Annotated in this window: 87 protein-coding genes, 1 tRNA gene and 6 pseudogenes (1 of these 94 running past the window's edge); 36 read left to right on the forward strand and 58 right to left on the reverse strand. The window is 71.6% G+C overall.

All coding sequences use genetic code 11. From position 1 onward, the window contains the following. The 10 genes and pseudogenes from IPJ59_RS36355 to IPJ59_RS36395 all read right to left on the reverse strand — a co-directional run. Window positions 1–222, reverse strand: a 222-nt coding sequence (locus IPJ59_RS36355; protein ID WP_293275774.1) for an FAD:protein FMN transferase, incomplete at its 3' end; no start/stop codon positions are given. An 809-nt stretch (window positions 223–1,031) separates the two neighbouring features. After that, window positions 1,032–2,039 (reverse strand): FAD-binding oxidoreductase, encoded by a 1,008-nt coding sequence (locus IPJ59_RS36360; RefSeq protein WP_293275775.1) that lies wholly within the window; start codon window positions 2,037–2,039, stop codon window positions 1,032–1,034. 26 nt (window positions 2,040–2,065) lie between these two features. Next, complete coding sequence (gene nqrE / locus IPJ59_RS38605) at window positions 2,066–2,683, reverse strand: NADH:ubiquinone reductase (Na(+)-transporting) subunit E (RefSeq protein WP_366524772.1); 618 nt, start codon at window positions 2,681–2,683, stop codon at window positions 2,066–2,068. Between the two features lie 135 nt (window positions 2,684–2,818). Beyond that, window positions 2,819–3,481 (reverse strand): annotated as a pseudogene (locus IPJ59_RS38610) (Rnf-Nqr domain containing protein); the annotation flags it as partial. Further along, the gene (nqrC, locus tag IPJ59_RS38615; protein ID WP_366524767.1) at window positions 3,388–4,098 is read right to left on the reverse strand and encodes an NADH:ubiquinone reductase (Na(+)-transporting) subunit C; all 711 of its coding nucleotides are present in this window, start codon (window positions 4,096–4,098) and stop codon (window positions 3,388–3,390) included. The pseudogene IPJ59_RS38610 and the gene nqrC, both read right to left, overlap by 94 nt. After that, window positions 4,085–5,317, reverse strand: a pseudogene (locus tag IPJ59_RS38620) (NADH:ubiquinone reductase (Na(+)-transporting) subunit B). Before IPJ59_RS38620 ends, nqrC begins: the two are co-directional and overlap by 14 nt. Before the next feature lie 5 nt (window positions 5,318–5,322). Beyond that, window positions 5,323–6,685: pseudogene (locus IPJ59_RS36380) on the reverse strand (Na(+)-translocating NADH-quinone reductase subunit A). 267 nt (window positions 6,686–6,952) lie between these two features. Next, a complete protein-coding gene (mqnC, locus tag IPJ59_RS36385; protein WP_293275778.1) occupies window positions 6,953–8,044 on the reverse strand; it encodes a cyclic dehypoxanthinyl futalosine synthase in 1,092 nt (363 codons plus the stop codon). A 266-nt stretch (window positions 8,045–8,310) separates the two neighbouring features. Further along, window positions 8,311–8,961, reverse strand: a pseudogene (locus tag IPJ59_RS36390) (menaquinone biosynthetic enzyme MqnA/MqnD family protein); the annotation flags it as partial. Between the two features lie 208 nt (window positions 8,962–9,169). Continuing rightward, window positions 9,170–9,682 carry a Kazal-type serine protease inhibitor domain-containing protein gene (locus tag IPJ59_RS36395; protein WP_293275779.1) on the reverse strand — a complete coding sequence of 171 codons (513 nt, stop codon included), beginning with the start codon at window positions 9,680–9,682 and terminating at the stop codon, window positions 9,170–9,172. Between the two features lie 413 nt (window positions 9,683–10,095). On the opposite strand from IPJ59_RS36395, the gene IPJ59_RS36400 reads away from it, so the two are divergent. Continuing rightward, a complete protein-coding gene (locus tag IPJ59_RS36400; protein ID WP_293275780.1) occupies window positions 10,096–10,884 on the forward strand; it encodes a hypothetical protein in 789 nt (262 codons plus the stop codon). Here IPJ59_RS36400 and IPJ59_RS36405 read toward each other — a convergent pair. Beyond that, window positions 10,871–12,091, reverse strand: a complete 1,221-nt coding sequence (locus IPJ59_RS36405; protein WP_293251471.1) for an aminotransferase class V-fold PLP-dependent enzyme — start codon at window positions 12,089–12,091, stop codon at window positions 10,871–10,873. The two genes, IPJ59_RS36400 and IPJ59_RS36405, sit on opposite strands and share 14 nt — an antisense overlap. 22 nt (window positions 12,092–12,113) lie before the next feature. Here IPJ59_RS36405 and IPJ59_RS36410 point away from each other — a divergent pair, with 22 nt between their 5' ends. After that, window positions 12,114–13,430: a lysophospholipid acyltransferase family protein gene (locus IPJ59_RS36410; protein ID WP_293275781.1), complete on the forward strand. Its 1,317-nt coding sequence runs from the start codon at window positions 12,114–12,116 to the stop codon at window positions 13,428–13,430. 99 nt (window positions 13,431–13,529) lie between these two features. Here IPJ59_RS36410 and IPJ59_RS36415 read toward each other — a convergent pair whose 3' ends face one another. Beyond that, window positions 13,530–14,912, reverse strand: a complete 1,383-nt coding sequence (locus IPJ59_RS36415) for a hypothetical protein (protein WP_293275782.1) — start codon at window positions 14,910–14,912, stop codon at window positions 13,530–13,532. A 1,060-nt stretch (window positions 14,913–15,972) separates the two neighbouring features. On the opposite strand from IPJ59_RS36415, the gene IPJ59_RS36420 reads away from it, so the two are divergent. Next, window positions 15,973–18,420: an amidohydrolase family protein gene (locus tag IPJ59_RS36420; protein ID WP_293275783.1), complete on the forward strand. Its 2,448-nt coding sequence runs from the start codon at window positions 15,973–15,975 to the stop codon at window positions 18,418–18,420. Window positions 18,421–18,597: 177 nt separating this feature from the next. On the opposite strand, the gene murJ is transcribed toward IPJ59_RS36420, so the two are convergent. Beyond that, entirely contained in the window at window positions 18,598–20,208 is a 1,611-nt protein-coding gene (murJ, locus tag IPJ59_RS36425; protein ID WP_293275784.1) for a murein biosynthesis integral membrane protein MurJ, read from the reverse strand. 264 nt (window positions 20,209–20,472) lie between these two features. Here murJ and IPJ59_RS36430 point away from each other — a divergent pair, with 264 nt between their 5' ends. Together IPJ59_RS36430 and dtd are read left to right on the forward strand one after the other, a co-directional pair. Next, on the forward strand, window positions 20,473–21,306 hold the full coding sequence (locus tag IPJ59_RS36430) for a UbiA prenyltransferase family protein (RefSeq protein ID WP_293275785.1): 834 nt from the start codon (window positions 20,473–20,475) through the stop codon (window positions 21,304–21,306). A 42-nt stretch (window positions 21,307–21,348) separates the two neighbouring features. Further along, the gene (gene dtd / locus IPJ59_RS36435; RefSeq protein ID WP_293275786.1) at window positions 21,349–21,804 is read left to right on the forward strand and encodes a D-aminoacyl-tRNA deacylase; all 456 of its coding nucleotides are present in this window, start codon (window positions 21,349–21,351) and stop codon (window positions 21,802–21,804) included. 891 nt (window positions 21,805–22,695) lie between these two features. Here the strand turns inward: dtd and IPJ59_RS36440 are convergent. Both IPJ59_RS36440 and IPJ59_RS36445 read right to left on the reverse strand, forming a co-directional pair. After that, window positions 22,696–22,767: transfer RNA gene (locus IPJ59_RS36440), tRNA-Val, on the reverse strand. Between the two features lie 66 nt (window positions 22,768–22,833). Continuing rightward, window positions 22,834–23,442: a hypothetical protein gene (locus tag IPJ59_RS36445; protein ID WP_293275787.1), complete on the reverse strand. Its 609-nt coding sequence runs from the start codon at window positions 23,440–23,442 to the stop codon at window positions 22,834–22,836. 64 nt (window positions 23,443–23,506) lie between these two features. On the opposite strand from IPJ59_RS36445, the gene IPJ59_RS36450 reads away from it, so the two are divergent. Beyond that, on the forward strand, window positions 23,507–24,139 hold the full coding sequence (locus tag IPJ59_RS36450; RefSeq protein ID WP_293275788.1) for an ATP-binding cassette domain-containing protein: 633 nt from the start codon (window positions 23,507–23,509) through the stop codon (window positions 24,137–24,139). Window positions 24,140–24,166: 27 nt separating this feature from the next. On the opposite strand, the gene cutA is transcribed toward IPJ59_RS36450, so the two are convergent. Both cutA and IPJ59_RS36460 read right to left on the reverse strand, forming a co-directional pair. Then, the gene (gene cutA / locus IPJ59_RS36455; protein WP_293275789.1) at window positions 24,167–24,490 is read right to left on the reverse strand and encodes a divalent-cation tolerance protein CutA; all 324 of its coding nucleotides are present in this window, start codon (window positions 24,488–24,490) and stop codon (window positions 24,167–24,169) included. Between the two features lie 3 nt (window positions 24,491–24,493). After that, on the reverse strand, window positions 24,494–25,105 hold the full coding sequence (locus IPJ59_RS36460) for an NADPH-dependent FMN reductase (protein WP_293275790.1): 612 nt from the start codon (window positions 25,103–25,105) through the stop codon (window positions 24,494–24,496). A gap of 48 nt (window positions 25,106–25,153) precedes the next feature. Here IPJ59_RS36460 and IPJ59_RS36465 point away from each other — a divergent pair, with 48 nt between their 5' ends. Together IPJ59_RS36465 and IPJ59_RS36470 are read left to right on the forward strand one after the other, a co-directional pair. After that, window positions 25,154–26,482, forward strand: coding sequence for an FAD-binding oxidoreductase (locus IPJ59_RS36465; RefSeq protein WP_293275791.1), 1,329 nt, complete (start codon window positions 25,154–25,156; stop codon window positions 26,480–26,482). 93 nt (window positions 26,483–26,575) lie between these two features. After that, the gene (locus tag IPJ59_RS36470; RefSeq protein ID WP_293275792.1) at window positions 26,576–27,313 is read left to right on the forward strand and encodes an SDR family NAD(P)-dependent oxidoreductase; all 738 of its coding nucleotides are present in this window, start codon (window positions 26,576–26,578) and stop codon (window positions 27,311–27,313) included. Window positions 27,314–27,328: 15 nt separating this feature from the next. Here IPJ59_RS36470 and IPJ59_RS36475 read toward each other — a convergent pair whose 3' ends face one another. Beyond that, window positions 27,329–28,948, reverse strand: a complete 1,620-nt coding sequence (locus IPJ59_RS36475) for a serine/threonine-protein kinase (protein ID WP_293275793.1) — start codon at window positions 28,946–28,948, stop codon at window positions 27,329–27,331. Window positions 28,949–29,154: 206 nt separating this feature from the next. Between IPJ59_RS36475 and IPJ59_RS36480 the strand changes: the two genes are divergently transcribed. The 3 genes from IPJ59_RS36480 to IPJ59_RS36490 all read left to right on the forward strand — a co-directional run bounded on the left by IPJ59_RS36480 (window position 29,155) and on the right by IPJ59_RS36490 (window position 32,101). After that, window positions 29,155–29,949: a hypothetical protein gene (locus tag IPJ59_RS36480; protein WP_293275794.1), complete on the forward strand. Its 795-nt coding sequence runs from the start codon at window positions 29,155–29,157 to the stop codon at window positions 29,947–29,949. Between the two features lie 32 nt (window positions 29,950–29,981). Further along, window positions 29,982–31,277, forward strand: a complete 1,296-nt coding sequence (locus tag IPJ59_RS36485) for a DUF4215 domain-containing protein (RefSeq protein WP_293275795.1) — start codon at window positions 29,982–29,984, stop codon at window positions 31,275–31,277. A 185-nt stretch (window positions 31,278–31,462) separates the two neighbouring features. Further along, window positions 31,463–32,101, forward strand: coding sequence for a hypothetical protein (locus IPJ59_RS36490; RefSeq protein WP_293275796.1), 639 nt, complete (start codon window positions 31,463–31,465; stop codon window positions 32,099–32,101). Window positions 32,102–32,280: 179 nt separating this feature from the next. Here IPJ59_RS36490 and trxA read toward each other — a convergent pair whose 3' ends face one another. Then, complete coding sequence (gene trxA, locus IPJ59_RS36495; RefSeq protein ID WP_293257529.1) at window positions 32,281–32,613, reverse strand: thioredoxin; 333 nt, start codon at window positions 32,611–32,613, stop codon at window positions 32,281–32,283. Between the two features lie 143 nt (window positions 32,614–32,756). Between trxA and IPJ59_RS36500 the strand changes: the two genes are divergently transcribed. From IPJ59_RS36500 to hemC, 4 genes are all read left to right on the forward strand, one after another. Beyond that, a complete protein-coding gene (locus tag IPJ59_RS36500; protein ID WP_293257532.1) occupies window positions 32,757–33,137 on the forward strand; it encodes a hypothetical protein in 381 nt (126 codons plus the stop codon). Between the two features lies 1 nt (window position 33,138). Next, a complete protein-coding gene (gene ccsA, locus IPJ59_RS36505; RefSeq protein ID WP_293275797.1) occupies window positions 33,139–33,966 on the forward strand; it encodes a cytochrome c biogenesis protein CcsA in 828 nt (275 codons plus the stop codon). After that, window positions 33,963–35,309 carry a glutamyl-tRNA reductase gene (hemA, locus tag IPJ59_RS36510; protein WP_293275798.1) on the forward strand — a complete coding sequence of 449 codons (1,347 nt, stop codon included), beginning with the start codon at window positions 33,963–33,965 and terminating at the stop codon, window positions 35,307–35,309. Before ccsA ends, hemA begins: the two co-directional genes overlap by 4 nt. A gap of 123 nt (window positions 35,310–35,432) precedes the next feature. Continuing rightward, entirely contained in the window at window positions 35,433–36,392 is a 960-nt protein-coding gene (hemC, locus tag IPJ59_RS36515) for a hydroxymethylbilane synthase (RefSeq protein WP_366524773.1), read from the forward strand. Window positions 36,393–36,465: 73 nt separating this feature from the next. Here the strand turns inward: hemC and IPJ59_RS36520 are convergent, their stop codons facing one another. Both IPJ59_RS36520 and IPJ59_RS36525 read right to left on the reverse strand, forming a co-directional pair. Next, window positions 36,466–38,376 (reverse strand): hypothetical protein, encoded by a 1,911-nt coding sequence (locus tag IPJ59_RS36520; RefSeq protein WP_293275800.1) that lies wholly within the window; start codon window positions 38,374–38,376, stop codon window positions 36,466–36,468. After that, entirely contained in the window at window positions 38,373–39,653 is a 1,281-nt protein-coding gene (locus IPJ59_RS36525) for a carboxypeptidase-like regulatory domain-containing protein (protein WP_293275801.1), read from the reverse strand. Before IPJ59_RS36525 ends, IPJ59_RS36520 begins: the two co-directional genes overlap by 4 nt. Window positions 39,654–39,772: 119 nt before the next feature. On the opposite strand from IPJ59_RS36525, the gene IPJ59_RS36530 reads away from it, so the two are divergent. The 3 genes from IPJ59_RS36530 to IPJ59_RS36540 are packed head-to-tail and all read left to right on the forward strand — an operon-like array spanning window position 39,773 to window position 42,737. Next, a complete protein-coding gene (locus IPJ59_RS36530) occupies window positions 39,773–40,927 on the forward strand; it encodes an FHA domain-containing protein (RefSeq protein WP_293275802.1) in 1,155 nt (384 codons plus the stop codon). 2 nt (window positions 40,928–40,929) lie between these two features. Further along, window positions 40,930–41,784 carry a PP2C family protein-serine/threonine phosphatase gene (locus tag IPJ59_RS36535; protein ID WP_293275803.1) on the forward strand — a complete coding sequence of 285 codons (855 nt, stop codon included), beginning with the start codon at window positions 40,930–40,932 and terminating at the stop codon, window positions 41,782–41,784. A gap of 5 nt (window positions 41,785–41,789) precedes the next feature. Further along, on the forward strand, window positions 41,790–42,737 hold the full coding sequence (locus IPJ59_RS36540; RefSeq protein ID WP_293275804.1) for an NAD-dependent epimerase/dehydratase family protein: 948 nt from the start codon (window positions 41,790–41,792) through the stop codon (window positions 42,735–42,737). A 59-nt stretch (window positions 42,738–42,796) separates the two neighbouring features. On the opposite strand, the gene IPJ59_RS36545 is transcribed toward IPJ59_RS36540, so the two are convergent. The 4 genes from IPJ59_RS36545 to IPJ59_RS36560 all read right to left on the reverse strand — a co-directional run bounded on the left by IPJ59_RS36545 (window position 42,797) and on the right by IPJ59_RS36560 (window position 46,917). Next, entirely contained in the window at window positions 42,797–43,720 is a 924-nt protein-coding gene (locus IPJ59_RS36545) for a hydroxymethylglutaryl-CoA lyase (RefSeq protein WP_463673396.1), read from the reverse strand. Window positions 43,721–43,805: 85 nt separating this feature from the next. After that, the gene (locus IPJ59_RS36550) at window positions 43,806–44,420 is read right to left on the reverse strand and encodes a flavin reductase family protein (RefSeq protein ID WP_293275806.1); all 615 of its coding nucleotides are present in this window, start codon (window positions 44,418–44,420) and stop codon (window positions 43,806–43,808) included. A 107-nt stretch (window positions 44,421–44,527) separates the two neighbouring features. After that, window positions 44,528–46,117: an N-acetylmuramoyl-L-alanine amidase gene (locus IPJ59_RS36555; RefSeq protein WP_293275807.1), complete on the reverse strand. Its 1,590-nt coding sequence runs from the start codon at window positions 46,115–46,117 to the stop codon at window positions 44,528–44,530. 74 nt (window positions 46,118–46,191) lie between these two features. Beyond that, window positions 46,192–46,917, reverse strand: coding sequence for a glutaredoxin family protein (locus IPJ59_RS36560; protein ID WP_293257565.1), 726 nt, complete (start codon window positions 46,915–46,917; stop codon window positions 46,192–46,194). A gap of 32 nt (window positions 46,918–46,949) precedes the next feature. Between IPJ59_RS36560 and IPJ59_RS36565 the strand changes: the two genes are divergently transcribed. Then, window positions 46,950–48,680, forward strand: coding sequence for a C45 family autoproteolytic acyltransferase/hydolase (locus IPJ59_RS36565; RefSeq protein ID WP_293257567.1), 1,731 nt, complete (start codon window positions 46,950–46,952; stop codon window positions 48,678–48,680). 12 nt (window positions 48,681–48,692) lie between these two features. Here the strand turns inward: IPJ59_RS36565 and IPJ59_RS36570 are convergent, their stop codons facing one another. Together IPJ59_RS36570 and IPJ59_RS36575 are read right to left on the reverse strand one after the other, a co-directional pair. Further along, window positions 48,693–49,325, reverse strand: a complete 633-nt coding sequence (locus IPJ59_RS36570; protein ID WP_293257569.1) for a hypothetical protein — start codon at window positions 49,323–49,325, stop codon at window positions 48,693–48,695. A 54-nt stretch (window positions 49,326–49,379) separates the two neighbouring features. Beyond that, a complete protein-coding gene (locus IPJ59_RS36575; protein ID WP_293257571.1) occupies window positions 49,380–50,420 on the reverse strand; it encodes a GNAT family N-acetyltransferase in 1,041 nt (346 codons plus the stop codon). 142 nt (window positions 50,421–50,562) lie between these two features. Here IPJ59_RS36575 and pdxR point away from each other — a divergent pair, with 142 nt between their 5' ends. Continuing rightward, entirely contained in the window at window positions 50,563–52,047 is a 1,485-nt protein-coding gene (gene pdxR / locus IPJ59_RS36580) for a MocR-like pyridoxine biosynthesis transcription factor PdxR (protein WP_293275808.1), read from the forward strand. A 77-nt stretch (window positions 52,048–52,124) separates the two neighbouring features. Here the strand turns inward: pdxR and IPJ59_RS36585 are convergent, their stop codons facing one another. After that, window positions 52,125–52,919: a hypothetical protein gene (locus tag IPJ59_RS36585; protein ID WP_293275809.1), complete on the reverse strand. Its 795-nt coding sequence runs from the start codon at window positions 52,917–52,919 to the stop codon at window positions 52,125–52,127. Then, window positions 52,916–53,860: a multinuclear nonheme iron-dependent oxidase gene (locus tag IPJ59_RS36590; protein WP_293275810.1), complete on the reverse strand. Its 945-nt coding sequence runs from the start codon at window positions 53,858–53,860 to the stop codon at window positions 52,916–52,918. Before IPJ59_RS36590 ends, IPJ59_RS36585 begins: the two co-directional genes overlap by 4 nt. A 187-nt stretch (window positions 53,861–54,047) precedes the next feature. Between IPJ59_RS36590 and IPJ59_RS36595 the strand changes: the two genes are divergently transcribed. Then, on the forward strand, window positions 54,048–54,782 hold the full coding sequence (locus IPJ59_RS36595) for a pyridoxine 5'-phosphate synthase (RefSeq protein ID WP_293275811.1): 735 nt from the start codon (window positions 54,048–54,050) through the stop codon (window positions 54,780–54,782). Window positions 54,783–54,903: 121 nt separating this feature from the next. Here IPJ59_RS36595 and IPJ59_RS36600 read toward each other — a convergent pair whose 3' ends face one another. Both IPJ59_RS36600 and IPJ59_RS36605 read right to left on the reverse strand, forming a co-directional pair. Next, window positions 54,904–55,956 (reverse strand): coiled-coil domain-containing protein, encoded by a 1,053-nt coding sequence (locus IPJ59_RS36600; RefSeq protein WP_293275812.1) that lies wholly within the window; start codon window positions 55,954–55,956, stop codon window positions 54,904–54,906. Next, window positions 55,957–56,925, reverse strand: a complete 969-nt coding sequence (locus tag IPJ59_RS36605; RefSeq protein WP_293257583.1) for a hypothetical protein — start codon at window positions 56,923–56,925, stop codon at window positions 55,957–55,959. Window positions 56,926–57,241: 316 nt separating this feature from the next. Here IPJ59_RS36605 and IPJ59_RS36610 point away from each other — a divergent pair, with 316 nt between their 5' ends. The 5 genes from IPJ59_RS36610 (at window position 57,242) to IPJ59_RS36635 (ending at window position 69,298) form a co-directional block, all read left to right on the forward strand. After that, complete coding sequence (locus IPJ59_RS36610) at window positions 57,242–63,535, forward strand: Ig-like domain-containing alpha-2-macroglobulin family protein (RefSeq protein ID WP_293275813.1); 6,294 nt, start codon at window positions 57,242–57,244, stop codon at window positions 63,533–63,535. A gap of 1,214 nt (window positions 63,536–64,749) precedes the next feature. Then, window positions 64,750–65,817 (forward strand): N-acetyl-gamma-glutamyl-phosphate reductase, encoded by a 1,068-nt coding sequence (gene argC, locus IPJ59_RS36615; RefSeq protein WP_293275814.1) that lies wholly within the window; start codon window positions 64,750–64,752, stop codon window positions 65,815–65,817. Further along, a complete protein-coding gene (argB, locus tag IPJ59_RS36620; RefSeq protein ID WP_293257593.1) occupies window positions 65,814–66,653 on the forward strand; it encodes an acetylglutamate kinase in 840 nt (279 codons plus the stop codon). Before argC ends, argB begins: the two co-directional genes overlap by 4 nt. Window positions 66,654–66,818: 165 nt before the next feature. Continuing rightward, window positions 66,819–68,042 (forward strand): M20/M25/M40 family metallo-hydrolase, encoded by a 1,224-nt coding sequence (locus IPJ59_RS36625; RefSeq protein ID WP_293275815.1) that lies wholly within the window; start codon window positions 66,819–66,821, stop codon window positions 68,040–68,042. A 356-nt stretch (window positions 68,043–68,398) separates the two neighbouring features. Further along, a complete protein-coding gene (locus IPJ59_RS36635; RefSeq protein ID WP_293275817.1) occupies window positions 68,399–69,298 on the forward strand; it encodes a hypothetical protein in 900 nt (299 codons plus the stop codon). A gap of 127 nt (window positions 69,299–69,425) precedes the next feature. On the opposite strand, the gene IPJ59_RS36640 is transcribed toward IPJ59_RS36635, so the two are convergent. Next, a complete protein-coding gene (locus tag IPJ59_RS36640; RefSeq protein WP_293275818.1) occupies window positions 69,426–71,420 on the reverse strand; it encodes a prenyltransferase/squalene oxidase repeat-containing protein in 1,995 nt (664 codons plus the stop codon). Window positions 71,421–71,535: 115 nt separating this feature from the next. Next, window positions 71,536–72,237 (reverse strand): class I SAM-dependent methyltransferase, encoded by a 702-nt coding sequence (locus IPJ59_RS36645; RefSeq protein WP_293275819.1) that lies wholly within the window; start codon window positions 72,235–72,237, stop codon window positions 71,536–71,538. 161 nt (window positions 72,238–72,398) lie between these two features. On the opposite strand from IPJ59_RS36645, the gene IPJ59_RS36650 reads away from it, so the two are divergent. Next, window positions 72,399–73,262: a hypothetical protein gene (locus IPJ59_RS36650; protein WP_293257610.1), complete on the forward strand. Its 864-nt coding sequence runs from the start codon at window positions 72,399–72,401 to the stop codon at window positions 73,260–73,262. 14 nt (window positions 73,263–73,276) lie between these two features. Here IPJ59_RS36650 and IPJ59_RS36655 read toward each other — a convergent pair whose 3' ends face one another. Continuing rightward, a complete protein-coding gene (locus IPJ59_RS36655) occupies window positions 73,277–73,999 on the reverse strand; it encodes a hypothetical protein (RefSeq protein ID WP_293257613.1) in 723 nt (240 codons plus the stop codon). An 86-nt stretch (window positions 74,000–74,085) separates the two neighbouring features. Here IPJ59_RS36655 and IPJ59_RS36660 point away from each other — a divergent pair, with 86 nt between their 5' ends. Beyond that, complete coding sequence (locus tag IPJ59_RS36660; protein ID WP_293257616.1) at window positions 74,086–75,729, forward strand: TldD/PmbA family protein; 1,644 nt, start codon at window positions 74,086–74,088, stop codon at window positions 75,727–75,729. Beyond that, entirely contained in the window at window positions 75,726–77,051 is a 1,326-nt protein-coding gene (locus tag IPJ59_RS36665) for a metallopeptidase TldD-related protein (RefSeq protein ID WP_293275820.1), read from the forward strand. The genes IPJ59_RS36660 and IPJ59_RS36665 overlap by 4 nt, the downstream gene beginning before the upstream one ends. 70 nt (window positions 77,052–77,121) lie before the next feature. Here IPJ59_RS36665 and IPJ59_RS36670 read toward each other — a convergent pair whose 3' ends face one another. Together IPJ59_RS36670 and IPJ59_RS36675 are read right to left on the reverse strand one after the other, a co-directional pair. Then, complete coding sequence (locus IPJ59_RS36670) at window positions 77,122–78,192, reverse strand: phosphatase PAP2 family protein (protein ID WP_293275821.1); 1,071 nt, start codon at window positions 78,190–78,192, stop codon at window positions 77,122–77,124. Window positions 78,193–78,243: 51 nt separating this feature from the next. Further along, a complete protein-coding gene (locus tag IPJ59_RS36675; RefSeq protein ID WP_293275822.1) occupies window positions 78,244–79,428 on the reverse strand; it encodes an App1 family protein in 1,185 nt (394 codons plus the stop codon). Between the two features lie 22 nt (window positions 79,429–79,450). Between IPJ59_RS36675 and IPJ59_RS36680 the strand changes: the two genes are divergently transcribed. Continuing rightward, window positions 79,451–80,224: a tRNA(His) guanylyltransferase Thg1 family protein gene (locus IPJ59_RS36680; protein WP_293257628.1), complete on the forward strand. Its 774-nt coding sequence runs from the start codon at window positions 79,451–79,453 to the stop codon at window positions 80,222–80,224. Here IPJ59_RS36680 and IPJ59_RS36685 read toward each other — a convergent pair. From IPJ59_RS36685 to IPJ59_RS38790, 10 genes and pseudogenes are all read right to left on the reverse strand, one after another. Beyond that, window positions 80,211–82,127, reverse strand: coding sequence for an IgGFc-binding protein (locus IPJ59_RS36685; protein WP_293275823.1), 1,917 nt, complete (start codon window positions 82,125–82,127; stop codon window positions 80,211–80,213). The genes IPJ59_RS36680 and IPJ59_RS36685 overlap by 14 nt on opposite strands. Window positions 82,128–82,196: 69 nt before the next feature. Beyond that, the gene (locus IPJ59_RS36690; RefSeq protein WP_293275824.1) at window positions 82,197–82,760 is read right to left on the reverse strand and encodes a hypothetical protein; all 564 of its coding nucleotides are present in this window, start codon (window positions 82,758–82,760) and stop codon (window positions 82,197–82,199) included. 279 nt (window positions 82,761–83,039) lie between these two features. Continuing rightward, a complete protein-coding gene (locus IPJ59_RS36695) occupies window positions 83,040–83,849 on the reverse strand; it encodes a hypothetical protein (RefSeq protein WP_293275825.1) in 810 nt (269 codons plus the stop codon). A gap of 23 nt (window positions 83,850–83,872) precedes the next feature. Beyond that, entirely contained in the window at window positions 83,873–87,067 is a 3,195-nt protein-coding gene (locus IPJ59_RS36700) for a TonB-dependent receptor domain-containing protein (protein WP_293275826.1), read from the reverse strand. A 629-nt stretch (window positions 87,068–87,696) separates the two neighbouring features. Further along, complete coding sequence (locus IPJ59_RS36705) at window positions 87,697–88,164, reverse strand: DUF2383 domain-containing protein (protein ID WP_293257642.1); 468 nt, start codon at window positions 88,162–88,164, stop codon at window positions 87,697–87,699. Between the two features lie 74 nt (window positions 88,165–88,238). After that, a complete protein-coding gene (locus tag IPJ59_RS36710) occupies window positions 88,239–89,285 on the reverse strand; it encodes a hypothetical protein (RefSeq protein ID WP_293275827.1) in 1,047 nt (348 codons plus the stop codon). 51 nt (window positions 89,286–89,336) lie between these two features. Further along, window positions 89,337–90,194, reverse strand: a complete 858-nt coding sequence (locus IPJ59_RS36715; RefSeq protein WP_293275828.1) for an ATP-grasp domain-containing protein — start codon at window positions 90,192–90,194, stop codon at window positions 89,337–89,339. A 4-nt stretch (window positions 90,195–90,198) separates the two neighbouring features. Next, a complete protein-coding gene (locus IPJ59_RS36720) occupies window positions 90,199–90,843 on the reverse strand; it encodes an Hcp family type VI secretion system effector (RefSeq protein ID WP_293275829.1) in 645 nt (214 codons plus the stop codon). A 108-nt stretch (window positions 90,844–90,951) separates the two neighbouring features. Continuing rightward, on the reverse strand, window positions 90,952–92,415 hold the full coding sequence (locus IPJ59_RS36725; protein ID WP_293275830.1) for a hypothetical protein: 1,464 nt from the start codon (window positions 92,413–92,415) through the stop codon (window positions 90,952–90,954). A gap of 136 nt (window positions 92,416–92,551) precedes the next feature. Further along, a pseudogene (locus tag IPJ59_RS38790) lies at window positions 92,552–94,372 on the reverse strand (N-acetylmuramoyl-L-alanine amidase); the annotation flags it as partial. Between the two features lie 276 nt (window positions 94,373–94,648). On the opposite strand from IPJ59_RS38790, the gene IPJ59_RS38630 reads away from it, so the two are divergent. After that, the gene (locus IPJ59_RS38630; protein WP_366524775.1) at window positions 94,649–94,948 is read left to right on the forward strand and encodes a YchJ family protein; all 300 of its coding nucleotides are present in this window, start codon (window positions 94,649–94,651) and stop codon (window positions 94,946–94,948) included. Here IPJ59_RS38630 and IPJ59_RS36735 read toward each other — a convergent pair. From IPJ59_RS36735 to IPJ59_RS36770, 8 genes are all read right to left on the reverse strand, one after another. Then, on the reverse strand, window positions 94,921–95,499 hold the full coding sequence (locus IPJ59_RS36735) for a GNAT family N-acetyltransferase (protein ID WP_293275832.1): 579 nt from the start codon (window positions 95,497–95,499) through the stop codon (window positions 94,921–94,923). The genes IPJ59_RS38630 and IPJ59_RS36735 overlap by 28 nt on opposite strands. Before the next feature lie 43 nt (window positions 95,500–95,542). After that, complete coding sequence (yedA, locus tag IPJ59_RS36740) at window positions 95,543–96,463, reverse strand: drug/metabolite exporter YedA (RefSeq protein ID WP_293275833.1); 921 nt, start codon at window positions 96,461–96,463, stop codon at window positions 95,543–95,545. A 102-nt stretch (window positions 96,464–96,565) separates the two neighbouring features. Then, on the reverse strand, window positions 96,566–97,555 hold the full coding sequence (locus tag IPJ59_RS36745; protein WP_293257668.1) for a serine/threonine-protein kinase: 990 nt from the start codon (window positions 97,553–97,555) through the stop codon (window positions 96,566–96,568). Between the two features lie 114 nt (window positions 97,556–97,669). Then, complete coding sequence (locus tag IPJ59_RS36750) at window positions 97,670–99,112, reverse strand: serine/threonine-protein kinase (RefSeq protein WP_293275834.1); 1,443 nt, start codon at window positions 99,110–99,112, stop codon at window positions 97,670–97,672. Next, window positions 99,109–99,942 carry a hypothetical protein gene (locus IPJ59_RS36755; RefSeq protein ID WP_293257674.1) on the reverse strand — a complete coding sequence of 278 codons (834 nt, stop codon included), beginning with the start codon at window positions 99,940–99,942 and terminating at the stop codon, window positions 99,109–99,111. The genes IPJ59_RS36750 and IPJ59_RS36755 overlap by 4 nt, the downstream gene beginning before the upstream one ends. Window positions 99,943–100,077: 135 nt before the next feature. Next, the gene (locus IPJ59_RS36760) at window positions 100,078–100,977 is read right to left on the reverse strand and encodes a haloalkane dehalogenase (RefSeq protein ID WP_293275835.1); all 900 of its coding nucleotides are present in this window, start codon (window positions 100,975–100,977) and stop codon (window positions 100,078–100,080) included. A gap of 103 nt (window positions 100,978–101,080) precedes the next feature. Beyond that, window positions 101,081–102,076, reverse strand: coding sequence for a hypothetical protein (locus IPJ59_RS36765; protein WP_293275836.1), 996 nt, complete (start codon window positions 102,074–102,076; stop codon window positions 101,081–101,083). A gap of 226 nt (window positions 102,077–102,302) precedes the next feature. After that, a complete protein-coding gene (locus IPJ59_RS36770) occupies window positions 102,303–103,535 on the reverse strand; it encodes an L-lactate MFS transporter (protein ID WP_293275837.1) in 1,233 nt (410 codons plus the stop codon). 100 nt (window positions 103,536–103,635) lie between these two features. Here IPJ59_RS36770 and IPJ59_RS36775 point away from each other — a divergent pair, with 100 nt between their 5' ends. After that, window positions 103,636–104,421 (forward strand): hypothetical protein, encoded by a 786-nt coding sequence (locus IPJ59_RS36775; RefSeq protein ID WP_293275838.1) that lies wholly within the window; start codon window positions 103,636–103,638, stop codon window positions 104,419–104,421. 594 nt (window positions 104,422–105,015) lie between these two features. Beyond that, window positions 105,016–106,482 (forward strand): IgGFc-binding protein, encoded by a 1,467-nt coding sequence (locus IPJ59_RS36780; protein ID WP_293275918.1) that lies wholly within the window; start codon window positions 105,016–105,018, stop codon window positions 106,480–106,482. A 115-nt stretch (window positions 106,483–106,597) separates the two neighbouring features. Here the strand turns inward: IPJ59_RS36780 and IPJ59_RS36785 are convergent, their stop codons facing one another. Next, window positions 106,598–108,298, reverse strand: coding sequence for an IgGFc-binding protein (locus IPJ59_RS36785; protein WP_293275839.1), 1,701 nt, complete (start codon window positions 108,296–108,298; stop codon window positions 106,598–106,600). A 364-nt stretch (window positions 108,299–108,662) separates the two neighbouring features. After that, complete coding sequence (locus IPJ59_RS36790; RefSeq protein WP_293275840.1) at window positions 108,663–109,571, reverse strand: hypothetical protein; 909 nt, start codon at window positions 109,569–109,571, stop codon at window positions 108,663–108,665. A 92-nt stretch (window positions 109,572–109,663) separates the two neighbouring features. On the opposite strand from IPJ59_RS36790, the gene IPJ59_RS36795 reads away from it, so the two are divergent. From IPJ59_RS36795 to IPJ59_RS36805, 3 genes are all read left to right on the forward strand, one after another. Further along, window positions 109,664–110,965, forward strand: a complete 1,302-nt coding sequence (locus IPJ59_RS36795; RefSeq protein ID WP_293275841.1) for an AAA family ATPase — start codon at window positions 109,664–109,666, stop codon at window positions 110,963–110,965. Further along, window positions 110,962–111,801: a DUF4435 domain-containing protein gene (locus IPJ59_RS36800; protein WP_293257725.1), complete on the forward strand. Its 840-nt coding sequence runs from the start codon at window positions 110,962–110,964 to the stop codon at window positions 111,799–111,801. Before IPJ59_RS36795 ends, IPJ59_RS36800 begins: the two co-directional genes overlap by 4 nt. Window positions 111,802–112,015: 214 nt before the next feature. Beyond that, the gene (locus IPJ59_RS36805; RefSeq protein WP_293275842.1) at window positions 112,016–113,368 is read left to right on the forward strand and encodes a sensor histidine kinase; all 1,353 of its coding nucleotides are present in this window, start codon (window positions 112,016–112,018) and stop codon (window positions 113,366–113,368) included. Between the two features lie 144 nt (window positions 113,369–113,512). Here IPJ59_RS36805 and IPJ59_RS36810 read toward each other — a convergent pair whose 3' ends face one another. Further along, a complete protein-coding gene (locus tag IPJ59_RS36810) occupies window positions 113,513–113,992 on the reverse strand; it encodes a hypothetical protein (protein WP_293275843.1) in 480 nt (159 codons plus the stop codon). A gap of 178 nt (window positions 113,993–114,170) precedes the next feature. Next, window positions 114,171–115,343, reverse strand: a pseudogene (locus IPJ59_RS38795) (GH36-type glycosyl hydrolase domain-containing protein); it runs 7,494 nt beyond the window's last position.

Here is a 115,343-nt window from a genome sequence, read left to right on the forward strand (position 1 = left end):
CGTGGCGAGCTCGAGGCCGGCGTCGGGGCCGAGGACGTTGAGGGCGGTGGCCCAGCCGTCCGCGAGCATGGCTCGGCTGGAGGACGCTGACCGAGGCGAGGTGGTGGGCGACGGGCGCCCGGTTCGCGGGTCGATGGTGGGTGAGCGGTGGACGCCGTCGACCCCGTAGAAGTTGTGGTAGTCGCCCGAGGTGGCGAGGGCCTGGTCCTCGACGGCGAGCATGCGCTGGACGAGCCGCCGCCGCTGCTGTCGGGCGCTCGACGCCGAGGCGCCAGGAGCCGCCGTGGCCGGCGCGACCGCTGGCCATGGCGATCCGCCGCCGACGTCGACCAGGGTGCGGTGAAGCCAGAGCTCCGGAGGCGGGCGGTGATGCGGTCGGCGGCGTGTCCGGGGGCGACCGCGGAGAGCTCGAGGTGGAGGGTGGCGGGGTCCTTGCGGAGCGTGCCGGTGGCGAGGTCGACGGTGAGGTGTTGCCAGCGACGCGGGCTTGAGGGCGTCGAGCTGGGCCTGCGGGCTCGGGCGTTGGTTTGAGGCCCCAGGCCGAAGCCCTCCCCAGGCGGCGATCAGGGGGGCGACGGTGACGTCGAGGGCGCCGTGCTGGCGGCGCTGATCTGGTTGGCGGCCTGACGACGGCGAGAAGCCGGGCGCGAGGCGGGGAAGGGGGGGTCGGCGGGCGTTGAAGCGCGAAATCTCGAGTCCGCGCCAGGTCGACATCTGGCGGTCGACCCGGCGAGCTCCTCGGCGATCGTGGCCTCGATCTGGCGCTGCTCGGACGCTTGAGCGGGGCGACCACGGTGACCTTGTAGGTCGTGCCCATGGTCGGGCCGGAGAAGGTGATGACGGGTGGTTGGTGGTCGGCAGTGGTCGAGGCCGGGTGGGCGCGGCCACATGCGACAGGCGCTGAGGGCGACGAAGCCGACGAGGCAAGAGCGGAGCAGGACCTGCCCTGCTCCCGTACTTGTCCCGCAATGGGTCAGACATCGATCACGCCAGGACGACGACCAACCGCGATCAGCCACCGAAGTCGTCCATCATGATGTTCTCGGGCTCGACGCCGAGGTCGATGGAGCATCTTGGTGACGGCGACGTTCATCATTCGCGGGCCGCAGATGTAGAACTCGCAGTCTTCGGGGGCGGGTGGTTCTTGAGGTAGCTCGAATCAGGACCTGGTGGATGAAGCCCTTGTAGCCGGTCCAGTTGTCCTCGGGCTTAGCGGCTCGAGAGGGCGAGGTGCCAGCGGAAGTTGGGAACTCCTGCGCTGATGGCGTCGAAGTCCTCGACGAAGGCCCGCGGATGGAGCGGGCGCCGTACCAGAAGCTGACCTTGCGCGGCGTCTTCAGCGTCTCAAACAGGTGCGAGAGGTGTGCGCGCATCGGGGCCATGCCGGCGCCGCCGCCGATGTACACCATCTCGCTCTTGGTGTCGCGGGCGAAGAAATCGCCGAAGGGGCCGGAGATGGTGACCTCATCGCCGGGCTTGCGGCCGAAGATGAACGAGGACATGATGCCGGGGGGAACGGGGACCTGTCGGGGCGGCGTGGCGATGCGGACGTTCAGCATGATGATGCCGTACTCCTCCGGGTAGTTCGCCATCGAGTAGGCGCGGGTGACGGTCTCGGTGACCGTGGAGACGTAGCGCCAGAGGTTGTACTTGTCCCACTCGTCGCGGTACTGGTCCTCGATGATCGCGTCTCGAGTACTTGGCCACGTGCGGCGGGCACTCGATCTGGATGTAGCCGCCGGCGCGGAAGGGGACGACCCTCGCCCTCGGGGAGGGCCAGACGAACCCTTGATGAAGGTGGCGACGCCGTCGTTGGACCTGACGTGGCACTTCCACTTGCGCACGCCGAAGATCTCCGCGTGACCTCGATCCGCGCGTCCCGCTTGACCTGACCCGGCAGGACAGGCGGCAGCCCTCGCGGGGCCTCGCGCTCGGAGAGCAGCCGAGCCTTCGGTGGGGTTGATGGTGCCGCCGCCGCTCTTGACGACGACCTTGCAGACGCTGAACATGGCCACGCCGAGGATGATGATGGTGGACATCGCGGTGGTCCTCCTAGATCTGGGAGCTAGAGCTGGATGCCGGAGAAGGCGAGGAAGCCGATGGCCATCAGGCCAGCGAGGATGAAGGCGATGCCGAGGCCACGCAGGGCGTGGGGGACGTTGCTGTAGCGCATCTTCTCGCGGATGGCGGCCAGGGCGATGATGGCCATGGCCCAGCCGATGCCGGAGCCGACGCCGTAGACGGCGGCCTCGCCGAAGTTGTACTCGCGCTGCTCCATGAACAGCGAGGCGCCCAGGATGGCGCAGTTGACCGCGATGAGCGGGAGGAACACGCCGAGGGCGGCGTAGAGCTTGGGGGCGAAGCGGTCGACGGCCATCTCGACGACCTGGACCACGGCGGCGATGGTGCCGATCTGGACCAGGAAGGAGAGGAAGCTGAGGTCGACGCTGGCGAGATCGGGCGAGATCCAGGCCAGGGCGCCCTCGCGGAGCAGCGAGGCGAGGATCGCCTGGTTGAGCGGGACGCAGACGGCGAGCACGAAGATGACGGCGGCGCCGAGGCCGATGGCGGTCTCGACCTTCTTCGACACGGCGAGGAAGGAGCACATGCCCAGGAAGAAGGCCAGGGCCATGTTCTCGACGAAGATCGACTTGACCGCGATGTTGAGGAGATGCTCGAACATATGGTTACTCCTTCTCCATCTGGGCCGGCTTGGCGGTGCGCAGGATCCAGATCTGCGATGCCGATCAGAAGAAGAGGCCGAGGGCGGCATGAGCATCATGCCGTTGGTGTAGTACCAGCCGCCGTCGTTGACGGTGCTGAAGATCTCGATGCCGAACAGCTTGCCGGAGCCGAACAGCTCGCGGATAAAGCCGATGCCCATCAGCACCATGCTGTAGCCGAGGCCGTTGCCGATGCCGTCGAGGAAGGAGATGCCGGGCTTGTTGGCCATGGCGTAGGCCTCGGCGCGGCCCATGACGATGCAGTTGGTGATGATGAGGCCGACGAAGACCGACAGCTGCTTGCTGATCTCGAAGACGAAGGCCTTGAGGATCTGGTCGGTGACGATCAGCGAGGCGATCACCGCCAGCTGGACGATGATGCGGATGCTGCTGGGGATGTAGTTGCGGATCAGGCTGATCGCCAGGTTGGAGAAGGCGGTCACGACCGTGAGGCCGATCGACATGACCAGCGCCGTCCGAGCTTGGTGGTCACGGCCAGGGCGGAGCAGATGCCGAGCACCCTGCAGGGCGATGGGGTTGTTGTTGAAGAGGGGGTCGAAGAGGACGCCCTTGGTCTGCTTGTCCATGGGTCTAGCTCCTCCCTGGGACGCCTTGAACTTGGCCATGAAGGGGCCGAAGCCGTCCTTGCCGAACCAGAACTTCATCAGGTTGCTGACGCCGTTGCTGGTGATGGTGGCGCCGGACAGGCCGTCGACGTGGTGGGGGTCGGTCTTGGGGTCGCCGGCGCGGCCCTTGATGACGCTGAGGGCGGGCTGGCCCTTGTCGTCATAGATCTTGCGCCGGGCCATGGGGCCTTCCACTTGGGGTTGTCGACCTCGCCGCCGAGGCCGGGGGTCTCCGCGTGGGCGTAGAAGGTGATGCCCTTGATCGTGTTGGCGTCCTTGTCGACGGCGAGGTAGCCGTAGAGGACGGACCACAGGCCGTAGCCCTCGATCGGGAGGATCAGGGTGTCGGTCTTGCCGTCCTTGAGGACGTGGTAGACGAGCGCGTTGTTGGGCAGGCGGAACACCTTGGCGGCGTTCTCGGGGGCGGTGGTGCTGGTGGCCGGGTCTTTTTGGGCGCGGCGCTGGTCGAAGGTCTCGGCCTTGATGGCCTTGTCCTCGGCGCCGGTCTTGAGGGTGATGACCTCGCGGCGGATGTTCTTGGTGAACAGGGCCGTGACCTCCTCGGGGGTGGCCTGTTGACCGGGCTTCATCAGGCCGGCGACCAGGAGGACCTGCTTCTGCTGGTCGAGGACCTTGTTCTCGGCCTGGCGCGGCCCGAGGGCGACGGCGGCCCCGGCGACGCCGATGCCGCAGATGACGCAGACGGCGACGGCGAAGCCGATCGTGTAGCCAGTACTATCGCGTGCCATAGAGAGCCATCCTCCGCTTGATGTTGGCCTGACGATGAAGTAGTCGATGAGCGGGGCGAACATGTTCATGAACAGGATCGCCAGCATCATGCCCTCGGGGTAGGCCGGGTTGATGACCCGGACCAGGACCACCATGAAGCCGATGCCGAAGCCGTAGAGGACCTTGCCCCACGCGGTGAAGGCCGAGGACACGGGGTCGGTGGCCATGAACACGGCGCCGAAGGCCCAGCCGCCGAGCACGAAGTGCCACATCGGCGGGAGGCCGAACAGGGAGTTGGTCGGTGAGCCGATCCAGTTGAGCAGCGAGGCGGTGGCGAAGGTGCCGAGGGCGACGCCGAACATCGTCCGCCACGAGCCCACACCCGTGATGATCAGGATGGCGGCGCCGATGAGGCAGGCGAGGGCGGAGGTCTCGCCCATCGAGCCCGCCTCGAGGCCGATGAAGGCGTTCCACCAATCGGTGTGCGCCATCATGGCCGGGGTGTTGGCGGCGGCCTGGGCCAGGGCGGTGGCGCCGGACAGGCCGTCGGCGAGGGCGGCCGGGGTGGCGAGGTTGGCGGCGATCCAGGCCGTCGCCCGAGATCTGGCCGGGATAGGCGAAGAACAGGAAGGCGCGCGAGACGAGGGCGGGGTTCAGCACGTTCATGCCGGTGCCGCCGAAGACCTCCTTGCCGATGACGACGCCGAAGCTGATGCCGAGGGCGACCTGCCACAGCGGGATCGTGGGCGGGAGGGTCAGCGGGAACAGCAGGCCGGTGACGAGGAAGCCCTCGTTGATCTCGTGCTTGCGGATGACCGCGAAGATGACCTCGGCGTGGCCGCCGATGAGCATCGTGACCAGGTAGACCGGCAGGAAGTAGATCGCGCCGTGGATCATGCACGCGAGGATGCTGGTCGGGTCGAAGGCGAAGCCGAGCGCGGTGTACAGCCAGGTCTGCCAGTTGGCCAGGGCGCTGGCGCCGTGGGCGATGGCGTTGTTGGCCTGGAAGCCGGTGTTGTACATGGCGAACAACACGCAGGGCAGCAGCGCGACGACGACGGTGATCATCATCCGCTTGAGGTCGATGGCGTCGCGGACGTGCGACGACGCCTTCGTGACGTCCTTCGGCGTGTACAGGAAGGTGTCGGTGGCCTCGTAGAGCGGGTAGAGCTTCTCGAGCTTGCCGCCCTTGTGGAACGGCTTTTCGGCCTTGTCGAGCAGGTTGCGCAGGAACTGCATGGGTGTCAGCCCTCTTTCTCGATCTCGCTGAGGTTCTTGCGGAGGACGACCCCGAAGTCGGCCTTGCCGGGGTCGACGAAGGTGCAGAGCGCGAGGTCCTCCTCGTCGAGCTCGAGCGCGCCGAGCTGGATGGCGCGGTCGGTGTCGCCGACCAGGAGGGAGCGCAGGAGGAAGGTCGGGTGGATGTCGAGCGGCATGATTCGCTCGTACATGCCGATCGGGACCATGGCCCGGGGCGAGCCGTTGGTGGTCGTGGTCATCGCGAACTTCTTGCCGAAGAGCTTGCCGAGGAAGCCGAAGTAGACCGGAATGATGGAGAATTTTCCGGTGCCGGGGGCCAGCCAGCCGAGCAACTCGCGGTGCCGACCCTCGAGCAGGGCGGAGACCTGGATGTGGTAGCGGCCGAGGAAGCCGAGGGCCTCGCCGCTGGCGTGGCGGCCCGAGAGCACCGAGCCGGAGACGACGCGGTTCTCGCCGGGCTTGAGCTCGCCCGCGGTGAGCTCGTCGAGGCTGGCGCCGAGCTGGGTGGCGAGCAGGCGGGGGCGTTCCACGACGGGGCCGGCGAGGCTGACGACGCGGCGGGAGTCGAGCTGGCCGGTGGCGAAGAGGATGCCGACGGCGATGACGTCCTGGTAGCCGATGTGCCAGGCGACGCGCTCGCGGTCGACGGGCGAGAGCATGTGGATGTGGGTGCCGACGTTGCCGGCCGGGTGCACGCCGTCGAAGTCCTCGACCTGGATGCCACTCGGAGCCTCGATCTGCAGCTTGCTCGACTTGCAGAGGAAGGTCTTGGGGGCGAGCTTGCTGAGCACCGCGAGGCCGCGCTTGAAGTCGGCCTCCTTGCCCTTGAGCACGACGGCGACGTCGGCGGCGTGGGGGTTGGTGTCGACGGCCGTGACGAAGAGGGCGCGGGGGCTGCCGTCCGGCGCGGGCACGCGGGAGAAGGGGCGCATGCGCAGGGCGGTCCACAGGCCCGACTCGAGCAGGAGGGCCTTGACGCTGTCGGCGCTGAGCTGCTCCGGGGCGGTGCCGGCGGTGGTGGAGTAGCTGGCGAAGCTGGACCTGGTCGTCGGAGCCGTCGGGCTCGATGACGAGGGACTGGAAGGCCCGCTTCTCGCCGCGGTGGATGGCGGTGACGGTGCCGGCGACGGGGGCGGTGAAGCGGACGCCGGGGGCCTTGCGGTCCTCGAACAGGAGCTGGCCGCGCTTGACCTTGTCGCCGACCTTGGCCTCCATCTTGGGCTTCATGCCGATGTAGTCGGCGCCGAGGAGGGCGACGCGCTTGGCCGTGGCCGCGGGGGCGATGGTCTGCTGCGGGTCGCCGGCGAGGGGCAGGTCGAGGCCCTTGGTGATGCGGTGTGCTGCCATGGAGACCGGTGTCCTGAGTGCTTCAGCGGGACGTTGGGAGGCCGCTTTGCCGCAGCAAAGACCGCATCGGTACCCCGCTTTGAGGCGTGCAAATACTATGTTCTCGCCGGTTTGCGGAGACTGGGATAGCGGCTTGGGGCGTGCGGGTCATCACGGCGGTGGCGGGGCCAATGCGGCGGACCAACGCGGGCAAATGGGGCGGTGGCGGCCCGTGCAGGGGCCGATGCAGTGGGCCGATGCGGGCCCCTGCGGTGGGGCCATGCGGGTCTATGCGGGCCCCCGCGGCAAGTCGGCCGCGATCGGCAATCGGTCGTAGCGCATGTTGCGGCGGGCCGGTGCGAAGCCGGCCAGGCGGATGTGGGTCTCGACCTGGGCGCTGGTCATCATGAAGTGGGCGCCGGCGGTGGAGACCACGTTCTCCTCGATCATGATCGAGCCGAAGTCGTTGGCGCCGAAGCGGAGGGCGACCTCGCCGATCTCCGGGCCGAGCGTGGGCCACGACACTTGCAGGTTCGGGATGTTGTCGAGGTATAGCCGGGCAAGTGCCTGGATTCGCAGGTAACGCAGGGGGCTCGTGTCGTCGCGGAGTTTGAGCCGCGTGCCTTCGGCCTGGAACGGCCAGGTGATGAAGGCGGTGAAGCCGTGGGTGTCGTCTTGCAGGCGGCGGAGGCGGTCCATGTGGAGGAGCAGTTGTTCGGAGCTCTCCTGGAAGCCGAACACCATGGTGGCGGTGGTCTTCATGCCGAGGTCGTGGGCCTCGCGCATGACGCTCAGCCACTCGTCGGCGGTGTTCTTGAACGGTGAGATGCGGGTGCGGATCTCGTCGTCGAGGATCTCTGCGCCGCCGCCGGGGAGGGAGTCCATGCCGGCGGCGCGCAGGCGGATCAGGACCTCGCGGATCGGGAGGTCGGCGAGCTCGGCGATGTGGATGATCTCGGTGGGGGAGAGGGCGTGGAGGGCGAGCTTGAAGTTCTGCTTGGTCCAGCGGAACAGGTCCTCGTAGTAGGCGAGGTCGAGGGCGGGGTTGAGGCCGCCTTGCAGGAGGATCTGGACGCCGCCGAGGGACTCGGTCTCGCGGAACTTCTCGGCCAGGGTCTCGCGGCTGAGGACGTAGCCGTCGGCGGCGCCGGGCGGGGTGTAAAAATTGCAGAACTTGCAGCGAGTTACGCAGATGTTTGTGTAGTTGACGTTGCGGTCGATGATGTAGGTGACGACGCCGTCGGGATGCAGCATCTGGCGGCGGTGGTCGGCGGCGGCGCCGAGCGCGTTGAGGTCGGCGTTCTCGTAGAGGAAGATCCCCTCGGCGAGATCGAGGCGGCCGCCGTTTGCGGCACGCGCGAGGAGCTCGTCGACCTGCATGGCCGGACGCGGCTGACGGGCGACGCGGAGGGCCTCCGATTCGCCGCCGCCGGCGAAGCGGACGTGGATGGTGTCGTCGTCGGCGAGGCCGGGGATCTGGACCAGGCCGGCCTCGCGGGCGCGGGTGAGGAACTCGACCAGGCCCTCGCGCTCCTTGGTGCTGAGGCTGTAGCGGATCGATCGCCGGAGGTAGTTGGCGTAGGCGTTCTCGAGAGGATGGTCGGGTCGCCCCCCTGCGAGAGGGCTGCGAGGCGCGTCTGGCGGTAGGCGTGGGCGAGGTCCTCGGCGTGCTTGAGGCCGTAGGCGCGGGCCTGCTGCAGGGCGGCGACGTGGGCCGGGGTGAGCAGGCCGGGGCGGGCGGCCCAGAACGCGAACACGAAGGGGAGGCCGGTGGTCGCCTGCCAGAGGTTGCCGAGGTCGTGGACGTGTGGACCGGAGAGGCCGAGGGCGGCGTCGCCGATGATGAGGGCGGCGTCGCGGCCGCGGACGCGGGCGAGGCCCTCGCGGTGCGGGGCCGGGAGATACTGGGGGTGGACGCCGCGGGCTGCGAGCAGGAGCTGGACCAGCACGGCGGAGCTGCGGGAGGCGGCGTCGAGGTGAACGCGGGCGATGTCGACGAGCGGGACCTCGGCGACGAGCACGACGGAGAGGACGGGGCCGCGGCAGCCGATCCCGACCTCGGGGACGACCTCCCACTCGGGGTGGGCCGCGTAGGCGCCGACCGGGACGAGGGCCACGTCGCACTCACCCTGCTCGAGCTGGCGGGCGCACTCGGAGGGCAGGGCGGTGCGGACCTCGAAGAGGGGCAGGCCGTCGGGGTCGAGGAAGCGGGGGGCGCCGGGGAGGTGCTCGCCGGTCAGCGGGTGCACGAGCGGCCAGGAATTGAGGAAGGAGACGGCGCAGACTCGCAGCGGCATGGCGCGGCGATTGTAGAGGAGGGGCGGCGGTGCGGCGAGGCGTGCGACCGGGTGGTCGCAGGCGATCGCGGCGGGCGCCAGCAATGGCGACGGCACGCGGGGTGGCGTGCCGATGAATCGCGCAGGAGGGCCGGCGGGCGCCAGCAATGGCGACGGCACGCGGGGTGGCGTGCCGATGCATCGCGCAGGAGGGCCGGCGGGCCTCGGCTCAGCAGGTGCCGGTGAACTTCACCGGGACGCCGACCTGGGCGGCCTTGCAGGCGTTCGCGTAGGTCTTGCCGTTGCACCCGCACACGGGCTTCCACAGGCCGGAGCAGGAGACCGGGCGGGCCTGACAGGCGCCGGTGCTGCCGCAGGCGCCGGTGGCGGTGGCACAGTACTCGGTGGCGCCGCACTGGGCGTTGCTCGTGCAGCTTGGAGGCGGACAGTTGCCGGCGAAGTCGACGCTCTGCTTGGCCTGGGCGGCGTTGCAGCTGTTGTTGAAGTTGCCGCCGTCGCAGCTGCACACCGGCGCGCGGGTGCGGTCGCACTCGGCGGGGACCGGGGTGCACAGGCCCTCGCGCCCGCACTCGCCCTCGGGCGTGAGGCAGTACTCCTCGACGACACACTCCTTGCTGCTCAGGCAGGGGCCGCCGGGGACCGGCTCACCCTCACGGTCCTGGGCCGCGGCGGGGCCGGGATCGGGCGGCGCATCGCAGCCCGCGACGGCGAACGAGAGCACCAGTGACAAGCATCCCCACGCAGCAGCTTTTTTGGTCCGCATCAACGCACCTCCATCCATCGCGACGCGAGGCATCGCAGTTCGCAACATACGCCATCGCAAACCGGCAGCGAAGTAAATTACAGCGCGGGGGCAGCGGGCGACAGCGCGGGGCGGCGGCGACACCGACAGAAGTCGTCATGATGCGGACACTCGTTCGCCGATGCTTCGCCCGCCGAAGGGCTGCGGGCTGGTCGGCGATACCTCGCCGCGGGGCGCGCGAGGGCCCCCCTGTGCAGGCATTATCGCAAGATGGTGCGCACTAACGGCCGCTGCAAAGCGGGGCGTGGGACGATAGCCTGGAGGGCGTGCGCGGGGGTTGGGCGGCGATGGGTGTGATGCTGGTCGGCTGCAGTCGACCCAATCCTCTGTTTGTGCTCGCCACGGAGGGGGCCGACTCCACCTCGTTGGCGACCTCGGTGAGCGCCGGGCCGAGTACGGGGGCCGAGGGCACCGGGGCCGCTTCGTCGGGTGAGACCGGCGCATCGGACACGACGGGCGGCGTGGTGATGACGACGAGCACGAGTGCGGGCACGAGCACGAGTCAGGGGACGAGCACGGGCGAGGGGACGAGCACCGGTGATGCGATGAGCACCGGGGCGGACGGGTCGTCGAGCGGTGAGACCACCGGCGGGGGAGAGAAGGAGGTGCTCGAGTACGACCTGTGGGAGCTGTGTCCGGAGCCGAGCACGAGCTGGAACTCGGAGGGGCAGCTGCCGCTCCAGCTGATGTGCAACGAGGCACCGATGCCGCAGGCGCCGTGGGCGGGGAAGCTGTTCCCGGGGTTCATGTTCGATGGTGTGCTGGAGCCGCACGTGCTGGCGGAGGTGCCGTTCCCGGGGGTGGGAAATTCGGTGACCGGCTTCTATTCGAAGCTGGTGCTCAACGGGGTGAATTCGCCGCGGCTGGTCACTGTGCTGATCTGCCCGGGGCCGGGGAGCTGCGACATCGTCGGTGGGATCCGGGTCGAGGTGGAGAACGTGGTCCAGGCGTTCAAGGAGAACATCTCGCTGGGCATGGGGGAGTTTGCGAAGATCGACATCCCCCTCGAGGTGGTCAACGACGGGACGCCCTTCGACGTGGCGATGGTCGTGACCTCCAAGGTCGACGCGGCGTCGAGTCGTGGGCTGTGGCTGCGGCCGCGGATCGTCAGCTCGCCGTGATGTGCAGCTCGTGGGCGAGGGCCTGGGCGAGGGCGTCGTAGTCTTCGTCGCGGTTGTAGGCCTGGGCGGAGATGCGGATCAGGCGGCGGGGCGGGGCGGGCCACACGGGCCAAACGGGCCAAACGGGAATGGGGACCTCGATGTGGTGGCGCTCGTAGAGGGCGAGCTGGAGCGGGTCGGCGTGGAACGGGGAGGCCAGACCGCCGGGGCCGTCGGGGAGGGGCAGGGCGGCGAGGTTGCCGAGCATGGCGTCGGGGGCCGGGGCGGCGACGCCGAGGACGGCGGCGAGGCGGTCGCGCCCGCGGAGCAGCTGGGCGTGGTTGCGGGCGCGGAGCTCGGGCCAGCCGCCAGGGAACAGCTCGCCGAGCCAGCGGATCGCCGGGGCGACGCACAGCCAGGGGGTCGGGTCGTCGGTGCCGGTCCAGTCGAACTCCTCCCACAGGGCCGGGCGGCCGCGGGCGGTGAGGTTGTAGCCGTGGCTGATGATGGTCGGGTGGAGGCCCGATTGGCGATCGCGGCGGACGTGCAAGATGGCGGCGCCCTTGGGGGCGCAGACCCACTTGTGGAAGTTGCCGGTGTAGTAGGCGGCGCCGAGGGCGTCGAGCTCGAGCGGGACCATGCCGGGGCCGTGGGCGCCGTCGACCAGGGTGTCGACGCCGCGCTCACGCAGGGCCGCGACGATCTCGGCGACCGGGAAGATGAGGCCGGTCGGGCTGGTGATGTGGTCGACGAGGGCGAGGCGCGTGCGCGGGCTGACGCCGGCGAGCAGCGGGGCGACGACCTCGTCGGGGCCGGCGATCGGGAAGGGCACGTGGACGACGACGAGGCGGGCGCCGCTGCGCTCGCAGAGGTGGCGCAGGGCGTTGTGGCAGGCGCCGTAGACGTGGTCGGTGGTGAGCAGCTCGTCGCCGGGTTCGAGGCGCAGCGAGCCGAGCACGGCGGCGACGCCAGCGGTGGCGTTGCGGACGAAGGCGAGGTCCTCCGGGCGGGCGCCGAGGAAGCCGGCGACCTGCTCACGGGCGTGGTCGAGGAGGGGCCCCAGGGCGTGGATGTAGAAGTGGACCGGCTCGCGCTCGATGACGGCGCGCAGGCGGTCCTGCTCGGCGAGGATGACCCGCGGGCAGGCGCCGAAGGAGCCGTGGTTGAGGAAGACGACCGCGGGGTCGAGGGTCCAGTGGGCGCGGAGATCGTCCGCCGTCGGCCGCATGCCGGCGAGTATACTGCGGCCGATGCTGCGCACGGCGGTCCGTAACAGCTTCGGGGCGGCGCTGCGGGTGTTCTTTCGCCGCATCGAGGTGGTGGGGGCGGAGCGGGTGCCGGCGACGGGGCCGGTGATCTTCGTGCTGAACCACCCGAACGCGCTGATCGACCCGGCCTTCCTGCTGTGCCTGGCGCCGCGTCCGGTGTCGTTCCTGGCCAAGGCGCCGCTGTTTCACACGCCGGTGCTGGGGTGGATCGTGCGGGCCTTCGACTCGATCCCGATCCACCGCAAGCAGGACGCGGGCGGGGCGGTCGACAACCGCGACACCTTCAAGCTGGCGCGCGAGCTGCTGCAGCGGGGCCAGACGGTGGCGATCTTCCCGGAGGGGACCTCGCACAGCGAGCCGCACCTGAAGCCGCTGAAGACGGGGGCGGCCCGCATCGCCCTGGGGACCGGGCTCGCGGACCTGAAGATCGTGCCGACGGGGCTGTACTACGTCAACAAGGCGAAGTTTCGCAGCGACGCGCTGGTGGTCTACGGCGAGCCGTTTGGCGTTGAAGCAGCGGTGGGCGAGCCCGGGGCGGAGCCGGCGGCGGCGGCGGTGCAGGCGTTGACGGGGCGGATCGAGCGGGCGCTCGGCGAGGTGCTGCTGCAGGCGGACCAGGCGGAGGCGCTGGCGCTGGTCGAGCGGGTCAGCCGGATCTTCGCGGCGACCAGCGAGGCGCCGTGGTCGCTGGCGGAGGGCTTCGAGCTGCGCCGGCGGGTCGCGGCCGGGTACTCGCGGCTAAGAGAGGCGGACCCGGTGGCGGTGGCGGCCGTGCGGGCCCGGGTGGAGCGCTACGAGCAGGATCTGGCGGCGCTCGGGATGTCGCCGGAGCACTACGGGCCGGCGGACTTCACGGTGATGGGGAGCGTCCGCTACGCGCTGCGCAGCGCGGGGAGCCTGCTGTTGCTGCTGCCGCTGGCGCTGCTCGGGACGGCGCTGCACCTGCCGATCTACCTCGTGATCGATGCGATCGCAGGGCGGATCGCCCGCGATGAGATGGACATGCCGGCGACGATCAAGCTGCTGGCGGCGATGCTGCTGTACCCGCTGGCGTGGATCACGATCGGGGTGGTGGCCGGGGTGCTGTGGGGAGGGGCGTGGGGGGTGCTGGCGGGGCTGCTGGCGCCGATCAGCGCGGCGGCGGCGTTGTTGTTTCGCGAGCGCTTCGCCACGGTCGGGGCGGCGGCGCGGGGGCTGCTGCTGTTCGTGACGCGGCGCAACACGCTGGCGCGGCTGCACGGCGATCGCATGGCGATCCGGGCGGCGATCGTCGAGCTGGCGCGGCGGGTCGAGGGCTGAGGCTGGCGGAAGGGACAGGCTGGCCGAAGGGACAGGCTGGCGGAAGGGACAGACTGGCGGAAGGGACAGGCTGGCCGAAGGGACAGGCTGGCCGAAGGGTCAGGTCGCGGGTGGGGCCGGGGCGGCGCCGGGCGGGCTCGTGGGTCGATCCGCGGGCTCGCCAGCGGGCGCGGCGGGCAAGGAGAGCTCAGCGTCGGCGATCGTGAGGGCGGACCCCTGGGCGGCCTTCTGGTGGGCCTCCTCGGCGGCGAGGCGATGCTTGGGGTTTGCGATCGTGCCGACGACGTCGCCGCCGCAGCGGGGGCAGACCTTGGTCGTGGGGGTGAGCGGGCCGCCGCACTTGGGCTCGGAGCAGCGGCGGTCGCGGAACAGGCGGCCGAGGCCGAGGCCGGCGAGGCCGAGGCCGGCGGCGATGACGGCGATGTTGCTCATGCCGGGGCCCTGGTCGGGGGACATGCGGGACAGCACGCCGCCGAGCATGAGGGCGCCCATGAAGAGGACGCGGCCGAGGCGGGGGGCCAGGCTGCGGTCGACCATGAAGACGGGCTTGCCGGTGTTCATGCCGGCGACGCCGCGGTCCTCGTCGCGGCGGGTCTCGGGCTCGGCCTCGGGCTCGCGCGCGAGCGGGGCGGTGAGGGCGGCGAGGGAGGGCGGGGCGGGCCAGTGGTCCTTGCCGGGGACGCCGAGCTGGACGCCGATCGGTGGGTCCATGCGCTCGATGGCGGCGAAGCTGTGGCGGAAGAAGGCGGCCTGGTTGGCCTGGAGGGCGCGGGCGAGGCGTTGGCGCTCGGCCCGGCCCTCGCCGCGGACGTGGACCTGCACGGCGAGCAGGAAGCAGATGGCCTGGGGCGGCAGGCTGCCGAGGCGCAGGGGGACGCGGCGGTTCTGGACGGCGCCGGTGCTGCTGCGGCTGGTGAAGCGGAGGGCGGCGTCGGCGGTGAGGAGGCCAAAGCCGAGGTAGACGGCGCCGACGTCGATGCGCGGGTCGTAGGCGTCGCTGACGGGGAGGTTGTGGGCGAGGCGATGGACGTGGGCGACGACGCGGGCGCAGGCGGCGACGAGGCTGGCGGGGTCGGCCATGGCGCTGGCCTCGACGCCGACCTCGAGGCCAGCTCCCGGACCGGGGCCACCCTTGAAGCTGGCGAGCCACACGACCAGCTCCTGGGCGCCTCGCGGGGTGACCGGCTTGCCGATGACCTCGCCGCGGCGGGCGGGCTCGGCGTCGTAGATGCGGACGCCGACGCGGAGGTCGTCGGGGAGGCCGGCGTAGGCGCAGAGCCGGAGGAGGAGGCGGCGGACGCTGCTGTCGCCGCCGCCCCAGGGGTCGGGGAAGAAGCGCGGGCTCGGCTCGACGAGCAGGCTGGTGGCGAGCGGGCCGGGGCCGAGCGCGACGACCAGCGCCCGCAGCTGCTCCTGCAGCCAGCGGCGATCGTCCTGCGGCGGGAGCATGAGCCCGTCGTCGCCCTGTTCCGGCCCGGCCATGGCGCTGCTCTCTACCACGAGTGGCGCCGGGTCTGTCGCCTGTGAGCTGGCGCGGGGGCTGACCCGAAACCGGGGGGCGAGGGTAACATCCGCGGCCGCATGCGCCGCACCGCCCTGTCTCGCCCGTCCGTCGCGCTGGTCTCGCTGGGTCTCGGGCTGAGTCTCGTGACCTGCGCCCCGAAGGCGCCCAGCAGCCCGCCAGCGCTCGCCCACACGCCCGGCGCGCCCGCCACCAAGCCGACACCTGTCCCGAAGGACAGCACGGGGAAGGCCGAGCCGGAGGTCCCGAAGTGGGACGTGAACGACCCGCCGGGCGAGGAGCAGGAGGTCAAGCTGGACGTCCGCGAGGGCACGTGGATGGCGCTCGACGTGAGCCCGGATGGGCGCGAGCTCGTGTTCGACCTGCTCGGCGACCTGTATCTCCTGCCGATCGCGGGCGGCGAGGCGCGGGCGCTGACGCAGGGGATGGCCTGGGACATGCAGCCGCGCTTCAGCCCGGACGGGCAGTGGATCGCGTTCACCAGCGACCGCGGCGGCGGCGACAACGTGTGGGTGCTCGCGCGGCCGACGGCTGCGGGGGCGGTGGTGGCGGAGCCGAAGCCAGAGCCCAAGCAAGTCACGAAGGAGGACTTCCGGCTGGTCAACAGCCCGGTGTGGTCGCCCGACGGGAACTTCATCGCGGTGCGCAAGCACTTCACCAAGCACCGCAGCCTCGGCACCGGCGAGATCTGGCTGTACCACGTGGCGGGCGGCAAGGGCGTGCCGATGACGGAGAAGGTCAACGACCAGAAGGATGTCGGCGAGCCGGCGTTCTCGCCGGACGGGGCCCATCTTTACTTCAGCCTCGACAACACGCCGGGGGCGACCTTCGAGTACAACAAGGACCCGTACGGCGAGATCTACGCGATCAAGCGGCTGGAGCGGGCCAGCGGGCGCATCGAGACGCTGGCCGGTGGGCCCGGGGGCGCGGCCCGGCCGACGCCGTCGCCGGACGGCAAGTCGCTGGCGTTCATCCGTCGCGTCGGCGGCACCGGCAAGGCGCGCGAGCAAGACCACGCTGATGGTGCGCGAGCTCGAGTCGGGGGCGGAGCGCCCGCTGTTCGACGGCCTCGACCGCGACATGCAGGAGACCTGGGCGATCCATGGCGTGTACCCGGCGATCGCGTGGACGCCGGACAGCCGCGAGCTGGTGTTCTGGGCCGCGGGCAAGCTGTGGCGCACGCGGGCCGACGGCAGCCAGGCGGCGCCGACCGAGATCCCGTTCCACGTGAGCGGGACCCGCAAGGTGGCGCCGGCGCTGCGCTTCGCGGTCGAGGTGGCGCCGCGCGAGGTCGACGTGAAGGCGCTGCGCGGGGTGACGGTGAGCCCGGACGGCGGCCGCGTGGTCTACCAGGCGCTCGGCCACCTGTACGTACGGACATTGCCCGAAGGACAGGCGAAGCGGCTGACCAAGCAGAGCGACCACTTCGAGCAGGACCCGGCGTTCTCGCGCGACGGCAAGCAGATCGTGTTCACGACCTGGGACGACCAGGCGCTCGGCAGCGTGCGGACGATCGCGGTCGGCGGCGGCAAGGAGCGGGTGATCAGCGATCGGCCGGGGCACTACGTGGCGCCGCAGTGGAGCCCGGACGGCAAGCAGGTGGTCGTGCAGCGGATCGGCGGGGGCTGGACGCGCTCGCCGACCTGGTCGCAGGAGCAGGGCATCTACGCGATCGAGGTGAAGACGGCGAAGGCGACGCTGGTGCGCCGCGACGGGGCCGAGCCGCACTTCGGAGCCGCGAGCGATCGGCTGTTCTTCAGCAGCTACGACGACGACAAGGTGGAGCTGCGCAGCGTGGAGCTGGACGGCAGCGACGAGCGCACGCACGTGAAGACGGAGGGGGCGAGCCGCCTGCGGGTGTCGCCGGACGGGCGCTGGCTGGGCTGGACGGAGGGCTTCCAGGCGCTGATCGCCCCGCTGCCGCCGACCGGGCGGACCATCGAGCTGGGGCCGAAGGCGGAGGGGCTGCCGGTCGCCAAGGTGAGCCGCGACGCGGGCGAGCACGTGCACTGGTCGGGCGACAGCCAGCGCCTGCACTGGTCGCTGGGGCCCGAGCTGTACACGCGCGAGCTGAAGGACGCGTTCGCGTTCGTGGCCGGGGCCCCGGCGGAGCTGCCCAAGCCGGCGGAGACGGGGCTGGCGATCGGCTTCAAGGCGCCCGCGGCGATGCCGACGGGGACGCGGGCGATCGTCGGGGCGCGGGTGATCACGATGCGCGGCGACGAGGTGATCGAGGACGCGACGATCGTGATCAACGGCGATCGCATCAGCGCGATCGGGCCGTCGGCGCAGCTGCAGGCGCCGGCCGGGGCGGAGGTCGTGCGGGCCGAGGGCAAGACGATCATCCCGGGGCTGATCGACGTGCACGCGCACGGCAGCCAGGGCGAGGACGGCATCACGCCGGAGCAGAACTGGCTGCACTACGCGATGCTGGCGTACGGGGTGACGACGGTGCACGACCCGAGCAACGACACGGCGTCGATCTTCGCGGCGAGCGAGATGCAGCGGGTCGGGGCGGTGGTCGGGCCGCGCATCTTCTCGACCGGGACGATCCTGTACGGGGCGCAGGCGCCGTTCAAGGCGGAGATCGCCAGCCTCGAGGACGCGCGTGGGCACCTGCGTCGGCTCAAGGCGATCGGGGCCTTCTCGGTCAAGAGCTACAACCAGCCGCGGCGAGAGCAGCGGCAGCAGGTGATCGCGGCGGCGCGCGAGCTCGGGATGATGGTGGTGCCGGAGGGCGGCGCGCTGTTTCACCACAACATGACGATGGTCGCCGACGGGCACACGGGCATCGAGCACGCGCTGCCGGTGGCCAGCGCCTACGCGGACGTGATGCAGTACTGGGGGGCGACCAAGGTCGGCTACACGCCGACGCTCGGGGTGGCCTACGGGGGCTTAGGCGGCGAGAACTACTGGTACGCGCACACGCAGGTGTGGGAGGACAGCCGGCTGCGGCGCTTCGTGCCGGCCAACGCGTTCGAGCCGCGCGCCCGTCGGCGGACCCTGGCGGCCGACAACGACTGGAACCACGTGCGGGTGGCGAGCCTGGCCAAGCAGCTGCTCGACGCGGGCGTGAAGGTGCAGCTGGGGGCGCACGGGCAGCGCGAGGGGCTGGCGGTGCACTGGGAGCTGTGGAGCTTCGCCCAGGGCGGGATGACGCCGCTCGAGGTGCTGCGCACGGGCACTCTGGCGGGGGCGCAGTACCTCGGCCTCGACCGCGACCTCGGCTCGCTCGAGCCGGGCAAGCTGGCGGACCTCTTGATCCTCGACCGCGACCCGCGGGTCGACATCCGCGCGACCCGGCAGGTGGCGATGGTGATGATCGGCGGGCAGCTGTTCGACGCGGGGACCATGGCGGAGATCGGCGGGGCGAAGCGGGTGCCGCAGCCGTTCTACTTCAGCGAGGGCGGGCGCCTGAGCGGCAAGCCGCCCGCGCACGCGCAGTGCGTCGGCCACGCGGCGCACTGAGGCTGTCTGCGGGGACAGGTGGGCTGTCCGCGGGGACAGGTGGTGCTGTCCCTCGGGACAGCTCTGATCGGCTGGCCGCGGGGACAGGTGGTGCTGTCCATCGGGACAGGTCAGGTCGCGGGTGGGCGGCTCAGGTGGGTTGTCTGAAGGGACAGGTGAGCTGTCCGCCGGGACAGCTCAGGTCGCGGGCGGGCGGCGGCGGATCCGTCGCCACAGGCTGCGTGGGAGGCGGGCGAGGCTGTCGATGCCGGGGAAGCGGGCGAGCTGCAGCACGCTGACGTAGACGAGGAAGCCGAGGCCGACGATGAGCAGGAGGGCGAGGGCGAGGGCGAGGGTGGCGAGCGGGCCGGGCAGGGCGAGCTTCGTGAGGCCGAGGGCGGCGCCGGTCCAGGCGGCGTAGAGGGCTCCGCCCATGACGGCGTTGGCGAGCAGCAGCCAGGCGAGCTCGCGGACGCGGCCGGGGCGGGCGAGCGGGCCGACCTTGCGGGCGAAGAACAGGCGCAGGAGGCCGACGTTGACGAGGGCGCCGAGGCTGGTGCCGAGGGCGAGGCCGGGGGCGCCGAGCTGGCGGTAGAAGCCGGCGTTGAAGGCGATGGTGGCCGCGATCGCGGCGAGCGAGGCGAGCAGGGGCAGGCGCGGGCGGTCGGTCGCGTAGAAGGCGGGGGCGACGATCTTGACCATGCTGTAGGGCACCAGGCCGAGGGCGTAGGCGCGGAGGATCGCCGCGACGGCGGTGGTGTCGGCGGCGGTGAAGCGGCCGCCCTCGTAGATGAGGGAGACGATCGGCTCGGCGAGGACGACCAGGCCGACGGTGCTGGCGGCGGTCAGCAGCCAGAGGGCGGAGAGGCTCTCACCTGTCTTTTGGACCAGGCCGCTGCGGTCGCCGCGGGCGGCCTCCTCGGACAGCTGGGTGGTGGCGATGGTGGCGAGGGCGACGCCGAACATGCCGATCGGGAGGTAGAAGATGCGAAACGCGTACTCGAGCTGGGCGACGGGGCCGTCGCCGAGGCTGGCGGCGAAGCGGGTGTTGACGAAGATGTTGACCTGGATCGCGGCGACGCCGACGACGGCGGGGAGCATCATGCGGCCGATCCTCCGCACGCCGGGGTGGCGCCAGGCGCCGCGCAGGGCCAGGCGCGGGCGGTAGCCGAGCCGCCACAGCGGGGGCAGGAGGTAGAAGCTCTGGACCACGCCGGCGGCGAGGGTGCCGATGCTCCACGCGGTCACGGCCCACATGCCGCCGGCGCCGGCGATCCACAGGCCAGCGCCGCAAAGCACGCTGATCACGTTGAACAGCGCAGGCGCGTAGGCGGGGGCGAGGAAGTGGCGCTGCGCGTTGAGCATGCCGGTCCACACGGCGCCGACGCTGACGAGGGCGAGCAGCGGCATCATGATGCGGGTCAGCGCGGCGGCGTCGGCGAGCTTGGCGGGGCTCCAGCCGGCGGTCATGAGGCGGACCAGGTCGTCGGCGAACACGACGCCCAGCAGGGTGAGGCCGCCGGTGACGAGCAGCAGGACCGCGAGGGTGAGGTTGGCGAGCTGGTCAGCGCGGGCCCGGTCCTCCTGCACGAGGGCGGCGGTGAAGGTCGGGACGAAGGCGCTCGAGAGGGCGCCCTCGGCCAGCAGATCGCGCAGGAGGTTCGGGATCCGGAAGGCGACGGAGTAGGCGTCGGCGAGCGCCCCGGCGCCGACGAGGCGGGAGAACAGGGCCTCGCGCAGGAGGCCGAGCACGCGTGACACGGCGACGGCCAGGCTGAGCGACCCGGATCTCTGCAAGCTGCCGGACAAGGCCGGGTCACGCTAGTTCAGGCGGCGCGGGCTGTCGACTCCCTGGCCGTGGCGATCCCTGGTGTGGTCGCGGGGTGAGCCCTGACTGGGCTGGGCTGTGTCCGGCCGTCGTGCTCGCGCGGGTGTTGGGCAGGCGGCCGACGCCGGGCTGCCAGGGCCTTCGGGGCGCCTGCCATCGTGGCGTGTACGGGCGCTGCGGGGGCCCTGGCGGCGATCCTTGCGCGGTGGCCAGGCGGCCGCGGGGCGTGCGATAGTCCCGGCCCCGTGCTGCTCGCCCTCATCAAGACCCTGCGCCCACGGCAGTGGATCAAGAACCTGTTCGTCGGTTTACCGCTGATGTTCGGGCATCGCCTCACCGACCCGGACAGCCTGCTGGTGACCGCGGGGGCGGTGGCCCTGTTCTGCGTGATCTCCGGCTGCGTGTACGTGCTCAACGATCTGGTCGACGTCGAGAAGGACCGGGTCCACCCCAAGAAGCGCATGCGGCCGATTCCCTCGGGGCAGCTGCCGGAGGCGGTGGCGCGGCGCTTCGTGGTCGTCGTCGTGCCGGTGTGCCTCGGGCTCGGCTACTGGTTGCAGCCGTGGTTCGCCGCGGCGCTCGGGGCCTACTTCGCGCAGAACCTGGCCTACAGCTTTCGCCTCAAGCAGATCGCGTACGTCGATGTGCTGTCGATCGCGACCGGCTTCATCCTGCGCGTGCTGGCCGGGGCCTTCGCGCTCGAGGTGCCGGCGTCGCTGTGGCTGCTGGCCTGCACCGGGCTGATGGCGATGTTTATGGGCTTCGGCAAGCGGGCGCACGAGCTGGCGGCCGGCGAGGGGGCGACGAAGCAGCGGCAGGCGCTCGCGGGCTACGACCTCGCGACCCTGCGGGTGATCCTGTACGGGCTCGCGGTGGCGACGGTCGGGGTCTACACGGCCTACACGCTGAGCGGCCACGTGGCCCAGCTGTTCGGCAGCAACCGCCTGGTCTACACGGTGGGCTTCGCGGCGGTCGGGGTGCTGCGCTTCATCCACCTGGCGACCACGCGTCACGAGGCCGAGAGCCCGACCGAGGAGATGCTCAAGGACCCGCTGTTCATGCTGAACTTCCTGGCCTGACTGGGGCTGCTGGCGGCGATCCTGTACGGCTGGGTGTGAGCGATGAAGACGGTGCTGCAACGGGTGACGCGCGCGCAGGTCCGCGTCGACGGGGCGGTGGTCGGTGAGATCGGGCGCGGGCTGCTGGCGCTGTGCGCGATCGAGAAGGGCGACGGGCCCGCGGATGTTCGCGTGACGGCGGACAAGCTGGTGACGCTGCGCTGCTTCCCCGGGGCGACGCCGATGGACCGCAGCGTGCTTGATGTCGGCGGGGCGGTGCTGCTGGTGTCGCAGTTCACGATCGCGGGCACGCTGAAGAAGGGGCGCCGGCCTGGCTTCGATCCGGCGGCGCCGCCGGACGAGGCGCGGGCGCTGTATGAGCAGCTGGCGGCGGCGATCCGCGGGCTCGGGGTGGTGGTCGACACGGGGCGCTTCGCGGCGCATATGGAGGTGGAGCTGGTGAATGACGGGCCGGTGACGCTGCTGCTGTTTACGCAGGGGGGGAGCGTCGTGCATTGAGTGGGGCGCTGGCGGGGCGGGGGGGGGCTGGCGGGACTCGCTTGCGTGGGGCAACGCGGGGCGAGGCTATCTGGGCCCGGCGGAGGAGGGGCCGCCGACTGCGGGTCCCTCGCGACGGCGGCGCCTCCCGTCAAGGCGGGTGCTCGGCGCTCGTGGGCTCCGTGTTCACCCTGTCATTCGCCCACGCGGTCTGCTTCGCGATGTTGACGCGCCTGCGCGCCCACCTCGCCGGGACCCTCCGCCTGCGTCCCCCGCGACGGCCCCTCTTCCGCCGGAGTGGATATCGTCGGCGCCCCGCTTATCGGTGCACGCGATGTGTCGCCGCGAATCGGTGTGCAGGTGTGTGCGCGATCTGGTGCGGGTGGCGCCGGAATATGCTGCCATGCGCGGCCGCGAGGGCGAGGTGGCCGCGAGCCGTGGGGGGTGTCGCCGTTGTGTGGACGCGGGTGGCCGATGACAGCCACGTCATTGTTGGCACATGCCTGGACTGTTGCGTGGCGAAGAGCGGGGCGCAGACGGTGTGCGCCCGGCGGGAGAGGGGCCAACGCGGGGGACGCAGGCGGAGGGACCCGGCGAGTCGGGCGCGCAGGCGCCTCGTCCTTGAGACACCGACGGGGCTCGCGGATGACAGGGTGAACACGGAGCCCGGGGCGCCGAGCACCTGGCTCGACGGGAGGGGCCGCCGTCGCGAGGGACCCGCAGCGATGGCCCCTCCCCCGACGGACCCAGATAGCCTCGCCCCGCGGTGTTCGAGCGCGGCGATGGTTGCCCGAGGTGGGAGGCCGACAGCGGTGGGAGGCCGACAGCGGCGAGGGTTGTTCGAGACCGAGAGCACCGAAGGCGAAAGGCCCTCCAGGGTGTGTCTGGAGGGCCTGCCGCGGGCTTTCAACATGGGCGCGGTAGGTTTCGAACCTACGGCTTCCACCGTGTGAAGGTGGCACTCTACCACTGAGTTACGCGCCCGAGTGGTACAAGGGACGGAGCTTATATCTGCTTTGCTTCGCCCTCGCAAGGCCCGAATTCGGGGTCTTAGAGGTAGTTCCAGGTGCAGATGCCCTGGTCGCAGGCGAAGCCCTCGGCGGCCGGACAGTCGCAGGTGCTCGCGGGGATGAGCTCGCACTGGAGGGCGGCGCCCTGGTCGATGAGCTCGTAGAAGTGCGTGGTGTCGGCGTCGTTGCGGGCGACCCAGTTGCGGGTGCAGCCGCAGCTGGTGCCCTGGAGGTCCTGGCCGCACTCGTCGTTCTTGGTGCAGCTGCGGATCTTCTTGGTCTCGGCGGCGAAGGCGGCCTCGAGGGTGGCGCAGTCCATGATGGCGCCGGTGCTTCCAGGGTCGGTCGTGCCGGTGCTGCCGGGCTCGCTGGTGGCGGGGCCGGTGGTGTCCGTGGTGGTGGCGCTGGTGGCGGGGCCCGTGCTGTCCGTGGCGGTGGTGGCGGCGGTGGCGGTGCCGGTGGCGCTGTCGCTGGCGCCGCTGGTGGTCGGGTTCGGGTCGCTGGTGGTGCCGGGATCGCTGGTGGAGGGACCGGTGCTGCTGCCCGGGCTGGTGGTCTCGCTGGCCGCGTCGGTGGCGGTGGTCTTGGGGTCGCTACCGCAGGCGGCGAGGGCGAGGAGGGAGATCGTGAAAGGGATAAGCTGGCGCATGCGGCGGAGTGTATCGCCGCGGATGGGCTGCGCAAGCGCGGGCGGTCGGGCTATGGTCGGCCCCGTGCAACCGTCGATCTTGCCGCTGCGGGCCAGCGGTCTGTGCAAGCGCTTCGGGGCGACGACGCTGTTCGCGGGGCTCGAGCTGCGCGTCGAGGCGGGCGAGCTGGTGGCGCTGATCGGGCCCAATGGTACGGGCAAGTCGACGCTGCTCGGCTGCGTCACGGGGGCCGTGATCGCGGACGCGGGCACGATCGAGATCGGCGGCCATGATCTGCACGCGGCGCCGATCGCCGCGCGGGCGGCCCTGCGATCGCTGGCGCAGGAGGTCGAGGTGCCGGAGGGGCTGACCGGGCGCGAGCTGCTCGAGTTCCACGCGGAGGTGTTCGCCGAGCCGCGGGGGATCGACCGGGCGATCGCGCAGGCGGAGCTCGGGCCGGCGATCGACGCGCTGGCGACGACGTACAGCGTCGGCATGCGCAAGCGGCTGATGTTCGCGGCGCTCACGCTCGGGCCGGCGGCGCTGCTGGTGCTCGACGAGCCCTTCGCGGGGGTCGACCGCGAGGGCCGCGGGCGCATGCTGGCGGCGATCGCCGCGGCGCTGGAGCGCGGGGCGGGCGTGCTGCTGTCGGCGCACGAGGCCGAGGAGCTGGCGGGGCTCGGGGTCGCGGCGCGCAGCGTGGATCTGCGGCGGTGAGCGCCGTTCAGGCCTGCGGCGGTGCAGTCAGGCGGGGCGGGTGACGGCGTGGACCCACTCGCGATAGGGGAGGTGGGCCTCGCTGGGGGTGAAGGCGAGGATCTTCGGGACCTCGTAGGGGTGGAGCGCGGCGAGGCGGGCCATCGCGGCGGCGACGCGATCGATCGCGGTCTCCATCACGATCAGCGCCTCGTCGTCGGCGCAGAGGGAGCCCTGCCACCAGTAGCGTGAGTGCACGGTGGGCACGAGGTTGCCGCAGGCGATCAGGCGCTCGCCGAGCAGGGCGGCGAGCAGGCGCTCGGCCTGGTCCGGGGGACAGGTCGTGAGCAGGAGGCGGATCTCGGGGGGCATGGCTCACCCGTGGGTGCCGGCGACGCCGGCCGCGACGGCCTGGCCGAGGCTGCGCGCCTGCTCCCAGGCGGCGCGCAGCGGCGGGGTGTAGCGGACGACGTCGTGGGCGACGCGGCGCACGCGGTCGCGGACGCTCTGGTTGTGGAGCGAGCCGTCGGCGGAGAAGTCGGAGCCGCGGGCGGCGGCGTGGTAGGGCAGGGTGAAGCCGTGACACCAGCTGAAGCTGGTCTTGACGGCGGTGATCGACATGTCACCGCCGCCGCCGCCGGTGACGGCGAGCACGCCGGCGAACTTGCCGGCGAGCTCGTCGAACAGGAAGTCGAACCAGTTCTTGAGGCAGCCGGACATGCTGCCGTGGTACTCGGGGGTGACGAGGATGAAGCCGTCGGCCCAGCTGGCGCGCTCGCGGGCGGTCTGGACGGCGGCGAGGGCGTTCTGCTCGCTGTCGCCGTTGCGCATCACCGGCAGCGCGAGCTCGTGCAGGCGCAGGACCTGGACCTCGGCGCCGGCGGCCTCGGCGGTCTCGGCGGCGATGCGGACCATCTCGTGTACGTGGCTGTCGAGGCGAGCGGAGCCGCTGACGACCAGGATCCGGGGGCGCGAAGGGTTGGTCACGGCGAGAGGATAGCGGAGCGGGCCGCGAGGCGGCTATGCTCCCGCGGCGTGACCGAGCGAGCGCCCACTCTGGCCGGCTGGGGCAACTTGCCGAGGCCTGGCCGTGAAGTGCTGTCGGAGGACCTCGAGGCGGCCTCGCAGGGGGCTGTGCTGTCTCGCGGGCTCGGGCGGTCGTACGGCGACTCGTCGTTGCCGCCGCCGGGTCGCAGTGAGGTGCTCGGGACGCGGCTGGCGGATCGGATCCTCGCGTGGGATCCGCAGCGCGGGGTGCTGCGGGCCGAGGCAGGGTTCTCGCTGTGGGAGTTCAACCGCCTGTTCCTGCGCCGCGGCTGGTTCATCAGCGCCACGCCGGGCACGCAGTTCGTGAGCCTCGGCGGGATGGTGGCGGCCGACGTGCACGGCAAGGGGCATCACCGCTTCGGCGGCTTCGGCTCGCACGTGCGAGCGCTGCGGCTGCGCATGGCCGACGGGTCGATCGTCGAGTGCGGGCCCGATCGCGAGCCGGAGCTGTTCTGGGCGACGGTCGGCGGGATGGGGCTGACGGGGCACATCCTCGAGGTCGAGTGTCAGACGCAGGCGATCCCGACGCCGTGGATCTACTCGGAGAGCGAGCGCATCGACGACATCGATCACTTCATCGCGGCGCTCAAGGGGTCGAGCGAGCGCTGGCCCTTCTCGGTCGGGTGGATCGACTGCCTGTCGCGCGGCAAGCGGATGGGCCGCGGGATCCTCGACCGCGGGCGCTGGGCCGAGCCGCACGAGACCGGCGGGCGGCCGCTGCCGGTCACGCGTCGGCTCGCGGTGCCGTTCGACTTTCCCTCGTGGGTGCTCGGCCGCCTCACGGTGCGGGCCTTCAACACGCTGTACTACTGGAAGCACTGGCAGCGGGCCCGCAGCGGGCTGCGCACGCCGGACAGCTTCTTCTACCCGCTGGACGCGATCCTGCACTGGAACCGCATCTACGGGCGCCGCGGCTTCACGCAGTATCAGTGCGTGCTGCCCGACAGCGCGGGCAAGGGGGCGGCGCGGCGCTTCCTCGAGCTGCTGACCTCGCGCGGCGGGGCGTCGTTCCTGTGCGTGATCAAGGACTGCGGCGCGCAGGGGCAGGGCATGCTGTCGTTCTTGCAGCCGGGGATCTCGATCGCGCTCGACATCCCGGTCCGCGACAACACGCAGGCGCTGGTCGACACCCTCAACGAGCTGGTGATCGCGGAGGGCGGGCGGATCTACCTCGCCAAGGACGCGTTCACGCGGCCGGAGCACTACGCGGCGATGGACCCGCGGCTGCCGGCCTTCACGGCGCTGCGCGACCGCTGGGATCCGCAGCGGACGATCCGCTCGGCGCAGTCGGTGCGGGTGTTCGGCGATCCGCGCTGAGGTGGGTTGGCGAGTCGCGGGCGGTCGACTCGTGGGTGCCGACGTTCGGGGATCCGCGCCGAGGTGGATCTTCAGGTGTGGTAGATCCGGGCGATGAAGGTTGTGTTCCTCGGAGCCACCAAGGGGATGGGCCGCGCGCTCGCTCGTCTGCTCGCCGAGCGCGGCGACTCGCTGTTCCTGCTCGGCCGCGACGGCGAGGATGTGGCCCGCAGCGCGGCCGATCTGCAGGCGCGTGGGCGCGGCGGGGTGGTCGGACACGCGGGCTGCGACCTGGCGGCGCCGGAGGGCTTCGCGGCGGCGCTGGCGGCCGCCGACGCGGGGCTCGGTGGTTTTGACACGGTGGTGGTGACGGCGGCGCTGTTCGCCACGCAGACGCAGCTCGAGGCCGACCGCGCGTTGACACAGCGGCTGCTGACCGTCGACTTCGTGAACACGGTGCTGTTCTGCGAGCACGCGCGCGAGCTGCTGTTGGCCCGCGGCGGCGGGACGCTGTGCGTGTTCTCCAGCGTGGCGGGCGAGCGCGGGCGCAAGCCGACGCTGATCTACGGGGCGGCCAAGGCCGGGCTGTCGCGCTACCTCGAGGGGCTCGACCACAAGTTCCGCGCTCGCGGGCTGCGGACGATCTGCGTGAAGCCGGGCTTCGTGAAGACGGGCGCGACCGCGGGGATGCAGCCGCCGCCGTTCGCGGGCGAGCCGGAGGGGGTCGCCCGCGACGTGCTGCGGGCGCTGGATCGCGGCACGCCCGAGATCTATACGCCGGGGATCTGGCGGCACGTCATGCGGGTGATCCGCTGGCTGCCGCGCTTCGTGATGCGCCGGATCAATTTCTGATCCGGTGCGACGGGATCACAGCGTGGCCTTCTGACCGAGCGCGAGCTTGGGCGGGAACTGGACCTTGCGCAGGCCGTCGGCGAGGCACTTGCCGAGCGGCGAGGCTTGCTTGGGCACGGCGCGGGTGACCTGGCCGTCGCTGCCGATCGCGTAGTCGATCACGATCGGGGGATCGCCGACGGCCTTGTGCTCGCGGCGGCAGGCGGCGGCCATCTTGGTGAGCTGACGCTGTGGGTCGGGTGGGCGCTTGCTGGTGGGTCGGCTCGTCGTCGGCGTGGGGGTGACGACGGGGTCGGGCGGTGGTTCGACGACGACGGGGTCGGGCGGTGGTGGTTCGACGACGACGGGGTCGGGCGGCGGGTCAGCGACGGGTTCGGCGATGGGTTCGATCGGCGTTGGTTCAGCGACGGGTTCGGCGACGGGTTCGGCGACGGGTTCGATCGGCGGTGGTTCAGCGACGGGTTCGGGCGTGGGTGGTGGTTCGGGGAGTTCGACCGGGGCCGGCGTCACTGGGGTGACGGGCGCGGCGACCGGGGTCGCGGAGGCGGTTGTTGGGGCCGGGGTCGGGGCGCGGACGGCGAGCGCGACGACAGCCAGCGTGGCGCATAGACCGAGGCCGCCGAGCAGCGCGACGCGCCGCAGCGGGCGGGGCTGCAGCACGGTGGCCGGCGCTGGCGGGAGGGCGGGGGAGGAGGACTCGAGGGTGCGCGGCTCGCCGGTCTCGGGGCCCGGGCGAAACCCCGGGATGGCGATGAGCTCGGTCTCCGGGGCGTGGCGGAGCAGCTGTTGCAGGGCCTGCTCGAGCTCCTCCATGGTCTGGAAGCGGTCGGCGGGGCGCTTGGCGAGGCAGCGCAGGACCAGGGCGTCGAGCGCGGGGGGGATGTTCATCCACTCGGCGACGCTCGAGGGTGCCGGCGGCTCGGCCTCGACGTGGCTCATGGCGACCTGGATCGCCTCGCCGCGGAACACGAAGCGGCCGGTCAGCGCCTTGAACAGGAGGGCGCCGAACGAGTAGATGTCGGAGCGGCGGTCCATGGCCAGCGTCCGGATCTGCTCCGGGGACATGTAGTGCGGCGTGCCGAGCATGGTGCCGGTGCTGGTGAGCTCGGAGCCGTGCTCGGGGCGGACGATGCCGAAGTCGAGGAGCTTGACCACGACCTCGCCGTCGCGGCGGGCGAGGAAGATGTTGCCGGGCTTGAGGTCGCGGTGGATGAGCCCGGCGGCGTGGACCCCGGCGACGGCGCGGGCGATCTGCATGCCCCACTCACACACGGCTTGCCAGGGCACGGGTCGGGCCTTGCGGTCGCGCAGGCGGGCCTCGAGGTCCTCGCCCTCGAGCAGCTCCATGGCGAAGTAGACGGTGCCGGTGGGGTCGTCGCCGAACGAGTGGATCTCGACGATGTGACGGCTGCGCAGGCGGGCGATGGTCCGCGCCTCTCGCAGGAAGCGGTCGACGTTCTCGCGGTCGGCGGCCAGCTCGGGGCGCAGGACCTTGAGCGCGCAGGGGCGGCACAGGCGGAGCTCCTCGGCGGCGTAGACGTTGGCCATGCCGCCGCGACCGAGCAGGGCGTCGACCCGGAAGCGGCCCTCCACGATGGTTCCAACCAGCGCATCGGTGATGGCGTTGGGCGGCACGGCAGTGTCCGTTGTTACACCCACTGCGAGCAGGCTGGCAATGTGCGCGCTAGCGAACCGTGTATGCAGTGAGGTCTCTGTGGTAGCGTGGCGCCCGCTTGGATCCGCGTCGGCATGGACTCATGGGTGTTCGCCAGCCTGGCAGGGCGACGGGCTGGCTCGCGTGTGGTCTGGCGCTGGCGATCGCGGTGCCAGGACCCCAGGTGATGGCCGGCCGGACGAAGCCGGCGGCGCGCGACAAGGGGGCCGAGCTGCGCGGCTTCGAGGCCGGGTTCGCGGCGGGTCAGCAGCAGTTCGACCGCGGCGAGTTCCTCGAGGCGGCGCGCACCTGGGCCGCCGCGGCCGCGCTGCTGCCCGAGACCGCGGAGCACCGCAGCAACCGGGCGGCGATCCACGAGTACATGGCCGACGCCTATGAGCGTGCGCTCGCAGGCAGCGAAGATCCGGAGCTGCTGCGCGAGGGCCTGGCGCCGCTCGACCGCTACGCCGAGCAGCTGGCCGCGGCCGATCCTGCGGCGGCGTTGCCCGGGCCGGTGGTGACGGTCCGCGAGGATCTGCGGGCGCGGCTGGAGCGGCTAGAGGCCCCGCCACCGGTGGTGGAGCCGGAGCCGGTGGCGAAGCCGGAGCCTCCGCCTGCGAGGCCGCCGACGCGGCCGTGGAAGGGGCTGGCCGCGGGCGGCGGGGTGGCGCTCGCGGGCGGCGTTGCGATGCTGAGCCTGTTCGCGGTCGGCTTCACGCGGGCGCGCGCGCGGACGAAGGAGTTCGATGACCCGGCGCGCGGCTGCGCGTTGTCCGGGCCCGAGGGCGAGTGCGCCGAGATCTATTCCGCGGGCAAATCAGCCAACACGCTGGCCGTGGTCGGTCTGGTGACGGCGCCGCTGCTGGTCGGGGCGGGCGTGGCGATGCTGGTGCTGGCGACCCGCCGACGCGGCCAGGCCCAGGCGCTCACGCCCACGCTGGGTCGGGGCTTCGTCGGTGTATCGTGGGAGCGGCGCTTTTGAGTCGGGGGGCAAGTATGCGTGGGGTCGCTTCAATGGGGATTGCCTGGGGCGGCCTGCTGGTGGCCGGCTGCTTCTTCGACCCGCAGGGGTCGGTGTCGGTGACCGACACCGGCGGAGCGAGCTCGACGGGGGCCGCTGTCACGAGCGGCGTCGGTAGCACGAGCGATGCGACGCCGACGACCAGCGGGCTGACGAGCGCCACGAGCGGCGACGCCAGCGGGGATGCGAGCAGCGACGCGAGCAGCGACGCGAGCAGCGGCGCCCCGGCGGTCTGCGGCGACTCGCAGATCGATGCGGGCGAAGAATGCGACAACGGGGCGCTGAACAACGGGCAGAACGGATCGGTGTGTAAGGGCGACTGCAGGCTCAACGTCTGCGGCGACGGCTACCTGGCGGCGACCGAGAGCTGCGACGACGGCAACGACAATCCCGAGGACGGCTGCGACCAGTGCATGCTGGCGAGCTGCGGCGACGGCAAGGTCGGGCCGGGTGAGGAGTGCGATCTCGGTGGTGCGAATGGCGGCGCCGAGTGCAGCAAGCTGTGCAAGCTGCCGTTCTGCGGCGACGGGATGGCCGGTCCCGGCGAGGACTGCGACGAGGGCATCATGAACAGCGATGTCGGCAAGTGCACGTTGAAGTGCAAAGCGGCGGCCTGCGGCGACGGTCTGGTGTGGGCCGGGTTGGAGCAGTGCGACGACGGCAACAATGTGCCGGGCGACGGCTGCGAGGGCTGCATGACGGTCGTCTGCGGCGACGGCGTGATCATGGGCAGCGAGGAGTGTGACGACGGTAACGACCAGGTCGACGACACCTGCAACGCGAGCTGCAAGCGCGTCGCGTACTACATCTTCGCGACTTCACAGAGCTTCAACGGGAACCTGGGCGGTCTGGACGGCGCCGACACGAAGTGCACGGAGGCGGCGGCGAGCGCCAAGCTCCCGGGCAAGTACAAGGCGTGGCTCAGCGGCGACAAGATCAGCGCGGAGTCCCGACTGGAGCACTCCACGGTGCCGTACGTGCTCCCCAGCATGAAGGTCGTCGCGGTCGACTGGGGCGACCTCGTCGACGGGATCCTGACTCACGCGATCGACGTCAACGAGCTGAAGATGGCGATCTTCGGCGTGGGAGGGAACTGCGCCAAGGAGGCGCTCGTGTGGACCGGGACCGCGACCGGCGGCGGCGGCACGGGCTCAAATTGTAGCGACTGGCAGAGCTCGCAGAATCAGGCGACCGCCGGCAATCTCCACGAGATCGACAAGGACTGGACCCAGACCTGCCTCTTCAGCTGCAGCAACCCGGGCCGGCTCTACTGCGTCGAGCAGCCGTGACGCGGGTGGCCTCCTCACGTTGCTGTGATTGAGGTCCACCGGGGTTGAGCCAGCGCCCCGCGGCATGACGCGGCTGGTTGACGGTGCGTAGATTGTCGCCTGGGCGGGCGCGATTTCGTGGTACGAGGGCGAGGCCGCGTCTGCGGCGTGTTCCCCCCGAACGACAAGGAAGATCGATGTCTCGCATGCTCCGCTCGTATCTCGCAGTTGCGGTCCTCTGCTCCGCTGTCACCGCATGCGGCGGCGACACCAAGAAGGATGAGAAGAAGGTCGAGGCCAAGGCGCCCGCGAAGGCGGCCGAGCCCGAGAAGGCCGCGGCCAAGCCGGAGGAGCCCGCCAAGCCGGTCGCACCGGCCGCACCGGCCGCACCGGCCGCGCCGGTCGACCCGGCGACCTTCGTCGCTGCGGACCTGTCCGGGGTCGCGACGCTCGCGCCGTACACGATCAACGGCCCGCCCGGGGCCACGGTGACGCCGGACGAGGTCAGCTTCGGCAAGGACGCGCCGATGGGCGTGGTGATCGCAAAGGACGGCTTCAAGCTGCACGTGTGGCGCGGGACCATCGGCGGCGAGCGCTCGACCATGCCGATGCGTGGCCAGATGGAGGGCTTCAAGTACAGCGAGACCAAGAACGAGGGCGAGAAGGGGCTGCTCGAGTACGCGATCGAGAAGGACGGCAAGACCAGCGTCGGCTACATCCAGGCCAAGTTCAGCTCGCTCAAGGATGAGTCGGTGCTGTGCGGCAACGCTGATCCGGTGGCCGACGCGGCCGCGCTCGAGCCGTACAAGAAGGCCTGCGAGTCGCTGGCCGCGAAGAAGAAGTGAGCGTGATGACCTGTCCGTGAGGACAGGTCATCACGACAGATTACACTGCCGGGAAACGAACAGCGCCCCCCGGTCACGGGAGGCGCTGCGGGCGGGCCTGATTGGAGCCTGACGGGAGCCTGACGGGAGCCTGACGGGAGCCTGACGGGAGCCTGACGGGAGCTGTCCCCAGGGACAGTTCACAGGCTGTTCTTGACCCACGCCTCGATCTTGGCCCGGCTGCCGGGGTTGCCGACCAGCTTGTCGACGACCTTGCCGCCCTTGAAGACGAGCAGGGTGGGGAGGCTCTGGATGCCGTAGGTGACGGCGGTCTTCTGGTTGTTGTCGACGTCGACCTTGACGATGCGGAGCTTGCCGTCCATCGCGTCGGCGATGGCGTCGAGGTGGGGCGCCATCGCGCGGCAGGGGCCGCACCAGGTGGCCCAGAAGTCGACCACGACGGGGGTAGACGACTCGAGGACGTCCGTGGTGAAGCTGCTGTCCGAGGAGTTCGTGATCAGTTTGGATGCCATGGTGGGTTCCTGCCGTGAGTTCGCGGGCCGCGGGTCCCGGCGCAGCTCGCTCGGGGTCGCGGTGGCAGGCCATGATGGGTCGCGAGGTCTTGCGGCGCAAGGGTTGTCGGCGAGGCCCGGCCGGGACTACCCTCTTGCTTGATATGCCGCGGATCTTCGTCGCCCAGACCCTCGCAGACTCCTGGCTGGCCGCTGGCCGCGTCGCGCTCGAACGCGACCTGCTGCGCCTCTCGCCGGTCGGCGGGACCGCCACCGACCTCTTCATCAACCCGGCGGTGTTCTTCGAGCGGATCGACGGCAGCGAGTCGGACGTGAACGACGTCGTCGGCCGGGTGAAGACGGCGCAGGAGCTGGCGCAGATGGGCGCCGACCACTACGAGTCGTCGGTGGTGATGGGCGACTACGCGTACACGGTGGTGCCGGGGTACCTGGCGATCCCGGTCGACGCCAAGGGGGCGGAGCTCAAGCTCGACGGCCCGGCGTGGGGTCGGCTCGTCGGTCAGATCGAGTCGCTCGGGGCGTAGCATGCACCTGCTGTTCATCCTCGCCGCGCTGACCTACGGCGCGGCGTCGTTCGCCTACGGGCTCGACCCGGACGCGCCCGACAGCGCCAGTCGCTCGCAGGTGGCGCGGCAGACCACGGCGCGGCAGCGGCGGGCGCTGGCGCTGCTGGTCTTCGCGGTGCTGCTGCACTTCTGCACGATCGGCGCGCAGTGTGTCCGCGGTGAGCACCCGTTCGAGTCGGTGTTCCTGGCGACCAGCCTCGGCGCGTTGATCACGGTGATCGGCTACTGCGCGCTGACCCTGGCGCGGCCGGTGCACGCGCTCGGCGGGGTGGTGGCGGCGGTCGGTCTGCTCGGGCTCGCGGTCGGGGTGATGTTCGGGGCGACCAGCGTGCACGACCCGCTGCCGGCGCCGGTGCAGAGCCTGGCGACGGCGCACGTCGGCCTGGCCACCGCGGGGCTGGCCGGCTTCACGCTGGCGGCGGCGGTGGCGGGGCTCTACCTGGTGGCGGAGCGGCGGCTGCGGCTGCGGCAGTGGAAGCCGCGGCCGGGCGCGATGTCCCTCGCCGGGCTCGAGCGGCTGCACTACCAGATCGTGCTGCTGGTGACGCCGGTGTTCACGCTGGCGATCGTCACCGGGGTGCTGTGGACCCTGCGGGCCGGTGGGATCAGCAGCATGGGGGCGCGCTGGGTCGAGATCTTGATGGCGGTCGCGGCCTGGCTGGCCAGCGTCGGCGTGCTGGTGCTGCGGGTCGGCTTCGGCCTGCGCGGGCGACGGATGGCGGCGCTGACCCTGCTGGCCTTCGTGCTCACGCTGCTGGTGATCGTCTGGTACGGGGTGCGCTCATGACCGACTTGCTGGCGGTCGGGCTCAACCACAAGACCGCACCCGTCGAGCTGCGCGAGCGCCTGGCCTTCGGGACAGATGACCTGCGGGCCGCGATCGCGGCCTTGCGCGCGCGCGCCGGGCTCGCGGAGCTGATGCTGGTGTCGACCTGCAACCGCGTCGAGGTCTACGCGGCGGGGCCCTCGTGGGCCCGCGGGGCCGAGCAGGTGCTGCAGGCGCTGGCCGAGCTGCGCGGGGTCTCGCTGGCGGAGCTGCAGGCGCACACCTTCGTGCGCGGCGACCAGGACGCGGCGAGCCACATCTTCCGCGTCGCCGCCAGCCTCGAGAGCATGGTGGTCGGCGAGCCGCAGATCCTCGGCCAGGTCAAGGAGGCCTTCGAGCTGGCGCAGCGCGAGGGCAGCGTCGGCGGCCTGCTCGAGCGCTGCATGAGCTCGGCGTTCCGCGCGGCCAAGCGGGTGCGCAGCGAGACGGAGATCGCCCGCGGGGCGGCGAGCGTGCCGTCGGTCGCGGTCGACCTGGCGCGTAGCATCTTCGGCGAGCTGCGCGGCTGCGGGGCGCTGCTGGTCGGCGCCGGCGAGATGGCGCAGCAGGCCGGGCAACACCTCAAGGCCGGCGGGGTCGCGGAGCTCACGGTAGTCAACCGCAGCGAGCCGCGCGGGCAGGCCCTGGCCGCCGAGATCGGGGGTCGCTACGCGCCGTGGGATCAGCTCGAGACGGAGCTGCGCCGCGCCGACATCGTCGTCACCAGCACCGGCTCGCAGCTGCCGGTGATCGGCCGCGAGCTGCTCAAGCGGGTGATGAAGGCGCGGCGTGGGGCGCCGGTGTTCCTGGTCGACATCGCCGTGCCGCGCGACGTGGACCCCGAGGTGACGCGCCTGGAGCAGGTGTTCCTCTACAACATCGACGACCTGCAGGGCATCGTCCACGACAACCTGCGCAGCCGCAGCGCCGAGGCCGAGCGGGCCGGAGTGCTGGTGGCCGAGGAGGTCGCCGAGTTCGTCCGCTGGCAGCGCTCGCGTGGGGTGGGGCCGCTGCTCAAGGCGCTGCAGGATCACGGCCGGGCGGTGGTGGAGGGTGAGCTGGCGCGCCAGCGCGGCAAGCTGCAGGGCCTCACGCCGGAGCAGACGCGGGCGGTCGAGACGCTCGCCAGCGGCATCGTACAGAAGTTGCTGCACCGACCGATGACCACGCTGCGCCAGTCGGCGGCCGGGGGCGAGGGCCAGGCGGAGGTCCACGATCTGGCGAGCGCCGTGCAGGCGCTGTTCGGGCTCGCGGCCGGTGAGGCCGCGGTGGAAGCCGCGGCCCTGGCCGAGCCCGAGGTGGTGCCGGCCAAGCTCGGGACATGACCCAAAGGACAGATCGAAGCACATGCCATTGTCGACCGCGACGACCGCGGCGCCCCGCGCAGCTCGGGACATGACCCAAAGGACAGATCGAAGGACATGCCATTGTCGACCGCAGCCCCACGCCTGGACACCACGATCAAGATCGGCACCCGCGGATCCGAGCTGGCGCTGTGGCAGGCGCACCACGTGCGTGACGAGCTGCGCCGCCACTGGGGCGCGCGCCTGGTCGTCGAGCTGGTGCTGATCGCCACCGAGGGCGACCGCATCCTCGACCGACCGCTGAACCAGATCGGCGGCAAGGGGCTGTTCGTCAACGCGATCGAGGAGCAGCTGGTGGCCGGCGCGGTGGACCTCGCGGTCCACAGCATGAAGGACCTGCCGGGGCACCTCGCGCCCGGGCTCGCGGTGGTGTGCACGCCGCCGCGCGAGGACCCGCGCGACGCGCTGGTGCTGGGACCCGCGCTGCGGGCGACGCTCGGGAAGGGGGTGACCCTGGCCGATCTTCCGCCAGGCGCGGTGCTCGGGACGACGAGCCTGCGGCGCACGGCGCTGGCCCGGCGGCAAAACCCCGGGCTGGTGGTGAAGTCGCTGCGCGGCAACGTGCCGACGCGGCTGCGCAAGCTGGCGGCCGGCGAGTACGACGCGATCCTGTTGGCCGCGGCGGGCCTGCTGCGCCTCGGCCTCGGCGACGAGATCGACGCGCGCCTCGACCCCGAGAGCTTCTGCCCGGCGGCGTGTCAGGGGATCCTCGCGCTCGAGTGTCGTGGCGACGACGCCAACATCCGTGCCCTCGTCGCCCCGCTCGGCGACGCCGACGCCTGGGTGATGGCGAGCGCCGAGCGGGCCTTCCTCGCCCGCCTCGACGGCGGCTGTCAGGTGCCGATGGGCTGCCACGCGAGCTTGCAGGCCGACGATCGCCTGCACCTGCGCGGGGTGGTGGCCGACCCCGCGGGTCGGCCCGTGTTCACGGCGACCCGCGAGGGCCCGCGCGCCGAGGCGGCCGAGCTCGGCCGCGGGCTGGCGGAGCTGCTGCTGCAGCTCGGGGCCGACGAGGTGCTCGCCGCTCACCGTACGCGCGAGTGATTGCGACGCCGGCATGTCCGCGAGGACAACCTGTCCTTGGGGACAGTTCGGCATGTCCGCGAGGACAGCCCAATCAGGGCTTGGGGGGCGCCGCTGCGGGCTCGCTCGCGGGCGGGGCGGGCTCGGTCGGCTGCGGGCTCATCAGCCTGCGCTTCGGCCTGGTCAGCGGGCTCAACGGCTCCGCTGCGGAGGGCTCGGGCGCCAGGGTCGTCTCGGCCTCCACCGGCGCGATCACGGACGCATCCGGCTCTGGCTCTGACTCTGACTCGGCCTCGGGCAGCGGTGGCGGGCGCACCGGGGCGACGTAGGGTGGCGGCACGACGGGGAAGGTCTTGCTGGCGGCGCCGAGGACTTGCTCGAGGATCAGCGGCTCGCCGCTGCTGCGACGCGCGCGCAGGACGACCACGCTGCGCTGATCTTCCTGCAACTTCGGCAGCGCGGAGACGCGGTTGCGGATCCCCGGGCGCAGGCGGACCTTGGCGGTGATCGTACGCTCGCCCTCGGCGGTCTGGGTGAACACCAGCAGCTCGGGTTCCTTCAGGTCGGCCGCGACGGCGAGGTCGAGGGTGCCGGCGGCGGCGTCGTAGACGAGCTCGGGCCAGCTCGGCCACATCCAGTCGATCAGCGAGCGGGTCGCCGCGACGGCGCGCGGGGCCAGCTGCGAGAACTGCTCGCGGTACACGGCCTCGTCGATGAAGGCGCGCACGCGGCCGAGCTCGTCGGTGTCGAAGGCGGCGAGCGGGCGACCGGTGACGGTCTTGATGTAGCCGCGAGTCGCCGGCCACGGGCTGAGCGTGGCGCCCGTGATCTCGAGCGGGTCGAGGTCGGCCTCGGCGAGCAGCAGCGCGGCGGCCTCGGCGGGGCTCTGCTCGGGTTCGAGGAAGCGGGGCGCGGGGACGCTGTGCTCGGACAGGAAGCGGCGCCCGGTGAACACGGCGAGGCCCTCGTAGGTGGCGTCGCCCAGGAAGTGTTGGCGCAGGCCGCTCGCGAGGGCGACGCCGCGGCCCTCGGCGATCGCCTCGGCCGCCTGCCGGCCGGGCAGGGCGTGGCGGCCGAAGGACAGGCGGGCGAGCTCGGTGAACAGCAGGCCGCGGTCGCCGGGGACGTCGCTGAGGGGGGTGAAGAAGGCGGTGACGTCGCCGCGGGCGTGGGCCGGGACGGACATGTCCTGAAGGACATGTAGCAGCGCGCCGAGGCCGATCAGCGCCATCGCCAGGTGGTGGTCGCGGGCGCGCGGGTCAGGGTGGGTGGAGGCCAGCTCGAGGTGAGCGAAGGTCCGCGGCGGGGCGAGCGGGTCGGCGCCGTCGTCGAGCCACGCGATCGCCGAGGGGCCGGTGCCGGCGAAGCTGCTGCCGGTGATGTAGCCGGCCAGCGGGGCGCCGTTGTGGCGAAACTGGCGCGAGCGCAGGAGCAGCGGGTGCAGCTGCGGATCGGCGAAGCGCGGGCTCTGCGGATCGTCGCGGTCGACGAAGTGGTGCACGGCCCGCGCCGAGGGCACCAGCTCGGCGATCACGCCGAACTGCAGCCAGTGCAGCGCCGGCATCTCCCACAGGTCGCCGTCGACGCAGAACAGCTGGGTGGCCGGCGGCGCCTTCGGGCCCGGGCAGGCCCCCGGACCGCCGAGCGGCAGCACGCCGGCGCCGCTCGGGGCCTGCTTGAGCGCGGCGCCGAGGAAGCGCCGCTCGCCCGGGGACAGCCGCGCTGGGTCGACCCGCAGCGGCGAGAACAGGCCGCGCTGCAGCTCGCTGCCGGCCATCCAGCGCAGGTGCAGCGCGCTCTCGAGGACGGCGCGGTCGACCATGCCGATGTGGGTGGTCGCGGGGTCCCAGGCCACCGCGGTGCGCGGGGCGACGAGGCCGAGGCCGAGGCCGAGCGCGAGCGCGAGGCGGGCGCGCAGGGGGCTGGCCGAAGGGACAGGTCGGCTGGCCGAAGGGACAGGTGGCGGCAAAGGAGCGGGGCTGGCCGGAGGGACAGGTCGCGTCACGGGGCGCCTCGCTTGGCAGGTTTGGCCGCAGGCGGGCCGCTGGCGGGGGAGGTGGGGGCCGCGGCCGAGCCCGAGCCAGAGCCATTCGAGCCCGAGCCAATCGAGCCCGAGCCACGACCGTTCATGGGCGGCGCCGCGGGGGTGCCGATCTGGGGCGCGAGCGCCTCGCCGGGCTTGGCCGGCGCGGGCTTGGGGGCGGGCTTGGGGGCGGTGATGTTGCGCAGGCGCTCGAGGTTGCGGTGGAGGGTCTTGGCGAGGATGATCGCGGTCTCGAGGTCGACGCACTGCTGGTCGCCGCAGCTGAGCAGGACGCCGATCTTCGCCTCGCGGTCGACGAAGGCGACGGCGTGCACGCCCTCGGCGGAGAGCAGCCAGGTCTCCGGCGTGATCTCGGCGCTCGGCTTGACGCCGCCCATGGTCTCCTGGATCGTGCTGATGACCGGCTCGAGGCCGCCAGGTGGGTCTCGCCACACGCGGTAGGCGATGTCCCACGGCTCCTCGCGGCCCTCGGCGCGCAGGTGGACGCCGTGATAGAAATCGGTGCGGGCGAGGTCTGGCAGGTCCTCCTGCAAGAAGGCGTCGGCGTAGTGGGTGCGCGTGCGGACCTCGTCGGGCGTGAGCACGGCCGAGGCGTCGAGCCACTCGGGCTCACGCGGTGCGCTCGGGACCGCGGTGCTCGGGCCCTCCGGCGTCGGACCGCCGGCGCCACCTTGCTGACGGAACAGGTCGAGGTTGGCGAGCTCCTCCTCCCACTGCATCGTCTTGCGCAGCACCTTCGGGCTGGCGAGGAACAGCAGGTGCTCGGCGTGCGAGTCGTTCTCTCGCCACTTGCGCAGCTCGACCTTGTTGTGGCGCACGCTGAAGTCGGGCCGCGTGCCACCCTCGAGCCGGGCGTCCGAGCGGTAGCCGAGGTAGCCGCGCTTGTAGACGACGAGGTGGAAGGACACGAGGCGCAGCGCCGAGGCGCGGACGGCCAGCTTGGCGGGGAGGATCCGGTAGCGGCCGGCGGCGTCCGTGCTGGTGACGTACGTTTCCGAGCCGTGGGGGCCGATGAAGCCGTCGCCGCGGTCGTAGGCCCACACGCCGACCACCACGGCCTCGGCCACGGGCTCTCCGGTGGACACGTCGACGACCTGGCCGTCGAAGGGGCCGATCAGGTTGGCGTCGGTCACCTGGTCGCGGGCGCCGACGAAGGTGGCAGGCCGCACCAGCGGGGCGCAGCCGACCAGCAGAAGCAGGGCCAGGGCGAGGCGGGCGTGTGCGGGAGGGGCGCTCAATTGACGTCGCGCAGCGCGGCCGATAGGCTTCGGAGGCCGGTGCGAGCGCGGGTCTATCCCACGCGCTGCAACGTGGCAAGCCTTTCTCCGAGGATCTGCAGGGACGCCCAGGCTAGCTGATGTCGGAATGGATCCCCTGTCCCGCGTGTGGCAGTGAGAGCGGCCCGGAGGCTTCGGCCTGCGTTGTCTGTGGCTATCGCCTCGACGACCCGAAACGCGATCCGGGCCCTGGCAAGTGCGCCCGCTGCGGCTCGGCCCTCGGTGAGGCCTTCGAGTTCTGCCAGATCTGCGGCCTCGGCGTGCACTCGCGGCTGCCACGGCCGCAGACCGAGAGCCTGCGCCTGGTCCCGCCGCGCCCGCGGGGCAAGGCCAAGAAGACGCCGACGGTCCCGCCGCCGCCGAGCCCCGAGGTGGTTGGTTTCAGTCCTGGCTTGCGCCCTGGGTCGAGCGCCGAGGATGGGGCGAGTGCTGCGAGTGCTGCGAGCGCTGGCGCTGCGCCGGGCGCCCCGCTGTCGCGCGAGTGGTCGCCGCCGGTCGCACCGCTGCCGGCGCTGGTCAGCGTGGCGCCGGGGGTGGTCGGTGCGAGCCCGATGCCGCGGCGCGCACCGGGGGCCAACAAGCTGCGGCTGGTGGTCGTGCAGCGCGACGGCTCGGAGGGCGAGGTCATCCCGCTGGGCGACACGCCGCTGTTCATCGGCCGCTGGCAGGGCGACCTGCGCTTCCCGGCCGATGAGTTCCTCGGGCCGAGCCACGCGCGCGTCGATCCGCAGGCGAAGGGCGTGCTGGTCGCGGACCTCGGGACGCGCAACGGCGTGTTTGTCCGGATCTCGCGACCCGAGCCGGTCTTCCCGGGCGATCTGTTCCTGCTCGGGCACCAGCTGCTGCGGCTCGAGAACATCCCCGAGGCGGGGCGCGAAGGGGCGCCCGCGGCCGACGGCGTCCGCGGCTTCGGCACCCCGCTGCAGCCGGCCTGGGGCCGCCTGGTGCTGCTCGGGCCCGGCGGCGTCGAGGCCGAGAGCCACTACCTGCGCCACCCGCAGGTGGTGTTCGGGCGCGAGCTCGGCGACATCGTGTTCCCGGCGGACCCCTTCGTCAGCTGGCAGCACGCGCAGATCACGATGGAGGCGAGTGGGCCCGATACGCCCGTGAGCGTGACCCTCACCGACCTGCGCTCGGCCAACGGCACCTACCTCCGCGCCCGCGGTGATGTCATCCTCGACCCCGGCGACATGTTCCGCGTCGGCGACCAGATCTTTCGCGTGAGGATGCACTGACCGTGGCTCAGGTCGAGGTGTTCGCGCGGACCGAGGTTGGTTGCGTGCGCAAGCGTAACGAGGACCACTTCGTGGTCGCCAACCTCGCGAGCCGCGAGCAAGGCCTGAAGCCCGGCGCCCGCGTCCAGCCGCTGGGCATGGGCGGCACCTTGATCGCCGTGTGCGACGGCATGGGCGGGGCGGCGGCCGGGGACCTCGCCTCGAGCATCGCCGGCGACACGCTGGTCGAGCTGCTGCAGGCCCGCAGCCCCTTCGCCGACATGGAGGCCGCGCAGAAGGCGATGCTCGCGGCCGTCACCGCGGTCAACAACGCGATCCGCGGGGCGGCGGCCGGCGACCCGACCCGCCACGGCATGGGCACCACCATGACCGCCGTGCTCGCGCTCGGCGGCGAGCTGCTCATCGGTCACGTCGGCGACTCGCGGGCCTATCTTCGCCGCGGGCGCGCGCTGACCCAGCTGACCACCGATCACAGCATCGTCGGCCAGCTGATCGCGGCCGGTCGCCTGCAGCCGGAGCAGGCCCGCAGCTACGAGCACCGCAACGTGCTGCTGCAGGCGCTGGGGGTCCAGCCGCGGGTCGGGCCGGAGCTCATCCAGGCCCAGCTGCGCGCCGGCGACGTGCTGCTGCTGTGCAGCGACGGGCTCACCGGGCCGCTCACCGACGAGGCGATCCTGGCGCTGATGCTGCGCTACCAGGATCCGCTGCGCTGCTGCCGGGCGCTCACCGAAGCCGCCTGCGCCGCGGGCGGCCCCGACAACGTCACCGTGGCGATCGCCCGCTTCTCCGGCGACGGCCTCGAGCTGCCGCAGGGGCGCGAAGAGGTCGCGCTGCAGCGGGTCCAGCACGCGATATGAACGGCATGGGCGACGGATCGCGGGTCGTGCTCGTGACCGGGGGCGCCGGCTTCATCGGCTCGCACGTGGTCGACCTGCTGCTGGCCCGCGGCTGCCGGGTGATCGTCGTCGATGACCTCAGCCACGGCCGGCGCGAGAACCTGGTGGCGCACCAGGACGACCCGCGCCTGCAGCTGGTGGTGGTCGACCTGCGCGACGACTTCGCGGCCGCGCTCGCCGGTCTGCCGCGGCCCGACGCGGTGCTGCACCTCGCGGCCCAGGTGTCGGTGCCACGCTCGCTGCGGGATCCGGTGGTCGACCTCGACATCAACCTCCGCGCCACCGTCCGCCTGCTGCAGTGGGCGGCGGCCGCCGGGGTCCGGCGCCTGGTGCTGGCCTCGTCGGCGGCGGTCTACGGCGACCCGGCGCGCATGCCTGTCTCCGAGGACATGTGCGATCGGCCAGCCGCGCCCTACGGCGCGAGCAAGCGGGCGGCCGAGCTCTACCTGGCCTGCCTCGGCCCGGCGCTCGGGGTCGAGACGGTCGCGCTGCGCCTGTTCAACGTCTACGGGCCGCGCCAGGACCCGGGCAGCCCGTACAGCGGGGTGGTCTCGCTGTTCATGGCCCGGGCCCTCGGCGGCGAGCCGCTGACGGTGCAGGGCGACGGCGCGCAGACGCGGGACTTCGTGTACGTCGGCGACGTCGCCCGCGCCTTCGCGGCGGCGATGGACACGCCCGGGGTCGACGGTCTCATCGCCAACATCGGCAGCGAGCGGGCCACGACGATCGCGGAGCTGGCCGCGGCGATCGTCGCGGCGACCGGCGGCCGGAGCCCGATCGTTCACGCGCCGGCGCGCGCGGGGGACATCGTCCGCTCGCTCGCCGATGCGTCGCGGGCCCGCGTGGCGCTGGGCTGGCATGCGGAGCTGTCGCTCGCCGAGGGGCTCGCGCGCACGCTCGCGTGGCTGGGCTAGGCCTCGCGCGCTCGTGGGGGTCTGCTCAGGGTCCCGACCGAGCCCCGAGCAGGTCCCGATCAGGTGACCGATCGACCGAGCCGCGCGCAGTGGCCGAGGTGGGCCTTGAGGTACTTGCTCGGCAGCTCGCGCGCCAGCTGGCCCGAGAGGCCAGCCGAGACGCTGACCAGGCGATCGAGGTCGACGCCGGTCTGCACGCCCATGCCGTGCAGCATGTACACGACGTCCTCGGTGGCGACGTTGCCCGACGCGCCCGGCGCGTAGGGACAGCCGCCGAGGCCGCCGACGGCGGAGTCGACGGTGCGCACGCCGAGCTGCAGGGCGACCGTGATGTTGGCGAGCGCGGTGCCGCGGGTGTCGTGGAAGTGGACCGCGAGCTGCTCCAGGCCGATGCCGGCGGCCAGCAGGCCATCGAGGATGTACTCGACCTGGCGCGGCGTGCCGACGCCGATGGTATCGCCGAGGCTGATCTCGTAGACGCCCATCTCGAGCAGGCCGCTGGCGACCCGGACCACGCTGTCGAGCGAGATGCTGCCCTCGTACGGGCAGCCGTAGACGGTGCTCACGTAGCCGCGCACGCTCATGCCGCGCGCGCGGGCCTCGTGGACGACCTCGCGGTAGGTGGCCAGCGCCTCCTCGGTGCTCTTGTTGATGTTCTTGCGGTTGTGCGTCTGCGAGGCGGCCATGAACACCGCGATCTCCTGCATGCCGGCGCGGGTGGCCGAGTCGAGGCCGCGGAGGTTCGGGACCAGGGCGCTGTAGCTGACGCCGGGCTTGCGGCGCACGCGGGCGGCGACCTCCATGTGGTCGGCGAGCGCGGGGATCCAGCGCGGGTTGACGAAGCTGGTCAGCTCGATGCGCTTGATGCCGGCGTCGACCAGGCCCTCGATGAGCTCGACCTTCTTCTCGACCGGGAGGATGGTCGACTCGTTCTGCAGGCCGTCGCGCGGGCCGACCTCGAAGATCGAGACCTCCGCCGGCAGCGCGGCGAACAGCCCCGGTGCGCGGGCCGGCGCGGCACCCGGCGTGCAGCCCGGCGTGCAGGGAGTCGGCTCGGTGGGGGTCGCGTCAGTCACGGCGTTTCGCAGGGTCAGGCCGCGCCAGGGACACGCGGTCGGTGGTGCGAGTGTACGCGATCCCCCCCAGCCGCCCGACGGCCGCCAGGCGACCCGGGTCGATCGCGGTCAAGCGTCCGCGGGCGTCGCGTTGCAGCAGATCGGCCGCGACCGCGAAATGCACGACCTCGGCCAGCACAAGCGTGGCAGAGGGCTTTCCGGGGGTGCTCGCCCCCAGGCCCACCCCCAAGGGAATCGCCTGCGTGAGACGACACTCGAGATGGGCCAAGGCCCCGGCCACGCGCGGCGGGCCGACGACGCTCGCGGGCTCGGCGGGCACGTCGGCGAACTCCCACTCGGACTCGCCAGGCGCGAGCGCGGCGGAGGTGGCGTTCATCGCCGCGAGCCACGGCTCGCTGACGTGCGAGACCACGAACTCCCGGCGCTCGAGGATGTTGGCGAGGGTGTCCTTCATGCGCCCGTCGGGGTGCCAGGCGATGCTGATGACGATCATCGGCGGCTGCGAGCAGACCGCCTGGTAGTAGCTGAAGGGCGCGAGGTTTCGCCGCCCCTGGCCGTCCTCGCTCGAGACCCAGGCGATCGGACGCGGGGCCACGAGGTCGGTCATCAGCCGGTAGACCTCGGCGGTGGCCAGAGCGGTCGGCGAGATTTCTGCGAGCGTGAGCGTGTCCCTGCTCTACCAGAATCTCGCGGCGCTTTCCCAGCGGCGCTGGCTCACACCTGTCCGCGGGGACAGCTTGCGCGTGCGCGTCGTCGCAGGCCGAGCAGGACGAGCAGCAGCAGGGCGTCGGCGGGGCGGGGCGGGGCGTGGCTGCAAGCGCAGCCCGCCGCGTCGTCCTGGCCGTAGCCGTCGGGCAGGGCGGGCTGCGGGAAGCCTGGGAAGCTGTCCCCGGTCGGGGTGCTGTCGGCCTCGCCGGCTTCGCTGCCGGTCGCGCCCGGATTGGCGGTGGGATCGGCGGTGGGATCAGTGCTCGAGCCCGGGAGGGTGGGGTCGCTGGGATCGGCGGTCGGGTCGGTGGTGGGGTTGGTGGGATCGGTGGTGGGACCAGTCGGATCGCCAGTCGGATCGCCAGTCGGATCGCCAGTCGGATCGCCAGTCGTGCCGCCGGTCGGGTCGGGGGCGTCGACCGGGTCGAGGGCGATCACCAGGCGCGCGCCCGGGTACACCGCGAGGTCGATGTCCTCGCTGGCCAGTTCGTAGAGGTCGGGGGCGAAGGCGTCGATCGTGTGCCCGCCGACCGTGGCGTTGAAGCTGAAGCTGCCGTCGGCGGCGGCGATCGTCATGCCGCCGCCGTCGATCTGCACGCTCGCGCCGGCGGCCGCCATGGCTGTGTCGGGGCACAGCGCGGACCAGTGGGCGGCGACGATGTAGCCGTCCGCGTCGAGGCCGCTCATGCCGGCGCAGGGGCCCTCGCCGGCGGGCATGAACAGGCGGTGGTGGCCGTCGATGTCGCGGCGCGCGTGCCAGTAGTCGAGCTTGGTGCCGCCGGGCACCTGACACTGCGCGCCGGGATCGTCGGCCAGCGCGGTGGCCTGGATCTGGGTCGCCTGGGTGGCGGTGATCGTGCACGGCTTGCTGCGGTCGACCGCGACGCCGCGGATCTCGGTGGGCGGCACGACCTCCTTGATCAGCGCCATATAAAGATCCCAGTTCCAGCCGGCGCCCGGGTCGGTGTGGGTTTGATTCGGCAGCTCGACGTGGCCGAGGATGTGCGCGCGCTCGATCGGGATGCTGTGCTGGATCGTCAACCAGCGCGCGAGCCGGGCCGAGGAGCTGTAGGTCGCCCACGTGTACCACTTGCCTGGATCCTCGACAAAGCCCTCGTGCTCGATGCCCAGCGCGTACTTGTTCGAGCTGCCGACGTGGTAGGCCCGATCCTTGTCGAGCACCATCTGCGTGACCTCGCCGTCGACCGAGCGCATCACGTAGTGGGCCGAGACCACCGCCGCCGGGTTCTGGAACCACGAGATGGTGCCGTTGTACGAGCCCTGCTGGGTGTGCACGACGACGTAGTCGTAGCTGACGATGCCGTTGGCGAGGAAGTTGCCCGGGTTCGCCGGCACGAAGGCGACGGCCAGCGGGTACTCCGGCGCGATGTAGAAGGGCGGCGGCTCGGGCACGGCGAACTCGTCCCAGTGCGGCGGACGGACGTGGTGGTCCTCGCCGTCGGGCACGCCCCACTGCGCCGGGCCAGGCGGCGGTTCGGCGCGCAGCGTCGGCGAGGTCGCCAGGGCCGCGAGCGACAGGGCAGGGACGAGACCGCGTGGTCTCCGGGGTCGCAGCGTGCGAGGTACACCGGCCATGGCCGCACGATATCCCGCGGGCAGAGGCCACGCAACGACGCGGCGAGCACAGTAGCGTCGCTATAGCAGCTTCGCTACAGCAACTTTTCCAGGCGTCCGCGATCGAAGCCGACCATGAGCTCGCCGCGGACGTCGATGATCGGCACGCTGCCGGTCTTGACGCCCTTCTTCTCGGCCTTGGCGCGCATCTCGGCGGCGGCGGCCGGGTCCTTCTCGATGTCCTTGGCGACGTACTTCACGCCCTTGCGATCGAGGTAGGCGGTGAGCTGCTTGCAGACGCCGCACCAGTCGGTCTTGTAGACGACCACGTCGCCGCCCGCGGGCGCGGCCGGGGGCGGCTCGAGCCCTGGCGGCAGCTCGGGCAGACCCTCGACCTTGCTCGAGCGACCTGTCCCAAGGGCCAGCTCCTCGAACAAGCCGCGCTCGACGGTGCTGAGCTGCCAGCCGCCCTCGGCCGCGGGCGTGCGCAGGTTGGCGACCCACACGCGGCCGGCCGGCGGCTCGGGGCCCTGCAGCAGCGTGACGCGGACCAGGCCGCGGGCCTCCTCGGGGACCTCGGTCGGCTTGTTGGTGTCGGCGAACTGGCCGCGCTCACCGGCGAAGGTGAGCACCACGTCGGCGGGCTCGGCGGGCAAGATCGGCGCTGCGACCTCGGATTCATCGGACTTGGCGCCGCCGGCGGGCGTGGCCGGGCGATCGGGCGCCGGCGGCTTCTCGGGCGCACAACCCCAGTGCGGGGCCGTCAGCACGGCCAGCAGCGCAAGCAGCAAACACAGGGCGGTCGGTCGGGTTCGTCTCATCGCGGGCGAGGGAGTATAACCGCCGGACCGCGATGGCGCGATTCGCCCCTGGCCCCGAGGGCCGCAGCCTCCTGTCCGTATTTCGGGCCGTGCTGGCGCTCGTGCTGACGCTGACCGTGCTGACGGCGATCCTCTACACGGGCTACCTCACCTACACGGACCTGTCGCCCGCGGACGTGCGCGCGCCCGAGGCCACGCCCGAGGTCGACCGCAGCGGCCGGCGCGTGACCTACGGCCGCTCCTCGCTGACCCGCGAGCGGCAGCTGTGGCTGCTCCACCTCGAGGGCTCGCCCGAGGAGATCGGCGACGCCCACGGCAACCTCGGCTCGCGCCTGTTCGCCAACCTCGACGAGCACGTGTCAGAGCGGCTCGGTCAGCGCTACGGCGCGTGGCTCGAGAGCTGGGGCGCCACCATGGTCATGCGCTGGGACTTTCGCGACGCCGACGACGCGCTGCCAGACGCGGCCCGGCGCGAGCTCGCGGCGCTGGCCCAGGCGATGCCCGAGGCCGCGGGTGGGCGCCTCGGCAGCTATCACCGCCTGTTCCTCCACCAGAACTTCGTCGAGCTCAGCCGTCGCCTCGACGACGTCGTGCTCGAGGGCAGCATGTTCGCCAGCTCGCCGCGGGCCAAGGGCGGTGGCGCTGGTGGCGAGCGCGGCAACCTGATCGTCGGTCGCAACTTCTTCATCGACCTCGGCCCCGAGGTCGAGCCCGACCGCCTCGTTACCTTCTGCTACCCGGACGGCAAGTACCCGTTCGTGTCGGTCGGCTGGGCCGGCCTGCTCGGCGTGGTCACCGGGGTCAACGCGCGGGGCATCGTCGTCGCGTTGAACCCGACCCGCACCGACGACCCGCTCGAGACCGGCGCCCCGCTGCCGCTGGTGCTGCGCCAGGTGCTCGAGGAGGCCGACACCCTCGAGCAGGCGCTCGAGATCCTGCAGGCCGCCGACCTGCGCACCTCGGGCGCGGTGCTGGTCGGCGACGGCCGTCAGCGCAAGTCGGCGATCGTCGAGCTGGCCCCGCGCGACAAGGACGAGCGCAAGCCGCGAGGCGACGACGCGCCGACGATCTGGGCCACCAACCACCTGCTGCGCGAGCCCTTCGAGCGCGACGCGCAGAACGACCGCATCCGCCGCTACACCTCGTCAGGCTACCGCTATGAGCGCCTCGGCGAGCTGCTGGCGGAGGCCGCCCCGGTCGACACCAGCGGCCTGGACCCGGGCGCGGCCCGGGCGGTGGCGATCCTCCGCGACCGTCGCGGCGTCGGCGGCGAGGAGCTCGGCCTCGGCAACCGCAACGCGATCGACAACCTCCACCTCACCCACTCGGTGGTGGTCGACGCGACCGCGATGGTGATGTGGGTCGCCGAGGGTCCGAGCGCGCTCGGCCGCTTCCGGGCGATCGACCTCCGCCACGCGCTCACACGCGAGGGCGCGCGCCCGGCCCCGCTCGACGACTTCCCGGCCGACCGCCTGCTGCACAGCGAGGAGTACGGCGACTACAAGGTGGCGCTCGCGGCGATCGAGCACGCGCGCCTGCTGCTGGCCGCCGGCCTGCCGCGCAAGGCGTTGGTCGACGCCAAGGTGGCCCTGGCGCTCGCGCCCGACGTCGGCGACCTGCACCGCCTGCTCGGCGACATCGAGCGCGAGCTCGGCGACCTCGCCGCGGCGCGCACCCACTACGAGCGCTACCTCGAGCTGGTGCCCGGCCGCCTGCGCGACCAGGAGCGCGTGCGCGGGCTGCTCGAGGAGCTCGGCCAGTAGGCGGCCAACGACTCACGGGGGCGAGGGCTTGAACGCGGCGATGAAGCGGTCGGCGACGCGGTCCATGTCCCTCGCGTCGGCCGGGCCGACCACCAGCACCTGGTAGAGCCGCCGCTGGCGCAGCAACAGCAGCCCGATGAGGCGTTGCTGGCCGCCCGCCTCCGGGGCCGCGTCGGCGACGATCTCGACGCGCCGCGCCGGCAGCCCGTGGTGCTCTTGCTGGGTCTCGCGGACGAGGCGACCGCGGACGTTGGCGACGGCGCCGTCGCGCGCGCTGTCGAGAAGCTTGGCGGAGCTCGTGCCGCCCGTCGCCGGGCCGTCGACCACCGAGATCATGTAGGCCCACAGCTCGTGCTCGCAGCTGAAGATGTCCATCGTCTGCGGCCCGGCGGGGGTGGGCAGGGACAGCGTCTCGCTGTCCGGCGCGACCGGGAACTCGGCCGAGAAGTTCCAGCGCTCCGAGCTGAAGGCGACCCAGGGCGCGGGCGCGGCGATCGGCGGCGCCACGACATGCGGAGCGACGGGCGGGGCGATCGCTCGTGCGACCGGGCGGGTCGCGATCGGAGCCGGACGCGGCGCCTCGCCGCAGCCGATCACCGCGAGCGCGAGCGTGCAGCACCGGAGCAGGACGGACAGGGACGGCATCGCCAGCCCGCCGACGCTAGCCGAGCCGCGCTCGCTTGCCCAGCCTGCGTCGCGTCAAGCCGGGCCGCGCTGCATGTCGTGCGAGGTTGTGGCTGGCTGCGGGACGAAGCCGAGGCGGGCATAAAACTCCGGTCGGTCGCGCGTGCGCAGGCGGAGCACCCGGGCCCCGCGGACCGCCGGGTGGTCGAGCAGCAGGCGAACCACCGCGGTGCCGAGCCCGCGGCCCTGCCAGGCCGGGTCGACCGCGACGTCGAGCAGGTACGCGAAGCGGCCGCCGTCGCTGACGGCCCGGGCCGTGGCGATCAGGCGCCCGGCCGCGTCGTGGGCCCCGACCCAGGCGCTCGAGCGCAGCAGGGCCCGCGCCAGCGTGGCCCGCGGGATCTCGAGGTTCCAGTACTGCTCGCACAGCAGCGCCAGCGCGCCCTCGAGGTCCCGCTCGTCGAGGGCACAGCACAGGCGGGCGCCCTCGGGGCCGCGCAGGAACGCGGGCGCCGGCAGCTGCGGGTGGCCGCGGCGCAGCGCCTCGATCGCCGCCGGGTCGTCGGCGAGGCCGCGCTGCCACAGCTGCGTCAACACCTGCAGCAGCTCCTCGGGCTTGCGGTTCTGGCCGAACTTGCCCTTGCCGTCGATCGTCGCCTGGGCGACGCGGACGATCAGGATCCCCTCGACCTGCTTGCGGTAGCGCGGGTCGTCGGCGTCGATCGGCGCGTGCCCGCCCTCGGGCTGGTACTTGCGCATCAACGCCGCCAGCACGGCCGCCTTGGCGTGGCGATCCGTGACCTCCTCGAGCACCCCGTGGACCTGCACGCTGCGGTAGTAGGTCGTGGCCGGGCAGGCCAGCGTCGGATCGAAGAAGTAGCTCGGGATCACCGCGATCGTCTCCTCCGCCGCGGCCACGACCGGGCGCCCGAGCGCCGCCAGCTTCTCGCCCGCTGGTGCGCCGTGGAAGGCCAGCGCCCCGTCGACGACGACGCCGTGGACGGTGCGCAGCAGCGGCGCGCCGGCCTCCGTGGTTGTGGCGAGGTGGACGACCGGGCAGCGCTCCAGCAGCGCCAGGCCCTCGGCCTCGGACATGCGGTAGATCTCCTTGCGCATGCCCGGACCATGCCGCGTCGCTGGTCCAGGCGAGAGGTCCAGATCCCGAATATTGACTGGACCAGTTGAGCGGTCATCTGGTCCAGCAAGAAGGATGAAAACTGGTCCATCGCCTGGACCGGTGGCGTGGCATGATGCAGCCATGCTCGGCTGGGAGCAGCGCTTCACGATCGAGCCCGCGGGCGATCGCCCTCGCTTCGTCCAGATCGCCCAGGCGCTGGTGGCCGAGGTCCGTCGCGGTCGGCTGCGCCCCGGTGACCCGCTGCCGAGCAGCCGGGCCCTGGCGCAGAGCCTCGGGGTCCACCGCAACACGATCCTGGCCGCCTACGCGGAGCTGCGCGCCGAGGGCTGGATCGTCAGCGAGCCGGCGCGCGGCACCTTCGTCTCGCAGGCGCTGCCCGACCCGAGCCCGCGGCGCTTCGCCCCGTCGGCGACCCTGCGCGAGCAGGTGCCGGCGCGCGCGGCCTTCGATCTGCCGCCGGCGATCGAGCCGTTTCGCTTCGACACCCGCACGCCGCCCGGGACGATCGCGCTGCCCGGCGGCGTGCCAGACGTCGGCCTGGTGCCCGCCGCCCTGCTCGCCCGCGCCTACCGTCGGGCCCTGCAGCGAGACGCGAAGGCGCTGCTCGGCTACCGCGACCCGGCGGGTCACCCGGCCCTGCGCGCCGCGCTGGCGACGATGTTGTCGGCCACCCGCGGGCTCGCGGCCGACGCCGACTCGCTGCTGCCCACCCGCGGCAGCCAGATGGCGCTGTTCCTGGTCGCCCAGCTGCTGGTCCGACCCGGCGATGTGGTGGCCGTCGAGGACCCCGGCTACCGGCCGGCCTGGGAGGCGCTGCGGCGGGCCGGCGCGCGCCTGGTGCCGATCAAGGTCGACGCCGACGGGTTGGTCGTCGACGAGCTCGCGGCCCTGGTCGCGCGCGAGCGCGTGCGTGCGGTCTACCTGACGCCGCACCACCAGTACCCGAGCACCGTGACCCTCGCGCCCGGCCGCCGCCTCGAGCTGCTGCGGCTGGCCCGCGGCGCCCGCATGGCCGTGATCGAGGACGACTACGATCACGAGTTCCACTACGAGGGCCGCCCGGTGCTGCCGCTCGCCAGCACCGATGCCGCCGGCTCGGTGATCTACGTCGGCACCCTGTCGAAGGTGCTCGCGCCCGGCCTGCGCCTCGGCTACGTGGTCGCCCCGCCGCCGCTGCTGGCCCGCCTGGTCGTCCTGCGCAGCACCATCGATCTCCAGGGCGACGCGATCCTCGAGGCCGCGGTCGCCGAGCTCATCGCCGATGGCGAGGTCCAGCGCCAGGTCCGGCGTGCGCGTCGGGCCTACCACGCCCGTCGCGACGCCCTCGCCGCCGCGCTGCACGAGCAGCTCGGCGACGCCGTGTCCTTCACCACCCCGGGCGGCGGCATGGCGCTGTGGCTGCGCGCCCGCGACGACATCAAGGTGGCGGCCTGGGAGCGCGGCGCCGCGGCCCACGGCGTGCAATTTCAACCCGGCAGCCGCTTCGCCTTCGACGGCCGCGAGTGCCAGCAGCTGCGCGTCGGCTTCGCCGGCCTCGAGGAGCGCAAGCTGCGTGAAGCGGCGCGCCGCCTCGCGGCCGGGCTGGAGGCGGCGCGGCGACGCTGACCGCGAGGACGACCAGCCGCGCGAGCGCCGAGCCTCGCGTGGCCCGCGAGCACCACGCGCAGCACGACCACGGAGCCTCAGCCCGCGACCAGCAGCCCCTGCGCGAGCAGGTCGTCGATCACGCCCGCCGACTCGTCCGCAGCCGCCCCGCGTATGACCGCCTCGCGCTCGAGCTCGCGGCGCGTGCGGGCCCGCTGCGCGTGACGCAGCAGGCGGACCAGCGCCTCGCTGGCTGTCCCGAGGGACATCTCGCCGCTCGCGCTGATCTCGATGAGCAGCTGCTCCTCGCCCGGGTCGCGGCTGCGGACCGGCGAGCGGCGCGGCGGCGCGGCGCGTGGGGCCTGGTCCGCCCGCTCCGCCAGCGTGTGCAGCGGCGTCGCCCCGAGCCACGCGCGCGTCGCCTCGTACCAGGCCAGGCTGCCCGCCGGCACGACGATCGGCGCCAGCGTGACGGCGCAGCGCAGGGTCCCCGCGACCAGCGGCGGCGACTCGGCCATCGGGCGGCGCAGGCGGGCCATCGCCGCCTCGATGCGCCCGGCTCCGGCCGCCTGGTCTTCGAGCCAGGTCGCAAAGGCCAGGCCCATCGATCCGCCGTCCCCGAGGCAGGCCAGGAACTCGCGGGTGGCGAGGAAGGCCTCGACCCGCGCGAGCCCCACAGCGGCCGCGCTGCACGGGAACTCCTCGACGATCGCCTGGACCGCGCGGGCCCGGCGAAACGGGTCGGTGGCGAAGGCCCGGGGGTCGACCCGGCGCAGCAGGGCGCGCTCGGCCTCGCTGAGCCCCGGCAACGCCCGCGCGCCGTGGATCGCCGCCACAAAATCCGGGTCGTAGAGCATGCGCACGACGGCCCGCTGGATCGCCCGCGGGTTCATGCCGGACTGTCCTTCGGGACATGCTTCACGTCGGCCAGCCGCGCCGGCAAGGCCGCCGCGATCTTGGCGAACAGCGGCAGCACCGCGGCGATCGGGTTGCGCTCGCACTCGACGACCACCGCCCGGAGGTTGACCGCTCGCTCGAGCGCCGCCTGCGCGATCGCCCAGGTGTCGGGCAGCAGCTCCGGGCCGTGCTCGTCCTCGACCCAGCGAAAGCCGTCCGCCTCGCGCTCGCGTCCGCCGGCGACGTGCAGCTCGACCACGCGGTCCCAGGGCAGGTGATCGAGGCCGTCGTGCGGCGCGTGGCCGGCGAGGCGCTGGTACATCGCCAGGTGGGCGCAGTCGAGGAGCAGCCCAGTGTCGGCCGCCTCGGCCAGCCGCGCGAAGAACTCGAGCAGGTGCAGGTCGCCGACGAAGGCCGTGCCCGGCGGGTTCTCGGGCAGCACCTCGAGCCCGCTCGCCGCGCGCAGGGCCGCGATGCCCTCCGCCATCGGCGCGACCGCCTCCGCGATCAGCACCGGCGGCAGCAGCAACATGTGCCCGCGCTCGCGCCGGCCGAAGTGCCACAGCCCCGCGTCGCCGCAGAGCCAGGCCGGACGCAGCTCGGCGCACAGCGCCCGCAACCCCGCCAGCCACGCCGGATCGCGGTCCTCCGGATCGTCGAGGTTGATGTCGAGGAAGTGGTAGGTGGTCGGCGCCCCGCTGGCCGCCCACGCCCGCGCCGCGTCGTCGAGGCCCTTCACGACCTCGACCCCGACCTCGAGGAAGCCCGCATAGTCGGGGTGCTCGCGGCGCAGCGCGGCGGGGTCCAGCGCCCCGTCGCTCGACCCGGCCCCATACTCGGTCGAGACGCCGAGGCCGAGCACAGGGAGCCGCGCGACACGGGTGCGAAAGTCCTCCATGGCGCCGCCGTCGTAGCCGATCCTGCGCGCGCGTGGCAAGCCGCTGCCTGACCTGCGGGACAGGTCCTGCCCGTGCCGGAGCCGCGTGCCTGGCAACACCCGCAGAACATGGAGCGCTGGCCGCAGCCGTCTCCGTGGCAAGGCGCCGCCTGACCCGCAGGACAGGTCGGCCCGGGGCGAGCTGCGGCGTGACAGCGGCGGCCCGCGGGTGCTATGAGCGGCGGCGATGGTGCGCCTCAGCGTCAACGTCAACAAGGTTGCGACCCTGCGAAACGCCCGCGGCGGCGAGGTCCCGGACCTGCTCGCCGCCGTGCGCACGATCCTGGGCGCCGGCTGTCGTGGCATCACCGTGCACCCGCGGGCCGACCAGCGCCACATTCGCCGCGTCGACACGATCGCGATCGCCGCCGAGTTGGAACCCCTGCGCGACAGCGTCGAGTACAACATCGAGGGCGACCCGCGCCCCGACCTCATCGATCTCGTGTGCCAGCTGCGGCCGCACCAGTGCACCCTGGTCCCGGTCAAGCCTGGCGAGATCACCAGCCAGGCGGGCTGGCCCGCCGACACCTCGCCGCACGAGATCGGCGCCATCGTCCGCCGCGTCCAGGCCCAGGGCGTGCGCGTGGCGATGTTCGTCGACCCCGAGGACGCGCCGATCCGCTGGGCCGCCGCGCTCGGGGCCGATCGCATCGAGCTCTACACCGAGCCCTTCGCCGTCGCCTTCGCGGCCGGCCAGGGCGCGGCGGCGGCGGCCCGCTACGGCGCGGCCGCCGAGCTGGCCCACGGCCTCGGGCTCGGCATCAACGCCGGCCACGACCTCGACCTGGACAACCTGGTGCTGTTTCGCGGGCTGCCCCACCTCGACGAGGTCTCGATCGGCCACGCCCTGATCTCGCGCGCCCTCTTCGTCGGCCTGGACACCGTCGTTCGCGAGTACCTCGACCTGCTCGCCGCCCACTGAGTGCACATGGCCCCGCGGACATGTCCGCGGAGCCATGTGCCGCTAATCCGCCCATTAACGGCACATGGCCCCGCGGACATGTCCGCGGAGCCATGTGCATCTCAGGCCGCGCGGGCGCGGCTCACTTGGTCTTCTGCGAGGTCTTGGCCTGCTCGAGCGCGATCTCCTTGACCGCGGCGAAGGAGCTCGAGTTGGACGCCCCGTCGATCGCCTTGATCGCCAGGTCCTGGGCCTGCTTGAGCGCCGTGGCCAGCTGCTTGGACAGCTCGTTGATCTGCTCGGTCTGCTTGGCGATGGTCGAGTCGAGCTCGTGCACCCGCAGCTCGTAGACCCGCTTCTTGCCCTCGTTGGTCTTCTGCTGCAGGTCGGCGGCGATCTTCGCCTGGCGCTTGGCGATCCCGGTGCCCTCGGCCTCGGCCTTGGCGATCGCGGCCTCGAGGTCCTTCGGGGCGGCGGCCGCCTTGGCCTTGAGCTCGGCGTACTCCTGCTCGCGCCGCGCCAGCGCCTGCTCGCGCTCGGCCCAGGCCCGGTCGTGCTGCTCCTTGCTCAGGTCGAGCTCGGCCTGCTGCGTCTTCTTGGTCTGCGCCAGGCCGTCGGCGTCGGCCTTGTGGCGGCGCTCTGTCTCGTAGCCGTACTCGTCGGCCTCGCGCTTGCGGGCCCGCAGCCCGGCCTCGTCGGCCTCCTTGGTCGCGCGCGCGTGCTCCTCCTGCTCCTTGCGCCACGCCACCTTCTTGGCCTCGAGCTCGGCCTCGAAGCCGTGCTTGCGGGCCGCGTGGTACTCGTCGGCGCTCTTCTGCGTCTCCTGGTACTTCTTGACCAGGCCGCGCAGGGTCTCCTCGTCGACCTCGATGCCGTGGAGCTCGCGCAGGTGGCTGGTGTGCTCGTCGGCCTCGCTGCGCAGCTCGTGCAGCGCGTTGGCCTCGCGCAGCAGCTGTTGCTGCAGCGTGCCGACCGACTCGCCGAGCCGGGCGCGGATGCCCGTGAGTTCGTGGATGATGGTCTCGATCGATGCTTGGCCTTGGGTCACGGGGGCGTCCTCGGAGTCGGTGGTGCGCGGGGAGTCAGCGGCCGCCGGGGCGCTGCCCCGGGCTTGCTTGAGCTCCTTGGCGAGCTCGTTGTAGGCCTTGAGGATCTCGGTCTTGGTGCTGCGATTGGTGAAGGTCTTGGCTGACATTTACTTCTTGCCCCCCGACGTGCCCTCGATCGCCTTGTGGGCGAGGTTTTGGCCCTGCTCGAGCGCCGTGCCGAGCTGCTTCTGGAGGTCGGCCAGCTGCGCGACCTGCCGGGTGATGCGCTCGTCGAGCGCCTTGATCTTGAGCTCGAAGACCTCGATGTTGGCGGCGCTCTCCTTCTCCAGCAGCTCCGCCTCGTGCTTGGCCTCCGCGGTGACGCGGGCGATCGCCCGCTCGCGGGCCTTCTTGCTCTCCTCCTCGAGCAGCTTGGGCGCCGCCTCGGCCTTCGCGCGCAGGCCGTCGATCTCCGCGGCCGCGGCCGCGAGCACCTTCTCGCGCTCGCCCCAGTTCTTGTCCTTCGCCGCGCCGGCCTCGGCCAGCTGGCGCTCCTGCAGGCGCTTCTTCTCGGCGAACTCGTCCGCGTTCAGCTTGCGCTGGCGCTCGAACTCGTAGCCGTACTGCTCCTCCTTGGCGCGGCGGTCCTTCGCCAGCGCGGCCTCGGCGTCGGCCAGGTTCTGGGCCTTGTCGGCCTGCTCCTTGGCCCACGCGTCGCGCTGCTTGCCGACCTTGTCGTCCTGCTCCTGGCGCTCGCTGGCGGCCTTCTCGTCGAGGGCCTGGACCTTCTTCTTGTGGTCCTGGATCAGGATCTCGAGCGCCTCGGCGGCGACCCGCGTGCTGCGCAGGTCGTGCAGGCGCCGGGTCTCCGAGGCGATCGCGTGGCGCAGCTCGCCGAGCTTGCTCGCTTCACGCTCGAGCTGATCGGCGAGGCCATCGATCGCGCCGCCGAGGTTGACCTGCACGTCGGCGAGGCTCTTGATGATGCTCTCGACGGTGTAGGAGGCGGCTCGGTCGACGATCTCGCGGGCCTTGGCCTGCTCGGCCGCCTCGGCCTTGGTGGCGACCTGCGCCGGGCCCTGGCCGAAGCTCTGCAGCAGCGGCGCGAAGGTCTTGAGCACGTCATCGCGGGACATGGGGGTGTTCACACTGGTCACGGGCATCTCCTGGCATTCACGCCCACGCACGTGATGGTGGGCAAGTGGGGCGGGTTCGCGCTTATCACCGCGCAGCGCCGCGTCGCGTCGCGTCATGGCGCCGCTCGGGGCGGGTGGACTCTATCAACATTCCTGTTCCAGAGGAGATCATGCGGCGAGCGGGCACGCGCTTGTTGCAACTGCACCGGTCCCGAAACGCCGTGACACGCCGTGACTCGGGTGGATCCGCGCGGGCGACATGTGTCAGCATCGGGCCTGCGCTGGCGCCTCCACGCCGCCGGCCACCGGAGCTCGCATGCATCGTCGCCTTCAGTCCGTGACCCGGCCGTCGCTCGGCCTCCTGACCGCCGTCCTGTGCTCGTGCACGTCGACCACGCCGGGCCCAGACAAGCCGGCGGAGCAGAAGGTCGCGGCCGCCGACGGACCCGTCCTCGACGTGTGGGCCGGTGTGCCAGCGATCACGCCCGAGCCCGGCGACATCACCACGGAATTGAAGCCGGTGCCCGGCCCCAAGCCGCCGCCCAGCGTGGCCGAGCGCGTCGAGCTGCCGTTCCCCCCGCCGGCTCCGCCGAGCAAGCAGACCCAGGATCCCGCGCTCAAGGGCCCGCTGCAGGTGCTGCGCACCGCCCCGATCGAGAAGGCCCCGGGCCTGGTCGGCACCGTCAGCGCAGTGTTCAACCAGCCGATGGTCCCACTCGCCTCGATCGACGACCTCAAGCTCGAGCGCTCGCCGCTGGCGATCAGCCCCCAGCCGCCCGGCAAGTTCCGCTGGCTCGGCACGCAGATGATCGCCTTCGAACCCGAGGGGCGCATGCCCTTCTCCACCACGTACACCGCCACGATCGAGGCCGGCGAGGTCTCGACGCTCGACACCCGGCTCGGCAAGCGCGTGCAGTGGCAGTTCACCACCCCGGCGCTGGCGCTCGAGCAGGCCCAGCCGAGCGAGTGGGACAGCGCCGAGCTCGACAGCATCGTCGTCGTGCGCTTCAACCAGGACGTCCAGATCGACAAGCTCGAGGGCGCCGTGCGGCTCGCCGGCGGCGGGGCTCAGGTCGCCGTGCACGCGGTCCGCAGCGCCGAGTTTGCCGGGCTGCCCGAGCCCTACCGCTCGCAGGCGCTGGCCGGCCGGGCCGAGCGGACGCTGGTGCTGCGGCCCGCGGTCAAGCTGCAGGCCGACACCCAGTACACCCTCACGGTCCCGGCTGGCGTGTACGGCGAGGGCCCGAACCCCAGCAAGCCGATCACCACCAAGTTTCGCACCTACCCGCCGCTCACGCTCTCGGCCCCGCACTGCGGCGAGCGCTACGCCTGGGACTGCTCGGCCGGCGGCGTCACCCTCGGCGCGAGCACCCCGGTGGTCGACGACCCCGATCTCGCCAAGCACGTCCGCATCAGCCCCGAGGTGCCCGACTTCGCGGTCACCGGCGGCGGCGGCATCTACCTCAGCGGCAAGTTCCGCGGCCTCGCGACCTACACCGTCGAGGTCGACGCCGGCGTGCGCGACGTCCACGGCCAGACCCTCGCCAAGCCGTTTCGCAGCACCTTCACCCTGCGCGCCCTCGATCCCTCGCTGGTGCTCGACGGGGTCACGCGCGACCCGATCGTGCTCGAGCCCTCGCACCGCGGCGTGCTCGACATCAAGGCCTCCGGCCTGGCCCAGGTCGAGGTCCGCACCCGCCCGATCACCGCCGCCGATCTGCGTCGCGTGCTCAGCGAGCGGAGCGACTACGTCGGCGACGACGAGTGGCCGAAGCCGCTGCAGGGCGCCAGCGAGAGCACCTTCGACGTCGCCGGCTCGCGCGCCGAGGCGATGACGCTGCCCTTCGCGACCCGCGACCTGACGAGCATGCCGGGCAACCTGCTGCTGCTCGGCGCGCGCAGCAACCGGATCGGCGACGACGGCTGGAAGTACCGCCAGCAGCTCAATAACATCGTCGAGGTCACCCGCCTCGGCGTCAGCGCGGCGATCGACAGCGACAGCGGCGTCGTCCTCGTCACCGACTTAGAGACCGGCGCGCCGCTGCCCGACGTCGACGTCGCGCTGCACACCACCGCGTATGACTCGCCGCTGTGGTCAGGCCGGACCGACGCCCGCGGCATGGTCGAGCTGACCCATGGCAGCTTCAGCGAGACCCCCTTCATCGTCGCCAAGACCGCCGGCGACCTGGCCTACATCCCGCTGCAGAACACCGTCGACGGCAACTGGTCGTACTGGCAAAACGGCGCCGGCGACGACGAGCCGCGCGCCTTCTTCTTCACCGACCGCCAGCCCTACAAGCCCGGCGAGACGGTCCACCTGTCGGGCATCGTTCGCATCGAGACCCGCGGCCCCGTCGGCGGCGTGGTGCCCTACCGCAACGACATCGAGTGCGACTACAAGCTCACCGGCCCCCGCGGCCACGAGCTGCTCACCGGCAAGCTCAAGGTCGGCCCGCTCGGCACCTTCAGCGTCGACCTCCCGCTCCCAGCCGACACCGACCTCGGCCAGCACAACTTCCAGATCACCTACCCGGGCGGCTTCTTCGGCAGCGAGCGCAGCTTCTGGCACAGCTTCGCCGTCGAGACCTACCGCGCCCCCGAGTTCGCGGTGAAGGTCGAGCGCGCCGCCGAAACCCCGCTGGTCTACGGCGACACGCTCGCGGCCGAGGTCCGCGCGAGCTACCTCCACGGCGCCGCGATGGTCGGGGCCAAGGTCAGCTACACCCTGCGCCGCAGCGACACCGCCTTCCGCCCGCCCGGCTCGGAGAACGAGCCCTTCAGCTTCGGCCCCACGCCGCAGCCGTGGTGGTGGCGCGGCGGCGGGGGCTTCGGCTTCGGCAAGCGCGGCGGCTGGGACGGCGACTGGGGCGGCATCGGCGGCGGCCTCGGCGATCTGCTGGTCAAGCAAGGCGACGGCGACACCGACATCAGCGGCGTCTTCGCGGTCAACCATGTCCTGCAGGCCAAGGAGAGCGCGTGGGGTCAGAAGCCCGCGCCCGAGCCGATCGACGCCAGCGCGCCCAAGGGTCCGCCCGATCCGCCGTCCGCGAGCACCTACACGCTCGAGGCCCAGGTCACCGACCAGAACCGGCAGGCGATCGCCGGCCGCCAGAGCTTCGTCGTCCACCCCGCCGACGAGTACGTCGGCGTCCGCAGCGACCGCAGCGTGTACAAGGAGGGCGAGCGCGCCCGCGTCGAGGCGATCGTCGCCGACGTCACCGGCAAGCGCGTGCCCGGCCGCGCGATCAAGGTCGAGCTGGTGCGCAGCGAGACCAAGCGCACCGCCGTCGAGGACAAGGGCCGGTGGTCGTACAAGTACGAGACCGTCGACGTGCCCGCGGGCGGCTGCCAGCTGACCTCGGACGTCGCGCCCGCGAGCTGCGAGATCGACGTCGGCAAGGCCGGCAGCTACGTCGCCCGCGCCGAGATCAGCGACGCCAAGGGCCGCCGCGCGCTCACGCGGCACAACCTCTACGTGTATGGCAAGGACGCGGTGGTCTGGGATCAGGACCAGAAGCGCGTCGACCTCGTGCCCGACAAGCGGACCTACGAGCCCGGCGAGAAGGCCACGATCCTGCTGCGCTCGCCGTTCGACAAGGCCCGCGGCCTCGCGGTGATCGAGCGCGAGGGCATCGTCGAGTACCGCGAGCTGACCGTCGAGGGCGGCGCCGGCACGCTCGAGATCCCGCTGACCGAGGCCATGATCCCCAACGTCGAGGTCGCGGTCCTGCTGGTCCGCGGCCGCGTCGAGGTCCCCGGCGCCCCGCCCGATCAGGACCTCGGCCGCCCCTCCGTGGCCGTCGGCAACATCTCGCTCGAGCTGGCGAGCACCGCCAAGAAGATCGACCTCAAGCTGATCCCCGAGCGCGCCGAGATCGCCCCCAAGGAGACCCTCAAGCTCGAGATCCAGGCCCGCGACCCCGGCGGCAGCGGGCAGAAGGCCGCGGTCGCGGTGATGGTCGTCGACGAGGGCGTGCTCTCGCTGATGGCCTACGAGACCCCCGATCCGCTGGCCTTCTTCCACCACACGCGTCAGGCCGGCGTCAGCATGTTCGACCTGCGCCAGTACCTGCTCGCGCGCAGCGACGAGGACACCCTGCGCGGGCCCAAGGCGAAGGAGGGGCGCAACAAGAACGGCCACGACATCCCGGCCGACGGCGACGCCCCGGGCTTCGGCGGCCTCGGCCTGCGCGGCACCGGTGCCGGCGGCGGCGGCATGGGCGAGGGCACGATCGGCCTCGCCGGGGTGATGGAGAGCAAGACCGCGACGGCGATGCCGGCGGCGCCGATGCCCGAGCCGGCGAAGGCCGACAAGAAGTCGCGGCGCATGGAGTCCGACGAAGAGGCGCCGGCGGCGATGCTCGACCCGAACGTGGCGATGAACCAGCCGATCTCGCTGCGCGCCGAGTTCGCGACCACGGCGTACTTCAACCCCGAGGTCGTCGTCGGCGAGACCGGCCTGGCGACCATCGAGATCCCGATGCCGGAGAACCTGACCACCTTCCGCGTGATGGCGGTGGCCGTCGACCCCGACCGGCCCGATCACTTCGGCTCGGCCGAGGTCCAGGTCAAGGTCCGCAAGCCGATCATGCTGCGCCCCTCGCTGCCGCGCTTCGCCAACTTCGGCGACAGCTTCCAGGCATCGGTGATGATCGACAACCAGACCGATGTCCCGCAGGCGATCGTCGTCGGCACCCGCGGCACCAACGTGCAGCTCACCGGCGAGACCACCAGGCCGATCGAGGTCCCCGCCGGCCAGTCGCAGGAGGTCCGCTTCCCGATGGCCGCCGACAAGGTCGGCACCATGCGCCTGCAGTTCGCCGCGCTCAGCAACGGCGGACGCGACGCGACCGAGGTCTCGCTGCCCGTGCTCTACCCGGCCACCCGCCAGGCCTTCGCCGACTACGGCGCCACCACGACCAGCGTCCTGCGCGCGCTCAAGGTGCCCGAGGGCATGCTGCCGGGCTTTGGCGGCCTCGAGCTCAGCATGAGCTCGACCGCGCTCAACGGCCTCGAGGACGCGGTCGAGTACCTCATCGCCTACCAGTACGAGTGCACCGAGCAGGTCGCCAGCCGCATGCTGCCGATCTTCGTGCTCGGCGCGGTGCTCGAGCAGTTCCCGATCGCCAGCGTCAAGGACCTGGCGAAGCGGCAGGTGCTCGCCACCGAGGGCATCGCCCGCATCGCCTCGCGCCAGAACTACGACGGGGGCTTCCGCTACTGGGACACCCGCGAGCGCAGCTGGCCGTACCTCTCGACCTGGGCGACCTTCGCCCTGTTAGAGGGCAAGAAGGCCGGCTTCAAGGTCGACCAAGCGGTCCTCGACAAGGCGATGAACTACCTCGAGAACTTCGTCCGCAACGGCGAGTCGACCCCGTGGGGCCGCTACTACGACCACACCAGCCGGACCTTCGCGCTGTGGCTGCTGAGCCGCGAGGACCGCGGCAGCGAGCTGTTCGACCGGGTGTGGGCCAAGCGCGATGAGGTCCCGCTCTACGCCCGCGCGCAGCTGATGTCGGCGGCGCACAAGTACGGCCGCGCGAGCGAACGCGAGGCCCTGCTCAAGGACTTCCGCGCCCGCGTCACCGAGAACGCCCGCACGGCCCACTTCGCCGAGCGCACGAGCGAGGCCGAGGCCGACGGCCTGCAGCTGCTCATGCACTCCGACGTGCAGACCGACGCCGTCACGCTGATGGCGATGCTGGAGATCGCCGAGGCCGACCCGCTGCTGCCCAAGGTCATGGCCGGCATCATGGACAGCCGCGACCCGCAACGCGGCGGCCGCTGGGGCACGACTCACGCCAACGCCTGGGCCCTGCTCGCCGCCAGCCGCTACTTCACCACCGTCGAGAAGGAGGTCCCCGACTACGTCGCCCGCATCTGGCTCGACACCACCTTCGCCGGCGAGCAGGCGTTCAAGGGCCGCAGCATGGCGGTCGTCGACCAGCACGTGCCGATGGCCCGCCTGATGAAGGAGCAACCCAAGGAGGTGCTGCTCGCGAAGGACGGCCCCGGCATGCTCTACTACCGCCTCGGCCTGCGCTACGCCCCGGCCGACCTGGCGATGAAGGCGGAGGAGCAGGGCTTCACCGTCTACCGCAGCTACGAGCCGCTCGCGCAGGGCGGCGACAAGCCCGACCCGGCGTCGGTCAAGCGCCTCCAGGACGGCACCTACGAGGTCAAGGCCGGCGCGCTGGTCCGCGTCAACCTCACCCTCGTGGCCAAGGACCGCGCCAACTTCGTGGTCGTCGACGACCCGCTGCCGGCCGGCTTCGAGGGCCAGAACTCGCGCTTCGCGACGACGCTGCAGGATGTTCAGGGCGGGGTGACCAGCCAGTCGGTCGACTACGGCGGCGGCATGCCGTGGGACAGCCTCGAGGGCGGCTGGTGGTGGTGGCGCCCGTGGTGGAGCTTCAGCCACACCGAGATGCGTGACGACCGCATGCTGCTGTTCGCCAACCACCTGCCGGCCGGCGTGTACACGTACAGCTACACGGCGCGGGCGACCACGATCGGCGAGTTCCAGCTGCCGCCCGTGCACGCGGAGGCGATGTACCAGCCGGAGCTGTTCGGGCACAGCGCGAGCAGCAAGGTCCGCGTGATCGAGTAGCTCGATCGCCCTTGTTACGCGGGTGACGTCGCACGGGCCGACGCCGGTCCGGCAGGGGCGCGCGCATGCTCGAGGAGCCGGAGGACGGCAGGGCGCTGGACGTACGCGGACGACGTCGCACGGACCGACGCGGGTCCGGCAGGGGCGCGCGCATGCTCGAGAAGCCGGAGGACGGCAGGGGTTCCGGCTTCAGACAGGGCGCGTGCCCTTTGGACCGCTTCGCGCTCCACGGGCCCGCTGGACTCAGCCGGAACCCCTGCCGCCCTCCGGCAAGCGAAGCCTCCGCTGAAGGGCCGTGCGGTCGGCGTCGCCGAGAGCCGGACCCGCATCGGCCCTGAACGCGGCGTGGTGGGTGTGCGGGTCGATGTCCCGAGGGACAGGTCCGTGGCGTCGGTCGCCGACGTTGTCCCGGAGTCGGGGGGGGCCCGACCGCACCGCCTTGAGCGGAGGCTTCCCGTGCCGGAGGGGCGCGGGGGTCTGGACGGAGTCCAGGGGCGCCGATGACAACGAAGTTGTCATGAGGCGAACCCGCCCTGCGACGGCCGGACCCCCGTCGGTCCTCCGGCTCCTCGAGCCTGCGCGGGCGCCCAGCCGGACCCGCCCCGGTCCGTGCCACAGCGCCCGCGGACCGACGACTGCGGCGCCGGCGAACCGCGTATCGCAGTCAGTTACTCAGCCGATTAAATAACGAGAACCCAGGACGGCTGACCGAGCCACCCTGGGTCCCCCCCCAGATGTAAATTCTGCTCACGGCCCCGGGGGGCGTGAAAGTGCTGCTACGGCACCGACCAAGCGAAAGCGACTAAGCGCAGGCGAATGAGCGACGAACGCGTAAAACAGGGCCAAGTCAGTCGAAGCTAAGGCGTTTAAGGCAGGGCAAGTCAGGCGAAGTCAGAGGCCAAGGTAACGAAGCTAAGCGGAGTCAAGCCAGGAGAGTCTAAGGAAGGGCAAGCCAGGTCTGGGTTTGTAGGGTCCAGTGTTTAGGCTGGATGTCACCGCTTCTGCAGGGGCGGCGCCAAAATGGCAAGTTGTTGGAATTACAAGGCCAAGAGGGGGCAGGCGAGACTCGGCACGCCAGCGCTATGACGCAAATGTCCGACCTGGGCGCCTGGAGCCGGCCATGAGGCATGACATCGGTGTCGCACCCGGACGCGCCGCCGTCCGCCCGGCACCGCCCGACCGGGACACCCGCCGTCGTGGTAGGACCCCGGGCCATGCAGGCCACATCCTCGCGGCCGCGCGTGCGCGCGGCGGTCATCGGCGGCACCGGCTACGGCGGCGCCGAGCTCGTCCGTCTGTTGCTCACACACCCGGGCGCCGAGCTCGTCCGCGTCATCAGCATCGACCACGTCGGTGAGCCGCTCGAGGCGGTCCACCGCAACCTCGGCCGCACGGGCCTCGTGTTCGAGAAGATGGAGCCGCAGGAGGCCGCCGCGGGCGTCGACGTGGTGTTCCTGGCCCTGCCGCACAAGGTCAGCGCCACCCTGGCCGAGACCCTGGCGGACGTGCCAGCCCGCATCATCGACCTGTCCGGCGACTTTCGCCTGCGCAGCGCCGCCGACTACAAGACCTTCTACGGCGACGAGCACCCGCACCCCGGGCACCTCGACGGGCGCTGGGTCTACGGCCTGCCGGAGCAGAACGGGCCGGCGATCCGCGCGGCCTCCCGGGTCGCCTCGCCCGGTTGCTTCGCCACGACGATCGCCCTCGGCCTGCTGCCCCTGGCCCGCGCCGGGCTCCTGCGCGGGGCGGTGCACACGGTGGCGATCACGGGATCGTCGGGCTCCGGCGCCTACGCGTCGATCGGCACCCACCACCCGCTGCGGGCCAACAACCTCAAGACCTACAAGGTCCTGAGCCACCAGCACCGCCCGGAGATCGAGCAGACGCTGCGCGCGGCCAGCCCCGACGGGGCCGACTTCTCGCTGGCCTTCGTGCCGGTCTCGGCGCCGCTGGTCCGCGGCATCCTGGCCAACAGCTTCGTGCCGCTGCCGGTCGGGGTCGACCCGGCGCCGCTGTTCGCCGAGTTCTACAAGGATGCGCCGTTCGTGCGCGTGCTCGGCAGCAAGGTCCAGGCCGAGGTCGTGGCGGTGAAGGGCAGCATGTACGTCGACCTGTCGTGGACCCTCGGCGCCGCCCACGACGGCGCCCGCCAGCTGGTCGTGACCACCGCGCTCGACAACCTCGTCAAGGGCGGCGCCGGTCAGGCCGTGCAGTCGATGAACCTGATGTTCGGCCTGCCCGAGAGCCAGGGCATCGCCGCCCCGGGGCTGTGGCCGTGATCGCCAGGACCGCGGTCCTCAAGTTCGGCGGCGAGGTGGTCGCGGACGCGGCCGCGCTCGCGGGCGTCCTCGCCGACGTCGCCGCTCTGGTCGCCGCGGGCTGGCGCTTCGTGCTGTGCCACGGCGGCGGGCCGCAGGCCAACGCGCTGCAGGAGCGCCTCGGCCTGGTCCCACACAAGGTCGCCGGCCGCCGCGTGACCGATGCCGCGACCTTGCAGGTGATGAAGTGCGTGCTGGCCGGCGAGCTCTCGGTCGACGTGGTCGCCGCCGGTGGAGCCGCGGGCCTGCGCGCCGTCGGCATCTCGGGCGTGAGCGCCGGCCTCGTGAGCGCCCGGCGTCGGCCGCCGGTGATCGTCGCGGGCGCGGGCCCCGAGCCGGTCGACTTCGGGCTGGTCGGCGACATCGTCGAGATCCGCAGCGAGCTGCTCACGCACCTGTGGGCCGGCGGATACACGCCGGTGGTCAACAGCCTCGGCATCGACCTCGGCTTGGCCCGCGGCGAGGTCTACAACATCAACGCCGACACCGTGGCCTCGGCGATCGCGGCGGCGCTGAAGGTCGACCACCTGTTCCTCATGACCGGCGTGCCGGGTGTGCTGCGCGACAAGGACGACCCGTCGACCCGCATCCCTCGCCTGTCCGCCGCCGCCGCGCGGGCCGCCATCGCCGACGGCACGATCGTCGGCGGCATGATCCCCAAGGTCGAGGAGGCGCTCGCCAACATCGCTCTCGGGATCGGCGCCGTGCACATCCTCGGCGCCCGCGCGGGCGTCCTGCAGGCCGAGGCCGACGAGCCCGGAGCCGCCGGCACGGTGCTGCTCGAGCGCGACGGCTGAGCCTCGGAACCCTTCGAGGAGCTGGCCACGCGTCCGCGGCCGCACCGTGCTGCTCGAGCGTGACGCGTGAGCCTCGGAGCCATCCGCGGGCTGGCCACGCGTCGGCGTTCGCTATCCCGCTGCTCGAGCGCGACGCGTGAGCCGGCCTGCGTTATCGTCCGCGCCATGATCACCACCCCGCGCGACGCGGACCTGGGGGCGGCGCTGCGCCGCGCCGTCGACGATGACTTCGAGGCCGCGCAGGTGCCGTGGCTGCGGCGCGTGGTCGACCAGCCGAGCCACACCCACGCGCGCGCCGACGTCGAGGCCGCGGCCCAGATCGTCGACGATCTGGCGGCCGAGCTAGGCCTCTCGCGCACGCTGCATTGCGACCCGCAGGGCAAGTTCGCCGACCACCGCGTCTACGCCACCCCGGCCACCGGCGCGGACGATCGCTGCCTCGCGCTGGTCGGCCACATCGACACCGTGTTCCCGCGCAGCCTCGGCTTCCTCAGCTTTGCCCGCGACGGCGACATCGTCCGCGGCCCCGGCGTGCTCGACATGAAGTCCGGCATCTCGTCGATGCTGTTCGCGCTGCGGGCCCTGCGATGCGCCGCCCCGGCCGCGTTCGCGGCGCTGCGCGTGCGCGCGGTGATCGTCAGCGACGAGGAGGTCGGCTCACCGAGCAGCCACGCGCTCTACGATCAGCTCGCGCCGCGGATCAGCGCCGGCCTGGTGTTCGAGTCGGGCCGCAAGCACGACCTCATCGTCACGGCGCGCAAGGGCGGCGGGGTGTTCACGGTCACGGTCCACGGCAAGGCGGCCCACAGCGGCAACGATCACCAGGCCGGCGTCAACGCGATCCACGCGCTCGCGCTGCTGGTCGGCAAGATCGAGGCGATGACCGACTACCCCCGCGGCGTCACCCTGAACGTCGGCACCATCGAGGGCGGCACGGCCAAGAACACGGTGCCCGAGCGGGCCTCGTGCCAGGTCGACGCCCGCTTCGAGACCGTCGCCGACGCGGAGCAGGTGACGGCCGCGATCCAGGACCTGGCCCGCGATCCCTTCGCCGGCCTCGCGCAGGTGCCCGATCGTCTGCGGGCTGTTCGCGTCGAGGTCAGCGGCGGCGTGACCCGCCCGCCGATGGAGCCGATCCCCGCGTCGCAGCGCCTGCGCGCGGCCTACGAGCCCTACGCCGCCGCGAGCGGCCTGCAGATCGGCGAGGCCGAGCTGCAGGGTGGGGGCTCGGACGCCAACCTGCTGGTCGCGCTCGGCGTGCCATGCATCGACGGCCTCGGCCCGCACGGCGAGTACTTCCATCAGGTCCGCGAGTGGTGCAGCCTCGCCAGCCTGCGCAACCGGACCGCGGCGCTCGCGTGGTTCCTCGCCGAGCAGTCCGCGTTCTAGCTCCGGGGCCCACCTGGTCGACGGCCAGGAGAGCCTGCGCAGCATCGAGGAGCAGCTGGGCGTCGACCTGCCGGAGCTCGAGGGGGGTCGGCAGCGTCGGCGACCTCCTCACGCATCTGGCGGGCCAGATCCCGACGACCGGCTCGGTGTTCCTGTGGGAGGGCCTGCGCTTCCCGGTGCTCGAGGCCTACGCCCGGCACCTCGTGCGGGTGCGGGTCGACCGGACCAGCGACGAGAGCACCATCGCCGACGGCTAGCACCCCCAACGCTTGCCGATACATCGGTCGAGAGGTCGGCCGATGGAGGGCAGCCACGCGAGGCTCGCGGAACGCGGCGGGCTGTGATAGGTCGCGACAATGCGAACGCCCTATCCGATCCTTCATGGCTTGCTCTCTGGACTCCTGCTGATCGCCTGCGGCAAGACCGACGACCTCACCGCTGGCGCGACCGAGAGCGGCGGCACGACCGGCGCCACCAGCGATGAGCCGACCACCAACGACCCGAGCGCGGGCTCGGTCACCAGCGGCCAGGGCTGTACGCCGGGCCAGAGCTCGCAGTGCGCCTGCACCAACGGCGACCCCGGCGCGCAGGTCTGCGCCGCCGACGGCAAGTCCTTCGAGCCCTGCGTGTGCGAGAGCAGCGGCACCGACAGCAACGGCGCGACGATGGCCACGACCATCACCACCGACCCGGTGACGACCGGCCCCGACCTGACGACGACCGGCCCGGACTCGACGACCGTCCCCGACACCACCGGTCCGGACTCGACGACGGTCCCCGACTCGACCAGCGGCATGGGCACCTGCGAGGACCCGGGCCCCGAGCCCAACGAGGTGGAGAACGACGCGATCGACCTCGGCGACCAGGGCTGCATGGACCAGCCCGCCAACCTCACGGGCGTGCTCAACGGCGACGTCGACGTCGACTGGTTCCGCTTCCGCGGCATCGACAGCATGGCCTGCGGCTTCAACAACCCCTTCGTCTCGGAGGTCCTGGTCGCCAGCGACGCCGTGCGCGTGTGCGTGTTCGCGGAGTGCGACCAGGGCACCCCGGCTTTCATGTGCCCGCAGGGCTCGCAGAACGACAACTCGCCGGACGGCCGCCCCGGCTGCTGCGGCATGGGCAACATGGCCTTCATGTGGAACTGCATGGGCAGCCAGAACGAGACGGCCGACTTCTACGTCCGCCTCGACCAGGCGCCCGCCGACTCGTGCGTCGACTACTCGGTGGACTACAGCTTCGCCCCGATGGGCTGAGTTGATCGGTGGTCGGCGGCGCGTACCGACGCCGCCGATCGCAGCAGCTCGCGCGCCTTACCTCGCGGGTGATCGCTGACTCCTCGCGGGTCGACAGCCGACCGAGGGAGTCGAGGTCGCGGCGGGCTCACGCCTCGCGGCCGAGGAAGCGCGCGAGGGCCCAGGTCGGGAACACCTGGCGATACAGTCGATAGTCGAGCACCGCCGTATTGAAGAACACCCCGCAGGCGCGTTCGGCCGGCCAGGCGCCGTCGGGGCCCTGGCGGGCGAGCAGGAAGCTGATGCCGCGGTCGATCGCGCGGGTGCTGCGGGCGTCGGCCGGTCGGGTGGCGAGCAGGGCCAGCAGGGCCCACGCGGTCTGGGTGGCGACGCTTGGCTCGTCCGGCGGCAGCCCGACCTCGCGGTCCTCGATCACGCCCTCGAAGCTCTCGCCCCAGCCGCCGTCGGGGCGCTGGGCGGCGAGCAGCCATTGCAGGGCGCGGACGATCGCCGGGTGGTGTGGCGACAGGCCGGCGGCGAGCAGGGCGGGGATCGTGAAGAAGGTGCCGTAGGTGTAGTGGATGCCCCAGAAGCCGGCCCAGGCGCCGTTCTTGGCCTGGGCGGCGAGCAGGAATTCGACGCCGCGGCGGATGCCGTCGTCGACCTCGGGGCCGAGCGCGCCGCCGAGCTGGCTGCGGGCGTAGGCCAGGCCGCGCACGCAGCTCGCGGTGCACTCGGTGTACGAGTACTCGAGCATGCAGTTGCCGTAGATCTCGGCGGGGTTGAAGCTGCGGAGGATCAGCGAGCCGCGGCGGGGCTCGTAGGAGCCGAAGCCGCCGTCGGGGTTCTGGCGGCGGAGGATGAAGCGAACCGCGGCGAGCTGGCGGGCGAGCGGGAGACCTGGCCCTTCGGACAGGTCCTTGGCGCACGCGAGCAGCGCCTCGAGGGCCTCGGCGGTGCAGTCGCTGACGGGCCAGGGGTGGTGCTCGTCGGCGAAGCCCCAGCCGCCGTCGGCGGGCTCGCGGTAGTGGCGGGCGCCGTCCGGGATGTCGCCGCGGAGCTGCGCGCCGGCCAGCCAGGTCGCGGCGTCGCGGGCGATCGTCCGGGCGAGCGGCAGCGGCGGGCCCTCGGCCAGCGCCTGGAGCAGGAAGCTGGTGTCCCAGATGTCGCTGCGCGCCCCGCAGATGCGCATGCCCTCGGCCTCGTCCTCCCACACCCAGTACTCGAGGCCGTGCAGGGCCCGCTCGAGCTCGGGGTGGCGGGGGTCGCTGTGGTGCAGGGCGAGGGTGAAGAGCAGGCCGTTGACGGGGCTCAGGCACACGTAGCGGGTGCTGTGGAACTCGAACAGGATGTGCTCGCGGCAGCGCTCGAGGGCGCGGCGGCGCAGCAGGCCCGGGGTCAGCTTCTCGAGCGTGCGCATGCCGGCGAAGGCGGCGCGCAGACCGGCGCCGGGGGCCTCGTGGAGGTCGGTGGCGGCGATCTCGTCGCGGTGGCGGGCGAAGGGCACGCGCGCGTAGCCCTCGGGGTAGAGCTCGCCCTGGATCTGCTCGAGGCGCGGCGAGGGCCGGGCCTGCAGGCGCACGCCGTAGACATACGAGAGGCCGAGGTAGATCAGCCGCATGTGGTTGTAGAGGCGGCGCGGATGGACCGGCGTGGCCTCGGGGAGCAGCCACATCTCGGGCAGGATCGGCTGTACGCCGGACCACGGGTACATGCCGAGCATGGCCAGCCAGATCCGGCCCCAGGTCGGGATCGGGACCACGCCGCCGTGGCCACGGATCCAGCGCAGGGCCCCCTGCGCGAGCGGGTCGTCCGCGGGCGTATCGAGCAGGCGCAGGGCCACGTAGGCGAGGGTGGTGTGGAACAGCCACGAGGCGCTGTCCGGGTGCATGCCCCAGCCGCCGTCTGGGCGCACCTGCAGCTCGAGGCTGCGGCGGATGTGGCGGCGGCGATCGGCGCTGATCGGGCGCTGCAGGACCTCGCAGGCGATCACGTACTGGCACACCAGCATCGGGTTCCACACGACCTCACCCGCGAGGGCGCCGCGCGGCTGCTGGACCTGGCGCAGGTGGGCCAGGGCGGCCGCGTGGGCGGCGGCGGCCCGGGCTCGCAGCTCGCCGTCGGTCGCGCTTGTTTGGGACATGTCCGAAGGGGCAGCCGCTGCGGGCGTTTGGGACATGTCCGAAGGGGCAGCCTGGGCGGGCGTTTGGGACATGTCCGAGGGGGCAGCCGGGGCGGTGGCGGTCATGCGGGCTCGCTCAGGGCTTGGCGGGGCCCTGCTGGAAGACGAGGTAATACTGGTAGGGGAGGAAGGTCTCCTCGCGGACCTTCGTGAAGCCGGCCTGCTCCAGCTCGCTGATCACCGTCTCCGGGGGGGTGCGAAACTCGGGGGCGGGGGCAGTGTTGTCGGGGACCCGGGCGTCGTGCTTGAAGTTGATGACGACCAGCTGCCCGCCGGGCTTGAGCGCCGCGGCGATCTTGCGGAAGTAGGCCACGCGCGAGCGCAGGTACGGGTAGGTATTGGACACGAAGACGAGATCGATGCCGTGCTCGGGCAGCGCGGGGTCGTCGTAGAAGGCCAGGTGGGGCTCGATGTTCGGCGTGCCCCACGACTCGCGGTTGGACTCGATGTAGCCGCGGAACTCGTCGTCGACGTCGACGGCGTAGACGATCCCGCCGGGGACCTCGCGGGCGAGGCGGCGCGAGAAGTAGCCCGAGCCGGCGCCGATGTCGGCGACGACGGCGTCCTTGCGGGTGATCCCGAGGCTGCGGACCACGCGGTCGGGCATCACCCAGGCGTCGCGCTTGGCGTCGTCCATGGCGGCGAGCGCCGTCTTGGGGTCGTCGTAGTCCATGTCGGCGACGAGCTCACCCTTGCGACACCCGGCGAGTGGTGTACAAGCCAGCACGACCAGACCGACGAGCGCGAGCGAGGGGAGGCGAGAGGGGGCGCGCTGCATGCCAGGAGGGTAGACCCGGGCGGCCGCGGCTGTCGACCACGAGGCCCGGAGCTCGCCCGCGGATCGTGCGGCGCCCGGGGCAGCGACTGCGCGTGAGAAACGCGTTGCACGCGGCTCAGGCCGCATGCAGTCGCGGAGGGCTTCGGGTAGACTGCGCCGCCTTGAGCGAGCCTGTCGCAGTGAATGAGGCCGGGACCGCGGGCGCACGCGGGCCGGGGGCGGTGATCGGGCGCAGCGAACGCCACGCGCTCGGGCGCCGCTTGCTGGCCGAGGGCGGGGTGCTGTGGAGCGCGCTGCCGATCGAGTGGCCGACCGAGGGGGCGCGCGGCTCGGTCGCCGACCCGCCGGAATTGCCGGGCCTGTGGTGGCGGGTGTGGGCCAGCGTGGTCGCGCTGCTGCGACGACCGGGGCGCAGCTTCGCGTACGTGCAGGAGCCGGTGGCCCACGGGGCGGTGCTGCGGCTGCTGCTGGCGCTGCGCCTGCCGCTGTGGGGCGTGCTGCTGGCGGCGCTGACGGTGCAGGCGTGGCTGCCCGAGGGGGCGACGCGGCTGCGGCCGGTGCACGCGCTGCTCGACCCGCGGATGTGCGAGGTGCTGTCGCTGTGGCTGCTGCTGATGGTGCCGATCGGGGTGCCGCTGCTGTACTTCGCGCTCGGCGTGGCGACCCACGTGGCCCTGGCGCTGACCGGCGGGGCGCCGCGATCGATCGCGGCGAGCATGCGCGCAGCCGGCTACGCGCTGGCGCCGGCGCTGATCGGGATCGCGGCGATCGACCTGCCGCTGCACCTCGGCGTGCTGCCCGGCTTCGCGTACCTGATCCTGCTCGCGCTGGTCGGGCTGTCGTTCTTCCACCAGCTCGGCCAGGCGCTGACCGGCACGCACGCGATCTCGCCGGTGCGCGGCTACCTCGTCGCGGTCGTGCCGCTGGTGATGGTGCTGGCGGCGCAGTTCGGGCGGGCGCTGCTCGTGCTGCCGGACCTGCCGGGGTGGTCGCCGTCGGCGAGCCACCCGTACTTCATTCCCTGAGGGAGTGGACTGGCTTAGCCGGCCTTGGGGGGCTCGCTGGGGGCCGGGGCGGCGCCGGGGGCTCCGACGACCGCCTCGATCGCGGTGTTGAGGGCGGCGAGGTCGGCCGGGGCGACGGCCGAGTATTTCACCGAGTTGCGGCCGTCGGCGAACATCAGGGTGCGGCTCCTGGTGACGTTGTAGTAGTCGTCGAACTCCTTGTTGGCCGCGCCGGCCTCGCTGGCGGGGACGACGATCGGGAACTTGACGCCGAGCTCCGTGCGCAGCGCCTTGGCCTTTGCGATCAGGGCCTCGCGGTCGGCCGTCGGGGTGCTCGACTTGCCGTCCTTGATGTCGGTGAGGACGGCGAAGGCCTTGACCTTGTCCTCGCCGTACTTCTGCACGAGGGCGTCGAGGTTCTGCAGGTCGGTCTTGAAGGCGGGGTCGTCGATGGTGCCGACGGCCATGATCTTGGGGCTGCCGCCGAACTTGCAGACCTGACAGTACTGGTCGCCGCTGTCGCAGTTGACGATGTCGAAGGGCTTGAACTTGCCGCCGACGCCGAGGCCGCTGTCGGCGAGGACGCGATCGTCGACTGGTTTGGCGGCGGGCTCGGCGGGCTTGGCCGCGTCGGGCCTGATCGCCTCCGGTTTGCCGGCCACGGGCGCAGCGGCGGGGGCCGGCTCGGCCTTGTTGTCGCAGGCGCCGATCGCAAGGGCGAGGGCGAGGATCCCGAACAGTGGGTTGGACTTGGGCATGGCCGGGCCAGTGTGGCCAAACTCGGGCGATCGCGCCAGGGTCGGGGCTGTCGTCGGCGCGCGGGGCTTGTTAGGATGCGCCGCCGATGTCTGGCTCGCGCCGAAGCTTCCTCGTGGGTAGTGGCCTCGCCGGTGCGAGCCTCCTGTGGCCGCGCCGCGAGGTGTGGGCCGGTCCGCCGCCGAGTCGCGTGCCGGCGCCGACGGTCGCTCCGGCCGCGGCCGACGCGAGCGCGCGCATGCTCGGTGAGAGCCGGCTGCTGCGCGACGAGGCGCTGGCCAGCGCCGCCGTGGCGGCCGCGCAGCAGGCGGGGGCGAGCCACGTCGACGTGCGCCTCGGCTTCCTGCGGCGCGAGCAGCTGAGCGTGCGCGACGATCACGTCAGCAACGTCGGGCTGCGCGAGGAGTACGGGCTGGGCGTGCGGGTGCTGGCCGACGGCGGCTGGGGCTTCGCGGCGACGGCCCGGCTCGACAGCAAGTCGGTGACGACGGCGGCGCGCGAGGCGGTGGCGATGGCGCGGCGCAGCGCGCTGCTGATGCCGGCGCCGGTGGTCCTGGCGGCGGCGTCGGTGGTGCGCGGCGGCTGGGTCTCGCCGCTGCAGATCGACCCCTTCGCGGTGGCGATGGCCGACAAGGTCGAGCTGCTGCTGGCGGCCGCGCGGGCGGCGATGGCGGTCAAGGGCGTGGGCCACGTCGACGCCTCGCTGCTGTGCATCCGCGAGGAGAAGCTGCTGCTGACCGGCGACGGCTCGCGGGTGCATCAGATCTGTTTTCGCGTGATGCCGGGCTTGACGGCCACGGCGATCGATCGCCGGCGCGGGCGCTTCGCCAGCCGTGACCACGAGGTCGCGCCGATGCTGGCGGGCTACGAGCACGTGACGGCCAGCGATCTGGTCGGCGGCGCGGCGCAGGTCGGCGAGGAGGCGCTGCGCAAGCTCCACGCGGCGCCGGTGGAGCCGGGTCGCAAGCAGGTGATCCTGGCGCCGAGCAACCTGTGGCTGACGATCCACGAGAGCATCGGCCACTCGACCGAGCTCGACCGGGCGCTCGGCTGGGAGGCCAACTTCGCGGGCACCAGCTTCCTGACCCCGGACAAGCTCGGCAAGCTGAAGATCGGCAGCGATCGCGTGCAGATCGTCGCCGATCGGACCCAGCCGGGCGGGCTGGCGACGGTGGCCTGGGACGACGAGGCGGTCGCGGCCCAGCGCTGGCCGCTGGTGAAGGACGGCGTGTTCGTCGGCTGGCAGACCACGCGCGACCTGGCCGCGGCGGCCGGCGAGGAGCGCAGCCGCGGCTGCCTCTACGCCGACAGCTACGCGAGCGTGCCGTTCCCGCGGATGCCCAACGTCAGCCTCCAGCCGGGCCCCGACGACTACACCACCGAGGATCTGATCAACGCGACCGACGACGGCATCCTCATCAGCGGCCGCGGCTCGTGGTCGATCGATCAGCAGCGCTACAACTTCCAGTTCGGCGGGCAGTTCTTCTGGGAGATCAAGAAGGGTCGCCTGACCCGGCCGCTGCGCGACGTGGCCTACCAGGCCAACACGGTCGAGTTCTGGAACTCTTGCGACATGCTCGGCGGGGCCGGCAGCTACCGCCTCGGCGGCACGATCGGCGACGGCAAGGGCGAGCCGCAGCAGAGCAACGCGGTCAGCCACGGCTGCCCGCCGGCGCGCTTCACCGTCAACGTGCTCAATACCGGTGGTGGCGGTGGTGGGAGCGGCACATGACTCTCGGTCGCAGCGAGGCCCAGGCCCTGATCAAGGCGGCGCTCAAGGCCGCCACGCTCAAGGATGTCAGCGTGCGGGTGAGCAGCAGCCGCAGCGCCAACCTCCGCTTCGCCGGCAACGCGCCGACCACGTCGGGGCAGGCCGAGCGGGTCGAGGTGAGCGTCACGGCGACGCGCGAGAAGGCCAGCGCGACGGTGTCGGGCAGCGCCCAGGACGCGGCCGGGGTGGCCGCGCTGGTGGCCCGCGCCGAGGCGCTGGCGGCGATCGCCCCGCAGGACCCGGAGCACATGCCGCCGCTCGGGCCGCAGCGCTACCTCAAGGTCGCGGGCGAGGATCCGGGCACCGTCAAGCTCGGGCCCGACGCGCGCACGGACGCGGTCGCGCGGGTGCTCAAGGTGGCCCGCGACGGCAAGCTGGTGGCGGCCGGGCTCTTCGAACATGTCCATCGGAGCATGGCCCTTGGGACATCCGCGGGCCTGTTCGCGTACCACGGCGAGACCGAGGCGAGCCTGACGACGACGATGCGCACGCCCGACGGCAGCGGCAGCGGCTGGGGCGGGGCGATGTCTCACCGGGCGGTCGACATCGACGCGGCCGCGGTGGCGCGGCGGGCCGCGGACAAGGCCGAGATGTCGCGCGGCGGCGGGCCGGCGCTGGCGCCCGGGGCCTACACGGTGGTGCTCGAGGCGCAGGCGGTGGCCGACCTGCTCGGCTTTTTGATCGGGTCGCTCGGGGCGCGGGCGGCCGACGAGGGGCGCAGCTTCTTCTCGCGGCCGGGCGGCAGCGCGATCGGCGAGGCGCTGTTCGGGCCGCAGATCCGGCTGCACTCCGACCCCGCGGATCCGCGGCACCCGTCGACGCCGATCGCGGGCGACGGGCTGCCGCTGGAGCAGACCGTGTGGGTCGATCAGGGCAAGCTGCTGGCGCAGAGCTGCTCGCGCTTCTGGGCCCAGAAGCAGGGCCGGGCGCCGCTGCCGGGCCCGCGCTCGCTGTTCATGGCCGGCGGCAACGCCAGCGTGGCGGAGCTGGTCCGCGGGGTCCAATCAGGCGTGTTGATCACCCGGCTCTGGTACAACCGCATGCTCGATCCGCGACAGATCCTCGTCACCGGGCTCACGCGGGACGGCACATTCAGGATCGAGGGCGGTCGCCTGGTCGGGCCGGTCAAGAACATGCGCTACAACGAGAGCCCGGCGGCGCTGCTCAAGCAGGTGCTGGCGCTCGGGGTGCCCGAGCGGGTGGTCGAGGGCGGGATGCTCTACGTGGTGCCGCCGCTGGTGGTCGACGGCTTCCGCTTCGCGTCGGTGTCGGACGCGGTGTGACTGGAGCACTGGCGGCACGACGAGCGCGTGCCGCTGCTCACCTGCGGCGCCGGGTCGGACGCGGTGTGACTCAGAACTGGCCCTGCACGAGCAGCAGCGAGCCGGTGCGTGCGGGGGCGAGGCGGACGGCGACGTGGCGGAGCGCGCCGCGATCGCGACGGCGGTGCAGCGCCGGGATCGCCACACCGATCGCGCTGCCGACCACGGCGCCGGTGATGACGTCGGTCCAGAAGTGCTTGCCGGCGGCGACGCGGGCGATCGCGGTGGTGCTGGCGAGGCTCATGCCGATCACCCACACGGGGGCGATCCAGCGCGAGCGCGGGTGGCGGGCCTGGAACAGCGAGGCGTAGGCGGCGGCCATGGCGAAGGTGGTCGAGGCGTGGCCGGAGAAGAAGGACAGGCGCGCGTCGTTGGCGGTCGGGTCGGCGACCTCGCTGTCCGGGTCGTAGCTGTAGGGTCGCGGGCGCCGGACCGCGAACTTGACGACGTTGGTGGCGGCGTAGTTGACGGCGAAGGTCTCGAGCAGGACGACGGCGTCGCTGGCCCAGCCGCGCATGTGTCGGCCGCGGGTGGCGGAGCCGTCGCGGCCGCGCTGGATCAGGGCGTCGCCGAGGTCGAGCGCGAAGGGCAGGCCGATCGCGGTGTAGAGGCCGATGTCCGAGTAGGTGCGGGCGGCGGCGTTGTGGTTGCCGAGGACGCCGCGGTCGAGGGCGTTGATGCGGGCCGGGTCGCAGCCGCCGCAGCCGGCCCACACCTGCTCCTTGCCGACCAGCTCCGTGGCGAGGCCGATCGCGCCGGTCAGGGCGATGATCGGGAGGTCGACCGCGAGGCGCGTGCGAAACGGGTGCACGGGCGGGACGGAGGGTGCCGGCGTGGCGGCGTCGGGGACTGGGCTGGCCGATGGGACAGGTGGCGCGGGGCTGGCCGATGGGACAGGTGGCGCGGGGCTGGCTGTCGGGACAGGTGGCGCGGGGCTGGCTGAAGGGACAGGTGGCGCGGGGCTGGCTGAAGGGACAGGTGGTGCCGGGCTGGCTGAAGGGACAGGTGGTGCGGGGCTGGCTGAAGGGACAGGTGGCGCGGGGCTCTCCGCGGGCGCGGCGGCGAGCCACAGGCAGGCGAGGGCGAGGCGTACGGCGGGCATGTGTGGCGCCAGACGGTCGGGTTCGGCGTGGCGCAGGCCGCGTGGCGCGGTTCAGGGCGCGCCAGCGGGGCCAGCGGGCAAGGCTGCGGGCAGCGTCGCGGGGTCGGTGAACAGCGTCCAGCGATCGCCGGGCACCTCGGCGAAGGCGGCGGTGTAGCGGGCGGCCTCGCGGGGCTCGGCGGTGACGTCGCGGATGTAGATCGCGGCGACCTGGTCCGGGAACTCGCGGTAGATGATGCCGTAGACCTCCGGGTCCTGCTCGCCGGAGTCGCCGACGAGGACGAAGCGGCGGCCGGGGAAGCGCGTGAGCAGGGCGGCGAGGATCGGCTTCTTGTAGGCGACCGGGTCCTGAAACAGCGAGAAGAAGCTGCTGTCCTTCCAGCGAAACTGCTTGAGGTGCAGGCTGCCGGGCGGGAAGTTGGCGGCCTTGAAGAAGCCGTCGATCGGGTCGAAGAGCTGCCAGGGGCTGGCGGAGACGTAGTGGAAGGCCGCGCCCGCGGCGGCCCAGCGGCGGTAGGCGTCGGCCATGCCGGCGACCGGCTGGAACTCGTGCATGAAGGTGTTGCGGAGCAGCTTCTGCTTGTCGCGCACCTCGCTGATCTTCACGGTGTCGTCGATGTCCGAGATGACCGAGACGCCGCTGTTCTCGAGCAGGAAGGCGACGCCGCCGAAGCGGCGGGGGTCGTTCGGGCGGGTGATGACCTCGATCGGGACGATGCCGGTGGCGTCGGGGCGCACGGCGGCGGCGGCGACGATCACGTCGGTGTCGGTGTGGCCATTCCACGAGGTGCTGGCGAGCTCGTGCTCCTCGCCGCCGATGCGCACGAGCAGCGACTTCATCGACTCGTTGTCGACCAGGAAGGCGCGGGCGCGGGCGCGGAAGATGTCGCTCTCGGGGGCCTCGTCGGGCAGCTCGAGGGCCAGGCGCAGCGCGTCGACAGCGGTGGCGCGCAGGCCGGTGTCGGACTCGGGCTCGTAGACCCAGCCGTGCACGCGGATCTCCCAGGTGTTGCCCTCGCGGTGGCCGATCGCGGGGAAGATGCGGGCCTCCTCGTCGGACTTGAGGTTGGAGCTGCGGCCGCTGGGCGTCGGCTTGGTGGGGTCGCCAGGCGTGGGGTCGCTGGGCATGGGGCTGGCCTTGGCGGCGTCGGGTGTGGGGCTCGGCCGCGGCTCGGCGCGCCCGCCAGGGTTGCAGGCGAGCAGGCCGAGCGAGAGGAGGAGGCAGCGGCGACGCACCGGGGCATGATATGCCAGGCGCATGGACTTTGACGAGCTCGAGGCCGCGATGCGACCGTACGAGGCGGGTCGCTGCGGCGAGGCTGCTGTGGTGTCGGCGGGGGTCTTCGTGGTGGTTCGCCTCGACGGTCGCGGCTTCACCGGGCTGATGCGGGCGCGCCACGAGTTCGACCGACCCTTCGATGTGCGGGTCCGCGACATCATGATCGCGACCGCGGACCACCTGATGAACTGCGGGGTGGAGGTGGCCTACGGCTACACGCAGAGCGACGAGATCTCGTTGCTGCTGCGGCCCGGCGTGGTGAGCAGTCCGTGTCGCTTGCTGGCGCGGCTGGCCGGGGAGGCGAGCGCCAAGTTCACGCTGCTGCTCGGGGCGCTGGCCAGCTTCGACGCGCGGGTGTCGGAGCTGCCGGACAGCGAGCGCGTGGTCGACTACTTCCGCTGGCGGCAGGCCGACGCGGGGCGCCACGCGCTCGCGGAGCACTGCCTGTGGACGCTGCGGCAGCGGGGCGTCGGCGCGGCGGAGGCGGCGAGTCGGGTGCAGGCGGCGGGGCCCGCCGAACAGCGAGCGCTGCTGCGCGCGCTGGAGGTCGAGGTCGACGCGCTGCCCGGGTGGCAGACGCGCGGGGTGGGGCTGTGCTGGGAGCGGACGAGCGTGCCGCTGGCGGCGCTGCGGCGGCGGATCCGTGTGCTGCTCGAGCTGCCGGAGGGCGACGAGTACGCCGAGCTGCTGCGGGCGCAGGCGCGGCAGGCCGCCGCGCCCGAGCCCGACCCGGGCGCGATCACTGCGGGATGACGTCGAGGTCGAGGCCGCCGGGGTACCAGTAGCTGCCGTAGTTCTGCACGCCGTACACGCCGACGCCGACGCTGCCGTCGCCGACGATGCTGTGGTTGCCGTTGCCGTTGTTGCTGAGCTTGACGTGGGTGTAGGAGTAGCCGGTGTTGCCGATGACCTTCCAGCCGCCCGCGTTGACGCCGTCGACGGTGACGGTGGTGCCGGTCTTGGCCATGAGGTCGACGTAGTTGGCGATCCAGCTGGTCGGGGCGTGGACCAGGTAGCTCTTGCGCCACTGCAGCGGGTTGACGGCGAGCAGCATCGCCGGGTCGCTGGTGCCGTAGCCGCCGTCCTGGCCGACCATGTACTGGGCGACCATGATCTTCTTGTCGGCGGTGACGAGGAACTTGGCGGTGGTTGTGGCGATCTGGACGAAGTCGCCGGCCTTGGCGAGGTTCTTGGCGACCGGCTGGTCGGGGTCGAAGACGAGGGTGGTGTTGGCCTCGCTGGCGATGATGCGGACCATCTGCGCCTTCTCGAGCTGGTCGTTGGGGACCTGCACCGGCGGGACCACCAGGTACTCCTTGGCGAGGGTCTCGATCGGGAACATCGACTCCTCGAGGTGGTCGCAGGCGGTGACGTTGAGCGGGACGTTGGTGCACTCGTGGCCGCCGAACACCTGGACTGGCTTGTCGGCGGTGATGATCGTGCCGGTGAGGTCGGCGGCGCTGTTGACCACCTCGAGCACGTCGCCGTCGTCGAGCATGATCACGCCGTTGCCGTCGGCCGCCACGCCGCCGCCGGCGCGCACCTTGTTGCCGGTCGCTGACGGGGTGATCGTGACCTTGGTGCCGTCGCTGTGGGCGACCACGGCGTAGAAGCCGGGGTAGTTGAAGCTGGCCCAGAAGTCCCACGAGGCGACCAGATAGTTGCCGGTCCAGGTGTTGACGGGCAGCAGCACGGAGGCGTCGTTGGTGGTCGTCGCCTTGATCGGGTTGTACTGGTAGACGGTGACCGGGTTGTTGCTGCGCAGGCGGTAGGCGCCGTCCTTGACCAGGACGCTGGCGGCGTCGCTCTTGGTCAGCTCGTTGACCCACGGGAGGGTGATGAGCTGCACCGAGTTGGCGGCGACCATCTGCTGGACGACCATGTTGGGCCCGCGGGTGACCGTGATCATGGCGGCGACGTTGGAGGTGTTGGACACCGCGACGGCGTACTCGTGCGGGGGGTTGGTGTTGTAGCCGTCGTGCTGCTGGAGGACGGTCGGGTAGTAGTCGCAGCCGATGTAGCTGAGGCCGAGGGCGGCGGTCGAGCAGGCGCCCTCGCAGGCGCCCTGGTCGGGGTTGCAGGTGACGCCCTGGATGCCGTCGCAGGTGTCGACGATGTCCTTGGCGTCGCCGTTGTCGTTGCACACGAGCACGTTGTCGCCCATGCACTCGGCCTCGCCGGGGACACAGAGCTTGCAGCCGACGCCGTCGATGCACACGTCGGGGCAGACCGCTTCGTCCTTGAAGCCGCCCATGCCGTCGCAGGTCTTGACGTTGTTGCCCTCGCAGAGGATCGTGCCGTCGGGACAGGGCGGGTCGCCGGTGCTGCCGCCGGTGCTGCTGCCCGAGGTGCTGCCGGGACCGACGCTGGTGCTGCTGCCGGTGTCGCTCGCGGAGGGATCGACGCTGGTGCTGCCGGTGGCGGTGCCGGGCTCCGTCGCGCTCACCTGACCGGTGCTGCCGCTGGTGGTCTCGCCGGGGCCGCTGGTGCTGGCGCTGGTGACCGTGGTGGTCGGCGTGTCGCTGGTGCTCGGGGCCGAGCCGCCGCTCGAGCTGCCCGGCGTACCGGTGCTGCTATCGGTGCCGGCGACGCCATCATCGCCGCAGGCGGCGAGGAGGAGGACGAGCGATGCACAGGGGGCGAATCGGCAATTCATGCCCCCTTCTATCATCGGTGGCGGATCGGCGAGGGGGACCGCGGGTGCGGGCCCCGCGAGCAAGCGGGCTCAGAAGTGGCCGGTCAGGACCAGGCCGCCGAAGCCACGCCCGAGCGTCGGCTGCATCTTGACGCGGGCGATGTTGCCGGAGCGCAGCTTATTGATGCCCAGGCGATAGATGATGCCGCCGACCACGGTGATGACAACACCCGAGGCGATCGCGGCCCCGGCGACGCGGGTCGCGCGGTCCGAGAATTCGATCTTGTCGGTGTTCTTGGAGATCTGGCCGTTGATCTGATCGCACTTGCTGCCCTCGGCGATCATGAGCTTGCCGCTGCAGTTGCTGCGGTTGTAGTTCTCGGTCGCGTCGAGGAGGAGGTTCTCGTACTGCGTGCCGCGGATCGTGAAGCCGATCGAGGTCGCCGCGCCCGCCAGAGTGATGACGCTGCCGACGATCATGACGCCGATGCCCTTGCGCCGCAGCTCATTGGCCTGCTCCTCGTCCTTCACCACCAGGTTGCCATCGCCGAGCTGGGCGGGGGCGGGGGCGGGCGCTGGTGCGACGGTCTCGGGCGGTGGGGGAGGCTCGGGTGGCGGCTCGGCGGGAGTCGGCTCGGCGGGCGGTGGGGTCACCTCAGGCGGGGGCGTCTCGCCGGGTGCCACCTCGACCGCCTGCGGGAGCTCTGTGTCGAGCGCGCGTGGGTCTGCGGGAGGCGCGGGGGCGGTGGGAGGCGCGGGGGCGGCGGGAGGCGCGGGGGCGGCGGGAGGCGCCGGTGCGGTCTGAGCCTGGGCCTGGGCCGCGCCGAAGAAGAAGACCGTCAGTGCGGCCGCGGCCTGGAGTCCGCGGCGTCCGCGTGTGCGTGCGGTGGTCGTGTCGGTTGCCATGGGTTCACTCCGTTTCGAGGCGAGCGCTCAGTCGTAGGCGGGCAGTTCGCCCTTCAGGACGCAGAAGCCGAAGGTCTTCGAGCACGTGGTCGGGAAGTCGGGGTTGATGCCGTTCACGTCGCTCTTGCAGACCTCATCGTCTGGCTTGCCCTCTTCGTCGAGACAAAACACGGCCGGATAGACGCCGACGACGTGGTAGTTGGCGGTGCAACTGTCCTGCGTGAACTTGAGGTCGGCGGAGAACTGCGTGCCCTGGGCGTCCGCGGTCACGAGGAACTTGACGTTGTCCCACTCATAGGTGAGGCGAGCGGCGGCTTGACCGGCCAGGCCCGGGTCGCTCTCGTCGACATCAGGAGTCGCTGGATCGTCTTCGGTGGGTGGGATCTCGACGACCTCGGGCAGGTTGAGCTCGACCTTGGTCATCTTGGGGACCGAGCAGAAGCCGTCTGCGTCGGGCAGCCCATCGGCGAAGTCGCCGAGCGAGTCGGGGTCACCGACCTCCTTGTCGATCAAGCGGGTGTCGAACACGCTCGAGGGCCCGTACACGTTGTCGTAGACGTACGCGTAGAGGTACTGCGCCCGCAGGGCGAGCGAGGGCTCGTAGAATTTGGGCGTGTCGTTGACGCCCCCGGGCGCGAAGTAGGTCGCCATGCCGAGGATGTCGCCGGTGAGCTGGCCGCAGGGCTGGTTCTTGTCGCCGCTCTTGAGGTCGAAGCGGGCCGCGAAGGTGCCGTGGGCGCTGGTGCAGGGGACGTCCGGCTGCTGGCAGCCGGCCAGGAACACGGCGGACACGGCGACGGTGGCGAGGGAGAGAAGTGTGCGGGTATGGGCAGGCATGGGGCTCCTCCTGGGGGATCGAGCTAGAAGATCAGGCGAACGCCGAAGCTGAACATACGCGGCTGCTGGAAGGCGATGGGCTTGCCGTAGTTCGGGTTCTTGGTGATCAACGCCCCGTCGGCGTTCTTGAGGCTGGAGAGGTCGCTGACGCTGGCGCCCGCGACTGGCACCACGTCATCGAAGGTGTAGGTCTGGTCGATCGCGGTGACCTGCTGGAAGTTGGCCACGTTGAACACGGTCATCGTGAACGACAGGGCCAGGTCCTTGCTGATCTGCTTGCGGTAGCCGAAGTTGGTGTCGATGCGAAACTGCCACGGGAGGCGCGGGCCGGTGCCACGGGGCAGCAGGTAGGCCTCGTCGGCGCCGTAGAGCACGTGTGAGCCGAGCGCGTTGGTCGGGCCGCCGGAGTTGGCGCGCATCGAGCCGCCGATGGTGAGCGAGTGGCCGTTGGACAGCGGGATCTCGCCGGCCGTGAACAGCTTGACGCTGTGGCGGGTGTCGCCGGGCAGGTAACCGTATTGGTTGACGAGCAGCGACTGGAGGTCGAAGGTCGAGTTGAGGTTCGGATCGAGCTGGCCGGTCTCCGGGCGGAACAGGCCGGCGATGTTGCCGCGATTGAACGCCACGGTGTAGCTGGCGTTGACGAGGAAGTTTCGCGTGAAGCGCTTATCGACGTACATCATCACCGCGTCGTAGACGCGCTGGGCCTTCGGGAAGTCGCGGGCGATGCCGTAGCCCGGGTTGCCGATGAAGTAGGTCGTCGCCTCGTCGCGGCTCATGTCCTCGATCGTCCGGGTCATCCAGCGATGCGAGTAGGTCATGCCGAGGCGGGCGTCGCGGATGATCTCGAGCTCGCCGCCGGCGACGACCTCATCGGTGGAGGGCGCCTTGAGCTTGGGGTCGACGGCGACCTTGCCAGCGCCGGTGAGCGCCCACAGCTGATCGGGGCTGCTGGAGTCGCCGCGGATCAGGCGGCCCTCGTCGGCGCGACAGGCCGCGGTGGCGTCCTTGTCGAGCGGGTCGCAGGCGGTCGTGCCGGGGGGCACGCTGCCGGGGGCGTTGCCGTTGATGTAGTGCGACGACTGGGTCGAGGGTTCGCCCGAGCCGGCGCGGTCGGCCAGGTTGAGCGGCACGCTCTGGTAGTAGCGGGCGTAGTTGACGAACAGCTTGGCGTGGCCGCTCTGGGTCGGATCGAAGATCAGGCCGATGCGCGGCGAGATCTGGTTGGGCAGCGACATGGCCAGCTTCTTGTCGCCGCCGAACATGTGCTGCGCGTCGTAGCGGACGCCGGCGTTGAGCGTCACCTTGTCCATGATCGACCAGGAGTCCTGGACGAAGCCGCCGATCGTGGTCGAGTAGACGTGCCACTCGAGGTTGTTGAGGGTCGTCGCCTGGTCGGGGCCGGTCAGGAAGCTGTACTGACGCAGGTCGTTGAAGCTGGTCCCGGCCGTGTTCTCGCGGTACAGCGTGCCGCCGGAGTAGCCGCGGTTGCTGTTGTAGCTCATGTACTCGAAGTCGACGCCGAACTTGAGCACGTGGGTGCCGGCGCCGTGGAGCACGCGGGTGGCGACCGAGCGGGTCTGCAGGCGGTCGAGCATGCGCTCGTACATGAAGCCCGGACCGCCGGTGGTCCAGGTCTGGACCGGGCAGGTCGGCGTGCCGCGCGAGGACGCGTCGAGCGGGTTCGGGATATAGTCGCAACCGCTCGCGCCCATCGGCACGTTGGGGATGGCGAGGACCGCGTCGCTGAGGTTGTGGAAGGTCGGGTTATTTTGCCGGTAGATGACGCCCGGCGTGCTGGCGAGCCCGGTGCCGCCGATCCGGCTGCCGTCGACCGGCAGCGAATTGCTGATCTGGTGGTGCCAGCCGAGGATCGTGTCGAAGTTCCACTTGTTGTCGTCGGCGGTGGCGGTCCACTTGAGCTGGACGTCCGCGGAGGAGTCCCGCGACTTGGAGGCCAGGGCGTTGTAGGTACCCGAGGCGTTGCCGACCTCGGGCAGCGCCGTGGCGGCGTTCATGCTGTAGGTGCCATTGCCGCCCGACAGCGTCGGCGCGTAGATGCCGAGGAGCTCGAGGGTATGGTTCTTGCGGGGCGAGTAGGTCAGCTTGGCCAGCGCCTGGATCTGGTTCGACTGGGCCTTGCGGCGCTCCTGGGTGCCGGCGATCCGCTCGACGACGGTGAAGCCGGTGTTCGGGTCGGTCACCGGGATCGCGTAGCCGGCGTCGTCGTAGAGGTATGCGCCGGCCTCATCGCGCTGGAAGGAGCGGCGGTTCCAGTGGGTGTCGACGTTGTAGACGGTGCGGGCGAAGCTGACGCCGCCGTAGAACCACAGCTTGTCCTTGACGAGTCGACCGCCGACGTCGAAGCCGGCGTCGCCGATCCAGCCGAGGTTGCGGTCGGTGACGACGCTGGTGCCCTCGCGGACAGGCACGGTGTTGCGGCCCTGGAGCTGCCCCGGTGTGTAGTTGCCCCACACGCTGCCATGGAACTCGTTCGAGCCCGACTTGGTGATGGCGTTGACGATGCCGCCGGTGGCGCGGCCGAACTCGGGGAGATAGCCGCCGGCCTCGACGCGGACCTCCTCGACGAACTCGACGCTGAGGCCGGTGCCGTTGAGGCCGAAGGCGGGGTCGTTCACCGACAGGCCGTCGACGTAGTACTTGTTCTCCGGCGAGGTGGTGCCGGCGACCGAGGTGCCGTAGGTGTCGTTGTTGGCGCCGGGGGTCGCCTCGGCGACGGCCTCGAAGCTGCGGTTGGCGCCGCCCTTGCCGGTCGGCAGGGCGATCGGCACGCGGCGGGCCATCTCCTTGTCGACGCTGAGGCCGAGCGCGGCGGAGCCGACGTCGACCGTGGGCGACGGGACCTCGACGTTGATGACTTCCTTGCCGCCATCGCCGGGGATGAGCGAGACGTCGACGCGGAAGGTCGAGGCTGCCCGGAAGGTCAGGCCGGAGCGCCGCTGTCCGGCGCCGTAGCGAGGATGCAATACGGTGACCTGGTAGTTCTGGCCCGGCGGAAGGTTGGGAATACGGTAGAGGCCGCTGATGTTGGTGGTCTGCGTGCGCTCGCCCTGCAGCTTTTCACCCTGGACGACCACCACGGCGCCCTCGATGGCCTCCCCGGTGCTGGCGTCACGGACCACGCCGATCAGGATGGCGTCGTTCTGGCCGGCCTCTGCTGTCGAGGAGATGGCGAGCTGTGCCGTGGCGGCACCCAAGATCGTGATCCAAGCACTCCTGCGCATTCGCGTCTCCTTCGCCGTGGAATTCACGTGAGATCTCTGCACGGCCTTCGGGCCGCAAAACTATTCAGTCCGCGAAGACCGTGAAATGGACAGAAGCTGTCGAAACGCGCATGCAGGCCATCGCCCGCGGCCGTGTGCTTCTGTCCATTCGACATAACCCCTTCCTTGGCCACAGGTCAATACGAAGTGAAACCTCCCGGCGAAAAGTTGTGTCGCACGGGAGCCACGGGGCCTGTCATTCATGCGATGAAAAAACAGTAAGATAGATTGCACAAATAGCACCATAAGAAAAAGATCCCGTGAGCCTGCTGGTGAGCTGACGGGATCCTGAACGCTGAACGGCGCTCGTGGCGCGGATTATTTAGGCGGATGCTACACAGATGTATAGGCACCGCCGGAGATTAGTTTTCCGGCAAAGCGCGCGCTCTGAATAATTTTTTCGAGACCCGAAACTGCTGTATCGGGCCTGCACGACGACCCGCTGAGGTCCATGGGCCTCATCAAGCGGGTCGCGGAGAGGATGTGCCCGCTGGGGAAGGATCCCCGAGGAGCGCCGGTCAGCGCACAACGAGGCCTCCAGGGGTAGGGCGGAGGCTCGGCTCTCACCACGCGGTCATCGGCCGCGTGGGTGCCTCGAGGACATGGTCACGCAGCGCCTGCAGGCGCGCGTGGTGCTTGCCGCCGCGGTCGCGCAGGAAGCCGAGCAGCTCGTGGAACTCGGCGAGGTTCGGGTCCGCCAGGGCCTTCTCATAGCCGGTGATGCCGACCTGCTCGCCCTTCTGCAGCAGCTGCAGCGGGAGCTCGTCGTTGACGAGGGTGGCGATGTCGTGGACCGCGTTGACCAGGCCACCCCAGGCGCCCCCGTCGTGCGGGATCTTGCCGCCGTCGCGCTCGATCAGGGGACGCAGGCGGGCGACGGAGTCGTCGTGGTCGTTGCGGAGCTCGCGGAGCACCGACTCCTCGGGCTGATTTGCGAACTTCTCCAGCGCACGATCGTAAGCGTCCACGGCGGCGATCTCGCCGCGACACTGGACAATGAGGGCATCGATGGTGGTGGTGGGGAGCGGCATGGCCGAACCATGGTCGAGGGTGATGACCTGTCAAGCGAAGCAGGCCGACCGCGATCACCGCCGGCGAGCGACCCTCACGGGATCCCGCAGAAGCCGACCTTCTCGTACCCGGGCGGCGGATCGGCGAACCATGGCACGCACGACTGCTGCGGGGCCGGGCAGTTCGGCTGGGTCAGGTCGCAGTACGGCGAACAGCAGCTATCGCTCGCGCAACCCGGCACGTTGTTGGCCGGGGCACAGACGAGGCCGGGGTCGCACGCGTTGACGTACTCGCATTTGTCGCCGTACTGGCCAGCGTCGCCAGAGCTGTCCTTGACACATGCGAAGGCGCCGAACTCATCGATACATACCTTGCCGCCCTGGCAATCCTGCTGCAGCGGGTCGCACGGGGCTTCACAGAGCATCAGGACGAAGTCGACGTAGGTTACGCACACGTCCGGCTCGGCGCAGGGCAGGTCGCTCCCGTCGCACATGGCGGCGCAGGTCCCGTCGAGGCACACGAGGCCCTTGGCGCAGGAGTCGACGCCAGTCTTGCCGTCGCCCTCCGAGGTGCACGGCTCGCCGACCCCGGCCGGGTTTGGATCGATCGGTACGCACTGGGTCCCGTTCCACATGCCGTTGCCGAGGGCGTCGGTCGGCGCACACTTCTTGCTCGAGTCGGCGCAGCCCAGGCCGATGAAGCAGGTCTGCGGGTCGCGGCAGCTGAGCGCGCCGCAGATGGCGGGCTCGCACACCTTGTTCGCGCCGCAGAGCGCGGCACATGCGGGCGAGCAAGGATCCGTGGGTACGCAGCCGTCCGGGTTCGGTCGGCACTCGTCCTGACCGACGTCGCCCGAGTGGCCAGCGACGCAGATCTCGCCGGCCCCGCAGCTCAGGTTGCAGGGGATGATGAAGCCGTTGCCGCAGTCCTCGGTGTCGCTGGAGCTCGTGCCGGTGGTGGCCAGACTCGTGGCATTCGTGCCGGTGCTCCCGGTCGAGGTCGGGGGCCCCGAGGTCGGGCCGCTCGTCGTCACGGCGCCGGTCGAGCTGCCATTCGAGGTCTCGGCCGTCTCGCCCGGGTCGGGCGCCTTCGGGCAGGCGAGGATGCACAAGCACGCGAACAGGCCAGCAACCGTGCGCATCGTGCCACGCTATCACGTCGGCGCCGCGGCGAGGCCGGGTCGGTAGCGGCGCTAGCGAGCCGCGAGGCGCAGCGACTTGGCGTGGAGGTGCTCGACCATCGCGCCGGCGATGTCGACGCCCGCGAATTCCTGGGCGTGCGGGTAGTAGCAGGGCATGTTGACCTCGAGCAGGTACCAGCGGCCGGCCGGGTGGCGCAGCAGATCGACGCCGCCGAACTCGCGGCGGGTGACCTGCACGGCGGCGACGGCGAGGGCCACCGCGGCGGGTTCGGGCAAGGTGTAGGCGGCGAGGTCGTCGCTCGGGGTGCTGCGAAAGTCGTCGGGCTCGAGGTCGTTGCGGTAGCCGGCGACGCCGCGATCGCCGACGACGACGACGCGCCAGTGCTCGGCCCCGGGGATGTGGCTCTGCAGCCACGGGGCCACGCCCTGGCTGCGCAGGTAGTCGATCAGGGAGTAGAGGGTCGGCCACGAGTCGGCGCGCATGACCCCGACGCCGCCCTCACCGCCGGTCTTGAGCACGACCGGCAGGCCGCCGAGGCGCTGCACGGCGCGGCGCAGCGGCTCGCGCTCGCGGCTGAAGATCTGCACGCTGCGTGGGATACTGAGGCCGGCGCGTTGAAAGCAGAGCGGCGCGGCGGGGCCGTCGAAGTGCAGGGCGTCGAGGTCGCGATAGAACGTGGCGACGTCGGGGCGGATCAGGAATTGCTCGCAGCGGATCGCCGCGAGGGCGACCGCGGGGCGGTACATCATGGCGAAGGGCGGGAGCTCGCGCTCGTCGTCGAACTCGAAGCGGTTGGCGTCGATCGCCACGAAGGGCAGGTCGCGCGCAGCGCAGGCGGCCCGCAGCAGCTCGCAGGAGCTGGCGGGCACGCTCGAGTCGGTGACGCAGTGGAGGCCCGCGGGGCGCACGGCTTCACTTCGGTTTCGCGGGCTTGACCGGGGGCTTGACGGCGCCTTGCACTGGCGCCTCCCAGTCATCCTGGGCCGTGATGCCGCCGTCGACCCAGGTCCACTCGATCTTCTGGTAGGTCATGGTGACCTGCGTCCTGGGGGCGCCGGTCTCCGGGGTGACGAGGTCGATCGAGGCGATGTTGGCGTTGGTCAGCTTGACCGTGTAGAGCAGCGAGGGCTTGCCGACCTTGTCAGGCCCATAGACGGTGAACTCGACCTCCGTGAGGTTCTCGTTGCTGGCCAGCACCTGGTAGAGGATCGGCGTCGACCGGTCGAGCTCCTTGGTGAACACAAAGGGCTTGTGCATGCGCTGGCCGGTGGGGAGGCCCGACTGGGGGTCGCGCGGCGAGACGATCGAGTGGCTGACTGCGATCACGGCGATCGCCCCCTCCTTGCCCTTCTGCGTCACGCTGCCCTTGATCTCGCCCTGCTTCTGGCCCTTGAGCTTGAGATAGGCGTTGAGCGCCGCGTCGGCCTCGGCCCCCGGTCCGAGGGCCACACCCGTGAGCGCACCGACCACCAACAGCGACTGGATCCACTTCTTCATCACGTACCTCCGGCGCGTCGCGCCGCGGCGAGGGTAGCGGAAATTGGCGAGTCGCTGCACGCGATGTGGATCGTCACCCGAGCGCGAGATGGCGCGCGGGCGAACGCGGGCGCTGGCCTGGAGTGCAGGGCGGGACGGGCTCGCCTCACTTCGTGCCCAGGGTCATCGTCACTTCTTGTCGAGGCTCATCGAGCCAGTGTCATAGACAGCGCCGGCCTTCATGCCGTCGGCCATGTCGCTCATGAGGGTGACGCTCCACTTCTTGCCGTTCTTGATGGCGAGGCCGTAGCTGCCGAGGGGGACGTTCTCGACGGTCCACACGCCGGCGGCGTCGGTCTTGGCGGTGAACTTGACGGGGGCGTCGTGGCACGGCGATTTGGTGAAGAAGCTGGAGGGGCTGGGGCACAGCTCGACGGTGGTGCCGGCGACCGGTGCACCGTCGCGTAAGATCGTGCCAGTGAGGCCGCCCGTGGCGAGCGGGCCGCCCGTGGGTAGATCCTTCGGGCCGGCGCCGAAGACCACGATCTCCTTGATGTCGCCGACCAGCTCGGGGACGCTGCCCGAGGCCCACTCGACCCGCGCGGCGCCGGGGACGATGACGGAGACGCCGATCTCCGAGCCGACCCAGAGGCGGCCAGAGTCGTCGGCGGCGACGGCGGAGATGCTGTCGGCCTTGAAGTCGCGCGACTTCTCGGACGAGTACTTGCGCGGCGAGCCGCCGGCGGGCAGGTGGTACACGTCCTTGTAGCTGATGATGCCGATGCTGCCGCCCTGGGCGAAGTTCACGTCGCTCATCTGGGCGAAGCCCTTGACGCCGACGTTGACCTTGCTGAGCTCCGCCACCTCCGAATTTGGCGTGGCGCCGAACTTGATGAGGGCCTCGTCGATGAGCACGTGGACGTGGCCGTCGGGGGAGAGGGCGAGGTCCTTGAGCCAGAGCTTGCCGCCCTTGGCCTTCTTGAGGCTGACCTCCTTCCACGCGCCGGCGCCGTCGCGCAGGTGGACGCGGTTGGACGAGGCGACCCACACCTTGCCGTCGCGGTCGACGACGATCGCCTCGAGCAGGTCGTCGCCGGCGCCGATGGCCGCCTTCTCCTCGGTGATCCAGGCCTTGCCGTCCCAGTGCGAGACGCCCTTGTAGGTGGAGATCCACGGGTCGCCGTTGGGGGCGATCGAGAGGTGGTCGGGTGAGCCGCCGACGTCGCTGAAGCTGGCCTTGGCGACGGTGTTGAAGCGCGTGCCGTCGAAGCGCAGGATGTCCTCGAAGCCGATCACCCACAGGGCGCCGTCGGGGCCGAGCTGCAGGTCCTTTTGCAGGATCGGGGGCGAGCCGTCGAGGATCTTGAAGGCGCCGTCTTGCAGGCGCGCGATGCCCTGCTTGTCGACGGCGAAGAAGGCCGGGCCGGGCTCGTTGGGCTTCGGTGCGACCAGGGCGGCGGGAGCGAGCGCTTCGGGTTCGGTCCTGGCGGGCTCGGGCGTCGCGGGCTCCTGCTTCGCAGGCTCCTGCTTCGCAGGCTCCTGCTTCGCGGGCTCTTGCTTCGCGGGCTCGGACTTCTTGGCGGGGTCGTTCGAGTCGCAGGCTGCGAGCGCGGCGAGGGCGGAGAGGACGAGGGCCGGCGTGTTGCGCTGCATCGCGCGCGAGGATGCGAGAGGCGGCGACGGCCGTCAAGGACATGTCCTTGCGGACAGCCGAGCGGCCCTCCGGGGCCGTGGGAAGTCGCCTGCCTGAGCCGGCCGGGCGGGGGGGGGGGGGGCTGGTGAGGCGGACCGCGTCGGCGATGACCACGAAGCCGCCGGGGGCCCAGCGCGAGATCAGGACCTTGTTCCACCCGGAGGTGAAGTTGTAGCTGCCCGCGGGGGTCCAGTCGCCGCCGCCGGACTGCATGTCGATGCTCTGGAAGCCGAGCTCGGTGCCGGCGGCGTCGAAGGCGACGACGGGGGTCTGGTCGGAGCGGTTGCCTCCGGCCGTGTACCAGACGTCGACGTTATAGGCGCCGTTGTTGTTGAGGTAGAACCAGAACTCGGCGCCATCGTCCATGGTGGTGGTCGAGGCGTAGAGGTAGTTGCTGCCGTAGTAGCCGGGCGTGGACGCGGTCGAGGTCCACGAGACGGGGGCGTAGAAGTCGGTGTCCAGCGCGTTGTTGGCGTTGGAGCTGTCGACGATGAACTCGGCGGCGTCGGCCTTCGGCGGGTCCGTGGGATCAGCGGTGGGGTCGGCGGTGGGGTCGGTGGGATCGGTGGTGGCGCCGGTGGAGGAGTCGGTGGTCGGGTCCGCGGTTGGATCGGCCGTGGGATCGGCGGTGGGGTCCGCGGTCGGGTCTGGATTGGGCTCGGGCTTGGGCTCGGGCGGCGGATCGGGCTGCGGCTTCTCGTTGTTGCAGGCGGCGTTGATCTTGTCGAAGTAGGTGGCCCACGGCCAGTTCGGGCCCGGGTCCTCGCGGTTGTACGGCTGCAGCTGGCCGTGGCCGACGATGTGGTACTTGTCGCGCGGGATGTCGTTGCGGCGGGTGATGTCGCAGACGAGGTTGGCCGACTGCTGGATCAGGTTGGGGTTCCAGGCGTCCTGCTTGCCGAAGCCGGCGTGCTCGATGCCGATGGTGAAGTTGTTGCTGCTGGCGCCCTCGAGCTCGGCGAGCTTGCCCCCGTTGAGGCTGTTCTTGTACTTGGCGGCGATGTGCCAGGCCTTGTCGGCCTCCTTGACCAGCTGCGTGATCTCCGAGCCGTCCTCCTTGACGACATAGTGGGCGCTGACGCCCGCCTCGGCCTTGGCGAGCCAGCCCCAGCAGCCGGCGTAGGCGCCCTCGCAGGTGTGGATGATGACGATCTGCGGCGTGCCGGCGGCGCCGGCGGGGCGCTTGCTGAAGTTGCCCGAGCTGCGCCAGGTGGCGCCGGCGTAGTCGGGGTTGGCGGCGAGCACGGGCTGGCCGTCGGCGCCGGGATAGTCGGGGATGACGCCGCCCTTGGGCTTGATCTCGGAGATGACGTTGCCGGCGAGGTCGGTGACGACGAGGCCGTTGCTGATCAGGGCGTAGACGTTCTGGTGGATGTAGCTGACGGCGGCGGGGGACTTGGGCTCGATGCCCGAGAGCTCGGCGATCGCCGGGGCCCACGCGCCGAGGTCCTTGCGGTCGATCTTGGCGAGGTCGGCCTTCTCGCGCAGGACCGCGGCGGCGGCGCGGATGTTGAGCGGGCGGGTGGCCTTGACCGAGTCCGCCTCGACGTCCAGCAGCTGGGCGCCGCGGGTGAGGTTCTTGCCGCGCAGGGCCATGGTGCCGAAGGCCGGGTCGATGCCGTCGAACTCGACCTCGCCGACGACCATCTGCCACTGCGACTCGACGTAGCCGACGGCCTTGAGCACGTCGATCGGGACGTCGAACTCGGCGGCCGCTGCCTTGAACTCGGCCTCGATGCCCTTGAGGTACACGCCGGGGTCGGCCTGCGCGGGATCGGCGGGCTCGGGCACGTCCTGGATGCCGTCGCCGCCGCCGTCGTCCTCGGGGCGGTCGCTGGCGTGTTCACACGCGCTGGTGAGCAGGCCGAGAGTTGCGAGGGTGCCGAAAGTGCGGAGGGCAAGCGAGGGACGCCACATTGTGTGCCTCTATATCGAAGCGCGGCGATCGCCACAAGGGGGGCAGCGGCGCGCAGCGGGGTGCACGTGGGCGCGGCGGCGGACCCCTGGGGCCGGCGAAAGGCGAGGGAATCCGCGGCTCGGCCTGGGTGCTCGGGCGGGCGGGCGCCGCGAGGCGCACGGCTGTGGCAAGCTGGCGGCGTGCCTCGCTGTCCCTGCGGTCGTCCGCTCGCGCTGTCTCGCTGCTGCGGCCGCTTTCTGGCCGGGGCGGCGTGGCCCGAGACGGCCGAGGAATTGATGCGCAGTCGATATACCGCGTATGTGCAGGGGAAGGTCGACTATGTGATTGCGACGACCGCGGCGCGCGGGCGCCTGGCGATCGATCGCGACGAGCTGCTGGCGTATTGTCAGCACCTGCGCGGGGTCTCGCTGGCGGTGGTGGAGACGCTCGCGGGCGGGCCGGCGGACGCGAGCGGGGTGGTCGGCTTCGTCGCCACGCTGCGGGTGCAGGGGCGCAAGCAGGTGCAGCGCGAGCGCAGCCGCTTCGCCCGCGAGGGTGGCCGCTGGGTCTACGTCGACGGCGACGTGTTGGCCTGAGCCTGGGGGTGCTCGGCGAGCCAGTCGTCGGCGTCGCGGTAGAACCACGAGAACGGGCCGGACGCGTACCTGGGGTGGGCGAAGCTGCGTTCGCCGTGGTGCTGCAGGCCGGACTTGAGGAGCACGCGCTGGGAGGCGAGGTTGCCCGGGTCGGTGATGGCGACGATGCGCGGCAGGCCGAGGGTGGCAAAGCCGTGGCGGAGGACGGCGGCGGCCATCTCGCTGGCGTAGCCGCGGCCCCAGGCCTCGGCGGCGAGGATGTAGCCGACCTGGATCAGCGATTCGCCGTGCATGTGATTGAGCAGGTGCATGCCGACGCAGGCGCCGGTGGCCCGCAAGGTCGTGGCCCAGATGCCGAGGCCGGGGTTCGATTCATAGTAGTCGAGGATGCGCTCGTGCAGGATCGCCTCGCTCGTGGCCGGGTCGATCGTGCCGCCGCAATATCGCATGACTTGCTCGTCGGCGTGGAGGCGCTGCAAGAACGGGAGGTCGGCGAGCGTGAACCTTCGCAGGGCCAGGCGGGCGGTCTGGACGTGGGGCGTGAGGGACACGGCGCGGGATGGTAGCGCATGCCGAGCGCGGGTGCGCCGATGATCACCGCGTGGGGTCTTGGGGCTTGCGCGGGCGGGCGAGGACGGCGAGGCCGGAGAGGATGATCGCGGCGGCGAGCCAGGTGCTCGGGCCGACGGCCTCGCCCGCGAGCGCGGCCCCGAGGACGATCGCCACGATCGGGTTGACGTAGGCGTAGCTGTTGGCGACGGCGGTGCGGGCGTTGCGGAGGAGGTACGCGTAGGCGGTGAAGCCGACCAGGGAGCCGAACACGATGAGATAGGCGACGGCGAGCAGCGAGCGGGTCGAGGGGACGGCGAGCAGGGGCTCGCCGAAGCCGAGGCTGAGGCCGAGGAGGACGACGCTGGCGGCGAGCATCTGGCTGGCGGCCGCCATGCCGCCGGCGGGCAGCGGGCCGCGGCGGCCGAGGACGACGCCGAGGGCCCAGCACACGGGGGCGAGCACGACCAGCAGGGCGCCGATGCCGGCGGCGTGCAGCTCACCGCCGAGGCTGAGCACGCTGATGCCGAGGAAGCCGAGCGCGAGGCCGAGCCACTCGCGGGCGGACGAGCGCTGACCGCCGATGCCGGCGAACACGGCGGCCCACAGCGGCATGGTGCCGACGACGAGGGCGACCAGGCCGGAGGAGACCCACTGCTCGCCGAGGACGACGAAGCCGTTGCCGCCGACGAACAGGAGGACGCCGGTGATCGCGGCGGTGCGCCACTCGCGGGGGCTCGGGGCCGGGGCGCCGCGCAGGCGCAGGACCAGGTAGAGGCCGCCGCCGGCGATGAGGAAGCGGACCGCGCCGAGGGCGAAGGGCGGGACGGTCTCGAGGGCGATGCGGATCGCCAGGTAGGTCGAGCCCCACAGCAGGTAGACGGTGAGGAGGGCGGCGACCAGGAGCAGCGGCGGGCGGGCGCGCGGGAGGGCGGGGCTCGCGGGGGCGGGGCAATCGTGATCCAAGTGTGGTGATTCTAAGGGGCCGGCTGTGGTGATTCTGGCCGGCGTGGTGTGGTGATTCTGCGGGCGCCGGCTGTGGTGATTCTGCGGGGGCCGGCTTTGTTATCAGGGGCGGCGGCGGAAGGGGCGGGCGAGGGCGGCGAGCCAGGGCCAGGTGCGGCGGGTTGGGGTCTCGGGAGCAGGTTGGCTGGCGATCATCGAGGCGGAGGCGCGGCGGGCGTCATCGATGCCGCCGAGGGCCGCGATGGCGGCGGCCAGCTCGTCCATCGATTCGAAGCGCGACTCGGGGCGCTTGGCGAGGGCCTTGCGGATGATGGCGTCGAAGGCGTCGGGGAGGTCGAGCTCGGGGGCGATGACGCGGGCCGGTTTGGGGTCGTCGATGAGGATGAGGCGGAAGGTCTCGTCGGGGCTGCGGCCGCGGAAGGGGAGGTGGCCGGTGACGAGCTGGTAGAACACGGCGCCGGCGGCGTAGACGTCGACGCGGTGGTCGATGCGGCCGCCGGTGGCCTGCTCCGGGGGCATGTAGAAGATCGTGCCGAGGACGGTGCCGGCGGCGGTGAGCGGGCCGTTGCTGGAGTCGAGCTCGTCCTCGAGCTTCTTTGCGATGCCGAAGTCGACCAGCTTGATGAAGTCCTCGACGCCCTGGAAGCCGATGCGGAAGCAGTTGCCGGGCTTGAGGTCGCGGTGGACGATGCCGTGGCTGTGGGCGGCGGCGAGGGCCTTGCAGATCTGGACCAGGATCTTGGCGGAGCGGCGCAGCGGCAGGCGAACTTCGCGGCGGATCGTGGCCTGCAGATCTTCGCCGTAGAGCAGCTCCATCACGAGGTAGCAGACGCCGGTGTCGGTGACGCCGAAGTCGATCATCTCGACGATGTGCGGGTGGACGATCTTGGAGGTGGCGCGCGCCTCGAGGCGGAAGCGTTCGCGGGTGACGTGATCGCGGCTCCACGGCTCGCGCAGGATCTTGACGGCGAAGCGGCGGCGGGTGTCGACGTGCTCGGCGGCGTAGATCTCGCCCATGCCGCCGCGGGTGAGCTGCTTGACCAGGCGGTAGCGGCCGTCGAGGACGGCATCGACGAGGTTCGGACCCTGCACCGGCGGGCGACGGTAACACAACGGTCGCTCGCGGCGGAGCGGTCGCGGGCGCTCGCGTGCCGGCGTGGTGGGGGCCGTGGACGACGGCGGGGGTCGGATGTCGCGGGCGTCGGATCACCGTCGCGGGCGCGAGGTGATCGCCCAGCCGGCGAGCACGGTGAGGTTGAGGATCGAGTAGACGATGAGCATGTGGCCGGGGGCGTGCTCGGGGCGAGCGGCGACCAGGGCGGCCAGGCCGACGCCGACCAGGGTCGCGGTGAGCATCCAGCGGGCGATGAAGACGGCGCCGACGGCCATGGCGACGGCCGTGAGCAGGAGGTCGGCGATGATGAGCGCGGCCAGGGGGGCGCCGGCGAGGTGGAGCAGCACGCGCGAGAGGGTCATCGCGGTGACGCTGATCATGATCGTGTTGAAGATCGCGCGGTGGTGGGCGTGGGCCCGCAGGGCCGGCCGCGTGGCGAGCCAGGCCGCGGCGAACAGGACCCACACGATCAGGCCCTCGATGCGGTGATAGGCGGCCGTGGTCGGCTCGCCGCTGGCGAGGTTGCGCAGGAGGACGACGAGCTGGATGAGCGCGAAGACAGCGATCCAGGTGGCGATGAGGCGCCGACGCAGGCGCGGCGCGCCGGAGGGGTCGGTCTGGAGATCGACGGCGAGCTCGCGCAGGAGGTCGTCCATGCTCGGCCAGCGGGCGGCGGGGTCGCGGGCGAGGCCGCGGAGCAGCGCCTGGCGCAGCCGCGGCGGGACCTCGACGCCGGGCGGCGGGGCGCGCAGCTCCCCCGCTTCGATGGCGAGGTCGAGCTCCTCGATGCTGGCGCCGGCGAAGGGGCGCTCGCCGTAGAAGGCCTCATAGAGGGCGACGCAGAACGAGAACTGGTCGGAGCGGGCGTCGGCCGGGGCGCGGCGGAACTGCTCGGGGGACATGTACGCGGGCGTGCCGATCAGGGTGCCGGCGCGGGTGAGCTCGGTCGACATGTCGTTTGGGACAGGTGACGAGGGGGCCGTGGGGTCGACGCGGGCGAGGCCGAAGTCGAGGACGCGGACCCTGCCGTCGGCGCCGATCATGGCGTTGTCGGCCTTGAAGTCGCGGTGTGCGAGGCCGGCGGCGTGGGCCGCCGCGAGCCCGCGTCCGGCCTGCAGGTAGCACTCGCGGATCGCGTCGACGCCGGGCGAGCTGGCGTCACGCCAGGCCCGCAGGGTGACGCCCTCGACGTGCTCCATGGCCATGAAGATCTGGCCGGCGAACTCGCCGATGTCGTGGATCTGGACGACGTTGGGGTGGGAGAGGCGAGCGAGGGCCTGGGCCTCGCGCAGCATGCGGGCGCGGGCGTGCGGGTCGTCGCCGGCGGCGTGGAGCAGCTTGATCGCTACGCGACGGTGCAGCTCCTCGTCGTAGGCGACGTGGACCGAGCCCATGCCGCCGCTGCCGATGTGGCGCAGGACGACGTAGCGGCCGAGCCGCGGGGCGGGCGGCAGCATCGACGCGGGGATAGCGAGCTGCAGCGGGGTGTAGGCGGTGCGCTCGGTGGTCTCGTCCATGCCGGCGTCGGGCGTCACAGCGGCAGCACGGCGACGTGGTCGAACTCGACCTTGCCGGGGTAGTGGGCGCTCATCCACACCAGGATCCGGCGCGCGTTGGGCGGGGCGACCAGGTCCCACTCGAGCAGCTTCCAGTCGTAGTCGTTGTCGGCCGAGTCGAGCGGCTTGGGGTTCTTCTCGTCGCCGAAGAAGCCGTCGTTCTCGTCGAGCCACTGGACGCCGAGCACGAACCACGCGGCCGGGTTGACCGCGTTGCCCTCGCTGCGCACGCTGGCCTGGATCCGGTAGCTCGCGCCGCCGGTGATGCTGTTGTAGGGCGACACGGTCTGCACGGCGTAGCAGTCCCACTGGCCCTGGGCGTCGACCGTGATGCCGCCGCCGTCGCAGCCGGGCGCCGGCCCCGACGCGAACACGTGGACGCCGCCGCAGGTCTCGGGCTGGCCCGGCTGGCGGACCTCCCAGCCCGCCGGGGCCTGTCCGTCCATGCCCTCGTCGAGGCTGCCGTGCTCGATCAGGTTGCCCTGCGGGGCGCACAGCGAGGCCGGGGCGCCGGTGGTCGCGTCGCCCGTGCTGCCGGCGCTGGTCGATGTCTCGGGCGCGGCGCTGGTCGAGCTGTCAGCGGCCGAGGTGGTGGTCGGGGTGTCGCTGGTGGTCGGGTCGCTGGTGGTCGTCGTCCCCGCGGCGGACGACTCGCTCGCCGCGCTCGCTTCGGTCGTCGTCGCTGCGGCCGTGATGCTGGTGGGTCCGGTGGGGTCGATCGTCGCCGCCGAGTCGTCGCTGCCCCCCGCGCAGGCGGCGAGCAGCGCGACGCCACCGATCAGGCCGATGTTGCTGTGCTGAGGTCGCATGCCGGGGCACGCTCGCACAGCGCTGGCGGCGAGACAACCGCTGCGTCGGCGGGCTTCGGTCACATGGTCTTTCGGTCAGGTGCGCGTGACCGCGGCTGCAGGTCCAGCGGTCGCGTGGCAGCACATGGTCTTTCGCTAGCGCTGCATGAAGGCGACGACGATGTCGCCGAGCTCCTCACCGGCGTCCTCTTGCAGGAAGTGACCGCTGCGCTGCAGGGTGGTGTGGGGCTGGCCGGCGGCGCCGGGGATGCGGGCCTGGAGGACCCGGTCGGCGCCACGGGTGATCGGGTCGCCGTCGGCGAAGACGGTGAGGAAGGGCCGGGTGAAGCGCTCCAGGCCCTGCCAGGCGGCGAGGTTGGCGGGCACGGCGGGGTCGTCGGCGGTGGTCGGGACCAGCAGCGGGAACTTGCGCGCGCCGGCCTTGAAGGTCTCGTCGGGGAAGGGCGCGTCGTAGGCGGCCCGCACGGCGTCGGTCATCGGTCGCACGCTGCCGCGCTCGACGATGAGGCCGACCGGCAGCTCGGCGACCACCTGCGAGAAGCGCTGCCAGTTGAGGAAGGCCTCGGAGGGCGGGCGCTCGGCGGTGGGCAGGAAGGTGTTGGCGGCGATCACCCGGGCGAAGCGATCGGGCTGCTCACCGACCAGGCGCAGGCCGATGAGGCCGCCCCAGTCCTGACACAGCAGGGTGATGTCGTGCAGCTCGCGGGCGTCGAGGAAGGCGCGCATCCAGTCGACGTGGCGCTGGTAGGTGTAATCGTCGGGCGAGGCCGGCTTGTCGGAGCGACCGAAGCCCGGCAGGTCGGGGGCCACGGCGCGCAGGCCGGCCGCGACGACGCGATCGATGACCTTGCGGTAGAGGAAGGACCACGAGGGCTCGCCGTGCAGCATGAGCACGACCGGGGCATCGCGCGGTCCCTCGTCGACGTAGTGGATGCGCAGGTCCTGACCGTCGACCGGGATGTCCTGGTAGTGCGGGGTGAAGGCGTAGCCGGGGAGGTCGGTGAAGCGGTCGTCGGGGGTGCGCAGGAGCTGCATCGCGGGCGACGATACAGGGTTGTCGGGGCGGCGCGGGGTGAGATCAGCGCGGGCCGCGGGCTGCGACTGCGCATGTGACCCCGAGGGCATGTCCCGGGGGACATTATTCGGAGTTCGAGCAGTCGCGGGCGTCGGCGGGGGCGAGCAGGAATTGGGCGCCGGGGTGGAGCTTGACGGGGGTCGGCATCACGCGGGTCGCGGGGCCCTCGACCTCGACCATGACGAGGGCGCCGCGGCGCGGGCCGGTGCGCACGCGGGTGCCGGCGAGGATCGTGCCGACGAGCTCGGGGCCGCGGCCGGCGTCGACGTGTAGCGGGCGCTCCGCGGTGCAGCCGCCCCAGTGGGAGGTGCCCGCCATGCCGAGGCCGCCGAGGCCGTGCATGGTGCCGCCGTCGGCCCTCGTGAGCTCGTCGACGAGGTGGCCGGTGACCCAGCCGATCACGGTCGCGTCGGCGAGCGGGCCGTCGCTGATCGGCCAGGCGATCTTCGCGTGTGGACCGACGCGCTCGAGCAAGGCGACCGGGACCGGGCGCGCGAGCTGGAGCTGGACGACGGCGGGGCCGTCCATGGTGGCCGCGACGGCGATCGGGCCGCGCGGGCGCAGGCGATGATAGGGGGCCGGACTGTCGCCGTAGCCGCGCTGGAGGGCGAGCCGGTCGCAGGCGACGTCCTGCTCCGGGGTGGCGATGAAGCGGACGCGGCGATCGGGCGGCGGGGCGACGCGCAGGCGCGGGCCGTCGACGGCGCTCCAGCGCAGGGCCGTGCCGCCGCCGGCTCGCACGACGTCGGCGAACAGGAGCTCGTCGCGCGGGTAGACCGGGAGGTCGCGCGCGTGCGGGGTGCTGCGCAGGCGCAGGCCGTGGACCGTGGCCTCGGCGGTGACGCCGTGCTGGGTGCTGAGGCGGAGGGTGTCGGCGCGGGTCAGGGTGGCGTAGATGCGGCCGGAGGGGGTTCGCAGCGGACGCGCGGGGCCGGCGTCCCAGTGCTCCTGCGTGATCTCGCAGGTGGTGGCGGGGGCGATCGGGGCGGGGGTCGGCGTGGCCTCGGGTGGGGCGGGTGGCGGCTCGGTCGGCGCGGGGGCGGTGGGCTGCGCTGGCACGATCGGCGGGCGGGGTCGGGGACGCGGCGGGTGGGGTCGGGGACGCGGCGGGTGGGGTCGGGGGCGCGATCGGAGCGGCGGCGCAGCCGACGAGCAGGAGGGCGAGGCACAGCCGCGGGGTCATGGCGCTCCAGACAGCGCCAGGCGGCCGAAGTTCCCGGCTGCGGCGCGCGGGCTCGTTCGTCGCGGGAAACGTCGCGGTTATCACCGCATATTATCGTCGTACTTATCGTCGCAGCGGCCGGATCGCGGCCGCGAGGACCAGGCCGATGCACAGCAATCCTGTCATGATATAGAGCGTGAGATCGTAGATATGCACGAGGCTGGCGCCGGGCGCGAGCGCGGCCGCGTTGGCCTCGCGGATGCGGGTGATGAGGAGCGGGCCGGCGACGCCGGCGGCGCTCCAGGCGGTGAGGATGACGCCGTGCACGGCACCGACGTTGCGCGCGCCGAACAGGTCGGCCAGGAAGGCGGGGATGGTGGCGAAGCCGCCGCCGTACATGGTGAAGATGATGACGGCGGCGACCTGGAACAGCCCCCAGTGGCCGCCGGCGCCGAGCGTGGGGATGGCGGCGAACAGCAGGGCCTGGACCGCGAAGAACAGCAGGAACACGTTGCGCCGGCCGAGCCAGTCGGACAGCGAGGCCCAGAAGATGCGGCCGAAGGCGTTGAAGCCGGCGATCACGGCGAGCATCTGCGCGGCCTGCTCGGGGGTGCGGGCGAACATGTCCTGCATCAGCGGCGAGGCCTGGGCGAGGATCGAGATGCCGGCGGTGATGTTGATGAAGAGCATGCCCCACAGCAGCCAGAACTGGCGGGTGCGCACGGCCATCGGCATGGTCAGCTCGGCGGCGGCGACGGCGGGCGGGGTGTAGCCGGCGGGGGCCCAGCCGGGCGGCGGGCGATCGAGGGCCCGCGCGGCGACCAGCATGATCACGAGGTAGCTCGCGCCGAGCGCGACGAGGGTGGTGCTCACGCCGTACGCGGCGATCATTCGCTCCTTGAGCGGCGCGGCGATCAGGGCCCCGCCGCCGAAGCCGAGGACGGCCATGCCGGTGGCGAGGCCGCGGCGATCGGGGAACCACTTGATGAGCGCGCTGACGGGCGAGACGTAGGCGAGGCCGAGGCCGGCGCCGCCGACCACGCCGTAGCCGAGGAAGAGCAGCCAGATCGAGCCGAGCCAGACGCCGAGGCCGCCGAGCATCAGACCGCCGCCGAACAGGCAGGCGGCGACGGTGGCGGCGCGGCGCGGGCCGTGGCGCTCGAGCCAGGTGCCGCCGAAGGCGGCGCTGAGGCCGAGCATGGCGATCGCGATCGAGAAGGTGTACGCCGCGGCGCCGCGCGGCCACGCGGGGTGCAGCGCCTCGATCGGCTTATTAAATACGCTCCAGGCGTAGACCGATCCGACGCAGAGGTGGATCGCCACGGCGGCCGGGGGGATCGTCCAGCGACTGCGCATGCCGGGAGGATGCCAGAGGCGCGGTCCGCCGCGGCGGGCGAGCACCAGGGTTTTCGCATGTGATAGGGTCCGCGCTGAAGTTGCGCAGGAGGTCAGGGCGATGGGACGCATGCTGGTCGTGGGCCTGGACGAGCCGGAGATCGTCGATCTGAAGCGCCGGATCGGGTACCCGGTGATCTGCCACGCGCTGCTGCCGGCGATCCGGATCGAGGACGGGCGCCTGCTGGCCGAGCGAGCGAGCGGACCCGGGATGTTGGCGATCGACCGCGTGGTGTTTCACGGGATCTTCGCCGAGGACTATGAATTTCTCACCGCGCTGGCGCTGTGGGGCGGGCCGTGTCTGCCGAGCGCGCGGGGCTTGCTCGACTGCCGCGAGCGCCTGCCGTGCCTGGCGCGGGCGCTGCGGATCACGCGATTCGGCGCGATGCCTCGCTCGTGGGCGACGCGGGGGCAGAGCATCGAGCGCGCGGGCGACACGGTCGGCAAGTGGGGCAACTGGCACTGCGGCGAGAACAAGGTGCGATTCACGGGCAGCCACACGCCGGAGGAGCCGACGATCTATGAGCCCTTCATCGTCGGCGAGGCGGTGCGCATCGCCCTGGTGGGGCCGCACGCGTGGCAGATCCGGCTGGCCGGGGACACGTGGCTCAAGTCGATCCACGAGCCCGGGGCGGCGTTCATGCCGATCGACGAGGCGCTGCTGGCGGACGCACGGGCGCTGGCCGCGGGGCTCGGGCTCGAGGTGATCGGGGTCGACTATATGCTCGGTGTCGACGGGTCGCGGCACTTGCTCGAGGTCAATCACGCGGCGAACGTGACGGTGTTCCCGGCGATCCGCGAGGCCTTCCTCGATCTGGTGGCCGCGTGGGGCGACGACGGGGCGTGACGATCAGGTCGCTCCCCGCGTGGATCGCCTCGAGCCGCGCTGAGGGCTGCTCTCGGTGCATCTGGGTGCGTTTGCGCGAGTCCGGTGGCCCGGGTTCCCGGACGCGGAGGGTGGCCTCAGGGGCGGTCCGCGGGTCATGCTCGGTGCCCGTGCGCGCGACCCTCGATCGAAGCTCCTCGTGCCCGGCGGGCGCCTTGCGCTCACCGCCTCCATGATCGTGGGCGGTCATGGCCCCTCGCCGGAACAGGCGTTGTAATTTGTTGTGCAGCACATCGAGTAATGTTAATTTGACCTCCTCGGATAGGTCGTGGCGTGGGATGATTTCGTCGCTGGTTGAACGACTTAGATTGGGCATGTTTGGCGGTAATGCGCGACCGAGGGCTTCATTGAAGCTGCGGATAGATTATGCATAAATCTAGAGGTCGGTGGGATCCATGGGGCATCGCAGGCGCCACGCGGGCGTCGTTTTACACGGGTGGCCTGCTCGCCGCCCTGACCCTGCACGGCGGCTGCGGGAAGAGCTGCGTCGACGACGGGTTCGTCTGGCAGCAGGACGCGAGCTGTCTCGTCCAGGCGAGTGAGACCAGCGTGCAGATGACCGGCCCCGGGACGTCCGACGAGAGCGGGGACGAACCGCCGGGGCCAACCACCGGCGTGCAGTCGACCGGTCCCGGGACGTCCGACGAGAGCGGGGACGAACCGCCCGAGCCAACCGCCTGCGAGGCGGCGGCGGCGGATGCGTCGCATGTCGGTTGCGACTACTGGCCGACCATTCTCGCCAGCGAGTACGGGCTGGGCGACCCCCCGTCGCCATTCAATTATGTGGTCGTCGTCGCCAACGCGGGTACCGAGCCCGCCGACATTACGGTGACGGGCCCGGGTGGCGTCGACCAGGGGACGACCGTGGAGCCGGGCTCGCTCACCAAGATGTACCTGCCCTGGGTCGTCGCGCTCAGTCAGTCGTTGGGCGGAGATTGCGGTGTGCCTCTGTGCTCGGTCAAGGTCGCCCGGGGCGCCTACCACCTCGTGAGCACGCGGCCGGTCAGCGTCTATCAATTCAATCCGCTGGAGTACCAGGGCCTGGGTGCCCCCCCGGGCGAGTTCTGGCTGTCGCAGTCGAGCGATGCCTCGGTCATCCTTCCGAGCACCGCGATGACCGGTAACTACCGCGTCGCCGGGCAGACCGGACAATCCCTCGGGAGCTATTTAGCGATCACCGGCACGCAGGACGACACCAGCGTCAACGTGACGGTCGGCTCGGCGGGGGCCATCAATGCCGGCCTTGGCATCGTCGCCACGCCGGCGGGTGAGTTGTTGACGCTGAGCCTCGACGCCGGCGATGTCGTCCAGCTCTTCGCCGCGAACGGCGACGACCTCAGCGGCTCTCTGGTCGAGGCCGACAAGCCGGTGCAGGTGATGACCGGCTCACCGTGCCTCCAGGCGCCGACCGGGCAGGCGTTCTGCGATCACATCGAGGCGTCCATCGTCCCGGTCGAGGCGCTCGGCAAACACTACTTCGTGGCCGTGCCCACGGGGCCGGAAGGAGCCCCGATCGGGCACTTCGTCCGCCTCTATGGCCATGTCGACGGCACCCAACTCACCTATGCGCCGGCGGCACCCGCCGGTGCGCCCGCCACCCTCGATGCGGGCGAGGTCGTCGATCTCGGGGTGGTGCCGGGCGATTTCGAGGTGAAGGGTAATCAGGGCTTCCTCGTGGGCACGCTGATGTTGGCCGCGTCGATGGTTCCCACCGGTCAGGGCGATCCTTCCCAGAGCTTCGCCGTGGCGGTGGAGCGGTTCCGCGAGACCCACGTGTTCCTCTCGCCCGCGGATTGGGAGGCGAGCTTCGTCGACGTGGTGGCGCCGGAGGGGGCCTTGCTCGAGCTCGATGGGTCGCCCGTGTCCGACACCCCGACGCCGATCGGCGCCACCGGGGTGGTGGTTTATCGCCTCCCGCTGACGGGCGACGCGCACCGCCTCACGTCGACCGATCCGGTGGGCATTCAGGTGATGGGCTACGGCAACGCCAGCGGCTACCAGTATCCCGGCGGCGGCAACTGAGCGCCCATCGCATCGCCGCAGTGAGCAGTCAGAGGGAATCCTCGCCGCGGCCGCGCCGATCCGCGAGGCCTTCCTCGAGATGGTGGCTCGGTGGGGTGACGCACGGGGCGTGAGATCAGCCGGGCGGGATGAGGGCGAGGTCGAGGCCGCCGGGGTACCAGTAGCTGCCGGCGGTCTGGAGGCCGTAGATCGAGATCCCGAGCTTGTCGCTGCCGGTGATGCGGTGGTTGCCGTCGCCCAGGTTCGATAGCTTGACGTGGGTGTAGGCGTAGGTCGTGCCGGGGATCGCGGTGAGCGGGGGGATCGCGGCGCCGTCGACCATGACGGCGGTGCCGGTCTTGGCGACGATATCGACGAAGTTGACCTCCCAGCTCGGCGGGGCGTGCACGAGGTAATCGTCGCGCCACTGCGCGGGGGTGACGGCGAGGATCATGGCGGGGTGGCTGCCGGAGCTGGCCATGAATTGCGAGACGAGGACCCGCTTGTCGGCGCTGACGACGAACTTGGCGGTGCCGGCGGGGAGCTCGACGTAGTCGCCGACGGCGGCGAGCAGCTTGCCGACGGGCTGGTCGGGGGTGAAGGTGAGGGCGGTGTTGGCCTCGCTGGCGATGACGCGGACGATCTGCGGGTTCTCCTGGACGCCGTTGGGGTACTGCGCCGGCGGGACGATGACGTAGGTCTTGGCGAGGGTGTCGACCGGGAAGATCGACTCCTCGCCGTGGTCGCAGGCGAACACGTTGATCGGGGCGAACAGGCACTTGCTGCCGCCGATCACCTGGACCGGCTTGTCGGCGTCGACGACGGTGCCGGTGAGGTCGCCGCTGTCGGTGAGCACCTGCAGGACGTCGCCGCGGTCGAGCACGAGCTGGCCGCTGCCGTCGGCCATGACGCCGCCGCCGGCGAGCACGGTCTTGCCGGTGGCCGACGGGGTGAGGGTGACGGTGGTGAGGTCGTGGGCGGCGACGACGGCGTAGAAGCTCGGGTAGTCGAAGGCCTCGGTCGAGGAGGCGACGACGATCTTCTTGCCCCACGCGTTGACGGGGATGAGCAGCGAGGCGTCGTTGGAGACGGTCGCGGCGAAGGGGTTGTATTGATAGACGGTGACCGGCTGATCGCTGCGCAGACGGTAGGCGCCGTCGATCACGAGGGCGCTGGGGCCGGGGCCCTCGGACAGCTCGGTGACCCAGGGCAGGGTGACGGCCTCGACGCTGCCGGGGTCGACGGTGGTCATTGCGACGTCGACGTCGCCGCGGGTGATCGTGACCTTGGCGGCGATATCGGTGGTGTTGGCGATCGTGACGGCGAAGACGTGCGGGTCCTGGTTGTAATCGTCGTGCTGCGAGGTGACGGTCGGGTAGAAGTCGCAGCCGATGTAGCTCTGGCCGAGCTTGGCCGCGGCGCAGCTGCCCTCGCACACGCCCTGGGCGCCGCAGCTGAGGCCCTGCAGCGGGTCGCAGAGTTCGAACTCGAGCCATTGGCCGGCGTCGCAGATCTCGGAGACCTCGCCGGTGCAGCGGGTCTCGCCGTCCTGGCACATGTCACAGTCGGGGCCGGCGCAGGTGGTGGCGCCCGAGCTGCTCGAGGTGAGGGGGTCGGTGGTGGCGGTGGTGGTGGTCGCGGCGGTGGTCGGGTCGGCGGTGGTGCTCGCGCTGCTGGTCGGCGTGCTCGTGGCGGGGTCACTCGTGGGGGGGTCGCCGGTGCTCGTCGACGCGACGACGGTGGTGCTGGCGAGCGAGGTCTCGCTGGCGCGGCCGTCGTCGGCGCAGGCGGTGGCGAGGGCGAGGGCGAGGACTGGGACGAGCCGCGCGAGGGTCATGGCGGGGCAGTGTACCGGGGGTGGGCGGGCGCGGGCGGGTCAAGGGCGTGGGGCCCTCGCAGTGGCCGAGGGCGGCCCCGAAGACCGCGGGGCGGGTGGCGCTGTGCACGACGAGCGGGGGGCCGACGGGCGTGGGTCCCTCGCGGCCGCCGGGTACCCCGTGGCACGTGCTCGACCCCTCGGGCTGCGATGGGCATCGTCCTCGAAGCAGCGCTCGCCTACCGAATCGATGACGATGGGTCTCCGCGCGAGCCCCGGGGACCCCTCCCCGGCTGCGTCCCAGCTCGTCGGCCCCTCGCTCGTCGGGCGGTATCGTCGGCGCCCCGCTCCTCGCTGGACGTCCATCGAATCACGACCTGCGGCTCTACTTGGGGATGGCGCAGTATCCGAGACTCTCGTAACCGGGTGGGACGAACCACATGGGGTCGTACCAGGGAAGACACTGTTGATCGTGGTTCTGGCAGGTGCCGCCGGGAAATTCGCAGTAAGGCTGGCAACAAGATCCGTCGGGAAAGTCATCACACGCGCTCGAGGCGTCGCTGGCGTCAATACAGGCGAGGCCCTTTGCGCACCGAGAAGCGGTGCACGATCCGTTGGTCTGGGCCCCGGGGCCCGGGCTGTTCGGTTCGCAGAAGAACGACTGTTGGTAGGGGATGCAGATGAGATCCTCGGGGCAATCGTCCGGGGCGGGGACGCAAGAGGGGAAGCAAAGGTCCAGATACCCCCCTGCGGAGAGCATGCAGCCGTGCTTCGGCGGGCACATCGCGGCGACTTGGCTCCCCCAGCACTGGGCGACGCAAACACCGTGGTTCCGCTCGTCGACGTCCCAGCAGATCGAGCCGAGGGCGCAGTCGTCGACGCCGGCGACGGGGCCCTCGGGGGCGGTGCATGGGTCTCCGGGAGCTCCATCACCGGTGATCTCGACGCACCGGGCTCCGTCCCAGCTGCTACCGCCTTGCTCGTTCCAGGGGACACACTTCTGGCCGACGGGGCAGTCCTGGCTGAACGGGTCGCAGTCGGGGAGGTCCACCGGACCGGCGTCCCACGTGATGAAGTTGTTGGTGCCGGCGCTGGAGGCGGTCATCGCGGTGCTGTCCGCGGTGCTGTCCGCGGTGCTGTCCGCGGTGGTGGCGGAGGTCGGAAGGGCGCCCGTCGGGCTGGTCAGCTCGCCGGTGGTGCCGGCCGTCGTGGCGTCGGTAGCGGGCTGCGACGGCGCCGCCGCGGGCCCGCACGCGGAGGCCAGAGTGGAGAAGAGTATCGCCGTGGATCGCATCAAGACTGCTGCCAGTGTCTCACTTTTTGGAGACCGCGCGTCGCTAGTCCCGGGTCCGCTCGTCGATGTCGCAGTCGGGGGCGGCGCAGCTGGTGGCGCCCGAGCTGCTCGAGATGAGGGGATCGGTGGTGGCGGCGGTGGTGCTCGCGGTGGTGGTGTTCGCGCCGCTGGTCGGCGAGCTCGTGATCGGGTCGCTTGTGCTCGTAGAGGCGGCGACGGTGGTGCTGGCGAGCGAGGTCTCACTGGCGCGGCCGTCGTCGGCGCAGGCGGTGGCAGTGTACCGGGGGTGGGCGAAGCGCGGGCCCTCGCAGTGGCCGAGGGCGGGCTTTCCTGGCGCGTGGCGCCGTGCGATAGTCGCGGCCGTCATGAGCGACCGGCGACGCATCCGTAAGATCCAGATCGAGGATTTTCGTGGGATCGACGCGCTCGAGCTGGACCTCACGGACGGCACGGGTGCGCTGCTCGATCTGGCGGTGCTCGCGGGCGGCAACGGTGCGGGGAAGACGGCCGCGCTCGAGGCCATCCTCCTCGCGCTCGGACGGCGTGACGCCGTGCCCGGCGCGCTGGGTGAGCAGGTCCGCTTCGGCAAGGCGGTGGCGAGGATCGACATCGAAGTGAGCCAGGCGGCGGGCCCAGCCTCGTGGCAGGTGTCCATCGTCGGCGATGTATTGGAAACTCCGGCCGCGAGCACCACCGCGAGACTCTTCCCGGTGGTGGAGTACTTCTCGGCCGCGCGCCCTCTGCGTCAGCTGACGGCGATCGACGGCGAGCCCGATCATCGGTTGCTCGAGTCCTTTCGGCTGCACGAGCTCCAACAGCGCCTGATCAGCACCTACTATCGTGGCCTGCGAAACAAGAGCCCCGACAAGCCAGGGTTGTTCGCGCGGCTCCAGGCCATGTGGCAGCGATTCGACGCGCAAGGCCGCCGAATCGAGGTCATCCCGCGCGACAATAACCCTGGTTCTGGGGACATCGTTGTCCTGTGCAGTGGCTCCCCCATCCCCGAAGACGTCACGAGCTTGGCGATGGCGCGAAATCTTGCACCCACGCGCAGCGATATCCCGAGCATGGTTCCCCTGGACGCGCTGAGCTCAGGCCAGACCGCCCTGTTTGCCTTCGCCGGGCCGCTCATCTTTCGTGACAAGCCGGTCGAGGTCGTGCTCATCGACGAGCCCGAACAGCACCTGCACCTGCAGTGGCAGCGGCTCTTGCTGCCCGCATTGCGCGAGCTGTGCCCTGACGCCCAATTCATCGTGGCGACGCACTCGGAGGAGATCCTCGACTCCGTGCTCAGCTATGAGCGGTTCATCCTGGTCGAGAGCGACGACCCGCGAGCCCAGGCGATCGCTGAAGGCGGGACAAGCGACGGGGATGCGGCGTCGGAGTTCGCGTGACAGCCACAACGATCTTCGACCTCTACCGCGGCCGACTCAACGTGTGGGTCGAGGATGACATGACCCGCGTGATCCTGACGGAATTGTGGCGAGACCGGATGCTCCACGTGATCAGCGCTGGCGGCTCCGAGGCAGTGCGTTACATGGTGCGCGCCGCTGCAAGCAACCCGAGCCTCAAGGATCTGGTCTTTGGCGTGGTAGATCGTGACCACGAAGATGATGGGCCTGACTGGTCGCTCCCGAACACGACGACCTTCGTCCTGCCGGTGCATGAGATCGAAAATCTCTTGCTCGACTTCGAGGTACTCGGAGCGCTGGCTGACAGGCCGCCCGGCGAGCTTCGAGCAATGGCCCGAGCTTACGTGCGAGAACAACGCTGGTGGGCCGTGGGCAAGATGATCCTCCGTGAGCTGCGCAGGGCGATGACGAGCGATTTCCCCACGGATCCCCCGGAGGGACTCCGCGACGCGGGTTCAGTGGCAGCGTGGCTCGAGAAGCAGCCGTACTGGGTGACCCACGCCGGGCACTTCTCGGCCTGGAACGGCACCGAATACAGGCGTGGCAAGATCGACGAGTTGGGCGTGGTGATCGGGCAGGACTTCGAATCCGACGCCTGGCTATCGCGTTTTCCCGGCAAGGAGATCCTGCGCTATCTGCGAACCCATGTGGCGGGCCTCGACAGAGCTCCTCCCCGGGGGAGGCCCACGCCGGCGGTACGTGACATGGACCTCGCCAAACGTATCACTCGGAGAATGATCGAGGAGGAGCGAGTCCCGGGGCCCCTCGTCGAGCTGCGTAAGCACCTGAATCGAAAGGCCGCGGGGCCCCGCAAGTAAGTCACGAGTACCTGGGTCGCTGCTTCAGGCCGCGGGGCCCATGCAGTAGCCGAGGGCGGGTTGGCAGCCGCCGTTCACGCAGAATCCGTCGCACTGGGCGTCGCTGTCGCGCGGCGTAGAGGCCGACGCGGGTGAAACCGCACCGTCGGTCGGTCGTGGGCGGGTCGGGTGGGGGTTGCCACGGACGCGGGCGACCTGCGACCCTCGAGCGCCCTTGTCGCGTGACACCCCAGCGCTGCTCGAACGGATGATCCCGCCGAAGCTGCGGGCCAACCGTGAGGACCGGCTGCGCGCGCAGATGCTGCTGCTGGGCTCGCTCGGCATCTGCGGCTTCGTGCTCGTCATCGGTGTGGTCGTGATCTGGGCCGGGATCCTCGACACCAATTTGGCGGTCGTCGTGCTCACGGCCGCGGCGCTGGGGCTGCTGCCGTACCTGCAGTATCGGCTCAGTTCGTATCGCCTGCCGGCGGCGCTGATCGTCATCCTGCTGGTCGTGACCATGCCGCTGTACTGCTGGCTGCTCGGGGCGTTCCCGGTGCCGGCGCTGGTCGGGTTCCCGATCGTCCCGCTGCTCGCGGCGTTCTTCCTCGGGCGCGTGGTCGGGCTGGTCAGCGCGGTGGCCCTCGCCCTCGCCGCGCTGGCGGCCGGGCTGCTGCTGCCGCTCCCGGGGCCGGCCCTGCTGGGCTCGCTGGCCAGCGTGTTCATCGTCATGGCGGTGACGATGACGCTGACCTCCGCCCAGCTCGCGTGGGTGTTCGAGGGGGCCCGGCGGCGCGCGGAGGAGGATCTGGTGGCGCTCAACCGGGCCCTGGATGCCGCCCGCGAGGCGGCGGAGGTGGCCCGTGCGGCGGCGGACGCGGCCAATCGCAGCAAGACCGAGTTCCTCCGGCACGTCAGCCACGAGCTGCGCACGCCGCTCAACAGCGTCCTCGGCTACAGCGAGCTGGTCCATGAGGAGCTCTCGGAGCGTGGGCAGACCGAGATCGCCGGCGAGGTCGCGCAGATCAGCCGGGCCAGCCAGCAGCTGCTGGCGCTGCTCAAGGACCTGCTCGATGTCTCGCGGATCGAGGCCGAGGCGATCCAGCTCGAGGTCGTCGAGGTCGAGCTCGCCGTGCTGCTCGCGCAGGTGCGCGAGACGGTCCGGCCGCTGGTGGCGGCCAATCACAACACCCTCGACGTCGTGGTGGCGCCCGGGCTGCCGCGGGTGGCGACCGACGAGCGGCGGCTGATGCAGGTGCTGCTGAATCTGGTCAGTAACGCCTGCAAGTTCACCGACCACGGGCGCATCTTCGTGGCCGCGGAGCTCGGCGACGACGGGGTGCTGCTGCAGGTGCGCGACACCGGGATCGGCATGTCGGAGACGCAGCGCTCCCGCATCTTCGAGCCGTTCGTGCAGGTGCACCCGTCGGCCGAGCGCCGGCACCAGGGCACCGGGCTCGGGCTGTCGCTGAGCCGGCAGATCGTGCGGTCGCTCGGTGGGACGATCGATGTCGCCAGCGTGCCGGGGGGCGGCACGACGTTCACGGTGCGGCTGCCGCTGCGCGGGCCGGGGTCAGCCGGGGTGTGATCAATCTTCACACGCGGGCGGGGCTCGGGTAGGCTGTCGGGTCAATGTCAGGACATGTCCCGGGGGACATGGCCATAGGAACATGTCCGTGGGGGCATCGCCAGCGGCCCGTTGCGAATATCTGGGGGGTCGGGGGTCGCTGCGTCAGGCCGCGGGGCCCATGCAGTAGCCGAGGGCGGGCTGGCAGCCGCCGTTGACGCAGAAGCCGTCGCACTGGGCGTCGCTGTCGCACGGCGTCTGCGCGCAGGTGTTCGCGGTGCAGCTGTAGTTGGCGGGGCAGTCTGGCTCGTCGGTGCAGGTCGCGGGGACGCAGCGGGCATCGGCGCCGCACATTGCCGCGGGGCCGCAGTCGGCGGGGCCGAGGCAGCCGGGCTGGCAGAGGCTCATGCCGCAGCAGGGGTCGGGCACGCAGATCTGGGGCGCGTCCGGGGTGCCGCCGCACTCGGGGTCGGTGTTGCAGGGGGCGCCGTCGAGGGTGCAGCCGGTCGCGCCGCCGCAGGTGACGGCGCCGGGCGGGACGCAGTCCTCGATGTTCTCGCAGTCGGCCGCGCTGCGGCAGCTGCCGCTCGGGAGCGTGCCGGTGCTCTCGCCGGCGCTGGTGGGCTCGCTGGTGGCGGTGCCCATGGTGCCCGCTGTGCCCCGTCGCCTCGCTCGTGCCGGCGCTGCCCGTGGGCATGGTGGTGGCGGCCGTGCCGTCGCTCGTGCCGCTGTCGGTCGCCGCGGTCGTGGTGTCGGACTTGTCGTCGCCGCAGCTGGCGGCCATGAGGGCGAGGATGATGAGGGCTGGTCGCATCGGCGGCGATTATGCGGGCGCCGGCGGGGCCGCGTCCAGGGCTGGCGGGCGGCCGATCTCGACCAGGGCGTGGTGTTCGCTGCCGTCGTCGCGCAGCGGGATCGTCGGCCCCTGCTGCTGCACCTGGTCGCAGAGGACGCGCGTGACCTCGCGTCCGGGGCCGAGCCTGCGCACGTGGAGGTGATAGGTCGTGCGACGATAGCGATAGTCGAGGTCGAAGCCGTTCCAGTCGGCGGGGATGAGGGGCGCGACGCGGAGGTGGTCGACCTCGAGGCGGAGGCCGAGCAGGGACTCGAGGATGAGGCGGTACATCCACGCGGCCGAGCCGGTGTACCAGGTCCAGCCGCCGCGGCCGGCGTGCTGCGGGTTGGTGTAGACATCGGCGGCGACCACGTATGGTTCGACCTTGTAGACCGCGATCGCGGCGGCGCTGTCGCCGTGGTGGATCGGGTTCAGCAGGGCGAACAGCTCCCAGGCGCGGGCGACGTCGCCGAGGGCGGCGAAGGCCATGACGGTCCAGATCGCGGCGTGCGTGTATTGTCCGCCGTTCTCGCGGACGCCGGGCACGTAGCCCTTCACGTAGCCGGGCTTCATGTCCGAGTGGTCGAAGGGCGGGTCGAACAGCTGGATGAGGCCGAGGTCGCGGCGGACCAGGCGGCGATCGACGGCGTCCAGGCCCATGCGGGCGCGCGCTGGATCGCCGGCCTGCGAGAGCACGGCCCAGCTCTGCGGCAGCGAGTCGATCTGACACTCGCTGTTGGCGGCCGAGCCGAGCGGCTCGCCGCTGTCGAAGTAGGCGCGGCGGTACCACTCGCCGTCCCAGCCGTGGGCCTCGATGTTGCGGCGCAGCCCGTCGGCCTCGCGCGTGCACAGCTCGGCGAGGGCGTCGTCGTCGCGACGCCGCGCCAGGCGGGCGAAGCGGGTCAGCACGTCGTGGAGGAAGAAGGCGAGCCACACGCTCTCGCCCTCGCCGTGGGCGCCGACCAGGTTCATGCCGTCGTTCCAGTCGCCGCTGCCGATCAGGGGCAGGCCGTGGGCGCCGAAGCGCAGGCCGTGGCGGATCGCCCGGACGCAGTGCTCGTAGAGGCTGGCCGATTCGTCGGAGCGGACGGGCAGGTCGTAATAGCTGTCCTCGTCGGCCAGGACGGCGCGGCCGTCGAGGAAGGGCACGATCTCGTCGAG

The sequence above is a fragment of the Nannocystis sp. genome, from assembly GCF_016714285.1.
Classification (GTDB): domain Bacteria; phylum Myxococcota_A; class Polyangia; order Nannocystales; family Nannocystaceae; genus Nannocystis.

Coding starts and splice junctions, on each gene's coding strand:
- IPJ59_RS36725 (WP_293275830.1), bottom strand. CDS start 92,415: ATGCAGCGCAACACGCCGGCCCTCGTCCTCTCCGCCCTCGCCGCGCTC.
- ccsA (WP_293275797.1), top strand. CDS start 33,139: ATGCACCTGCTGTTCATCCTCGCCGCGCTGACCTACGGCGCGGCGTCG.
- IPJ59_RS36595 (WP_293275811.1), top strand. CDS start 54,048: ATGGTGCGCCTCAGCGTCAACGTCAACAAGGTTGCGACCCTGCGAAAC.
- IPJ59_RS38630 (WP_366524775.1), top strand. CDS start 94,649: ATGCGCAGTCGATATACCGCGTATGTGCAGGGGAAGGTCGACTATGTG.
- dtd (WP_293275786.1), top strand. CDS start 21,349: ATGAAGACGGTGCTGCAACGGGTGACGCGCGCGCAGGTCCGCGTCGAC.
- mqnC (WP_293275778.1), bottom strand. CDS start 8,044: ATGCAGGTCGACGAGCTCCTCGCGCGTGCCGCAAACGGCGGCCGCCTC.
- IPJ59_RS36550 (WP_293275806.1), bottom strand. CDS start 44,420: ATGACCGACCTCGTGGCCCCGCGTCCGATCGCCTGGGTCTCGAGCGAG.
- IPJ59_RS36485 (WP_293275795.1), top strand. CDS start 29,982: ATGGGGATTGCCTGGGGCGGCCTGCTGGTGGCCGGCTGCTTCTTCGAC.
- IPJ59_RS36470 (WP_293275792.1), top strand. CDS start 26,576: ATGAAGGTTGTGTTCCTCGGAGCCACCAAGGGGATGGGCCGCGCGCTC.
- IPJ59_RS36570 (WP_293257569.1), bottom strand. CDS start 49,325: ATGCCGTCCCTGTCCGTCCTGCTCCGGTGCTGCACGCTCGCGCTCGCG.
- IPJ59_RS36645 (WP_293275819.1), bottom strand. CDS start 72,237: ATGCAGCGCGCCCCCTCTCGCCTCCCCTCGCTCGCGCTCGTCGGTCTG.
- IPJ59_RS36695 (WP_293275825.1), bottom strand. CDS start 83,849: ATGCCTGCCCATACCCGCACACTTCTCTCCCTCGCCACCGTCGCCGTG.
- IPJ59_RS36790 (WP_293275840.1), bottom strand. CDS start 109,571: ATGCGATCCACGGCGATACTCTTCTCCACTCTGGCCTCCGCGTGCGGG.
- IPJ59_RS36405 (WP_293251471.1), bottom strand. CDS start 12,091: ATGCGGCCGACGGCGGACGATCTCCGCGCCCACTGGACCCTCGACCCC.
- IPJ59_RS36605 (WP_293257583.1), bottom strand. CDS start 56,925: ATGTCCCGCGATGACGTGCTCAAGACCTTCGCGCCGCTGCTGCAGAGC.
- IPJ59_RS36610 (WP_293275813.1), top strand. CDS start 57,242: ATGCATCGTCGCCTTCAGTCCGTGACCCGGCCGTCGCTCGGCCTCCTG.
- IPJ59_RS36680 (WP_293257628.1), top strand. CDS start 79,451: ATGGACTTTGACGAGCTCGAGGCCGCGATGCGACCGTACGAGGCGGGT.
- IPJ59_RS36810 (WP_293275843.1), bottom strand. CDS start 113,992: ATGGGCACCGCCACCAGCGAGCCCACCAGCGCCGGCGAGAGCACCGGC.
- IPJ59_RS36540 (WP_293275804.1), top strand. CDS start 41,790: ATGGGCGACGGATCGCGGGTCGTGCTCGTGACCGGGGGCGCCGGCTTC.
- IPJ59_RS36640 (WP_293275818.1), bottom strand. CDS start 71,420: ATGTCCCAAACAAGCGCGACCGACGGCGAGCTGCGAGCCCGGGCCGCC.
- IPJ59_RS36785 (WP_293275839.1), bottom strand. CDS start 108,298: ATGACCCTCGCGCGGCTCGTCCCAGTCCTCGCCCTCGCCCTCGCCACC.
- IPJ59_RS36560 (WP_293257565.1), bottom strand. CDS start 46,917: ATGAGACGAACCCGACCGACCGCCCTGTGTTTGCTGCTTGCGCTGCTG.
- IPJ59_RS36480 (WP_293275794.1), top strand. CDS start 29,155: ATGGCCGGCCGGACGAAGCCGGCGGCGCGCGACAAGGGGGCCGAGCTG.
- IPJ59_RS36500 (WP_293257532.1), top strand. CDS start 32,757: ATGCCGCGGATCTTCGTCGCCCAGACCCTCGCAGACTCCTGGCTGGCC.
- IPJ59_RS36360 (WP_293275775.1), bottom strand. CDS start 2,039: ATGTCCACCATCATCATCCTCGGCGTGGCCATGTTCAGCGTCTGCAAG.
- IPJ59_RS36770 (WP_293275837.1), bottom strand. CDS start 103,535: ATGCGCAGTCGCTGGACGATCCCCCCGGCCGCCGTGGCGATCCACCTC.
- IPJ59_RS36780 (WP_293275918.1), top strand. CDS start 105,016: ATGACCGGCCCCGGGACGTCCGACGAGAGCGGGGACGAACCGCCGGGG.
- cutA (WP_293275789.1), bottom strand. CDS start 24,490: ATGCCCCCCGAGATCCGCCTCCTGCTCACGACCTGTCCCCCGGACCAG.
- IPJ59_RS36490 (WP_293275796.1), top strand. CDS start 31,463: ATGCTCCGCTCGTATCTCGCAGTTGCGGTCCTCTGCTCCGCTGTCACC.
- nqrC (WP_366524767.1), bottom strand. CDS start 4,098: ATGGCACGCGATAGTACTGGCTACACGATCGGCTTCGCCGTCGCCGTC.
- IPJ59_RS36420 (WP_293275783.1), top strand. CDS start 15,973: ATGGTGCGCGAGCTCGAGTCGGGGGCGGAGCGCCCGCTGTTCGACGGC.
- IPJ59_RS36635 (WP_293275817.1), top strand. CDS start 68,399: ATGCGAACGCCCTATCCGATCCTTCATGGCTTGCTCTCTGGACTCCTG.
- IPJ59_RS36685 (WP_293275823.1), bottom strand. CDS start 82,127: ATGAATTGCCGATTCGCCCCCTGTGCATCGCTCGTCCTCCTCCTCGCC.
- IPJ59_RS36415 (WP_293275782.1), bottom strand. CDS start 14,912: ATGGCCGGGCCGGAACAGGGCGACGACGGGCTCATGCTCCCGCCGCAG.
- IPJ59_RS36530 (WP_293275802.1), top strand. CDS start 39,773: ATGTCGGAATGGATCCCCTGTCCCGCGTGTGGCAGTGAGAGCGGCCCG.
- argC (WP_293275814.1), top strand. CDS start 64,750: ATGCAGGCCACATCCTCGCGGCCGCGCGTGCGCGCGGCGGTCATCGGC.
- IPJ59_RS36625 (WP_293275815.1), top strand. CDS start 66,819: ATGATCACCACCCCGCGCGACGCGGACCTGGGGGCGGCGCTGCGCCGC.
- IPJ59_RS36660 (WP_293257616.1), top strand. CDS start 74,086: ATGTCTGGCTCGCGCCGAAGCTTCCTCGTGGGTAGTGGCCTCGCCGGT.
- IPJ59_RS36665 (WP_293275820.1), top strand. CDS start 75,726: ATGACTCTCGGTCGCAGCGAGGCCCAGGCCCTGATCAAGGCGGCGCTC.
- IPJ59_RS36755 (WP_293257674.1), bottom strand. CDS start 99,942: ATGCGACCTCAGCACAGCAACATCGGCCTGATCGGTGGCGTCGCGCTG.
- IPJ59_RS36565 (WP_293257567.1), top strand. CDS start 46,950: ATGGCGCGATTCGCCCCTGGCCCCGAGGGCCGCAGCCTCCTGTCCGTA.
- IPJ59_RS36555 (WP_293275807.1), bottom strand. CDS start 46,117: ATGGCCGGTGTACCTCGCACGCTGCGACCCCGGAGACCACGCGGTCTC.
- IPJ59_RS36655 (WP_293257613.1), bottom strand. CDS start 73,999: ATGCCCAAGTCCAACCCACTGTTCGGGATCCTCGCCCTCGCCCTTGCG.
- trxA (WP_293257529.1), bottom strand. CDS start 32,613: ATGGCATCCAAACTGATCACGAACTCCTCGGACAGCAGCTTCACCACG.
- IPJ59_RS36410 (WP_293275781.1), top strand. CDS start 12,114: ATGCTGCGCACGGCGGTCCGTAACAGCTTCGGGGCGGCGCTGCGGGTG.
- IPJ59_RS36705 (WP_293257642.1), bottom strand. CDS start 88,164: ATGCCGCTCCCCACCACCACCATCGATGCCCTCATTGTCCAGTGTCGC.
- hemA (WP_293275798.1), top strand. CDS start 33,963: ATGACCGACTTGCTGGCGGTCGGGCTCAACCACAAGACCGCACCCGTC.
- IPJ59_RS36585 (WP_293275809.1), bottom strand. CDS start 52,919: ATGAACCCGCGGGCGATCCAGCGGGCCGTCGTGCGCATGCTCTACGAC.
- IPJ59_RS36600 (WP_293275812.1), bottom strand. CDS start 55,956: ATGTCAGCCAAGACCTTCACCAATCGCAGCACCAAGACCGAGATCCTC.
- nqrE (WP_366524772.1), bottom strand. CDS start 2,683: ATGTTCGAGCATCTCCTCAACATCGCGGTCAAGTCGATCTTCGTCGAG.
- IPJ59_RS36710 (WP_293275827.1), bottom strand. CDS start 89,285: ATGCGCACGGTTGCTGGCCTGTTCGCGTGCTTGTGCATCCTCGCCTGC.
- IPJ59_RS36445 (WP_293275787.1), bottom strand. CDS start 23,442: ATGCGCCAGCTTATCCCTTTCACGATCTCCCTCCTCGCCCTCGCCGCC.
- IPJ59_RS36760 (WP_293275835.1), bottom strand. CDS start 100,977: ATGCAGCTCCTGCGCACCCCCGACGACCGCTTCACCGACCTCCCCGGC.
- pdxR (WP_293275808.1), top strand. CDS start 50,563: ATGCTCGGCTGGGAGCAGCGCTTCACGATCGAGCCCGCGGGCGATCGC.
- IPJ59_RS36775 (WP_293275838.1), top strand. CDS start 103,636: ATGGGACGCATGCTGGTCGTGGGCCTGGACGAGCCGGAGATCGTCGAT.
- IPJ59_RS36575 (WP_293257571.1), bottom strand. CDS start 50,420: ATGCGCAAGGAGATCTACCGCATGTCCGAGGCCGAGGGCCTGGCGCTG.
- IPJ59_RS36670 (WP_293275821.1), bottom strand. CDS start 78,192: ATGCCCGCCGTACGCCTCGCCCTCGCCTGCCTGTGGCTCGCCGCCGCG.